Genomic DNA, 115,343 nt, shown 5'->3' on the forward strand with positions numbered 1-115,343 from the left:
ATTACATTTTTGCTTTGTAAAAATATTCTCTTAACAATTCGTTATAGTGAATTTAAGGTTTTTGATGAGATTCAAGACATCGTTCTTGCCACTCCCAAAGTCTTTGAAGATGGCTTTGACTTGCTCGGTAAAATTTTTGAAATCCGCGTTGAGAAAGATGCTGACTTGCTCGAAAGTGTAGCTAAAAATACACGCGCTATGCGTAAAAAGGTCTTTAACTCTCATGTAATCAATTACGAGGAAATGCTTGAGGAGCTTTCATCTTTGCAAGAAGTCAATATGAGCGTGCGGGATTCACTCTTTGATAAAAGGCGTGCAATTACTGCTGTGCTTAAAAGCGATAAGGCGGATACTGATGTGAAAAAAAATATTACAATTGTGCTAAAGGACCTAAACTCGCTTGTAGAATTTACCACTGCGAATATGCACGCGCTTGATAATATTCAAACGATCCTTACAAACCAAATCAATATTGAGCAAAATAAAACTATTAAGCTTTTCACGGTGGTAACGGTTGCGATGATGCCTCCAACGCTTATTGGCACAATCTATGGGATGAACTTTGATAATATGCCCGAACTGCATTGGGACTTCTCCTATCCTGTGGTGTTGATTATTATGATACTTTCCACGATTTTCCCTATTATCTACTTTAAGAAAAAAGGCTGGATTTAATGTTTTTTTCTATGTTTGGCTGGGTGAGTGATGTTAATGCGTGGATTGCACTTGGCACACTTGTCTTTTTAGAGATTGTGCTCGGCATTGATAATCTTATCTTTCTTGCGATTGTTATTGCGCGTCTGCCAGAATCCCAACGCGAAAGGGCTAGAATCTTTGGCATAAGCCTTGCTATGCTTTCGCGCATTGCTTTGCTTGTAGGGCTTTTTTGGGTAATGAAGCTCAATAATACGCTTTTTCATATAGGCGATTTTGCAGTGAGTGGGCGAGACATTGTGCTTTTTTTGGGTGGTGTATTTTTGATTTATAAAGCCACAAGTGAGATTCACCAAATGAGTGAGCAGGATTCTAAAGAAGATGAAAATATGCAAACAAGACATATTTCGTTTGGCTTTGCGATTGTGCAGATTATGGTGCTTGATATTATATTTTCACTTGATTCTGTGGTTACCGCGGTGGGTATGGTGGATATTTTGCCTGTGATGATACTTGCCATTGTTATAAGTGTGTGTGTAATGCTTTTTGCCTCTAAGGGCATTTCGCATTTTATAGAATCTTATCCTAGCATCAAAACTTTGGCTTTGTCGTTTTTGATTTTGGTGGGTGTAACGCTCGTAGCCGACAGCGCACATTTTCATATACCTAGAGGATATATTTACTTTGCGATTATTTTCTCCCTTAGCGTTGAGCTGATAAATATTTATATTAGGGGGAGGAATTCTGAGAAATGATAGAATCTAGTTTGGACCCCCTCTTAAAAATAAAGATACATTCTTTGCCTACCAGATTCTAATCATTTCTTTCTAAAAGTAGTTTTACTCGTGGATTTTGTATTTTTGAATCCTAGTGTTTAGGCGGGGTAGGGCTGTTATGCTCGTTGCAGAGTTTTAAAGCTACTTATGCACACTTGCAATCCTTTAGAACACAAAGCGCATTAGTAAATAGCTACCCCATACAAAAGCAACAAAAAGACAAGCAATGAGTTGTATTGCACTTCCCATATCTTTAGCTTTTTTGGCAAGTGGGTGAATGTCAAGGCTTGTAAAATCAATGGCATTTTCAATAGCGGAATTGATAAGTTCAACAATCACAGATAACATACAAGGCAGGATAAGTAAGATGAGCTCTACCCAATTTTGTGCTATAAAAAATGCTGCAATACTCAAAATAATGCCTATACAAAGCACTTGCCTAAATCCCTCTTCATCTTTCCACGCAGCTTTAATGCCATCTAGTGAGAAAAAAAATGCATTATAGAGGCGCTTTAAGCCTTTCTTGCCTTTTTTATTATTACGTTGATAGTTTTCTTGATTATCCATAGTTAAACCTAGCGAGAGATAACTTCAAAGGTGTAATTATCCATAAAATATGGAGAATAAAAATCTAATTCTTCAAATAAGACAAATTCTTCTTCTTTACCTTGTTTGCGTTGAAAGGAAAAACCAATTTCTTTACTATTACCCAATATAAAAGATTCTAAGGCATCACCAAAAGATATAATTTCACTTTGATAAGCTTCTCCTAGCATTAATCTTATGATAAATGTTGTGAATGTGCTGGTATTTTTAGCATATTGTTTAAATCCCTCTTCGTTTGCAGCTGTACCTTGTATTTTACTTTGTGATTCGTAAAATTTATACATATCTTGACTAAAGCCATTTTCTTTGACTTTAAATAAAATTTTATCAAGTGCGTATTTGTATTGATTGGTGAAATTATCTTCTTCGCCCAAGAAAATATTAAAATAGAAACTTTCTAGAATCTGTGCAATATTTTGTGTTGTGAAACTTTCGTGTTGATATGCGGTATTACCTTGTATCTCATAATCTGCATTTTTTGCTGTGAAAGCACATTTGGAATTTTCAAAGAGTTTATTTTCGTTTTGTTTGAGCGAAAGATTACATCTTATTTTGTTGGGGATAAAATGTGAAAGCAAAGTAAAACTTTCCTCGTCAGCTTCATCAAGCTTTTCAATTTTAAGTTGTAGTTCCTTAATATTCAATGATAATTGGAGTGAAGTATTATCCATAGAATCAATATCAAACCCCGTATCTTTAAGAATGAAAGCGATTTTATCATCGCTTCCCATTACAATTTTTGGGCTATAACACCCTATATTTATCAGTCCGCCACAAGAAAAAGGTTCCCATTCTGAGATTATCCCGCTTTCTTGGGCAAAAGATTCAAATCTTTCATTCAATGTTTGCTGCATATGTGATTTAATTTCTTTGCTTTTAAAGGAAAGAAAAATACCCAAACCTATTGCTATAATCGCGCCAGCACCTAGAATAATGCCAATCAACTTTTTATCCATTAATATTCCTTTGAGGTCTAATTGAAAAAATTATAGCATAGTATCGTAATGAGAAGCCACAAAGAGCTAAAAGTATTTAAGTTCAAATAGATTTTAAGAGTGGATTTAGAATCTAAAAAAGAAGTAATGAAAAGCCCTCATACAGAGGGCTTGAAGAGATTATTTTGTGCTTGTAGCACTTGCAGAGATTTTATCAATCGCTCCAAAATTATAGGGCTTAGTATTTTTATCAAGCTCTAGGAGTTCTTGTGGTGCTTCACCATTTACCCTGGGGTCTTCATAGTAGCGTTCGCCCGCAGTATGTCCATCAAGGTCAATTTTATACACAATCTCACCCGGATTAAACTTCTGAATCTCATCAAATCCAAGATTGGAAGTTGTGAAATTCTTAATACCATTTGCAGTCGCAATTTCAACAAGCTTAGTTTGGCCCATTCTCGCCATTTCCACAGCTTGGAGGAGCATTCTGCTTGCTTCGCGTGGATTATGGAATCCTGTAGAGTTTTCTGCTCCTACGAAATCGCCCCTCATTTGTCCCTTGCGGTGAAGCTCAAGTGGCTCTTTTAATGCTTTAGAAATTTTTGCATCATCTGGCTTACCATCTGTTTGATAAGCAGGGAGGTTGCTAAGCTCTGTGCGCAATTTCTTAATATCAAAGATGAGGCTAACGGTTGCATATTCTGCACTTCTTAGGTCAAATGCTACAGATTTTTGAATATCTGCAATTTGATTTTTGAGATATTCTTCTGGTTGTGTATGGCAAGTTTTACACGCAGAATTCACATCAAAAAGTGGTGAAGTGATATTGTGCTGTGTGATTTTTTTACCACCTGCACCTTTGACATAAGGCATATGACAATCCGCACAACTTACACCATTTGCTGCGTGCACCCCACCGCTAAATAGCTCATATTCAGGGTGTTGAATCTTAAGCATAGGTGCTTTTGTTTCCTTATGAGACCAATCCTGTGCGAAAATAGGGCGCACCGCCTCATAGTGCTCATCAAACATCTCGATTCTAAACTTCTCGCCTTTTTTCCACGCACTCCAAGGGAATGTAAGGTTAATACCATCGACTTCGATTTCAGTAGCTTTATTGCCATCTCTCCAATGTTCAAATTCATCATAAGTCTTTTGTGTGCCATTCCACCATTTCTTGCTCTCGTCACTTGCAATACTCTCACCCATAACCTTAACTTTTTCACCTGTTGGCTTAAAGTAGTATTCTACGTGGCATTGAGCGCACACAAGGGTTCTCATTTCTTTTCTATCTGCTTTAATGCCCTGCATTGCATCTTTTTGATAACCTCTATCAACAAGTGCATTGATAAGTGCTGGGCGCACTATTCTTAGGTTCATATCGTTAGGATTGTGGCAGTCAGCACAGGTTACACCCATTCTTTTACCGCCGTGAGGTCCGCCGTGTGCTTCACTTCCTTCTTCTATACCATTTCTTGTAGGAACATTTTTAATCATAGTCCAATACTTTGTGCTGTTGAAAGCAACGAAATCGCCCTTTGCTACATTATTAATGAGCCAAGGAGTCCAGCCGCTATGGCAGTTCATACACGCCGCAGGCTGTCCGCCAAATCCAGCAAATCCGTGCGCGTTAAGAAAATCTTTATTGTTTCGCGCTGTTTCCATTTGATCGACTTGAATCCAAAAATGCCCTCGTTCCTCGTTTGCGTCAATGCTAAATGGATACCCAGCCCACAAAATTGTAAGTTGTGGATACCGAATAAGCTTTGAATACGCCAAATTCCCACCAAAACTTGTATATTTTGGTGCTTCAGTCTCTACCTTGAGATACATATCAAGGTATTCAGGGAAGTTTTTACCCCAAAAATCAAATGTTGGATTTTCATCAGTAAGCTCCACGAGCTGTTTTGACACAGTCCCGGTATTTGCTTGTTTTGACGAAATATCCGAGTTCATCCACAAAAGCCCAACAATTACAATGACGGCTACGACAATAAATATAGGTAGTCCTCTGCCTTTTTTCATCTTTTTCCTCCTTTAATCTCTTGGTTTAGAAACCTCGTTTATGCCCCGCACTCTCGTGGCACGAAACGCAACTTAGGGCGTTGTTATGTCCGGGTATGGTCGTTGGATTGACCGCATTCTGGGCATATTCTATATGACAGCGCACACAATTATCCTGCACGATTTCCTTGCTTGATGCATTTGCACTAAGATTAATAGGCAAATCATCAAGCTTGAATGTAAAAGCATAAGCGTGCCCTACACCGCTTTTAGCTTTTGCAACCCATTTTGAGACAAATCCGTGCGGTAAGTGGCAGTCATTACAAGTGGCTCGTGGCGTTCCTGCGGTTTTTTGCGAGTGTGGCGCACTAAGATAGTCGTTATATACCTCATTCATAATATGACAGTTGTTGCACGCTTCTGGTGCATCGCTAAAGTATGAGAAGCCTTTGGCGTGGTAGAATGTATAACACGCAAGAATCACAATAACAACAAGAAACACAACAACCACATTAAACGCGAGAGAGGACGACTTATTTTGCATGCCTTGTCTCAATAAACCCTCCTTATTTGTGTTTAGCGAGCAAATCTTTAAGAAAATACTCGATAGAATACTACCATATGTGCGCTGGAAAAATATTTAACTTTTATCAAACACTAGGTAAAAAAGGAAAAATATGTTTTTACATACGAGTTTTGAAAGTAGTCTTTTTAGGGAGCAAAATGTGCGTTTTGCACTTACTAATCGCGTTGGTGGAGCGAGTGTAGGGGCATTTAATGCACTCAATCTTGGATTCAATGTAGGCGATATGTTTCAAAATGTAGTGAGAAATCATCAAAAGGTGGCAATGTGTCTTTATGAGGAATGCCATATTGCACAAGAGAAGAGAAAGCCCTTGTATTATATGGAGCAGATTCACAGCGCAGAAAGCATTGTTTTAGATGAGGCTTTAGAATCTCGCCTTTTGGAATCGCAGCATTTACAGAGAGGGGAGCAGGATTTTGCAACGCGAGACTTTAAGGATTCTATTTGTATCGGCAAGACTGATGCAATTATTACGCACCTGCCTTACAGAATCTGTCTCGTATTGGTAGCGGATTGCAATCCTCTTTTGCTCTATGATGCAAAGCATCACGCAATGGCAGTGATACACGCGGGGCGCAGGGGTGTATTTGATAGAATCTTGCCACAAACTCTTGCAAAAATGACTACTCTTTATGGTACAAAAGCAGCAGATTGTCTGCTTTATGTGGGGGCTTCTATCCGCTCGTGTTGCTATGAAGTAGGGCAAGAAGTGCGCGATGAGCTTTTGAGGTTAGGCTTTGAATCAAGCGCAATGAATGGCAATAAACTTGATTTAATTCATTGTATTTACACACAATGTGAGAATCTAGGTATTAAGCAAGAACATATTGAGATAAATCCTCATTGTAGCTGCTGTAATGATAATCTCTACTCCTATCGCAGAGAGGGCATCACTGGACGCTTTGGGCTTTTGGCAATGCTGGTGTAAAAATATTATTTTATCTCATAAATGGCTACTGCTGTGTGTCCGTAAGCATTTGGTGGGATTTTTATGCAGTGTCTGCCTATTCTTCCTAGTCTATTGATTACTTTTCTAAAAAATCCTCTATCCACAAGTGGGGTAGGGAGAAAAAGTTTTGCCCACATTGTGCTTTTGTAAAACTCAATGTGCTCTTTTTGGACACTCTCGTGATACAAGTTAATGAGCTTGAGATTAAAAATATCAGCGATATTATGCAGGGTGTTATCGCTAAAACGAGAGATGTGATGAGGAGGCATATTGAGAATACCATTGACACAATATTGAATGAAGCTATCTTCGCTTGGCACGGCGATCATTAATAAAGATGAGTTATACCCCCCCCCCCCATACTTAGTTGTGAATCTTTTAGGCATTGAATTTGTGCAGAGATAAAGCTATGAGGATTGCTTACGTGTTCTAACACTTGGAAGCTACAAGCAATATCAAAGCTATGTGCATGGCTTTTGGCATATTCTTCAATGGGTATATTTTCAATTAAAATTCCATTTTTTGCTGCTAATTCTTTTGCTTGTGTGTTAAATTCTAGTCCAACATAATGTGCTTTTGCTTCTTGAGGTAGGAAATGTGCAAATGCAGCCTTGCCACAACCTACTTCTAATACTTTAGAATCTTTATTTATAAATTGTTTGGCAAAGCTATATTCGTGTTTTTCACTAAAATAATACCAATCAAGTTCGGTAAGTGTGTTGTAGAAGTTATTATCGCCTGTGGGGATAGTGCCATCTTTGGTAGTAAAAAAGCGCAAATCACAGCTTTTGCAATGATGATAGAGTAAATCACTCGTGATAAGGTAGCTTGTATCCATACCATATACTTTTCTACACAGTGCATTTATATCATCTTGCTTTACTTCTTGGGTAATTTCAGTGTTGTTACTATGACAGAGAATGCAGTTTGTCATTTTGAATCCTTTGTGTGAGATGCGAAATGTTTAAGCACTTTGAGGAGTGGCTTGAGTATGGGTTTGAGAATAGGCATTATTGCAAATAAACATTTGCTCCCCCCCCCCCCCGCTAATTTCGTTGTAAAATTGACACGCGACTTTTTGTGTTTCGTGTAGATTTCTACATATCCCGTGCCCTCTACACTGCCATTATAAGAAACACCCATCATTGTAGCAATATATCTAAAAGTGTAGCGATAATGAAAATGTTTAGGCAAGTGGCATTCAATGACAGGATAAAAGCAGTTGCCAATGAGTGCCTTGCCCCCGATTGTAAGGGTCGCAAGCATAGATTCAAAAGTATGTAGCACATCATCAACGTGCTCTAAAACATCGGTAGATACAAGACAATCATAATAGTTTTCTTTAAGCATAGAAACGAAAGCAATATTACTAAATTCTTCAACACATTTTTTGCCATAAGAGCTAGGGAATGGCTCATAAATATCAATTTGCGTATGTGGGCAAAGTTTGGCTATCTCTTTGGCTAGGCTACCAAATCCACCACCATAATCACATACGCGTTTTGGATTGAGTGAAGCGATATATTGCGCTATTGCCTTGCGTATGCTAAGAGAAAGTTCGTGAGATTCTATAAAAAGCCCATTGAGAATCCACACAGGGTGTGTATAAAATTTGCCTATTTTTTCCCAATCTAAATGTTTATTATCGCAGCCCATATTGCGCCACACTTGATTGAGTAGATACCATATCTGCTCTAAATCATCGCTAATGTTGGGATTTTGCATATTAAGTAAAGTGAGAATCTCTTGCCTCTCACTCGGCTCTAAATTTTTGTTTTCTAAGTTAATATTCATTTTCTTCCTTTGCTTTTGTGCTTTTTTATTTTATCACAAAATTTTATAAATAGCTTAAAGCAATACTAAGGGAATGTGAGAAAATAGATTTTGATTTTTAGAATCCAAATTTTATTTTATTGCTTCAATATAGAGGCTAGAGACACCTTTATATGGAGAGCCATCACTATTTATATCAAGGCAGTATTCATTAAAGTGATCAATGGCAGAGGTATCATACCTCATTTGCTCTATTTCTCTAAAACCTGCTTCTTGTAAGAGACGCGTAAGCGAAAAATTATCGTATGCCCATTTGTGTCGTTCTCCAATGCTTGTGCGGATAAAAATTTCATTACGGATAGAGGCAGGTGTGAGAAAATAGAGAATCTTTAAATAGATATTGAGAAATTTATTTGCTATTTTATCAAGGGTGATTTTAGAGATAAGGGAGATATATTGTGTATTGTTGGTAAAAATATCAGTACCTACACGTTCTTTGATAAATGCTCCAAGCATTTTGTCATCATTGGCTGCTGTAGATTCAAGACAAATTTTCATATCACCACCACCTTGCATTCTAACCATTTGGTCGAATATTTCAAGTATAAGCCAATCATATTGTGAAGTGAGGGTAGCATAAGCTTTATTATACCCCCCCCCCCCATTATTTTTTGCCAAAATTCAATTCTATATTTTTTGCAATAAGATTGGCATAGCTTTTTTTACCTTCACATAGAAGATATGAAACATCATTTATCCCGGTAAGGCAACAAGTATCAAATGTTGCTTCCTAACATCTACCATAGTCAATGCACTTTTTTCATTATAAATGTATTGTGCTATATTGCGAAGCTGCATATCATAGGAGGGGTAACGTTTTGAAAAATAAATATTGTATGAGAAAGTGGCATATAAAATGTAAATCCTCTAAAATGGCATTTGATTGTGGAATTACACACTTTAAGAAGCAAATAGGAGGTAAGCCAAGAGTTTGGATTGAGTATTGAGGTAGCTTTGATAAATTATTTGAGCTAAGAGTGTCATTTTCATCTCCTTGTGTATCTCTATAAAGCAGGGATTATATTATAGATAAAGGCAAGTGAGCAATATTTTCAAGTCGTTTGTCTCCATAGAGGTAATTGAGTGTGCCATTTTCATCGCGACTTTGCCTTGCGTGATGAGAATGGCAATAATATGAAAGATGTTGCACTTTGATAGGAGAGAGTTTAGAAAGAAGTGGATTATACACAAAAAATGCGTTTGTCCTACTTTTATCACAGCCTATAAAAGCATAGCCTTTTTTCTTGCCAAGTTTAATAAGAGCCTGCAGACTTGCACCAAAATATAAACCACTATAATGAGCTTTGAATCTATTGAAATCTTCTCTATATGGCACACTCACGCTTTGTTCGCCAAAAATTGCATTATATTCTACTACCACAATAGCAGGAGTAACGCATTCAATAGCTTCCCATACATAATAATCTACGCCATCAATATCAACACTCAATAGGGCAATATTTGTAAGATTGCGTGAAATGAGGTAGTTATGTATAAGGGTATTGATATTATCTTTTGTGATAAAGGCGCAAGTTGCCTCTAAATCATATCTCCAATAAATTTCATCATTTTTGATAAAGTTGATATAGTCTGCTCCGCCATCAATAACTAAGCCCTGCCAATGACGTTTTTTAAGTAGATAGCGCGTATTAGATTCTGTATAATCTTGCACGCCAAATTCCACAAAGGCTTTAGGGTAGGGGCTATGTTCGCGATCAAGCCCTAAAATTTCAATAAGAAAATCTAAGATTCCATCTTCTCCATTTTGGGAATACGCACTAAATTCCATAGATTCTATACTTACCCCCCCCCCCCATTAATTCTTGCTTATAAGCTTGTAAATGTTGCTGTGAAAGTAAGTTAGCATTGAGGATAGTGAGTTTGTCTATTTTAGAATCTAATGTATAGGTAAAATGTCTTTTTATGCGCTGAAGCAATGAGCGAATGTATTTTTTCATCTAAGATTCCTTTGTGGCAAGAATTTTTATCTCGTAACTAAAAATTTGTGGGCTTGGTGCGTGAAACGCACTTCCTGTAATACGATTCCAAAAAGCGATATTATACCTATAAAGTTTAAGGAAAAATTTATGAATCAATTTTTTAATGCCTTTTGCCCCAGTCATTGCGTCTTTGTCAATTATTTTTATATTGCTAAAACCAGCCATTTGTAAAACATATATCAAGCTTCCAGCAGTGAAAAGGGTGTTATGAGTGAAATCCTCATAAGCCCAATAGCAGCCTGTATGACTTTGGGCATTTGGCACGGCAATAAAGATTTTGCCTCTTTCATTTAAAAAATAATCTTTAAAATGAGAAAGTAGGGGGATAACTTTATCTTTTGGTAAATGCTCCAATGTGTGCGTTGTGATAATCAAATCAAACTTTTGGCTAGGAATAAAATCAAAAATATTTTCACATACCATTGCTTCTATTCCTAAACTCTGCACATACGCAATGGCATTTTTATTAATATCAATACCAAAGAGATGAAAGTTCTTATCACCCCCCCCCGCTAAAATCAAAATTTTTTTCTTTTAGAGCGAGGAGATTTTGTCCAAATCCGCAGCCAAAATCTAGAACTTTACTTTGAGAAGGCAGAGATTCTATAACTTCCTTGAAATATGCAGGAAGTTTAGTGTTTTTATACATTTGAGGATTAACACCTCTAGCTTGAAAATAATCATTCATTTGCAGCTCCTTTTGTCATAATTTTGTCAATAACACCAATAACTTGCTTGGCTGTTATTTCATTAATATCAAGTGTGCTTTGGTAAGCATAAGCATTACTTAGCTCTTCATATTTATCGAAGTTTTCTTCGATAAATGGGTGAAACACCGGGTAGTATTTATCCCTTAGCCCTTTTGGATAAGGGATAAACCTACCTAGGTGGTTGCCATTAGACACGGCGATAACTATCGCTGTGTCTAATATGGCTGCTAAATGTGCGGCACTTGTTTCATTCGAAACAAGTAGGTTGCCATTATATACGATTCCACCTAGTGCATTTAGGCTTGTTTTGCCTACCATATTGAAAACTTTATGTTTTGCATTGATTTTAGATTCTAAAATTTCTGCTTTTTCCATATCTTCTTTACCGCCACAAATAACGATATTTTGATGATAATTTTCTATTAAATACTTACCAATTATTGCAAAATTTTCAATGCTCCATTTTCTGTATTCAGCACTTGCCCCGATAAAAAGCACACTATAATTTGATGTTGCTTCAAATTTTGTAAATAATGTGCCATCGATATAAGGCTCAATATGGATTTGTTTATGCAAAAGATGATTGATAAATTCATTATTCCTATAAAATTCAAACATAATCCCCTCACTACTTTTAAAGAGTTGTGTATAGATTCTGTCATTTTGTGCTTTAATATTTGGGGCTATATTTATGCTATCACCGCTTGGGGCATATTTATAAATGGCATTGATTTTGTTTGAAATAATGATATTGTTTATATCCCTTGAATGTATGGGGTTAATAAATACATCAAATGTATGTTTTCGAATTCTAGCTAAAAAAAGAATGCTATATAGAATGTTTTTTCTAAATTTTTTATTATCAATCCAAATAAATTTATCAATGTAAGCCCTATCAAGACAAAGTGCAAAGTCTTTAAATACGATATTTCCAATCAAGGTAATATGGTAGCTGCTATATTCTTGTCTTAGTATGCGCAAAAAATCTCTAAATAACAAATAATCACCAATGGCATCGTTTCGCAGTATCACTAAGGATTTGTTTTGTCGTGCTTGTTTTGTGGGATAGAGCACATTAATGATTGAATCTATAACAAAATAAATAGGCTTTTTGAATATTGCTTTTGCAGTAGAGGATTGTAAGATACTTAGGCTGCGCATACATCGCCACCTAAGCAAGATAGATTCTGAATCTGTGATGAATAAAGAGAAAAGTAAGGTAAGAATGTGGGAGATATGTATATTACATATCTAAGTTTATCTACTGCCCCCCCCCCAGCTTAATTGCTTAACTTTTTCACTTTCAATCATAATTTCTATAAGTTGTTCAAAACTTGTATTTTTGGGATTCCACCCAAGCTTTTCTTGTGCTTTAGAGCTATCGCCAATACTACTTGCAATATCAAGTGGTCGAAAATAGTTTGGATTAATTTCAATAAGAATCTTTTTGCTTTGTTTATCCCTTCCTTTTTCATTTATTCCCTTACCAAACCATTCTAACTCTATGCCTACCTTGCGAAATGCTATCTCACAAAATTCTTTGATACTATGTTGTTCGCCTGTGGCAATGATAAAATCTTCAGCCCTCTCATATTGAAGCATAAGAAACATACATTCTACATAGTCTTTAGCATAGCCAAAATCGCGTTTTGAGTTGAGATTACCAAGATAAAGCTTTTCTTGTAGGTTATAACTGATAGCTACTGCTGCTTTCACAATCTTTTTACTTACAAATTCATCACTTCTTAATGGAGATTCGTGATTGAATAAAATACCATTTACGGCAAATATGCCATAAGCTTCACGATAATGTCTTACCATATAGAGTGCATATAATTTAGCTATGGCATAAGGGGATTTTGGGTCAAATGGAGTATTCTCGTTTTGTATGCCTTTTGCATTGCCAAAAATTTCAGAACTTGCAGCATTATAAAATTTACAACTAATGCCTGTGCTTCGTATGGTTTCTAGGATTCTTAATGTGCCAAGTGCGATAGAATCTGCTGTATTTTGTGGCATAGAAAAAGATTTTTTTACATTTGAGATACCAGCAAGATTATAAATCTCATTTGGTTTCACTTTTTGCAAAATCTCTATTATAGAGCTTGAATCTGTAATATCTCCATAATGAAATATGATTTTATTATGTGCATTTGTAAAATATAAGTCATCATATTGCACAAAGGTGAGATGTTTAAATTGAGGCAAATGCCTCACCATAATATGCACTTCATAATTTTTGGATAATAATAATTTCATCAAAAAGTATCCGTCTTGCCCACCTGCTCCTATAATAAGTGCTTTTTTCATTTTGCTCTCCTGTTGATTTATGCTTTTTTGCTCCATAAGTTCTTTGTAGAATGCAAGGGTTTGCTCATATGTTTTTTTCCAACTAAAATCCTCTAATCGTTTGTCTGCAAGGGCAACAAGTGATTGTTTTAATTGTGTATCATTGAGTATGAGTTCTATTTGTGAGGCGAGTGCTTTTGGGTTGTGTGGGTCAAAATATAATGCGCAATCTTGCGCTATTTCTCTAAAAACTTCTATATCGCTTAATATCGCAGGGCAGTGGGCAAAAAAGGATTCTAAAATGGGTATTCCAAAGCCCTCGTATAATGAGGGAAACACAAAACAAATTGCGTTAGCATAGAGGCTATAAAGTTCATCATCTTGCGCCCCATAACTTATAAAATGAGATGTAACCCCTAAGGAATCTAAAAATTTTTTTTCATCTCCATCAAAATGAGAACCAACACATAAAGCTTGAATATGTGGATATTTTTCTACAAGAATCTTTATTGCTTTTGCAAAAGTATTAAAATTTTTATATCCTGTTCTGTTGCCTACAAAAAGCACATAAAAATCTGGCAGGGCGATTTTTGTGTCCTTTTTTTCTAAACTTTGTCCAAGATAAATCACTTTTATTTTATGCGGTGGAATATGTAAAAAGCGAACAATATCTTTTTTTGTTTGGTGGGAAATAGCAATAATCCCATCAGCTTGAGTGCAATTTAAGGCTTTTAATGATGAAGTTTTAGTATCGTGTTTAAAATACGAATGAGCATAAATCTCGTGAATCATATCATAGACACTCACTACTACAAGGGCATTTTTTGGTTTTATAAAGTGTTTATAGTAGCTTAGGTGATAAATGCTAAAATCGCCTTTTTTGAGCATATATCGTTCTATACTTTCGTTAAGATACCAAATAATGCGGTTTTTGCCTTTAAAATATCGCTTTTTAGAATGTTTGCCTAAATAGAGATTTTCACTATAAAATAATGGAATTATGGCGTTTGGATTCTGTCTATAAAGTTCGAAAATATATCGCGAGATTCCACCAACAAATTGACTTGAAAATATATCGTGAGAATAGATGACTTTGAGAGGGTTTAGGCTGCGCATACATCGCCACCTAAGCAAGATAGATTCTGAATCTGTGATGAATAAAGAGAAAAGTAAGGTGAGAATGTGGGAGATATGTATATTACATATCTAAGTTTATCTACTGCCCCCCCCCCAGCTAAATGCTGATACATATCTATATAGGAATGTGCGATTTTGCTAGAACCAAAAAGTGCTACTGCGCTTTTGTGGGCGTTATGCGCTAATGCGGCATACTCTTGTGTGTTTAAAGAGAGAATCCACTCTATGCCATTTTTTAAATCTTGCGCTTCATAGCATTTAGCAAGATAACCATTGTATTTATGAGTGATAATGTCTTTAAGTCCGCTTGTATCAAATGCCACCACAGGTGTGCCACAACTTAAAGATTCAAGTGCTGTTTGCCCAAAAGATTCTACAAAGCTTGGCATTATAAACACATCACTTGCGCTATAAAGCAAGGCGAGGGCAATATCATCGTGTAAGCTCCACAAAAGCGGTGCTTGTATAGATTCTAAATCTTTGATATTAAAAAACCCATCCTCTATCCAATGCAAATGCACGACATCGGGGCTAAGTTCCTCTATTTGCTTTAAAAGTAAGCGATTGCTCGGTGTAAAAAATGGTAGATTTGGTGAAAATATGTCTTTGTCTCGTTTAGGATAGAGGATAAGTGGGAGTTGTGAAAGAAAAGGGCGGATTCTTGAGAAAGCCTTTTGGAATTTGCTTTGGGCTACTCGTTTTACACTTGGCAAATCTGTGGTTTTATTTTGCGTAAGGATTATAGAATCTACACCTTCTTTTAATAGTGCTTTGTGGAGTCTTACACAAGCTCTACCCGCTCCACCATTATCTTGTGTGATGAGATGCACGACTTTCATTCTTATCCTTAGTTGCTTTGCACGAGTTTATGTTTTTGTCTTCTTTTTTATTTATACTTATATCTTTAAAGGACGAGTTTTACTATTTGCGCAAATAATGCAATGGCTTGAAAGCGGTAATTATATCTTTTTATTTCTTTGTAGAATCTAAAAGCTTTTGAATACCTTGCGCCTTGTGAAATTCTAATAAGATTCTATAAGTCAAAGCCTTAGCTATTGTATAAGGCTATTAATTGCATCGTGACTAAAATACTTGCCTAACTCATCGGCAAAGAGCGTTACAATTTTTGCTCCTTGCACTTTATTTGCTACTTTGAGTGCTGCACTTAGGGTAGCCCCAGATGAGATACCAGCTAGTATCCCTTCTTGTCTTGTTAAGATTTTAAGCCCATTATATGCCTCTTCATCGCTTATTTTTTCTACCATATCAATAAGCGAGGTATCCATAGTTTTTGGGATTTGCGCATTGCCGATACCCTCGATGTGAGTGCATACGCATTTATTTTCACATTTATATCCGCATTCGTGTCCATATTGACATTTGCCAATCACTGAATCTAGCGGGTCGGCTAACACAGCCTTTATACGAAAATCTTGCTCCTTAAAATACCGCGCACAGCCACTAAAACTTCCTCCGCTTCCAGCTCCACATACAAAATAATCAAAAGGTGGCACACAGGTGGGATTAAGCGTTTGCATATCTGTGTAAATCTCCACAGCCGTGCTAAGATAATGTGCGTAAGGATTGTTGAGATTCTCAAATTGATTGAGGCTAAAGGCGTTTTTAGTGCGAGAGAGTAGGGCATTTGCCTCATCTATTGCACCCTGCATACCTTGTTCTTTGGGTGTGTTTATCACCTCTGCGCCGAGTGCTTTTGCAAGGATTTGCTTTTCTATGGAGAATTTATCAGGCACAACAAGTATTGCCTTGCACCCAAAATGCTGTGCCACAAGGGCGATACCTAGTCCTGTATTTCCAGCAGTAGCCTCAATCACCACCGAATCTTTTGTGAGTTTTCCCTCATCACGCAGTTTTTGAAACACATACAAAGCTACGCGATCTTTTACGCCACCTGCTGGATTATAATATTCGAGCTTAGCAAAAATGCGATTATTGTTTGGAATCTCCACCGCTTTTAGTTCTAAAAGCGGTGTGTTGCCAATGAGTTCAAGGGTTGAAGTAAAAATCATTGCTTAGAGAGTTTAATAGCTTGCTTAATATCATCGAGTAAGTCTTGTGCATATTCTATACCTACTGATAATCGTATGAGTTGTTCGCTTATGCCGAGATTTTCGCGTATATCTTTTGGGATTGAAGCGTGTGTCATTGAAGCGGGGTGGCAGAGGAGCGATTCTACACCGCCTAGACTTTCGGCTAATGCGATAATACGCGTTGATTTAAAGAAGATTCTATAATCATAATTTTCCTTGAGCTCAAAGCTTATCATTCCTCCAGCACCACGCGCTTGTGAGTTTTGAATCTCATAGCCTTCATCATCTTGTAGTCCGGGATAATATACTTTTTTCACAGCACTATGCTCACTTAGGGCATTTGCTAAGAATAGCGCATTTTCGCAATGACGTTGCATTCTTAAGCCTAATGTTTTTATACCGCGTATAAGCAAAAAGCTATCAAATGGTGCTAACACACCGCCAATGCTATTTTGCAAAAATCCAATTCTTTGGGCTAACTCCTCATCATTTACCACCACAAGTCCAGCGATAAGGTCGCTATGTCCGCCTAGATACTTTGTCGCTGAATGCACCACAATATCAATGCCAAGCTCTAAAGGCTTTTGTAGATATGGTGTCATAAAGGTATTATCCACTATGCTAAGTATGCCCTTTTCTTTACATAGGTTTGCCACTTGTGCCAATGGCGTAACATTAAGTAGAGGATTTGCAGGGCTTTCTATAAGCACGGCTTTGACTTCTTGTGTGATAGCCGCCCTTAATGCGTCTAAATCCCTTGTGTCTATGATTTTGTAGTTGATGTTAAAATGTGTAAAGACTTTGTCTAAGATTCTAAAAGTGCCACCATAAATATTATGCGAGATGATAATACAATCTCCGCTTGAAAAAAGGCTTAGAATCGTCCCAATAGCTGCCATACCTGAAGCAAATGCAAAGCCAAACTTGCCGTTTTCACATTCTGCTATGAGGCTTTCAATCCCATCACGCGTGGGGTTTTTCGTGCGTGAGTATTCATAGCCTAGATTCACTCCTAGCGCACTTTGAGCGTATGTGGAAGTTTGGTATATTGGTGTATTTACTGCGCCTGTGCGTGGGTCTGTGGTCGCCCCGCCGTGTATAAGTAATGTATCAAAACTGCTTTTCATATTTATCCTATCTGCAAATGTATTTCACTTGAATTCTAGCTGTAATCTCTTGCTCTTTTGGTATAGGAAGCTCCCAGCTCGTATCCGCATATGCGCTCATATTACTTGCCTCTGCTCTCATTATTTTTGGCTGTATGATGTGGGTATTTGTAGAATCTGCCCCAGCAAGAACGCATTTTGTGTTAGTGATTTTAGAGTAATCTTTTTCTTTCTCTTTTGCGATTTGCAATGCACTTTCAAATGCCTTATCTTGTGCTTCTTGTAAAGATTCAGAAGTGGCGATGATATTTACATTTGGTGCAAGGAAGCTTAAATATTTGTTTTTGTTGATTTTCTTATCAATCTCTGCGATAAGGCTATCGTATTCTTTTTTCTTTTTGCTTGGCACATCGCATTCAAGGTTGAAATTAAGTGTATAGCCCACGGTGTCCCTTGCAGCGCCGTCTTTGTATTGGATATTTGGACGCAATTCGTGGTTGCCACCCTCGCATAAATCTTGTTTTTTGCTTAAACCAATGATGTCATTCAGAGTATTGGCAATGTCTTTTTTTACATTTGATTCTATCTCGCCACCCTTTCGCAATGTATCGCTTTCTGTAATGCGGATACTCGCCTTGTAGGCATTAGGCATAATATTTTGTGAAACCGATATGCTTTTGTTGAGGCAAAGCGCATCTTGTGGACATTCATTTGTGTTTAGCGCAAGTGGTTCATCACTGCACGCACTCATCATAAAAGCCATAAAACCTGCTAACAATGCTACGATGTATTTCATTTATTACTCCTTAAGTTTTGATAAGGCGAGATTATAGCTATTTTGAGTAATTTACTTGTAATCAATAAAGCCATTTTTTGGCAAAATGAGATGAATATTTTTAGGTAGATATTCTAGAATCTTATCAAGGAAAATATGATTAGCGAGCATATCGCCGAGCAAAAGGACTCTATCAATAGCGAGATTTGTGAGGCTATCGCGCACAAGTGTAGCGACAAACTCACTTAATGAATCGAGTACCCCAAAGCTTAGAATCTCATTCTCCACCCCGGCACATTTAAAGCTTATGCACGAGCGCACGACAAGGGGATAATCAAGCCAAATATGATTGCCCTCGCGCGTAAGCTTATAATCAATGCGTGGTCCTCTTTCACGCACAAAGCGATACGCGTGATAAAAAAGCACATTTTTATCAGCTCTTTGCGGTTTGTCCACCTCTGTTTTATCAGTATTTGTTGCGGTGTCTGCCTGAATATTCTTTGGGGGTAGCCCTAGCACAAAGGCGCAAGTATCAAGTATATCAATGAGATTGTTTGTAGGGTGATTTTCGTTTTCAAGGCTAAAAAGAGATGAGAGAATCTGCGGATAGTGCGCACCAAAATTTTTCAAAAGCTCCCCACCGCTTTCATATTTGCGTGTAATCTCCTCGCATATATGAAGTGGATTATTATCAAAGGAAATATCAAGGAGGACTTTTGGATTTTGATTATAGATGAGAAAGGCACTCGGGTGCTTGGAGCTAAGATAGATAACAAGATGAGAATATTGAGAATCTACATCAATATGCGCGTCTATGAGTGAGTGCAAAGAGAGGTTATGCGCGATATGTGTGTCGATAAACATACCATTTTTGGCAATGCTTAGAATCTGCTCTTGTTGCACAGAATGTGCGAAGTCAAAATCTGGCTCTCCTTGCGTATGCGAGAGAAAAAAATAGCCTATCTCGTCTTGTAAAAGGAGCGCACCAATGATTGCTAGAGGCATATCATAGGGCAGGGTTACTTTTACCAAACCGCATTCATCGGCGGGAAAGTGTTTTTCAAATACTTCTTTAGGCACAAGTCGTGTTGAGGGCTTTTCAAAACTTGCGAGAATATCAATATGCGCCTTATGTGTGCGAAAGTAGGTTTTGAGTGAGCCAATATCGCATACAATGGTTGTATGCGTGTGCGCTGTGGGGGTAAGGGAGAGTGATTGCACCCCGCGCGCAGTGCTAAAAACGATATTTTCCCCATTTTTGAGCCTAGCTACAATCTTGCTTAAATAATCTGCGCTCGGCTCTTTTAGGGCTTTGTGCATAGGGGATTGTGTTGGGTTGAGTATCGCAAAATTTGTGCTTGTAGGATTGAGAATCTGCTGTGTCTGTAACGGCGTATAGTAGTGCGTTTTGGGTGTCTTGCAACGTGCTAATATATGATTAGCATCTTGCAAATCACAATGCAGTGGTATCTCTAAGGCAAGGGGTAGGGCGTGGGTCAAAATCTCTATAAGGGAGAGTTTAGAATCTAGTGTATCAAGTGTATCAAAAAAAGCTTGTGGCGGATTTATGGGGTTTAGCTGTAAAAAAGAAAAATAAAGACAGAGTGGCAGAGTAAGAGAGAGGTTATTTGCAAAAGATAGAATTTGCCCTGAATAGTCCATATCCTTAGCAAATTGCTCTAAAATACTTTCTTTATTTTGGGATTGGGTTTGAGATAGTTGCGCGTGAGATGACGCGTTTTGCTTGTGAGATTCTATAAGAGCATGTAAATCTACCAAAAGGCAGTGTGTTTGCTCACTATGTGTGTAAAAAAAAGCCTCTAAGTCGAGGGTTTTGGCTTCTTTGGCTAGGATAGAGAGGAAAAATTCTTCATCTGTGCTTGTATTGGTAAAGCTAAAGTCATAAATCATTCATAACCTCGAAATGAGCCATTAGCCACCTCTTGTAAGTCTTTATTGTCGATTTTTTCCGCGTGGATTCCATTTTGTTCTAGGAATTCTAGGGCGAGTTTCTCCATAAGCTTCGCACCCTCTTTTACAGAATCTGAAAGAGTGAATGCTGTCTCCTCACCGATAACCTCGGGGATAATGCCAATAATTTTTACTGGTGGTAAATCGCCATTAATAGCTGTGAGGCGCAAGGTTTGGAGCATTTCTACTTCGTGCGCACTTCCTGCCCAAGTAATAATTTGAGGGACATTGTCGAAGTCAAAATAATATACCTCGCCCACATTAGCATTATTCGCACTCACGCAGTCAAGTATAAGCACTTTATCATAAGAAGTGATGAGAGGGATAAGCATTGTGGCGAGTGTGCCGCCATCGACAAAATCCACTTCATTTTCGCCACTGAAGCGGTAGTTGAGCTTCAAAAAATTGCTTAAATGAACCCCAATACCCTCATCGCCAAAGAGGATATTGCCAATGCCCAGCACGAGGATTTTCATTAGATTTTTACATCTTCAGTATAACGCATACCACTCACCATCGCATCTACGCCGCCATTTGGATATTTGACAGAATTCCACACTGCCATATAGATATGCACTGGGATAAAAATCATAAAAGCCCAAGTTGAAAGATGATGTATGCTTCGCACATTTGCTAAACCTCCGCAGAGCGCCTCCACCCACTTAAAGCAAAATGCCAAAATCGCGCCAAGTCCATCTCCATAGACATTGTAGTAAAGCACTATACCGGTAAGGGACATTAAAAGCACGAGTATAGCAAGGAAAAAGTATGTTACAAATTGTATTGGATTATACGCGCCATTGATATGTGGGTGAGCGCCTAGGAAAAGATAGGCTCTAATCTGTGCAACCCATACTTTCGCGTCTTTGACTTGAGTGAATGAGATTCTCTCTGGCAAAGATTTTTTATCAAAGAAAAAGAGATAAAGCCTAAAGCAAGAAATGGCGATAAGCACGAAGCCCATAACCAAATGCACATTGCGAATATAGGCTTGCAAATATGATGTGCCTACCACACCCATATCCTGCGTAAGCACAACCTCTCCATTGATGACGCCCTGCAAAGTGGCTTGAGTCATCTCTGGCTGAGAGATGAGAAATGGCGAGGCGATATAAAATCCTGTGGCGATAAGCGCAAAAATACACAATGCCCTTAGCCAATGAAACAGGCGAGTAATCCCCGAAAACTCCTCGTGCATATGGAGTTCTTTTTTAAACATATCAATCTTGTTCATACCGCCTCCTTTAGCGAAGTCTTGCAAATGAGGGTTCTACTTTGTATTGACTTAATTCATTACCTTTTGTATCCATAACATGCACTGCACACGCAATACAAGGGTCAAATGAATGTATGTGGCGGATAATTTCTAGCGGCTGCGTGATATCCTTTACCTGTGTACCGATAAGACTCATTTCATAAGGTCCTTTTTGTCCTTTAGAATCCATAGGTCCAGCATTCCAAGTAGAAGGCACGACTGCTTGATAATTTTCAATCACACCATTTTTGATACGCACCCAGTGGCTTAACATTCCTCGAGGCACATTGCCGATGTATCGCCCTTTGTATTCTTTTTTCTTATCAATAACATAAGGCGCACAAGTGCTTGTATCACCCTTTGCGATATTTGCAGTAAGTGCTTCAAACGCTTTGATACCATTATCAGCCACGACTTTACATTCTATTGCGCGCGCCGCGGTTCTACCAAGTGTGCTAAAAATAGCCTCTACCGGTAGTCCTGTAACGCTCAAAAACTCATCTACAACTTTAACAATCGCAGGATTTCCGCTCGCGTATCCCACCACCACACTCGCAAGAGGTCCAACCTCCATAGGCTCACCCTCGTATCGTGGCGATTTTATCCAAGAGTATTTGCCATTTTCATCAATAATCTTAGAATCTACAAGCTTTCCATCAGCACCGATTGTTTGTGCGTCTCTAAAGCCTGTATATTTTGGATTTGTCTTGCCATCGTATGGGTGGAGAGGCTCACTATCCTTATACCACGAGTGTGTGGCTTCCTCTGTGATTTTGCTCTCATCAATAGGATAGACTTTGCTCAAATCACCACCTTTAACAATGCCGCTACTAAAGAGCCACTCGTCCTCGCCAACTTGCATTTCTTGAAAGCTAATGAAGTTTTTCACGCCACAGCCCTTCAATACCGAATCTTCGGTTTTATACATTTCCGCCGCCATAATCACATCTGCCCAATATGCACGATTGATAAACTTTACCACTTCTTTATACTTGCAGAGCCACTCGCCAAGTCGGCTAGGGTCTAAAATATCCATAACAGAAGTTACTCCGCCAACAGTTAAGCTTTGCGGATGTGGATTTTTTGCGCCAAAAATAGCCATCATTTGTGCCACTATACGTTGTATCTCAAGGAGTTTGAGATAGTGTGAGAGAACGATAAGATTCTGTTCTGGTGTGAATCTATAAGTTTTGTGCCCCCAATACGCGTTCGCAAATGGTCCTAATGCACCTTGTTTTACAAATGCTGATACTCTTTCTTGCACGGCTTTAAGGTCATTTTCGCCTGTATAAAGAGGATTGTTGGTGTATTTGAACGCAAGTTTTGCAGCCTTTTCACAGTCTGCACTAAGTGCCGAAGTAATATCGCACCAATCAAGCCCGTGCAATGTGTAGAAATGCACTGCATGGTCGTGCAAGAAAAGTGAGATATTCATCAGTGTGCGCGTCAAAATCGCATTAAGCGGAGGCTTGATACCGAGCGCGTTTTCCACCGCGGTAATACCAGCCTTGTAGTGAGAGAATGTGCATACCCCGCAGATTCTTTGCACTATGAATCCAGCATCACGTGGGTCGCGATTTTTTACAATAGTTTCTATACCGCGCCATAGCGTTGAGGTAGAAAACGCATCAGTAATAACATTATTATCATCAACAATCACTTCAATACGCAAATGTCCTTCGATTCTTGTAATTGGATCTACTATTATACGCTTTGTCATTTTTCACTCCTTATTTTGCTTTTTGTGTTGAACTTATTACTGCGTGTGCGGCAATACCGATTGCTGCAGCCCCTAATATAACAGAGCCGATGACATCAGCAGTTTTGTCAGCCCCCATTCCGTCAAAGTTTGTAGCATAGAGATGATTGCTAATTGGTTCTTCAAATGGATTCATTGTATCCCAAAATTTTGGCTCACTGCAGCCTATACAGCCGTGCCCTGCGCCCACAGGCCAACTTGTATGTTGATTGAATCTAAGTTTTGAGCAGTTATTGAAAGTATAAGGTCCTTTGCAGCCCACTTTATAGAGGCAGTAGCCTTTTTCAGCATTTTTATCGCCAAAATGTTCTACGAATTGTCCTGCATCAAACCGCCCTCTGCGCTCACACAAATCGTGGATTCTTAAGCCATAAGCCCAAGTAGGGCGATTGTAAGCATCAAGTGTAGGTAATTCGCCAAACAAAATAAAATGCAATACATTACCCACGATGTTTTTCTCGCTTGGCGGACAGCCGGGTACATTAATCACTTTGCGATTTGTAATTTCACTAAGAGGACACGCGTTTGTTGGATTTGGATAAGCTGCTTGCACACCACCAAAGCTAGAGCAGGTGCCAATGGCAAAGATAGCTTTTGCATTTTTTGCTGCTATTCTTGCTTCTTCCGCGCCTGTGCGCCCGTGTGCGCCGATAGTGAGATAAAATTCGCTGCTACCTTTAGGAATACCACCCTCTACCATAAGCAAATAGTTACCTGCATATTTATGAATAGCATTTTCTAAGTTTGCTTCAGCTTGCCAACCAGAGGCTGCCATAACGGTTTCGTGATACTCTAGGCTAATATAGTCAAAGATAAGAGAATCTATGCTAGGTGCATCACTTCGTAGTAAGCTCTCGCTACAACCAGTGCATTCCGCCATATGAAGCCATACGACAGGGAGTCGGTTCGCAAGCTCTGCGGCTTTTGCAGTTAGTGGAGCAAAACTTGCGGGAAGTGCAAGTGCGGCAGTCATCATACCAGACCATTTAATAAAATCTCGGCGAGAGAATCCTTTAGATTCTAACTCTGTCAGTAAATCCCTCTCCGCATTATGTGCCGGAAGTTTTGAGAGTTCCTCAAGTCTTTGAGAGGCTTTACCAAACAACTCTTTATGTGCATCTTGTGTTTTCATAGCAGTCCCCTTTGTTGTTAAAGTCTTCGCAATTTTAATATGTTTTGAATCCAAGTATTAAGTGAAAATGGGAGAAGTAAATTTTTTTGAAGCAAAAGTTACTAAAAGTAATTGATTTTTTAACTTTTAATACGAATTAAAAAATCGTGTGAATTTTATAGGGATATTTGTGATATTTAATTGCGGTGCAAAATATCAAGATTCTTATCATAGTCTTTTGTCTCTATCCCTAGCAAATGAAGCAAAGTATGAAATATATAGTCGTGATTGAGTTGGGTATCTTTTTTGTTTAGCGCAGAAGTAGGCACATCGCCCCATTGATTGTTAAACCACATAATTGAGGGGATATGTTTTTGATACTCCGGGGCGAGGGTATAGCCTAACCCTCCGTGCATATATTGCCCTAATTCTCCTAGGCTTTCTCCGTGGTCGCTCACATACCATAGCATTGTGCGCATATTTGTATTATTTAGCATTTGTATCATCTGCGACAATACCCAATCATTGTAGAGAATCGAATTGTCATAAGTATTGACAATCTCTTCATAACTACATTTTGAAAGTTCTTTTTGCTTACACACTGGATTAAAATGCTCAAAATCTGGAGGATAGCGAAGCGCATAAGAAGCCCCGTGACTCCCATAGCCGTGCGCGATAATAAAAGTATTTTGCTTTGTTTTTTGTGCTTTTTCTATAATACGCTTGACATCAGGGAGCATTGCGCCATCAAGGCTATCGCTAGGATATAAAATGCTATGCTCAATATTTCTGTCGCAACCTCCCACACATTTGCCACCATTATTGCCTAGATACCACACATCATAGCCCACATCTTTGGCTATGTCGAGTATATTGTTTGTGTAGAGTGATAGATTGCGGTGTGTATAGGTTTTATGTGTGTAATGTGTGAGCATACAAGGCACAGAAATAGCGGTAATAACGCCACAGGAGTAAAAATCACTAAAGCTTATCACTTTAAGTGCGCTTGTGTAGGGATTTGTAAGCTTTTTGTAACCATTGAGTGAAAAATTTGCACTTCTTGTGCTTTCACCGATAAAAAAAAGCACGATTTGGGGCGGTAAATCTGCTTTTAAATGTGCGTCTTGAGCTACAAAGATAGGTGTGAAATCCTGCTCTACTTGGTTTTGAATGTAAAGGATAGTGGAGCGAATTGGTGCTATTGGATTTGGCATACTTGCGAGACTTTTTTGTTTTTTGAAAACAAATACAATATCCTTCCCACAGGCGACATAGCTTAGTGCTATAAGCACACCTAGGGTTATGAGTATTATGCTCTTTTGCGCAAAAGATTCTATAAATCTTTGTTTTTTGAATCTAAGGAGTGCGAGAAGCAAACAAGGTAGCACACCAAAAAATAGCACATACGATACAAGCCCGACACTTATCATATCCATAGCCTCGTCCGTGTGTGTCTCTATTACGCTTTGTATAATATCCTCATCAATTACTACGCCAAGTGAATCCATATAGAATCCGCACACGCTACTAAGTAACAAAATAAAGCCCAGCACAAACTTGATACTAAAGCGCAGACATAGAATCTCAAGCCCGAGCATTAAGAAAAATATATGCACGATTTTTCCGCAATAGAGCAGATAAATAAAACCAGCCTGTGTGGCTAGTCTATCAAATGTAGCATTAAAAGTATCATTGAGGTAAAATGCAAGAAAGATTGCACCACATAGCGTTACCCAATGGTAGTTTATATGAGAAGAAAAAAGTTTTTTAAAAATTGTAACTATAGGGCGAAATCTCATAGGGCAAAATCCTATACCTTATTTTTGTGTGTTTTGTGCCTTTCATCTTATCACTCAAATTTTTTAGGTGTAAATAAATAAATCAAAGCTAAGGTAAGCATAATAGCATATTGTGGCTTAGATTCTAATAGAATCATCTTGTTGTGTATTTTGTATAAGCTTAATCATCATAAATTACCACAAGCACTATGAAGCAATGAGCGTTTGAACTTGAATTAACAATGTTGTTTTTATGTTTTTGTCTCGTGTGGTTAGCTTGGACTCTAAAAAATATAAAATCCAAGCAAGGTTTAGAAGCGAGAAACTATACTTAAAATCTTAGAGGAGTGTGTCGAGTTTCGCGCGTATATCATCTTCTGATTTTGCACCCGTTACTTGCTCTTTAATCTCTCCATCTTTAAAAAAGAGGATTGTAGGGATATTTCTAATACCAAATCTCTTTGAAAGCTCAGATTCGTTATCCACATTCACTTTGCAGATTTTTGCTTTTCCCTCATAAGATTCGGCAAGTTTGTCAATCACAGGTGAAAGCATTTTGCAAGGATTGCACCAAGGTGCCCAAAAATCCACTAGCGCAACGCCACTACCCATAACCTCTGCGTCAAAGTTATCATTACTCAATTCTATATACTTACCCATAATAAGCTCCTTATGTTTAGTTTAAACGCCACTAAAGCGCACCTATGCGACATAACGACATTTATACACCTATTATACATTGCATTATTCAATAAAAAGTTTATTGATTTTAGTTTTTAAGGCAATCAGTGGAAATCACCTTTTTATTTTGCATAGAATCCGCACTAATAAAAGGCATTTTCTCACAAAAGTAAAAGGTGTTAAAAGGGTGATTTTAGCATATTTGAGGCGATTACCATTCGATAAAAATTCTAAATAAAGTGTTGAGACTGAAAGAATAGTTGCCCTCTTGTTTATCACCTAAGCATTAAACTTCATTGTCATTACCGAGCGCATAATTTGTATTTATGGAATCTGCAAGATTCCGTGTCTCCGCGCCCCTAAGCAGATTGCGAATATTTTTGCTTGGCTTAGCGATACCTTGTTTTCCATTATATTTAGTCATCACACCATCATAAGTTTTTTTCATCGTATCAATATTGCCCCCAAGCCTTTCTAGCTCATTGTAAAACTTTTCAATGCGGTCAAAAAGTGTTTTAATCTCGTCAAATATTGCATCGGCATACTTATTGCGATGCTCAATCTCCCATAGATTGCAGATAATCTTTAGCACCGCCATAATAGTCGTGGGTGAGACAAGCACCACACCTTTTTGATATGCCTCATCATAAAGCATAGGATTATATTGCATAGCCTCTAAAAACGCTCCCTCAATAGGGATAAACATTAGCACAAAATCAAGTTTTTGTCCTTGTGTGTATTGTTGATAATTTTTGGAGCTTAAGCCTTTGAAATGGGATTTTATAGAATCTGCCAAATCTTTTTGTGCCAAGACTCTTTCCTGCTTATCTTGCGCGTTACACAGCCTCTCATATGCAATTAGTGAAGTTTTGGCATCGACTACCACACATCGCTGCTCATCGCCACTTTTGGGTAATTTCACAATCGCATCAGGGCGGAGCTTGTCATTATTGTTATCACGCATATCCACTTGCAGTTCATACTCGCGACCCTCTTGCAATCCGCTATTTTCAAATACCCTTTGTAAAATCACCTCTCCCCAATTTCCCTGTGTCTTGTTCTCGCCTTTGAGGGCATTTGTGAGATTATGTGCGTCAGTGGAAAGTTGCATATTGAGTTTGCTTAGTTGCTCGATTTGTGTTTGCAAGGCAGTATGTTGTGTGAGTGCAGAGGTATGGTTATCATTGAGCTGTTTTGTAAATCGCATAATCTCATCTTTAAGCGGCTGTAAAGAGAGGCTTTGCTCCTGCTTAAAGTTTTGTGTATTTTGACTAAGAATCTCCGCGCCCAAAGCCTTAAAAGCATTACTTAGCTCCTGCTTACTCCTTTCCTCATTTTTTTGTATTTCTTCTTGTGTGAGTGTATATTGCTCTTGTAGTCTGTGTAGCATATCCTGCGAATGCACCTTTTGTTCTGCTAGACGAGTTTCAAAGCCCTTTTCTAAATCTGCGAATCTTTGCGTAAAGGCAGATTCCAGAGAGGTGATAATGCCCTTAGATTCAGCAAGGGCAACCGATAGGCTTTGGTTTTCAAGTATTTGATTTTGTATTTTTTCATTATGTGCGGATTCCAAGGTTTTCAATGCCTTTTTGTGCCATATCCACGCACCAAATGCGCCACACACTAGCCCCGCAATTCCACAAAACACGGCGATAAGCGTAGATTCAGCCATTTTTGGAATCCTCGCTATGTGAGCTTGAAGCTTTAGATTCTAAAGAGGTTTTAGAATCCTTCTTGGAGCTTTTTCTCGTGGCTTTGGAATGTATGCGTTTATAATCCCCACTTTTACCACCGCTTTTTGATTGCAGGCAAATATCGCTTATAACCATAGACTTATCAATGGCTTTAAGCATATCATAGATTGTTAAAAGCCCGATACTCACACCCGTGAGTGCCTCCATTTCTACACCTGTTTTACCCTCACATTTTACTAAAACACCAAGCGTGATAGAGTGCTTAGTGGGATTTGGGGTTATATCTACATTGATTTTATTTATCATAAGCGGGTGGCACATCGGGATAAGCTCACTTGTCTTTTTGCTTCCCATAATCGCAGCAATAATCGCAGTTTGTGTAATGCTCCCCTTTTTTCCGGTGTGGTTTATCGCTGCTTCAAAGGCTTGTTCGCTCATTGAGATAACACCACTTGCATAAGCCTCGCGCGTAGTAATGTCTTTATTACTCACATCAACCATTGTTGGATTGTTTTGCTTGTTAAGATGTGTAAGTTCCATTTTTATCCTTTATTTCTTATAAGGCACAAGATTCTTAGAATCTACAAGTGTTTATTTTAATTCGCATTGATTGCTTTCATAATCCTTAAGTTGTGTAATGCCATTTGAGCCACATACACGGCAGTTTTCATTGCGCTTTAGCTTGATTTTGCGGAAATTCATTGTGAGTGCGTCAAAGCTAAGGAGCTGATTATAGAGCGGTTCGCCAATACCTGTAATGATTTTTAGCACTTCTGTGGCTTGAATACTTCCTACGATTCCAGCAACACTGCCAAAAACCCCAGCACTTGCACAATTTGGCACACTTCCTTCGCTCGGTGGGCTATCAAAAACACAAGTATAGCACGCGCTTTGTCTTGGCTTGATACTCATATTTTGCCCACTAAAGCGCAAAATTCCACCATAGCAATAAGGCTTATCAAGTAGCACACACGCATCATTGATAAGAAACTTTGTTGCAAAATTATCGCTTCCATCGACAATCACATCATAAGCACCCAAGATACTTAGCGCATTACTCGCATTTAGCATAGCGGAGTAGGTTGTGATTTGGATATGCGGATTAAGTGCGAGAATCTTTGCCTTAGCAGATTCTATTTTTGGAGTGCCTACCTCCGCAGTAGTGTGGATAATCTGCCTTTGCAAATTGCTTAAATCAACATTGTCTTCATCGATAATGCCTATATGCCCCACACCAGCAGCAGCGAGATAGAGTGCCACAGGAGAGCCTAGCCCTCCAGCACCCACGATAAGCACATTAGATTCTAAAATCTTTCCCTGACCTTTGAATCCACACTCCCTCAAGCGAAAATGTCGCGAGTATCTATGTAACTGCTCGTCTGTAAAGTTATACATCACTCATTGCCTTTGAGTATGTCTAATGCTTGAACACAAAGGCTTCTCCACGCACCCTCATATCGTATCGCTTCACATTGCTTGAAGCTCTCTTGTGCATCTTTGCCTTGTGCTTTGAGTAATGAGCCTTTGAGATACAAAGTCTTTTGTTTATCATCATCGCTTATATTCTTTTGTAGCAAATCATCAAGCACACTAATTGCCTCATCTGTACGCTGTGTGCGGATATAACTTTGTGCGAGGGCAAAATCTACATATGGAGAATCCGCATTATCCTTTATGAGCTTTTGTAGGCGCAAAATATCCTTTGCGTAAATATCAATTCCCATTTCGTCTTTTTGTGCCTCCGCATTTTTGAGTAGTGTGAGATTCACAGCAAACATTCTTTGGTCGTCCGCTAGAGCTTGCTTTAAGAAAGCATAGGTTTGTAGCGCACCCTCTTTATCATTAAGTTTTATTAGTGCGTCAAAAAGTGTGAATCCAACATCATAATATTGCGCTTTTTGCAAATTCTTAGCAATCTCTAGCGCGTCTCGCCCAGCCCTTGCAGTGCTTTTGCTATCACCTAGTTTGGCAAAGTTGAGACTATCTCTGTAAAGCCACTCTAGCTTTTTTGATAAATCTTTAGCTTCTGCTGCCATATTGAGCGAGATTTTTGCTGCTTCTTTATTAAGAGCGAGGGCATAGAGGCAGTCAAAGAGTGGCATTTTTTCATCCTCCTTGATACTCACATTTTGGTATTGCAAAAAGATATTAGCCACATTTTTGCAATCTTTTTCCTTGAGGGCAAGGCTTAGCATAGCCTTGTAGCTTTGTGCGACAATACTTTGATCTTTGAGATTATTTTTTAGGGCTAAAACTTCACTATATTTGCCCTCATCAAATAAAGTCTGTGCTTTAAGTATAAAGGCTTTTTCTTGCTCTGGTGTATTGGGGTATTGCTCAATGATATAATCATATTTTTTTATTTTAGAAGCCGATTCCTCATTGCTCACAAGTGCAAAAAGTAGCTTGTCATCCCTATCCTTTATCTCCTCTGCCAAAGGGCGATGCTCAAACTCTTGTAAAAAGATTTTATTAATTCTGTGTGCGTCCTGCACATCATTTGCAGACTGATACCATAGGCTTACATTATTAAGCAAATCCTCTTTGCTTATATCATCACTGAGGATATGCTCGTAGAGATACTCGCCAAGCTTCGCAGCACTTGCATATAGCTGTTCCTCTGCCAAGAGCTTCAAATATTCATAGCTTTTAATCGGGTATTTGGTGATATAGCTTGGATTCACTTTGAGCATAGTTTCAACAAGTTTTTGTGCCTGTGCCTTCTCGCCATTAAGCAAGTGAAATTTACTCCATTCTATGGCTACCGCACTTGCGCTGTCTAAATCCTTTGCCTCTTGGTAGGCTTGTGCGAAAAGCTTAGTGGCGACATTTGCGTCTTGCCCACTATGAAAATATTTTGCAAGGGACATTTTTGCCAAGGGCATATAGTGAGATTGTGGATACTCGCTAATGAGTCGCTCGAGATAATATTTAGCCTCATCTGTGATTCTCATATCCGCATAGGCATTGCCTAGATAGTAGAGCACTTCGGGGACATTTGAATCTGTGGGATACTTTTTAATCCATTTTGTCCCCATATCGACAATCATATCACTATTTTCGGTTGAGTCAAAATGCTCTAATGCGCGGAGGCGGAATAGCAGCAAGTCTTTGGCAAAAATAGTCTTAGGATAGGCAATCAGCGTTTCATCAATCAGTTTTACTGCCTCTATGTGTGCGTGATTTTTCATAAGATTTTTAATCTGCGTGTATGTGGCAAAATCCTCTCCCTCATCATAGCGCAAAGGTCCTCGATTAATATCAAGGTCATTAAAAAATAGTTTATTATTTTTAATAATTTTGATAGGGAAGTTTAGCCCCCTTGGCTTTGCTTGTTGGGTATAGTCATTGAGAAATGGAATCTCATTTTTGTAGCCTATGATTTGCCACGCCGCGCTTTTGGTTGGCTGCTCTTTTGTGATAAGTGTAGCAGTTTTTAGGTCTTTTGGTGTGGCAAAAAGTTTCATTTTATGTACTGGTTCGATATATAAATAGAATCTGCCATCGACTACGCGACTCCAAAAGTGAAAAAAGAGTGTTTGAGTAGGGGAAAAACTCGCAACAGGTGTGCGTTCAATGGTGCATACAACATAGGTTACTTCGTCTTGTGTGTTGCGATTTTCGTTGCATTCTAGTGGGTCGGTGTGGGCGATATTGAGCACAGAGAAATATTCTTTTGACTCTTTACCATAGTTAATAGTAACATCAAGTCCAAAAGCACACAAAGGCAAAAGACACAAAGCCACCACAAATTTTCGCACACGCACTCCTAAAGTGGCTAAAAGCAAAACCTAAAAGCCACTATTTCCTATATAAGTCGCTACAACTTCAAGCAAATTTTGGACCATAAATATACAGCACAAACTGATAATGGCGGTAATGGTTAGGGCAAATATGCTAGAAGTCTCCATTTCTACGCGATAAGGCACAGCGTCTTTGGGCTCTTTAGCGAGGACATACACGACAACTTTGAGGTAGTAAAATGCTGCGAGAGTGCTATTAAATGCCATAAGTAGAGCTAGGATTATGTAATCTGTATTGAGCACTGCCTGCATAAGATACATTTTCCCCCAGAATACACAAAAGGGTGGAATGCCACCAAGTGCAAACATAAGGAGCGAGAGCAAAGCCCCAAGAGTGGGATTTGTCTTTATTAAACCGCTTAAAGATTCAAAGCTATGGGAAGTGTCGTTATTTCTAGAATCTATGTAGAGCCATAAAATGCCAAATACGCCGAGATTTGCAAAGACAAAGAAGAACCAATACAAAAATACAATGCCCGGAGCATCGATAAGAATAGCACTAAGCACAAAACCAGAATGTGATATGGAGCTATAAGCTAACATACGTTTAACATCTTTTTGCACGAGTGCTATGAGGTTTGGTATAGTCATTGTGAGCGCTATCATTACATAGAGCGTATATTCTACAAATGGGTTGTGAGCGTGGATAAAGATACCAAAGATTCTAATCAGCACGCCAAGTGTGGCAATCTTTGGTACAATGGCAATAAACACTGTAAGAAGGGCATTTGAGCCTTCATACACATCTGGTCCCCAAGTGTGGAAAGGCACGATAGAGATTTTGAATCCTAGCGCAACGAGTAGGAATACAAATCCCGCATACACGAGAGTGTGAGGCTCATAGGTATGTTCCTGCAAAAACACACTAATGCGCGAAATCTCTAAGCTACCCGTAGCCGCGTATAAAAGGAGCGCACCAAAAGCAAATAAAGCTGTGGCTAATGCGCCAAGCACAAAATATTTTATCGCCGCTTCAAATGCCGAAGTTTTGTTATGAAGCGCAATCATCGTATAAATACTTAAAGAAGCGCATTCTAAGCCTAGGAGGATAAGGATAAGATTCTCACTTGATACCATAAAGCCAAATCCGGCGATAGCAAAGAGCAAGAGCGCGTAAAACTCTGCGCCTTGTGTCTCTGTCCGCGTATTTTTGTGCATTAAAAAAAGCAAGATAATAAAGCTAGAGAGTAGGATTAGAATCTGCACGAGGATTGAAATACCATCAACAAGCAGGAGATTAAAGAATCCAAGCTGGGGTTGTGGGCTACCCTCGAGGAACAAAAAGCCAAGATTCAAAATTACAAAAAGCATACTAATGGCAATATACAACTCGCGCGATTTTGCTTTATTGAAAATCCCAACCCCTAGCAACACAATGCCGCCAACGAGCGAAATACACATAGGGATAAGAAGTGCTACATTTAGCTGTGTGAAAGAAAAATTCATAGATTCTGGCATTTTAATCTCCTATGTTTGGGATAACAAGTACCCCTTCGTCAAAATCATCGGGGGCGCTTTTGTAAATAAAGATATTTTGCTCTCCCATTTTATTGCGCTCTGTCGTGGTGCTAGGATTTGTCGGCGTAAGTATGGGGAGTAGCGTCTGCACACTCGTGCTAATAGGATTAAGCAGTGGCTTAGGATACACACCAAAGCAGATAATAATAGCCACAATAGGTGCAAACACGATTTTTTCCCTTAGATTAAAGTCTTTGAGGGTGCTATGTGTAGGAGATATATTGCCTAAAAATACTCTTTTAAAGAGCACGAGCATATAAATTGCACCCACAAAGAAGCTACTTCCGGCTAAAAATGCGATGATTGGATTGACTTGGAAAATCCCATAGAGGCAGAGCACCTCGCCCACGAATCCCATAGTCAATGGCAGTCCCAAAGAGCACATCATTACAATACCAAATGTGCTGCTAAGCCTTGGCATACTATGGGCAAGTCCTTGAATCTGTGATATTTGTTGCGTTTGTGTGCGCTCATACACAGCACCTACGAGGAAAAAGAGTGTAGCTACCACGAGTCCGTGTGAAATCATAAAAAATACAGCCCCGCTTAATCCCTCTGTATTGAGCGAAAAAAGTCCTAGCACGATGATACCCATATGCGAGATAGAGCCATAGGCTAAGAGGGTTTTTGCATCTTTTTGCACGAGGCTTAACATTGCGCCATAGACGACCATACCTACACATATAATGCTTACGACAAGAGTAGCCCAGCTACTCGCGTCTGGAAAAAGAGGTAAGACAAAGCGCAAAAGCCCGTAAGTTCCCATTTTACTCACAACGCCCGATAGGAGTGCAGAGCCAATCATCGGTGCTTGCGTATAGGTATGTGGTTGCCACGAATGAAGTGGAAAGAGTGGAATCTTCACTGCCATACCGATAAAGAATGCAAGGAAAAGCCATTTTTGGAGCTGTGTATTAAAAGAGATTTGATACCAATCAAGGAGGTTAAAGCTCCACACACCCATAAAGAGCTTGTATTGATAGGCGAAATACAAAATTCCCACGAGCATAATGATTGAACCGCCAAAGGCATAGACAAAGTATTTAATGGCAGCGTAGATTCGCTTCTCACCTCCCCAAATGCCAAGTAAGTAAAGCACGGGAAGCAATGAAAACTCCCAAAAAATGTAAAAGAGCATTACATCAAGTGCGCTAAACACACCCATAATAATGCTTTCAAGGAATAAAACCGCAATAGCAATAGAGGTTTTGATATATTTAAAAAGCGATAAAGCAAAGAGTGTGAGAAGCGCATTGAGCGTGATAAGAAAGAGTGAAATGCCATCAACGCCCACAGCATAGGCTACACCAAAGGAATGAATGATTTCTATGTGACTATAAAACTGAATCCCACCATAATTAATATTAAATTCACTCCACAAAAGCAATACAAAGAGCAGTTCGAGTGCGGCGACAATAATCGCAAAAACGCGACCTTTCTCGCCTTTTAATACATATAGAATCACCGCGGCAAAAGCCGGAAAAAAGATAATAATACTTAAAAGATAATTCATAACTGCCTCCAAGTAAAATAACACACACATACACAGAGCAAAATACCTAATCCTATAATCATAAGTGTCAGCATACGCGTTAGTGAGCCATTTTGCACGAGTGAGAGTTTGCCTCCTAATGCTTTTAAGAAGTATGCAATAGAATCTGCAAAATAATCAATGCCTAATTCTACTTTTTGCCATAGGAAATAGGCGCATTTTTGATAGGGCTTTATGAAAAAAATCTCATAAAGCTTTGGTATGTAGTAGTTATTAATAAGAATCTTATAGATAAATGTTCGCTCCCAAAAGCTACTAAAGCCGCCTTTGGCGTATTTGATAATACTGAATAGGGCTATAAGGCACACGAGGGTTAAGGTAGCACCAATAAGGAGCAAATGCGTTTGGGCTGGTAATTCTGGCAATTCATAGGGCAAGTGTGTGCTTAAGAAGTTTGAAAGCACCCCACTAAGCCCGGCAATCATAGAGAGAATGGCAAGTGGTAACATTGCAAGGAGCATATATAAATACGCCTCGTGTGGGTGTTGCGCGTGGTTTTTAGGCACGAAAAATACGAGCATAAGCAGTCTAAAGCTGTAAAATGCTGTGAAAAGCGCAGTGATAAATAAAATAGTCCATATAAATGTATGCTGTGAAAAGGCGACTTCGAGGATTAAATCTTTTGAGAAGAAACCTGCAAATGGATAGATTCCAGCCAATGCCACAGAGGCAATAGACATTAGAATCATCGTATAACGTAGCGGTTTATGCAAACCACCCATTTTGGTAATATCAAGCTTATCGTCCATAGCGTGCATTACATTCCCAGCACCAAGGAATAGCAGGGATTTGAAGAATGCGTGCGTGATGAGGTGGAAAAGTGCTATCCAATACGCCCCAAGCCCAGCAGCGACAAACATATAGCCGAGTTGCGAAAGTGTAGAATAGGCGATAATGCGCTTTAGGTCTTTATTTACAAGTGCCATACTCGCGCCAAAAATTGCCACAAATGCGCCGAGTGAAGCGATGAAAAAACCTACATCGGGAATCATTTGATAGAGTGGATTTGTGCGCACGAGCAGATACACGCCAGCGGTTACCATTGTTGCCGCGTGGATAAGCGCGGATACAGGCGTTGGACCCTCCATCGCATCAGCAAGCCAAGTGTGGAATGGAAACTGCGCGGATTTACCCATAGCACCTATAAAGAGCAATGCACCAACCCACATAAGCAGACTTGAATCAAACTGCTCGTTTTGTAATGCGAGAAAGATTTCTCCATATTTGAGGCTTTCGCAATGATATACAATAAGAAAAATACCAATAATAAGGGCGAGGTCGGCGATTCTATTTATCACAAAGGCTTCAATGGAGGCAAAATTTGCACTCTCTTTTTCATACCAAAAGCCAATGAGGAGATACGAACATAGTCCCACACCTTCCCAACCAGCAAAGAGTCCCAAGAGATTATCGCTCATTACGAGCAACATCATCGAAAATACAAACGCACTCAAATAGCTAAAATAACGATTGAATCCTTTATCATTTTTCATATAGCCAATAGAATAAATATGCACCATTGTGGAGATAAAGCTCACCACAACCATCATACTCACGCTTATGCTATCAACCATAAAGCCAAATGAGCTATAAAAATCCCCCGCTTCAATCCAATCTAAAAAATCGATATAAACGATGACTTCGCTTTGATACACAGCAATAAAAAGTAAAAGCGAGGCGATAAAAGACACACAAAGTAGGAGTGTAGGCACGATACCCGCAATCATACATTTTTGCATATGTCCAAAAAACGCGCTAAAAACCGCACCAATAAGTGGGGCAAAAAGTGCTATATACACCATTTGCACGAGTGTTTCACTTGTAGGTATCATTATGCTATCCTTTGAGAGTTTCTAAAGTGCTGACATCAAGTGTGCGATGCTTTTTGTACCAAATCACTACAAGTCCCAAGCCCACAGCGATTTCTGCTGCGGCAATAGCAATAAGAAAGAGTGCGAAAATTTCGCCTTGTAGGTCATTAAGATATGAAGCCACGGCAACAAAGCCGATATTGACGCTATTGAGCAAAATTTCAGTAGAAAAAAACAACATAAGAATATTGCGCCTCCTTAATATGCCAAAAAGTCCTATGCAAAAGCATATAGCCGCTAAACTCAAGTAGTGATTAATACTAACCATTCTCGCTCCTTTTTACACTTAATACAATTCCTGCCACCATAGCCACGAGCAACATAAAAGCGGCAATTTCAAAAGGTATAAGATATTTTGTGAAAAGCACATAGCCAATCATTTGAATATTATTCATATCTGCTATATCGATAAGCTTTTGTGAATCCGCAATAGTTTCGAGATTATTCCCCACAAGTGGCATACCAAATGCCCCAACAAGCACTATGGCAATTCCCACACACAGCACGCAAGCCACCCATTCATTTTTGCGAGATTGCACTACTTGCTTTGAGCTATCAAAAAACATCATTGCAAACGCATATAGAGCAACTACCGAGCCTCCATAGACAACAATCTGCACCGCACCCAAAAATTCCGCATCAAGCACAAAAAATATACCAGCGACAAAAACCATTCCACTCGCAAGAGCTGTCATTGTGTATAAAATCTGCGATGAGCAAACAACGATAAGAAAGCTCACGATACATAATGTGCTAAAGAGATAAAATGCTATACTCTCAAACATCTTTGCCCTCCTGTTTGTCTTGCTTTGTCTCTTGTGCAGGAGATGTTGCACTGCTAGTTTGATTATCTTCTTGTGTAAGGATTTGTGAATCTTGCAAAGCAATTTGTTTTTCTACAATTTCGCTTAGCGGCGTCTGTTTCACGCGCGTATCAGCGTTAAAGGATACAGAGCCAAAGCCGCTAAATTCTATTGGCGAGGAGGTAGATTCTAAAAGTGTGCTTTTGTTTCCAAAAAGTGCCCTCTGTTCGCTTGCGCTCTCAAATCTCCCGCTATGCACGATAGCAAGCTCTGGGCAAACTTCCGCACATAGTCCGCAGTAAATACAGCGTCCAAAATTGATACTATAATTTAGAATCTTTTTGCGCCCGTCCTCGCCTCTATTGGTAAGGATTCGTATGCAGTTGCTCGTGCAGATTTTCTCACATAGTCCGCAGCCAATACACCGCTCATTTTCGGATTCTAAAAGTCTTTGTAATGTATGCACTGCACGGTATCTTGGACTTAATGGTGCAGTTTCTAGCGGATAGTGTATCGTTACTTTTGGAGATAAAAATGCGCCAAAAGATCTTTTGAGTCCAGCAAAAAGATCAAGCCCTAGAGTTGTTTTGATACTTATAGCTACGCGCGTGAGAAAGGCTTGATTTTCACGATTTTTGCGAGGTGCTAAGACATAATAATCTTTTTTCATTCACATCTCCTAAAATAATAAAATGCAGCCAGTGAGGAGCACATTAAGCAACCCGAGAGGAAGCATAATTTTCCAGCACATACGCATAAGCTGGTCGGGGCGCACGTGCGGGAATGTCGCCCTTACCCACATAAATAAAAAGATAAAAAAGCAAACCTTGAGTAAAATCGCAATGCCACCGGGGATAAAGCCCCAGTCGTTAAATCCTCCACAAAATATGAGACTTAAGATAAAGGCAGTGGCAAACATATTTGCATACTCACCGATAAAAAACATTCCCCATTTTAAGCCGCTGTATTCGGTCGCAAACCCTGCAGTCAGCTCGGTTTCGTGCTCGAGCAAGTCAAAAGGCGTGCGGTTAAGCTCTACATAGGCGGCAATAATGAAAAGCACGAAAGCGAGAGGTTGTTTAAAAATGAGCCAATCAAGCATATTGCCTTGCTGATAGGCGTTTATATCTATGAGCGATAACGAGCCAACGAGCATAAGTGGCGCGAGGAGAGAAAGAAAAGTAATCACTTCAAAGCTTAAAAATTGTAGAGCTGCCCTTGCACCACCGATGAGCGACCATTTATTCCCCGAGCTTAGTCCGGCAAGGAGTGGTGCATAGATACCACAGGAGCTCACAGCTAAGATAAACAGAATCCCCACATTGATATCAGAAATAATAGGTGTAATCGTGTGTCCAAAAAGCTCAAATTGAGGGAAAAAGGGTATAGGTGCCATAGCGACAAATGCGGTAATTGCAGCGAGTGATGGCGCAAGGATAAAAATAGGTTTAATGGCATTTTGGGGGATAATATCCTCTTTGGTAAAGAGTTTGATGCCATCAGCAAGCACTTGCAATAAACCATAGGGTCCCACATAGTTTGGTCCTATGCGTCTTTGAAAAAATCCCAGTATCTTACGCTCTAAATATGTGCCAAACCCTGCGAGTGCAGAGAAAATAAGCAGGACAACGATAATTTTTAAGATTGTCTCAATAATGCCACCTGTCAAATCACTCATTTTTAATCCTTATGTGTAATATGTAAATTCGCCCAAGAATGCGAGGCAAAAATCTGCTCTGCGCCACGAAGTAATGGGCTAACAAGGAAGCAAGATGTGTTGAGACGATAATCGACAAACACCACCCCGCGCACTTCATTTACAGAATCTGTGAGGCAAACACACTCGCCCTCTTTGAGCCCAAGCTCCTCTAAAAATACTGCACTTACATAAATGCCGACTTTATTTTGTAAATGCACGCTGTGTGCTGTGTAAGCATTAAACTGCGAGGGAGAATTGAGTGCATACGCGTTGTAGGATTTGATATCTGGCAAGATAAGTGCTTTAGATTCTTCACCCATAAGTGGCGTGATAGATAAGGACTTAAAGCGATAGCCTCGCATATCTGTGCCATCATTTAGGAATCTATTATCAAAATCATCAAATTCACAGCCACAAATAAGGCTCGTGTAATCAATCAAATAATCGCCTTTCATATCAAACGCTTTAGCAATATCGCTCAAATCATATCCCTTGAAAGGTAGGGCAGGTTTAAGAGGTAAGATTCTAGAATCTATGCTTGTGTAAGTGCCCTCTAATTGATTAATTGCTGGGAGGATAAAATCTGGCGCAATTTTTTGCGTAAAATCCTCCGTGTGTGCGTATTCTTTGGGGCTAGATTCGCTTATGTTAGAATCTACGCAAGATGTGGAGCTTTTGCTAGATTGAGAATCTGTGTTGATAAAATTAGATTCACACACAAAATCGCCACTGGTGCGATAACCGACACTAAAGCTATTTTCGCTTTTTTGTTTCTTAGGGCTTAGGTTGCAAATCATCGCTAGTCCTAGCGCATTTGCAAATGGTGGCACAAGAAGCACCTTGATAAAGCCTTTAGATTCTAAAATACCGAGTATTTTGGCTAAAACCTGCGCTTGTGAATCCGCATACACATCTGCACCAATCGCCACTACAGGCTGATTTTGGCATACCAAACTTAAGGCGGCTAAATGTTCGCTGCTGATATTTGCATCACTCAAAGCTTTATAGGTAACTTCCTCTTTCATCTCCTCAACAATTTCTGTGGTTTCTGTGCTTATCTCCTCTCCCACCTCGTTTGTTGTTGTGATTGTCTTTTTCACCTCTTTTTGCACCGGTGTTTGCGTAATGCACTTGCTTTCAAGGATTGGCTTTATTATCTCCTCAAGCGTTTGTGTTTGCGAATCTTTATCTGGATTTGTAAGCAAGTAAGCAAGGGCTAAGCTCCCCACAGCCACATTAAGAGCGTTTGGGTGGTAATTTATGCTACTAAGATTCTTGCTTAGATTTTGTATGAGGCTATCACTTAATGGGTGCATATACACCGCTTGCGAACCTTTAGAAATCCTTAATTTGTTATTCAACATATAACGCAAAGTAGGCACTTCATAGTTTATCGCACTACCGATAATCACCACATTTTGGGCTTCCTTAAAATGTGACAGATTGTTGAGCGTGGCTTTTTGCACGTGGGTAAGAAATGCGTTGATAAAGTGCTTGAAATGTAGCGCTTCCTCATTATGTAAGGTGCAGTTGTGAATCTTGGCGATGTGATTAAGTACAAACGCTTCTTCATTGGTTGTTTGATTGCCCACATTAATGCTTGTGGCTTTTTTGAACGCATCAATCGCAGCTTGGAGATTTTGACTTGGATTCACACTTGAGCTCACATCATAGCCATATCGCCCCGCACCGCAAATAGGGTTAAAGTAAAAATCATTTTTTACACGATAAATATGCGGTGTGCCGAGTGTATCATTATGGCGCACCTCATAGATAACCTTACAGCCCATAGGGCAGTGGATACAAGTAGATTCTATCTTTTTGAGCTCCCACGCATTCGCCTTATATTTAAAGTCATTTGTGCTTAAAGCCCCCACAGGACACACGCTAATACACTCACCACAGTCAAAACAAGGTGTATCGCCCACGAAATCAATGAGTGCCTTTTGCTTACGCGACCACACGCTTAGTGCATCTTTTGGCATTGAATCTTTCCACAATGCGCTATCGACCGCGTTTAAATCAGCTTTTTGAGCCTTGAGATTTGCCTCACCTAGATTATCCTTGCAGGTGGTCGCGCAACGCTCACACATAATGCAAAGATTTGGGTCATAGACTGCCTTTGCCCACGACTTATGTGCTTTATGGTTTTCTTTGATGTGATAGTTTTGTGATTCTACTTTCATTTTAAGCGTGTAGTTTTGTAGCTCGCATTCCCCGCTTTTGTCGCAAACACCACATTGCAAGGGGTGATTCACATCATAGCTTTGCATAATAGCGTTGCGCTCTTTATTAATTTCCTCTGTGTGCGTGAGGATATTCATACCTTCTTTTGCCTTGCTGTTGCAAGAATAATTGCGTTTGCCATCAATATCCACCATACAGAGCTTACAAGCCATAGTGGGCGAGCAGCCGGAGAGATAGCAAATAGTGGGGATTTCTATGCCCTCTCTACGCGCGATTTGCAGGATACTCTCGCCCTCATTGCACGAGAGTGTGCGTCCATTGATTGTGATAGTAATTTTATTCATAGTATCACCTCGACTTTTTTATAAGGATAGCCTATGTTGTTTAGCGTGGAAGTATAAAGCATAGCAATCGTGCCTTTTTTGGTGTTATCACACTCACACACGGCATCAATGCGGTTAGATTCAAAGCTAAGGGTAATGTGCTGCTTGGATTTGAGCTTGAGCGCGGGGGCAAAGAGTGGCGGAAGTGTAAGTGTATTTATAGAATCTTTGCTAACTGCGCTATTTGAATAGGGCAAAACATATATAAAATTTCCATTGGATTCAGGCAAATCCTCACATATTTGCAAAGTATTCTGTGCTTTGGAATCTGTGCTATTTGAGGTGTTTTTAAAATCTATATGAGAATCTAAAATCTCTGGCATAATAATATCAATATGCCTGCTCTTACCGAGTATGCCACATATCAAGGCAATATCCCTTGCATTTGGGTGAAAGGCTAGTTCAGTGCCAAGCACGAGTGCAAGGGTTTTTTTTGAAACTTGTGTGTGTTGTGTGATAAACTCTAGTTCCTCTTCAGCGAGATTGGTTTCAGAAGATAGATAACCCATATCTACTTGCTCTAGCGATGTTTGAAGCTCATTTGTTTTAGAATATTCGCCTTCAAGCAGATGTAAAAGCGTGTGGGCAAGAAGCCACATTACGCCAAATTCCGTGCCAACTTCATAGCGCAAAGATTTTATAGCTTTACTCTCATTGATAAAAAGCGGATGTAGGACAAAAAGTTGCTTATCCGCAGGAAGGGTGTGCCAAAAGTAACCAAAGCTAAGGATTGTATCATAGTCTGCAAAATCCTTTTTTATAGGCTTTTGTGAAGTTTGAAAAATATGTGTAGCAAAGGATTGTATCACTTTTGCCTCCTTACTACGATACTCCAATCCACCTCGTTAAAACGTAGGCTATTGAGCAACTCATCACCACGATTAAGGATACAATCAGTAGCTTTTTGCACATTTGCAAAATCTCTTACCTCGAAAAGAAAAATCCCCACCTCACCACTCTCTAGGCTATCACACAGCTCGTTTAAGCGATTTTCAAAGTCATTTGATAAATGTCGCAAATCATATCGTTTCATTAGAATCCCCTTTATCTATCGACTTCGCCAAAAACGACATTTGTCGAGCCAAGAATAGTCGGCACATCAGCGAGATAATGTCCCACTAAAAGCTCTTGTAATGCACCAGTGTGGTAAAAGCTCGGGGTTCTAATTTTGAGGCGATGAGGAGAGGGACTGCCTTGAGAATGGATAAAGAAACCCAACTCACCTTTGGGAGATTCAGTAGGTACATACACTTCGCCCACAGGTGGGCGCATACCCTGCGTAACAAGCACGAAATGCTGCATTAGTGAGTAGTTTTGCGTCATAATATCCTCTTTGGGTGCGGAGATGTAGCGCGCATCTTTTGCCATAGTTTCCGGACTCGTGCTAGGGTAGAGAGCAACGAGCTGCTTTAGAATCTTTAGCGATTGATACACTTCCTCAATATAGAGCTGATACCTCGCGTAGCAATCACCCTCATTTGCTACAGGCACTTCAAAATCAAGCTGTGAGTAGAGCTCATAAGGATTGTGTTTGCGAATATCCCATTTGATACCGCTTCCGCGCGCCATAATACCACTTAAACTCCATTGCTTGACAAAATCTTGTGAAATCACACCCACATTTTCAAGGCGAATGCGCCAGATTCTATTTTTATCGAGTAATCCACGCACTAAATCAAGTGTTTTAAGCACACTCTGTGTCCATTTTTCTACACTCTCTATAAAATTATGGGGCAAATCAAGTGGCACGCCACCGATACGAATAGCATTGTGCGTAAGTCTTGCCCCGCAATAATCCTCCATTAAATCCAAGCCATACTCGCGCTCGATAAAGCAATATAAAAAAATAGACAAAGCCCCAACATCCATTCCGTGTATGCCAAGGAAGAAAATATGAGAGATAATGCGATTAATTTCTAAAAGCATTGTGCGGATAACTTGCGCCCGAAGTGGCACTTCTACGCCGATGAGCTTTTCTACCGCTGCAGCAAAAGCGTAATTATTGCTCGTAGCAGCGATATAATCAAGTCTATCGGTAGTTGGCATAAATTCATTATAAATCATATTTTCAGCCATTTTTTCTACACCGCGGTGCAAGTAGCCAATATCAGGCGTGGCTTTTATGATTTTTTCGTGTTCTAGTTCTAAAATGAGGCGTAATTGTCCGTGTGCAGAGGGGTGCTGTGGTCCAAAATTAAGCACCATTTTATCATTCTCTTGTTCAAAAAAGATATTTTCAAAATTCGGCTTTAATTTCGTGTAGTTCTGCTTCATCTTCGCGCCTTTAATTTTGTGTTTGTCTTGAGGGATTTGATGAGTGGGGGCGTTTTTTCCTCTTGAAAAGTGAGATTAAAATCAATTTCTGCAAAGTCTTTGCTATTTTGCCTATCAATTCTCGCGCTGTCTCGTTGCTCCGCGCCGATAATCTCGCGATATTCCTTACCAAAGATTCTATCTATTTCATACCATTGTGCGTATTCATCGCCTTGCAAAGGATAGGATTTAAGGAGTGGATGCCCCACCCAATCGTGTGGCATAAGCAGTCTTTGTAGGCAGGGATGTCCTTCAAAGATAATGCCAAACATATCGTAGCACTCACGCTCACTCCAATTTGCACTTTTAAAGAGTGAAGCAACCGATGCGATATTTTGCCCTTTTTTGATTTTTGTTTTGATTTTTAGACGTTTTGAGCTCGTATCTTGGAGATTCAAAAGGAGGTAGAATAATTCAAATTCATTGCTTTCCTCTATCTTATCAATCGCGCTCATCTCTGTAAGTGCGGTATAACCCAATGCGTGAAGCTCGGCAATGAGTGCGAGAAGTTGTGTAGATTCCACCCAAAGTGTTGCAAAGCCATTTTCTATGTAGCTCTCTGTAATGGGTGTGCTGATAGCTTTTAGCTCATTGTCAAATCCCTCAAGCGGGATTCTTGGTGATGTAGGGGTAACATCAAAGCGGTGCGTATAATACACGCTTTTTTGTGCGTTGGCTTTAGGAGGATTTTGTCGTATCATTTTGTCTCCTTGCTATACAAGTCGCTTTGGTACTTTTTGTGGAATGGCTTTATTTTTGCGAATCTTTTGCTGTAAAGCCATAATCGCATATTGCAAAGTTTCCGGGCGAGGAGCGCAGCCGGGCAAATAAATATCCACTGGTATGATTCTATCCACGCCTTGCACGGTGGAGTAGGTATTAAACATTCCACCGGTATTAGCGCAACTTCCCATAGAGATTACCCATTTTGGTTCAGGCATTTGGTCATAAAGTCTGCGGGCAAATTCAGCGTGTTTTTTAGTAAGAGTGCCAGAGATTATCATTAAATCCGCTTGTCGAGGCGAGGCACGAAAGATAGAACCGAATCTATCAAGATCAAAGCGACTCCCACCTGTTGCCATCATTTCAATTGCGCAACAAGCCAAGCCATAGGTTAAGCCCCATAATGAATTGCTGCGCCCCCAATTTAAGAACTTATCCACGCTACTTAGCGCAATAGGTAATCCTGCACTTTGTGTATAATTTACTTGATGTTTTGCCACGATAACGCTCCTTTTTTCCACGCATAAATGAATCCTATCACTAAAAGCGCAATAAAACTTAGCATTTCAAAAAATACGAAGTTGCCAAGCCCCATATATGCAAAAATCTTAAAATCAATAGCCCACGGAATCATAAAAATCACTTCAATATCAAAAAGCACAAAAAGCAGGGCGAAGATAAAAAAATGCGTGGAGATTCTGTTTTGCTGTTTTGCTGGAGTTGGTCCGCACTCATAGGTAGAGACTTTGAGTTTCTCTCTTTCTTTTTTAGCAAGTTTGCGCGAGATAATGCGTTGCAAACGAAGCGTGAGCGTGAAAGCGATGCAGGTTAGCACAAAGAGTATAAAAACACCAAAATATGGGTGCTCAAAGGTAGAATGGCTCATTTTATTCCTTATACATCATTTGATAGTGCGATTGTAATGTGTAGATTCTAATAAAAAGCTTATTTGGTAAAAAAATATTTTACAAAAGCATAACATCGGGTTACTTTTTTACTTTATTTTTTTATTTATTGGATGTTTGTATAAACCGCCTGCACATCATCATCTTCCTCAATCCTATCTAAGAGCTTTTCAATCTCCTGCATTTGCATCTCATCAAGCGTGATGGGAGAGGTGGGAATCCTCTGCAAACTCGCCTTAAGCAGAGGAATTTTTAAAGATTCAAAACCCTCATTTAAGGTGCCAAAGTCCTTATAATCACCATAGGCGATATAATACACCCCTTCTTCGTCCTCTACACTCTCTAGCTCCTCTAATCCATAATCAATCAGTGCGAGCTCTAAATCAGCAATATTTTCTTGTGTGCGAAATTCAAATACACTCTTGCGCGCAAACATAAAATCCACCGAACCATTAGTAAGGATATTTGCATTTGGGGTTTTATTGAAATAACTTTTGATGTTTGCTATCGTGCGCGTGGGATTATCGGTCGTGCATTCGATAAAAATTAGCACGCCATAAGCAGCCTTGCCCTCATAGGTAATTTCACTAAAAGTGCCGTCTTTGCCACTTGCGCGCTTAATGGCGGCATCGATATTATCCTTTGGCATATTTTGTGCCTTAGCGTTTGCAATAGCGGTGCGGAGTTTTGCATTCATCGTGGGGTCAATACCGCTCTCCTTAGCAGCGTAAGTGATTGCTTTTGCGAGTTTTGGAAAAACCTTACTCATCTTGTCCCAACGCTTTTCTTTCGCGGCGCGGCGGTATTCAAATGCTCTTCCCATAGTATTCCTTCTATAAAATCTTGCTTTTTTTTAGAAAAGAGCGCATTATAACCTAAAGATTCTAATACAATCTTTAGAATCTGCTCGTGTTAGTATTCTATAAGAATTTCATTATGATATTAGCTGTGTAATTTATGCAGATTCTAAAAACTTCATTCACAATAAAATTACATAATTAAAAAAATATATAGTTTTTTTGAGATAAAATGGTGCCTTTTAAATTTTTATCACATTTTCAAGGGTAATATAATGATGAATAAATCGCGCGTTGTTTTATCGGGCATTATCATTTCATTGTTGGTAAGTTCTGCGCTGTTTGTGGGGCTGGTGGCTAATGAGACACAAAAAGTTAAGCCAAATTCACAAGAAAATAAATTAGAATCTTTCAAAAAACTGCGTCGTATTATGGCTATTGTGGAGGAAAATTATGTCGATGAGCTAAGCTTTGATGAGATCGCGAATAAGGCAATTGATGGGCTTTTAAGCAATCTTGATGCACATTCTACCTACCTTAATAAGAAAAAATTTGATGATTTGCGCGCCAATATTGATGGTGAGTTTGGTGGCATTGGTATCACGGTGGGCTTAAAAGATGGTGCTTTGACAATTATTGCACCTGTTGATGGCACACCCGGAGACAAGGCAGGGTTAAAAAGTGGCGATGTTATTGTGAAGGTAAATGACAAAAGCACGATTGATATGAGTATTGATGATGCAGTAAATCTTATGCGTGGCACACCTCGCACAAAGGTGGAGCTTACTATTGTGCGTAAGGGTGAAGCAAAACCTCTAAATTTTAGTATTGTAAGAGATATTATCAAGATGGATTTTGTAAAGGTGCGCAAGATTCAAGATACTGATTTTGCATATGTGCGTGTAGCATCGTTTGATAAAAATGTAACGCGGAATGTATTAAGCTCGCTCAAACAAATGGGTAAAGTAAAAGGTATTGTGCTTGATTTACGTAATAATCCGGGTGGAGCACTTGACCAAGCAGTTGATTTGAGTAGATTATTCATCAAAAATGGTGTGATTGTTACCCAAAAAGGACGCAATAAAAATGACAACGTTGAATATAGAGCAACAAATGCTCCTTATGCTTCTGTGCCTATTGTTGTGCTTGTTAATGGTGGAAGTGCAAGTGCAAGTGAGATTGTCGCAGGTGCATTACAAGACCATAAACGTGCCGTGCTTGTCGGAGAACAAACTTTTGGCAAAGGCAGTGTGCAGACCATTATGCAAATAGACCAAAATGAGGGCTTGAAGCTCACAACGGCAAAATATTATCTTCCTAGTGGCAGGACGATTCAAGCTGTGGGCGTTACACCGGATATTATTGTGTATCCGGGTGCTGCGCCGGAGAATGAAAATAACTTCAATATTAAAGAATCTGATTTAAAGAGACATCTGCAGGGGGAACTTGAGAAAGTCAATCAACAAAATACAAAGACAAAAACTGACAATGAAGATAAAAAAGTCCTAAGTGAAAGTGCGATTTATCAAGACATTCAGCTTAAAAGTGCGATTGATGTACTTAAGGCGTGGGATGTGATAGGCGTTACAAAACTAACCAACAAGGGGAAATAATGGCAAAGACAAATATGCTCTATGAAGGCAAGGGTAAAAAACTTTTTGAAACAGATGATAAAAATGTGCTACTTGCGGAGTTTAAAGACGACTTGACTGCTTTTAATGCAGAGAAAAAAGGTTCTGAATCTGGCAAGGGTGCGTTAAATTGTCGCATTAGCACTTTGCTTTTTACGCTTTTGGAAAAAGAGGGTATAAAAACACATTTCATAAAACAAACAGACGATAACAAAATGTTATGCAAGAGGGTAAGTATTATCCCCATAGAAGTGGTTACGCGCAATATTGCCACTGGTTCACTCACAAAGCGCTTAGGTATAAAAGAGGGGAATGTGCTTCCTTATCCACTTGTGGAGTTTTACTACAAAGATGATGCACTAGGTGATCCGCTTATTAACGATGAGCATTGTGAGATTTTGGGCTTAATCAAAGAGCGGGGTGAGATTCATATCTTAAGAGAGCAGGCGCGTAAAGTTAATGATGTGTTAAAGGCATTTTTTGATAAGAGGGATTTGAAACTCGTGGATTTCAAGCTTGAATTTGGACGTGATAATGAGGGGAATATTATTCTTGCCGATGAGATTAGTCCTGATAGTTGTAGGTTCTGGGATAAAAGTACGAATGAAAAGCTTGATAAAGATAGATTTAGACAAGATTTGGGTAATGTGAAAGTCGCGTATGAAGAGGTTTTGCGCCGTATTTTGACATAATGGCGTAACATAAAAGTGATAAATTAATGTAGAGGGCAAATAATGAAAGTAAAAGTGCTTGTTTGTTTGAAAGAGGGGGTGCTTGACCCTCAAGCGAAAGCTATTTTTCACGCGCTAAGTGCGCACGGGTTTGATAGTTTGCAAAATGTGAAGCTTTCAAAAGAGATTATTTTGGACTTGCAGGAGAGTGATAAGGACAAGGCACATTCACTCGTGCAGGATATGTGCGAGAATCTACTCGCAAATGTTGTGATTGAAGATTATAGTATTGAGATTTTGCAATGAATGTGGCTATTATCCGCTTTCCTGGCACGAATTGTGAGTTTGATACGCAATATGCTTTTGATATGCTTGGTGCAAAGACCCATATCGTGTGGCACAAAGATGAAACCTTACCACAAGATTCACATTTGGTAGTGATAGCAGGAGGTTTTAGCTATGGGGATTATTTACGCTGTGGGGCGATAGCGCAGTTTTCACCCATTATGAAAGCCATCAAGGAATTTGCTTTGAATGGTGGCTATGTGCTTGGCATTTGCAATGGCTTTCAGATTCTATGCGAGGCTAGACTCTTGCCTGGGGCTTTAAAACGTAATATAAATTTACACTTCATTTCACAAATGCAAACCCTAAAAATTGTCAATAAGGACAATGCTTTTTTGCGCTCTTACAGCCTCAATCAAGAGATAAATTTGCCCATAGCCCACGCCGATGGCAATTATTTCATTGATGAAGCGAATTTAGAATCCTTGCGTAAAAATGAACAGATTCTGCTTGAATATGTGGATAATCCCAATGGCTCTGTGGCAAATATTGCTGGAATCTGTAATAAAAAGAAAAATGTATTTGGCTTGATGCCCCACCCTGAAAGGGCGATTGAAAACATATTGGGAAGTCGTGATGGCATAGCAATGCTTGATAATCTATTGCAGATTTCACATAAAGGATTGTAAGAGAATGGATTCTAAAAAATTGATTAAATTCTTGGCGATAGAATCGAGGTTTATAGAATCTAAGATGAGGAATGAGATAATGATGTTCAAAACAAGCGGAGCGCTTAAAAATATCGTATGTGCTTTACTGATTTTACTTACTGGTATTAGCTCTGCCTTTGCTACTGGGGAAAATGAAAATATCACTCCAAAAATAGCCTATGTCAATGTCTCCTTTCCTAAGACAGATACAAGTCTCTATGTAGGGCAAAATATTGAGGTAAAATATACTCTCACGCTTCTTTCTGGCGCGAAGCTTGTAAGCACTGATGTGCTTGATATGAGCACAAAAAATAATGTAGTATTGAAAAATAAAAATGCTTCTTGGCAAAGTGACACCAATGGTATGCTTTCTAGCACCTATGTGTATAACATTGTTGGTAAAGATGTAACGATACCACCCTTGAAAATAAAGGTGGTTTCTGCTGACTATGAAGAGGAGCTTATAGCACCGGGTGCGACTTTGCGGGCTGTAGAACTAACGAGCAATGCAAATTATATTTCTGTAATTGCGGATTCTTTTGAAGTGGTAGATTATCGTGCAAAAGAATATGATGAGAATAACAATATAGTGATTTTTCAGTTTGAAAGCATAGGCGCGGTTTTAAACACGATGAAAATCGCCCAATATCCAATGCAAGGTTTAGAGGATAGTAAAGTTGTTGATGGTGTAACTTATGGAATCTACTATGTTGTGCTTGATAAATCCATAAGGCAGCTTTCTTTTGACTATTTTAATATCACTCAACATCAGTTTGTAAATATCAATCTGCCTATTAATATCTTGCAAAACACCATTGAAGAGGGCGGAGACATCAAGCCACGCAACACCATTTTGATGTTTAAGAATCTGCTTGTGGGTGGGCTTATTGTCTTTGTGATACTCGTGTGGGTTGTATTTAAAAAATTGCGTAAAGTAAGTGCGTTTGCATTGCTCGTGCTTGTTTTGCTACTCGGGTATAATGTATTTTTTAGCGCGACTTCGGGCGTGGCACAGGTAGGTGCGAGTGTGAGTATTGTCCCCACACATAATTCTACGATTACAGAGCTTATCAAAGTGCCTACGCGCGTGGCGATTATCGGGGAATATGAGGACTACTATAAGGTAATGATAGAATCTAAAGTTGGTTGGATAAGGAAAGAATATGTTAGCAAAAATTAGAGGCATAGTGGCGACACTCTCAATTGCATTGTATTTGCCTATTATTATTGTGCAGATTTACCTCACGCGTAACAAGGAAAATGGTAGAAAGGCAAGAAGGCAGTGCCGCTGGTTTTTTTCGCTGAATGGCTTAAAGGTAGAGCGTATCGGCGAGTATGACAAGGACGCACAGCTTTTTGTAATAAATCACCAAAGTGTTACAGACATTATTTATTTTGAATCCTATCACCCTGCGAATCTTTGTTGGGTAGCGAAAAAACAGCTAGGAGAGATTCCAGTTTATGGACATGCACTCAAAGCTCCAGATATGATATTGATTGATAGAGAGGATAAAAAAAGTATCGTATATTTGCTTAAAGAAGCAAAAAGACATCTTGCTCAAAACCGCCCTATAGCCATTTTTCCCGAGGGCACGAGGAGTAAGGGAGATGAGGAGTTTTTATCTTTCAAATCAGGGGCTAAGATTCTAGCTTCTAAGCTTAATCTTAGGATTCAGCCCGCAGTGCTTATCGACACGCGCAAATTGTATAATAGCTCACCCATATCAGTGCAGACAAATACTGCAAGAGTGGTGCTTATGGAGGCTTTCACACCAGATTTTAGTGATGAAAATTGGTATGAAAAGCTGCGAGAGAGTATGCACGAAGTATATTTGAAGCATTATTATGAGCTAAATCAGAATCTTTTAAGCGATAACAAGGCAAAATCCTAAGCTTTTTAAGACTTTAGGGGTGTTAGCTCAGTTGGGAGAGCGCAACGCTGGCAGCGTTGAGGTCAGGGGTTCGACCCCCCTACACTCCACCAAATAGTTTATTTTTTTTTACTACAATATGCTTTTATTTTGTCTCCAAATTTTAATTACAGAGGTGCTTTATGTCAATTTATCAAAAGTTATCCCCATATCTTTTTAAGCTTGATGCAGAAAAGGCGCATAATTTTGCGGGTTGGACGCTTAAAAATATCGTGCCTTTACCATTTATACAGGATTTTGCAGTGTCGCGGTATTGCGTTTTTGATGAGAGTTTGCATACAGAAGTGGCAGGTATGAGATTCTATAATCCTATCGGCTTGGCAGCTGGATTTGACAAGAATGCGAGTATGGTAAAGGGGTTATCTGCGCTTGGGTTTGGTTTTTTAGAGATTGGCACTATCACTCAAGCACCACAAGAGGGGAATCTAAAGCCTCGCCTCTTTCGATATATGCAAGAGAGGAGTTTGCAAAATGAAATGGGATTTAATAATGAGGGCTCACTCAAAATTGTGAATAGATTAAAAAAATTTTATCCTTACAGCATACCCATTGGTATCAATGTGGGTAAAAATAAGATTATCGAGCAGAGTGATTCGCTCAAGAATTACGAGAATGTATTGCTTGATTGTATGGAAGTGGGGGATTACTTTGTGTTTAATCTCTCTTCGCCTAATACACCGCATTTACGTGATTTGCAAAATGTGAAATTCGTGCAAGAGCTTTTCAGTATGGCACGCTCCCACATACAAAAACCGATTTTTGTGAAAATATCCCCAGATATGAATAAAGACGAAATGCTAAAAGTGGTAGAAATGGCTATCAAATGTGGCGTGAGCGGGGTGATTGCTACAAATACGACCATTGATTATACTCTCATAGAGGGCGCAAAGCAAAGTGGTGGCTTAAGTGGGGCTGCTTTGAAAGAAAAGTCAAAAGAAGTACTAAAGATTCTTAGTCAAGCATTTTTTGGCAAAGTGGCTATTATCTCTGTGGGTGGTATTGATAGCGCAGAGGAGGCTTATACGCGTATAAAGCTTGGCGCATCGCTTGTGCAAGTTTATACTGCGTTGGTTTATCAGGGTCCAAAGCTATGCAAAAATATCAACAATGGCTTATTGCAGCTTTTAAGGGCAGATGGTTTGAGTAACATCAGCGAGGCGGTGGGATATGATATTGCAAATAAACCTAAGACACGCAAGAAGAGGGCAAGTGATGAGGCAGATTCTACATCTATAGAATCTGCAAAGCTAAGGAGTGGAGATTCTACGCAAGATAAACAGGAAGTGCAGACAAAAGGGCACAGAGGGCGCAAAAAGAAGGATAGCAGTGCGAAGACAGCAACAACATCTACAGAAAAAAAAGCTAAAACGGAAGAAAAAAGCGTCCCTCGTAAGAAGGTAGGCAGACCTCGAGTCAATAAAGAGGATTCAGAATCTACTCCCGCGAAATCGCGCAAAGTAGGCAGACCTAGGAAGATTGTCGAGAAAGATGCAAATCTTTTATCCATAGCAACTAAAGCGAGTGATAAAAATATAGAGTCTGTTTCAAGCACCACTCCTATAAATGTGGTTGTAGAGCCACAAAATAAACCTGTGGAAAATGTAGATTCTAATAGAGAGTTAGTCGGTGCAGACTTTAATGCGGTAGATGCGATAGCAGTTAAGGACAATGTAGATTCTAAAGAAAATAGCACAGATACGCAAAAAGAGTAGTGTGTGAAGTTTATTTTAGGAGTTTTGATGAGTGTTTCTCATATATTAGTCGCTCAAGCACTCGCACAAAGCGCATTGCCTACGCATTTTACAGAGACGCTTGATAATGGTTTGCAAGTCGTGGTCGTGCCGCTTCATAACAAGAGTGGTGTGATTGAAACAAATGTGTTTTATAAGGTTGGTAGTCGCAACGAGGTAATGGGAAAGAGTGGTATAGCCCATATGCTCGAACATCTTAGCTTTAAATCTACAAAGAAACTTAAAGCTGGGGAGTTTGATGAAATAGTAAAGGGCTTTGGTGGCGTGAATAACGCTTCTACAAGCTTTGATTATACACGTTATTTTATCAAATCAAGTGTAGGGAATCTTGACAAGTCTTTAGAGCTTTTTGCCGAGCTTATGAGTAATCTCTTGCTTAAAAATGATGAGTTTCTCCCGGAGCGCAATGTTGTGGCAGAGGAGCGATTGTGGCGCACTGACAATTCACCTATGGGGTATTTGTATTTTCGCTTTTTTAACACTGCATTCACTTATCACCCCTACCATTGGACGCCCATTGGGTTTATGGAGGATATTCAAAGTTGGCGTATTGAGGACATCACCTCTTTTTATAACACCTACTATCAGCCACAAAATGCGATTGTGCTTGTGAGTGGTGATGTCGAGCCAAATCAGGTTTTTGCTTCCGCAAGTAAGCATTTTGGCACATTGAAAAATAGCACGCCTATCCCAGAGGTAGTAGCAAAAGAACCAAAGCAAGATGGTATAAGACGCGCTATTGTAAAAAAAGATTCACAGCTTGAATATCTTGCTATGGGCTATAAAATCCCTAATTTTTTGAGTAAAGACCAAGTCGCTTTGAGTGCGATAAGCGAGATTCTAAGTGCGGGTAAATCAAGCATATTTCAAACCGAACTCATCGACAAACAGCAAATTGCGGCGGGTATTTATGCCTACAATATGGAGCTCAAAGATGAGGGCGTGTTTTTGATTATCGCCACGGCAAAGCGGGGTGTGAGAGCAGAAAAAATTGAGGAAGAAATCTACAAAATTTTGGAGAATCTTAAAGCTGGTAAAATTTCTCAAGAGGAGCTTAATAAGGTGAAAATCAATACAAGGGCAAGTTTTGTTTATAGTCTTGAGGGCTCATCATCGGTAGCTGAACTCTTTGGGAGTTATCTAGTGCGTGGAGACATCTCACCTTTGTTTTCTTATGAGCGAGATATTGACGCTCTTAGTATAGAGCAGATTCAGGAAGTGGCAAAGAAATATTTTGTGGAAGATTCGCTAAGTGTTGTGATTTTAAAAGATACCGACAAGGAGAAATAGGTATGGTTTTTGGAGCAATGAGTGCGCTTATCACACCTTTTAAAAACAATAAGGTTGATTTTGAAAGCTATGAGAGGCTAATCAAGCGACAAATCGCTTATGGAATGGACGCGTGTGTGCCTGTAGGAACGAGCGGTGAATCTGCCACACTCTCACATAAAGAGCATATGGAATGTATAGAATCTGCAGTGCAAATCTGCAAGGGTAGCGATGTAAAGGTTCTAGCAGGGGCAGGGAGTAATTCCACTGCAGAGGCAAAAGAACTTGCGCTTTTTGCACAAAAATGTGGAGCACACGCGCTTTTATGTGTTACTCCTTATTATAACAAACCCACGCAACAGGGCTTATTTGAGCATTATCAAGCGGTGGCAAATGCTGTAGAAATTCCTGTGATGCTCTACAATGTCCCCTCGCGCACCGGTGTAAGTATAGAAATAGATACGATAAAAGCCTTGCATACGCAATGCCCGAATATTTATGCGATAAAAGAAGCCGCGGGGCTTATGGATAGAGTGGTGGCACTTGGCGCAGAGGTGCCGAGCATAGCCATTTTGAGTGGTGATGATGCAATTAATTTCCCCATTTTAGCCAATAATGGCAAGGGTGTTATTTCTGTAACAGGCAATTTAATGCCCCAAGAAATTGCCGATTTGACACATTATGCACTGCAGGGTGATATGAGAAAGAGCTATGAGCTTAATACCAAGCTTTATGAGCTTAATAAGATTCTATTCTGTGAGAGCAATCCCATACCGATTAAGGCGGCGATGTTTTTGGCAGGATTGTTGCAAAACTTAGAATATCGGCTACCACTCGTGCCACCTTCTAAGGAAAATATGGCTAAAATACAAGCAATTTTAGAACAATATGAGGTGAAGAAATGAAAGATGTACAGACTTCTACTACTGATTTTATGAAAGACAAAACGCTTGTAATCAGCGGTGCTACGAGAGGAATTGGCAAGGCTATTTTGTATAGATTTGCTAAAAATGGTGTGAATGTCGCTTTCACTTACAATAAAAACGAAGAGGAAGCGGCAAAAATTGCTCAAGATGTGGAAAGCAAATACGGCATAAAGGCGAGATTCTATCCGCTCAATGTCCTCGAGACAGACCAATACATCGAACTTTTTAAGAAAATTGACGAGGATTTCTCGCGAGTTGATTTTTTTGTGTCTAATGCTATTATTTATGGCAAAAGCGTGGCAGGTGGTTTTGCACCATTTATGAGGTTAAAGCCTAGAGGGCTAAACAATATCTACACAGCAACCGTTCTTGCCTTTGTGGTGGGCGCACAGGAAGCCGCGAAGCGTATGAAAGAAGTCGGTGGTGGAGCGATAGTCTCTCTTAGCTCGACAGGGAATCTTGTGTATATGCCAAATTACGCGGGACACGGCAATTCTAAAAATGCGGTAGAAACAATGGTAAAATACGCTGCCACAGAGCTTGGTGGTTGGGGCATAAGAGTAAATGCAGTAAGCGGCGGACCTATCGATACGGACGCGCTTCGAGCATTCCCTGATTACGCGCAGGTCAAGGCTAAAGTCGAGGAGGAATCTCCCCTTAATCGTATGGGGACACCAGAAGACCTTGCAGGTGCGGTATTTTTCCTCTGTGATGAAACACAGAGTGCGTGGCTCACAGGTCAAACGATTGTAATTGATGGTGGCACTACTTTTAAATAAAACCCTGTTTTTCTTGATATATTTTAAGGTATATTTGTATGTTACATTTTGAAACAAAAAAATCTAGTCAGGGTAGTTTTTTAGATTCTATAAAATATGGGATACTTAATGTCCCATATCGAGCATTCTCCTTGCGTGATACGAGTACTTACAAACCCACACTTATATGGCTTAGCATATCTTTTGTGTTTGCGTTTATTTGTGTTTTGCCTTTTTATATGCAATGGTTTTTGCAAATTTGTGGTGTCGCAGATATACCGCTATTTTTAGCCACCTTGCTTGGTTTATTTAGTATTGCAAGTGTGCTTTTTACCCCTAGAGAGCGTAGATTTAGCGTAGGATTTTTTATCGGTATCTTATGGTTTTATTGGATTACCTTGGGAATGCGCTACTTTGATATGAGTGTGCTTATCCCTGTGGTTGTGATATTGATTGGACTATTTGTGGGCTTTGTGTTTTATATCATTCTTTGGTGTGATTGTTTTATCTTACGCTTTATATTTTTGCTATCCTTAAGCTACCTTACACCTCTTGGATTTGATTGGATTGTCCTTGAGAGCGTGTTTGCATATAGCTATATGGGGGTAGATAAGCTTAGTTTTGCTTTTATTATTCTTGGCTTGTGGTTTTTTGTAAAATATCAATCGTGGTGGCGACTTTTTAGTATCTTATGCCTTGCTATTGCAATCGATTGGCAGAGTTTTGTGAAAGAAACTCCCCAAATACCTTATCAGTTGCAAGTCTATACATCATCGCAAACTTTTGAATTTAACCAAATACCGCTCAAAATTAAACTTATACAAAGTAATGTATCGCAGGATTTAAAAACGCGCAGTGAAGAGATTGTAGCTATTTTTGCGGAACATATACAATCTGTACGTAATGCCATAAATGAGGGATATGATGTTGTTGTATTGCCAGAGAGCGCATTTTATGCGCCTTTGCATTGGAATTATAATGGATTTGTGCCCTACGATGAGCTTTTGGGTTTAAGTAATGAAATTGTGATTATCGTGGGTGCATTGCGTGATGAGGAGAATACAGAGGGCGACCCCTCATATTTTAATAGTACTTTTAAATTTGAAAATGGTGTGGTGAGCTTTTATGATAAGGTGCTTTTAGTGCCTTTTGGAGAGTATATCCCCTCGTTTTTTACTCCTCTTGCGAATCTGTTTTTTGAGGGGCTCGGGGGCTTTAGCGCAGGAAGTGATTTTGGCTATTTTGATATAAAAGGCGTTAGATTCAAAAATGCTATTTGTTATGAGGGCACAAATAAGGGGTTTTACGCAGATAATCCGCAATATGTGATTATGACGAGCAATAACGCGTGGTTTGTGCCTAGTATTGAACCAATCGTGCAAAAAAATCTTATGAAATATTACGCGAGGCTTCATAAGAGCATTATTTTTCACGCGACAAATCGCTCCCCTGCGGAAGTGATTGGGTATTAGAATCTAGGGTTTGCAAACTTTAGATTTAAAATTGAGTAGATGTTTTGCTTGGTAAGTTTTAAGAATTTTTAGCCTATTTTTTATAATATGGAGAAGCTTAAAAGTTAGCTTAGGCATTTGTCTCTCGCTCCTCCTCTTTTTTATGTATCATTTGTGGATATCATTTACCCTGTAATGCTTTAAAAATGTGCTAAAGTATTCTTTCAAAGGGAATGGGGAGGGGATAAACATTTTTTTACAAAAAACTTCTATGGAGTAAAGAAACATATAAAACTTTTTTGTAGTATAGATTCTAAAATTTGTAAAAACAGAATCTTGAGGTTTGTAAAATTAGCCCAAAAATCCTTTTACATACGCACTCACATTATGTGCGACATCACCCCACTCACCCATTTTACTCTGCGTGATACATACTGCGGATTCATACCACGGCGTAGAAATACCATTCCCCCAACGCCAATCATAGCCCTTATGCAATAGCACAAGCGTATGCTTTCCCATACTCGCGCTCAAGTGCGCCACAGCACTATCAATGCTAATCACCATATCCATATCCTTGATGATATCATAAGTTTCTGCAAAGTCATTCATTGTTTTTTGCACAATCGCATACTCGCTTATTTCCTTACACTGCGCCTTATTGAGCGAATAAATCTCTAAGTGCTGAGCGATAGATTCATCACTCAAGGCTTCCATTAGCAGTTTGAGAGGCATACTTTTGCTACTTGCCTCGCTAAATTGTGAATCTGTGCTAAAGCAAATGCCTATTTTTATCGTGTGTTGCAGCCCTTTGTTTAATTCTGTGGTGCGAGATTGTGTATTTTGTAGTAAAAATGGAGTTATATGTAAATCCTCCACACTTCGCACACCAAGTGCGAGAGGCAGGGAGAGGAGCGAGATTGCTACATCGTAATCCCCCACTTCGTCCCTGTGTGCCACACACTCGATTCCAAATTTTGAAAAAAGCGGCACAAGCGTTTCTTGCACGATTACACGCACTTTTTTTGTGCATTGTATGAGAAGTGGCAAAAACCGCGCAAACATAATGCTATCACCAAAGCCTTGCTCGTGATAGACAAGCACAGATTTATCTGCAAAATCTGCTTTCTCGCCATTATATTCCCAAAACGATGTAATACCCTCTGGTAGCATATTTGGAAGCTTTTTGCGCTCCTCATAGATTCTAAATCCCTCTTCAAAATGCAGATTCTTAAGTAAAAAATGCGCGTAATTCGTGCGATAATGCACATTTGCGGGGTTGAGTGCGCTCGCTTGTAGATAGAGCATAAGTGCGTGTTGTGCGTTTGTATTGGCGTAATTAAGCGCATTTGCGTAGTTAAACAAGAAATCACCCTCGTCTTTGTAATACTCATAAATCGCGCTATACACCTGCACCGCTTCATTAAACAGCCCTATGTGTATGTAGGTATTTGCGAGATTCACACCTGCATCAAGGTAGCCCTTACCGAGTGCGTGGAGGTATAGCTCTATGGCTTCACCAAAATGTTTGAGGCTTACTTGCGCGTTTGCGAGATTAAACATCGCACCCAAATCATTTGGGTCAAGCTTAATAGCGATTGTGTAGTGATAAATGGACTTTTCTGAATCCTCTAAATCCGCATAGGCTTTAGCAAGATTAAAATGCAAATTTGGATTAGAGACATTTCCCGCATTGAGTAACCACTCAAGTTTTTCAACACATTGTGTAGGGTTGCCACTGCGGCGGTAAGCCTCCGCAAGATTGATTTGATAGTCTAAATCCCTTTGATTGCACTTCGCAGCTTGAGTAAAATACTCAATTGCCCTTTTATATATTTTAAGCTCTAGCATAACAATCCCAGCTAGATTCCATATATCCGCGCGCGTGTAGTCGATAGCTAAGATTTGGATACAAATATCCACACATTGATGATATTGTTTTTGTTGATAAAGCTTATACGCCATTTCTACGGCGGTAGCAATATCAATTTTTTTTTGAGACATAAAAACCCTTTACCTTTTCAAAGGGCGAAGCAAAAAAAATGCCACTCTCCCCACACACGTTGTGCGGGAGGTGGAAGAGAAAGGGGAGAAAGCTAGAATACAACACCAAAGATGACAGAGAATCTTTGATAATTGTTTTTGAAGTCTTTGGTGCGAACTGCAGTAGTGGGAATTACTGCACCGGGGTCGCGGTCAGAGTTTGTAAGCTCACCCATTATGTAGCGCAAACCTACGCTAAACACATTTTGAAACTTAAAACCAGCACCTACACCATAGACTAAGCCGTGGTATGTGTTGCTAAGTGAAGTATCGTTTTGTGTATCGCTTACAAAGAAATTATCTGTAATGCTATGATATGAGTACCCCACCATACCTTGAATGTAGAACGAATTCATTTGCACACCTACAATCACAGGCACTTGCGCACCCCAGCCATTGAATCCTAAGTCTGTCATAACTTGTCTGCCGCCGGGCAAAGGCAAATTAGTATCAGCATAAAAGGCGTTTGACTCGCCGACTGATTTAAGATAGATAGGCACCGTTATTTCTGTCCCTAAATAAGGGCGTATGCCACTTGCAGCCTTGATAGAAGCTATATAGATAGAATAGCCAAGGTCGGCAGAATGTAGATTCAAATCGCCTAATTTGCTGTATGAATATCCCAAGTGTCCCTCATTGAAAAGATACCAACGTGCGACATTTCCAGCTTTGTTAGAACCATTAAGGATTGAGCCACTTGCAAAATTACCCAAAAGCTTCTTTTGTGTATTTTGCAGTGAGTTTTTGTTTGTAGTGGTGGGTTTAGCTGGTGCGCCAAAAGCCATACCACCAGCTATTGCCAACATCAAAAACACTCTTTTTAAAGAAATCATAATCCAACTCCTTTTTGCAAAATAAATGGTATATCATACCATAAGTAAGGTAATATCGGCTTTTGGGGCATTGTTTAAAATGATTTAGGCTTTGGGGTGGAGAATTTAAGCATAAAATATGTGTCGAGTCACGCAATCTAAGAAGTGCAAGTTTTACTTTATTTGACAAAAGCCTTAAATCGTGTGGATTTTATCCTCTTAAGAAAGGGATTAAGAGGAATGGGGAGGTATAAACACTTTTATTTTTTTGCGCGAAAAAAAGAAATAAGTTTTTAAGATTCTAAAGCGTTTATAGGTTTGCTTGAGATGAAGGATTTTTAAGTTTCTAAATTTCTCAGTTTTTAAACCATCATTACCAAAAGCTAACTTATCTCTAAAAGCTAAACTGCCCGCCTACACGCGCACTCATATAGTTTGATACATTCACGCCATAAAGATTAATGTTTTGTCCTAGTCCATATTGAAGTGCTATATCTAAGAATCCAAGGAGATTTACACCACCAGTAAGTATTGTGCCCTCACCACTATTTGAGCGTAAATCTCGCATAGCTCCTAATCTAAAGTCTATCGTCTTGAAATTTGCCATTATTCCTCCGCCGATATATTGGCTTTTGGGGCTTGAGAGAGAGAGAGTGTCATTAGGCGCAAGGTCCGCATCAAAGGCAAAGGTAAGAAAATCCATCATATTATAACTTATCCCTGCGCGCACTTGGCGATTAAGCGTAATATCTGCGAGATTATTTGTGCGTTTAATAACAGGTGCATTGAGATTTTTTACAACAAGCCCTACATTAAAATTTTTCATCATTCTTGGCGTATAGAGAAAACCTAAGTCAAAAGCAAAAGTTTGTGCCATATCTGTATCATCTTTATTGAAAGATACATCAGGGAAGCTCCCCACGCTGAATTTAAGATTCTGTCCATAACCTATGGTTTGCATAAATTTTACCGCTACACCGACATTTACATCGCCTAGAGGTGTAAAAAGCGTATGTCCATAGCCTACGGGAATTTCTATAAGAGCTAGGGCATTTGCATAAAGTGTATGCTGTGCTTGGTCATACATAACTGAACCTTGTAAGTCATTTTTATTTGGGTCGTGTGTTAGGGAGACACTATCCCCATTCGCACTTGCAGTATAGTATTTGCCACCTAGGTTAAAAATAAGCTGATTGTTATTTGGATCAAGTGCGACAGAGGCGTTAGAAAATGCAGAGGCAAAAAGCCCTATGCCTACGGCTCCGCGTCCTGTATCTACCTCTTGTATATCGATACTCCCTACAATATCACTCTCTATACGTCTTTGCTTTTTATCTCCAGCAAACTGAAAGACAAAACCATTTTGTGTATTAAGCACGACATCATTGCTTTTCATTGCTCTATCAATAACACCAAAATCATTTAAAAGCTTATCTATAACAGAATCTGCACCTTTTTTAATCGTGAGAGAACCAGCATTTTCTAAAATTTTATCAGCAATATCTGCTGTGCTGCCTGCTTGGTCAAGTCCATTTAACACATCACCTAGATTACTAGCATCAATACCAGAGATAATATCTCCTATCAAAGGGCTACCACCTTTATTTGCTGCATCGGTGAGTCTGTCTTTGAGTTTATTTGCTAAGCTTAGATTGCCACTAATAGTTTGCGCACAAGTAGTGAAAGAGTTGCAAGCGGTAGTTGTAGGGTCAAGCTCTTGAAGGAGATTTGATAAATCGGTTGATGTAATTGTCCCGGGAGTTTGAGGATTAGGAATTAACGCATTGAGTGCTCCACCGAGTGCACCATCAATGGTTGTGTTGCCAATTGTTACGCTTTTGCCAGTGCCGCTTAAAAGTTGGTTATTAAGCGTATTTGGGAGGTCGTTAAGATTATCCACATCAATTGCTGCCATTTGAAGGAGATTTTGCTCTTTGAATTGCAAGCCAAAACTATACCCAGCCTTTGTGCGCCTGTCGGCTCCTAAAAGTGCGGGATTATAATATAAACCCCACGCAGAATCTTTAAGTGCTACCCCAGCTCCGCCCATACCAGCAGATACTTGCCCCATTGAGCCAAATTCTAAGCTAAAGCTGTAGCTCACAAATAAGACCACATACCCTAGTGGAAGTGTGAAATGTTTTAGCATATATATTCCTCATTCTTTGATATAAAATAATGTAAGAAAAAATCGTGCCATTTTTGCATAATATTAATGAATTAATCACAAAAGCAAATTTTGCTTATCTCGCACTTTTGCAAACATTCATACAAATATTTTTAATTTTATAAAATCCTTATTACATTATATAAGGATTTTATAAAATTATATTGTCAAGAATGTGTAGTTTTGTGCTTTTTTAGTGCAAAGCTTGTGCGAAAATTGATAAAAATTGTAAAAAAGGAATGCTTTTAGCATACAAAATCTAATAAAATATTGTAAAAAGGCTAGACAATGAGGAAGATTCATAGTCTTGTATTGATTGTGTTATTTGGCTTAGCACAGGGTTGTGCGAATAATGCGAAAGGGAGCAGGGCAGATTCTTATCCTTTAGAATCTATGGTAGAAGTCTCTCAAAATACGCAAGAAGAATTGCAAAATATGCAGAAAACACTTCAAAATGCATATGTCGCACAAAATACGCAAGAGGAACTAGAGAAGGCATATAACGCGTGGCAAAATGGTGAGTTTAGCAAAGCCATAAGGCTTTATGAAAATGCTTGTTATGATGGCAATATGGGTGCGTGCCACGCTATTGGGACTTTGTATTTTCAAGGGAGCGGTGTCGCACAAAACTACTCTATGAGTGCGAGCTACTACAATAAGGCGTGTGAGGGGGGATTTATGATGTCGTGTAGCTCACTTGGAATCTTGCATCATTTTGGCTTGGGTGTGAGGCAGGATTATGCCTTAGCACTTGAGCTCTACACAAATGCGTGTCAAAGCGGCTATGGTAGGGCGTGTAACAACTTGGGTGTGATGTTTGAAGAGGGCTTGGGTGTCAAAACAGACTATAAACAGGCGGGGGTGTATTATGCAGACGCGTGTTTAGCAAGGGACGATAGAGCGTGTTTCAATCTCGCTGATTTGCTATATGAGGGCAAGGGTATGAAAAAAAATATACACAGGGCAATGGAATTTTATGGTTTGGCTTGTGATTTTGGTATGCAAGAGGGCTGCGAGGCGTATAAGCATATCAAACTTAAGGGGGGTGGCAAATGAGAATCTTAGCAATACTTTGTGTAGCCTTAAGTATGGGTTTTGGCGCATATTTAGCCGATGAAAATATGAATGAGTATGAAAGTATGGAAATGCGTCAAAGACTTGCGCCATATCTTTCTAGTTGCTATGAGGGCATACCCGGGGATTGCTATATGGCTGCGCACGAGTATATGAAAGGTGAAAATGGTGTGCAGTGGTATTCTAAGGCGGCTATTTACTACAAAATGGCGTGTGATGGCGGTGTGCTTAAAGCGTGTAGCAATCTTGGGATTTTATATCAAAATGGACTTGGCGTGAAGCAAAGCTATGATGTGAGTGTACAACTCTACCGCTTGGCTTGTTCGCGTGCGGAGGCTGATGGCTGTAATAATCTCGGGGTGTTAAGCGAGGAGGGAATATTTGTGAGTAAAAACTACACAGATGCTCTCACTTTGTATCATCGCGCGTGTATGGGCGGAAGTGTCGCCGGGTGTATGAATCTAGGAGAGATGTATGAAAAAGGCAAGGGTGTGGCAAGGAATAAAGAAGTGGCACTTGAATTTTACGCACAGGCGTGTTATATGGGCTATCAACCCGGTTGCGAGATGTATAATAGCAAGAGATAGGATTTAGAATATTCTTAGAATTTTGGCTTTTTAGATGCTTTGTATTGTATTTAACAACTTGTTGAGAATCTTTCAATAGGAGTTTTGTGTGTGGGGTGGCAAACCACAAACACATTTTGTGTATTTTTTCTCCCCTCCCTCCTAAATAAAAAACAAGGATTCTAAAAATTTGCAAAAACTCTCAAATATGCCAATAAAAAAATGAAATATAGAAACTTTATTTACAACAAAAGCTAAAAATACATTCTTAATCCAAACATATACGCAGGTCTAAAATATTGCGCGGTATCATTTTTTAGTGTCCTTACACTTGCTAGAAGCGCGAGATTTTGCACGAGATTCACACTTATACTACTATCGAGCTGGTGGCTAAAATGTCGCGTGTCATATGCCTTAAACTTATATTCAAGCGTGGCTTTGAGGCGGTTATTATCGCTCAACACGAGTCCCACGACTTGACTTAGTGCAAAGTCGGCTTGTTTAGAGGTATTGACAAAAAATGTTGGTTCAAGGAGGTAATATCCATAGCCGAGATTCCATAGGTTGACAGATGCGCCACCGCCAAATGCCGCAAAGTAGTGCAAAGCATCATCATTAAATGTGCGATTGAATCCTGTTTCAATTCGATAAGAAAAGGGCTTAAAAAACTTACTCATTTGTGCGATTGAGGCGATTGAGAGGATATTAAATTGATAGAGGGTTGGTGCGCTAGAGGCGGTTTTGCTTGTATCATAATAGCCTAAGACACGCATAAACTCGATTTGTGCTCCCTTAAGATAACCCTTGTCATTATCAGTCAAATCGTGAAAAGTTATCCTAAAATCAAGTGCGGGGTGCGCTCCCTGCGCATTTGTAAGAACCATAGGCGTGATTCTTAGGCTTTGATTGCCCTCAAGCGGATTTGGAGGGCGTGTGGGGATAAAGGGCGGTGTATTTGCGCCAAGTGTGGAGCGCGTGGAGGCAATATTATGCGCGATTTGCGTGTAAGATTCTTTTTCCAACCTACCCTTTAGGAATCTATACTCGCTAAATTCAAGCGCGGATTCTAAAATGTATTGCTTTTGCTTAAGTGAAAGATGAGAATCTTGGGTTATATCCTCTGGGACTTTTTTGCCCTTTGCAAGGGCTTTGCTTAGACTCACTTGTGAGTGATTCATCACTTTTTCATAGGCGAGGAGTTTGGCGCGTTTGCTTGGACGATAGGCTGCCTTAGTAATGAGATTTGCATTTTTTAGGGCAAAAAGAGTTTCTGGCGGATTGACTTGATAGACAAAAGTATCACGCAAATGCAGGCTAGGGCGTGCGACTTCGAGTAGCCATAGGATATTGTAAGAGCAATTTTTGTCGAAAAAATAATACCAGCTAAATGCATCGCTTAACTCCCAAATATGATTGTAAAGCCGTGTGATTTCTTCACTACTTAGGTTAAGCTCATATTCCCACATATCACGGGATTCTACATTGGCGTATTCTTTGATTTTATCATAGTAGGGTAGGATAGAGTAACTCCCAGTATAAAATCCAAAGAGCCCACTAAAAGCGAATTTAATGGGATTTTCTTTATTTTGGTCGGCGTCTGCTTGGTAGTTTATCGCAAAGGCGAGTAGGCGCGAATTAAAACTTGAATCGAGGAGTAAAAATGTATGTCCAAACATTGAAGCAGGTGAGTTGATATGTGCGGAGGGGAATACGATACTTGCCTTTGAGGGCGCGATATATTTGCGCGTAACCTCATAATCCACGCAATTCACTTTGGGTAAATCTGCAAAATCAAGCTTAGAGGCTAAAAAGGCAAATCGCGCGGGGAAGCGACATAGCGCGTGGTAGTCCTCCGCGTCAATGGAGCGTGTGGGGAGCTTAATATCATTCTCCTCATACTCGATGATTTGTTTGAGACGCTTTTGCCTAATTGCTTCGGGGACGACAATAGATGAGATTGGCTGATAGAATGCGCGGATAGTAGATTCTAATTCATCTTGTGCGATATTTTTAGATTCGCCAAATTGTGGTGTGAGGAAAAAATAGGGCGAGACAATTTCGCTTTTATTGCCATCAATATGTAGCAAGTCTCGCCACTCTTTAGAATCTGCGATATTTAAAGCTTTGGTTTTGGCGATAAGGCTATCAATGATTAGGGAAGTTTGAGCTTGTGTATCTTGGGCTAATTGTGTGTGTTTCTCTTGCGAATCTGCGGTAAATTGGGTATTTTGTGCGTTTTTAGATTCTGAATCTGTGCTTACTTGGGGTATGTGTGAATCTTGTAGTGTTTGTATTTCTTGTGCTAGAGTAGGGTATGCACACATAACAATAATAAAAAAGAGTTTGGAATAAGTCGAGCTAAAAGACATAAAAGAAAGGGGGCAAAGCTCCTAAGAGCTTTGCGCGTGGGATTATAAACTCGCTACGCCATCAAGCACATCTGTGCTTTGCGCGTCTTTGCTTGTGTAGAGTTTGTGATAATTTTCTTGGAGTGCTACCTTAAAGCTTTCTTTGTCGCTTACATCAAGGAGTTCTACAAGTGTGTCAAGGTGTTCACCTCTGCCTTGAGCAATCTCTTGAGAAAGAGCATCCATATTTGCAGCTACAAATTCTTGTGTGCGGCTATCCATTACGATTTTGCCAGATTTACAGCCTGATGTTCCAGAAGTAATACCAAAAGTTTGAGTTCCTGTTGAGTTATTTGTTGTTATTTGAAATAAATTCCAAATAAGACCTTGTTTGTCAATAAGGAGAGAACCAAGACCACAACCTGTATTGCTATTTGCTGCGGCAAATGCACCTGTGGCTAGACCTGCGCTAAGAGCCAAGCTAACGAGAACTTTTTTCATCGTCTGTCCTTTGTAGAAAAATTCGTTTCTTTAAGAAACGCGTCATTTTACCTAAAAATAATCAATCAAGTGTGTTTGAAAACAGAAAAGATTTGCAAGTAGTAAGCCAAGAGAGCAAAATTTTGATGATGTTGTAATATCTAAAGCTAGATACAAAAATCTTAAAAATACTTAAAAATGCAAAAAGCACTTAAGATAAGTAAGCAAATGCGAAATACTCTCGACCCGCGAGAGTATTTGTTGTGTAAGATTTATAGCTTAATCCTACAAACAGAATCTTTTTAAAATGGACTTGTAAGATTCTATACGCCTATCGCGCAAGAATGGCCACATTCGCCGCACTTCCTCGCTTCTACTTAAGTCAATATCCACAAGCAGTAGCTCCTCACACTCACTATCTGCCATTGCCAAAAGCTCACCTTGCGCACCAAAGGCAAAGCTGCTTCCCCAAAAGCGTATGCCACTCTCCACACCGCTGCTATCTTTTTCAAAGCCCACGCGGTTAATCGCCATTGTCGGCAGTCCATTAGCAACGCTGTGTCCTCGCTGCACCGCTATCCACGCTTCCCTTTGTCGCGCCCTCTCTTCTTGTGAATCTTCATCAAACCACCCAATCGCTGTGGGATAAATCAACATATCCGCACCTTTAAGAGCCATAATGCGTGCAGCTTCGGGATACCATTGGTCCCAACAGACTAAAACCCCGAGCTTCCCCACACTCGTTTGTATTGGGTCAAAGCCCAAATCGCCGGGAGTGAAGTAGAATTTTTCATAAAATTGCGGGTCGTCAGGAATGTGCATTTTGCGATATTTTCCGGCTATTTCGCCATTTTTTTCAAAAACTACCGCAGTATTGTGATATAGCCCTGCGGTGCGCCGCTCAAAGAGTGAGGTAAGCAGCACAACATTATGCTTTTTTGCCAACGCGCTAAAAAAATCAATATCTTTTTCAAAATCACTCGCATAGTCAAAAAAGGTAGGATTCTCACTTTGACAAAAGTATTCTCGTGTGTGGAGCTCCTGCAAACACACGAGTTGTGCGCCACTCTGCTTTGCCTGTGCTATCATTGTGGCGGTTTTTGCTACCATACTTTCCCTATCGCCTGTGTAGGATTGCTGCACTAGCGCGACTTTGAGGATTCTATCATTCATCATAGTCTCCGTCATATTCGCTATCTGGGCTTTGATAGTCATCATCGTCATAGTTGCTATACGAGCTATCATCACCCTCATCTTCAAAGTAGTCTATATCCATATCATCATCTTGGGTGTAATCGTCCTCAAAATCCTCGTAATCATCTTGCATTGCTCTCTCCTTTGAGTATATTTTGTATAATTTCGCTTGCAATTGTCAGTCCAAAAGCCGCAGTTACGCCACTAAAACTCCCTAAATCTTTACATTGTGGCACTTCTGGGCTAAATACTGCCTTAAAAGGCTTTTTAATATGAGCCTTTTTGAGATTTTCTCTAAATTTACGCGCAAATTTATCGCCATAAGTTTTCCAAATATTTGCCACTTGAATATTAAGAGGGTTTAATTTTTTCGCGCTACCTGTGGAGACGATATAATGCCCCAAAGGCTTATGCTGGGCGATTTTAGCAATCTCCACCTTTGCATTAATATCATCAATGGCATCAACAATATAATCAAAACTCATTACATCAAATGAATCTAAAAAATCCGCATTGACACTCGCTCGTATAGGCGTAATGTCCTCATAGATTTTGCCTAATACCTCGACTTTTGATTCATTGATATGCTCTGCGCCGATTTGTCGGTTTTGATTTGTTATATCAAAAGTATCTTTATCAACAATCGTAATATGTTTTATTCCGCTACGATAGAGGCAATCCACCACGAAGCCACCCACACCGCCCACGCCAAAAACCACAACCTTTGTGTTTTGAATCTTTTCAAATTTACTGCCAAAAATAATGCGTGAGCGCGTGTATCTATCGCATATTTCAGTCATTACAAATCCTTGCGTTGCACATTTGTGTATGGTAAATCCTCATATAATGAATCTTTGCAATGCAGCGCACAAAATCCGCAAGATTCAAAAAATAGCATTTCATTTTTTTATCCATTCATCTAATCGCGCGTTGTCCTCATAGCTTGTCATATCAAGCTTTATGGGTGTTATGGAGATGTATTTTTCATTCACAGCTTTGAAGTCCGAGCCATTTGGATAAGTCGTATCGCTCCGCTCCTCCCACTGCAGTGGGTGAAGCCCAAGCCAATAGTATTCTCTGCCCCACGGGTTGCGGTGCAAATGCGCATCATTTGCGTAGATTCTATATCCCATTTGTGTAATTTTGTAACCCTTGCATTCATCGATTGAAACAGGTGGGACATTGATATTAAGGAGTTTGCGCTCTCCCAAAGGAAAGCCCTTGTTAAAAATCATATTCACTATATCCACAATGCAATGTTTTGCAAGTGAAAAATCAAAATGCTTCGTGCGATTGACATCTGTCATAAGCTGTGAAATCGCAATAGAGGGAATGCCTTGGATACACGCCTCCATAGCTCCAGCAATCGTGCCAGAATAGGTAATATCCTCGCCCATATTCGAGCCTAAATTAATCCCAGAAATCACCAAATCCGGCTTAAAGCCCTCTGCGTATAATGTATTAAGCGCGAGATACACGCAATCACTTGGTGTGCCGTCTTCAAGCTTATAAAAATCATCATCGAGTCGCACAAAACTAAGCGGACGCGTGAGGGTTATCCCGTGTCCGCAGGCGGATTTTTCGCGTGAGGGAGCGACTACCATAATCTGCGCGATATTACGCAAAGCGTGTTTAAGCGCGAGTAGTCCGCTTGAATCAAATCCGTCATCATTGGTTAATAGAATGCTTTTCATCACCTCTCCTTGTGTTTATATTTTAAACCTTTGCGCTTTTGCCTTAATTTTTGCGTTGTGTTTAGAATCTAAATACATCTCTAAAAGATTTTGCATTTATCCTATCTCCTTAAAATAATCCTCTAAAAGCGATGTGAGGTTATATGCAATAGATTCACCAAAGAGCGCGATTTGCTCCTTGAGTTGCGCTCTTTGTCTCATAAACTCCGCCTTTGCACCCTCTAAACCGAGCAGATTCACATAGCTATTTTTATGCGTATCATTTTGCGTTGTTTTTCCCGCCTCTTGCGTATCTAAGCACATATCGATAATATCATCGCGGAGTTGAAAATACACGCCAAGTTCCAAGCCAAAGACATAAAGCTTCTCGCATAGCTCACTACTCGCACAAGCGATAATGCCTCCGCATTGCAAGGAAGCGGCGATGAGTTTTGCAGTTTTGTTAAGATGAATAATTTTTAATTGTTCAAGCGAAAGCTTTGTGTTTTCAAACTCACAATCAAGCACCTGCCCTAGCACCATACCACCGATACCGGCATTTGTGGCGATAGATTCTATAAGCGCGAGTTTTACATTAGAATCAAGTCGCGCTTGAGCGAGGAGCGAAAACGCATAGGTGTTTAATCCATCTCCAATAAGCAGGGCTAAAGTCTCATCATATTTTGTATGCAAAGTCACGTGTCCGCGCCGCAAGGGAGCATTATCCATACAAGGCAAGTCATCGTGTATGAGCGAATAGGTATGAATACACTCTATGCTAAGCGCGGGGAGAAAGGCATTTTTTATCAGCTGTGGCGCAAGGGCATTGACAATACAAAAGAGCAGGGCAGGGCGGAATCTCTTACCGCCATTTTTCATCATCTCCCAAAGTGCGCTTTCATAATGCGTATGAAAGCTCGGGACTTGCGGGGCTTGTGCGGTAAGAAAAGATTCAAAATCTTTTAGAATCTCTGCGATATGTTGTGCCATTTGCTATCCTTGTTTTAGAGCTTGATAAAAATCTCAAGATTATTACGCATAATTAAAAGCTGTATTTCTCCATCAAATCGCTCATCAAAACGCGTTTGTGAGAGCAAATCCCTAAATCTATCAAATTTTTTACGAGCAGTATTTGTGCTTTCTGTGATGATTGGGTGCTTATTAATCCACAGGATTGTATCCCCTACGCGTAATGGTGCAAATCGCCCGGCTCGATTTGGATTAATGGATTTTATAAGCATATTTTCATCAATATGTATGCCAAATCGTTCTAAAAATGTCTCCCCGAGCAAGAAACCGCCATATCTTTGCCCCACTTTAGCGTTGATTTGCATAGTTTTGCCATTGCGTTTAATAAGCACCTTTGCAAATGAATCTTTTTTGAGATTGCTTATAATCCACTCCGCCTCGTTTGCATTAGCAATCTTGCTTCCATTTATGGAGATAATCTCATCATTTGGAGAGAAAGCATTTTGTGAAAATGGGTCAATCGCGCCCACAATGGCTTTGCTTGAGCTAAAGCGAATGCCTATATCACCATAGTAGGGCGTTTTTTGCGATAAGAATCTATCGATATATTTTTTTTCTATAAACTGCCCATTGCCTACACCTATGCCATAGATTTGATAGCAGATATTGCCTAAAACTCCATTTCTTTGCGTGGCAGATGAGAATCTTGCATAGTCCAAAAAGCCATTTTGTCGCTTTGTGATATGTCCTACATTTGCTTTATCTGCGCTTATAAAGGCGAGATTTTTATCGTTTAATGTGCGTGAATCAAGCGGGAGTAGCTCATAGCTTTGCTTTGTGTTGGGTGCGGAGATGAGGTAAAGCCCGATGAATGGGTCGGCTTTTAGAATCTTCACTCCGCTTGGCGCACTCGGCGCATACATAAGATGATATTGCCCTCCTCTAGGGTTTTTTAGGCTAATAGCATAGCTTTGATTCACAGGTGTGCTAGCGGCTTTAAAATATCTCTTGCAATGTGAATAATCATAGCTAAACGAGCTTGTGGCACAAAGCGTGATAAAAAGCATAATAAGTGCGAGAAAAGGCAAAGGTGCTAGATTCTGTCTTTTTTTGTGAATCTGCTTTGTGTTGGGGCATTGAATGTATACAATCCTGTAAATCCACATTATAAAGGCATTGTTATATTGCAAAAAAAAGGCTTTTTTATGAATCCATAGCCTTAAATTTGTGTAAAAATGTAGCATATTATTAGCCATTTGGTTTTCCGCCAAAGATATTAAATCCTCCGCCTAGCCCATTAAGAATATTTAAGGCACTTGATTGGCGATTGCTTTCTATGCTCTTGCATAAATCATTAAATGCACTCATTAGCAGAATCTGCAAAGATTCTTTATCTTCTAACAAACTATCATCGATGTTTATATCTATGATTTCCCCTGCGCCATTAGCAGTGATTTGCACCAGCCCACCGCCACTTTTTGTAGTGAGGGTGGTTTGCTTATTTTGCTCCTCTAGCTCCTTTAGGGTATTTTGCATAGAGCCGAGCATTTCCCCGAGTTTGCTTTGGTCAAACATCTTACACCTCGTTTGTTATAGATAGAATCTCGTTATTTTGCCCCACTTGCACGATTGTAGGCTTATAATTTTCTAATTCCTGTGTGTCATATGAGGCATAGGCTATAATGATGATTATATCATTTATTTGCACCTTGCGCGCTGCCGCGCCATTGAGGCATATTTCGCCTTCTTTATCACCATAAATCACATAGGTGCTAAATCTCTCGCCATTATTGATATTAAGAATCTCTACCTTCATTCCCGCAAGGAGATTTGCGCTTTTTGCTAAAGTCTTGTCAATTGTGATTGAGCCGACATAGTTAAGATTTGCGTCTGTTACACAAGCGCGGTGAATCTTTGAATACAGCATTTGCATTTGCATAGGATACCTTAAAGTGTTAAGCTAAAAGGCGGATTCTAGCACAAAAGTGCATAAAATCATAATCGAAGTTTTGGCATTCCTGCTTATAATGGAAAGTTTTAAATGGATTTTGTTGTAAAGTTTAAAAAAGAGGTTTGAAAAATGTGGGGGCTAGAATCCTCTTTATAAAAAGAGGATTCTATTTTTAGGCTAAATGCTTAAAGAGTGGGATTAGAAATTCCACATAACGCGCACAGCACCTACTGCACTTGTTACTTTATCTATATTACTCGCGACTTTTGCGCCATCTTTACCTGCTGTTTGGAACCAGCCAACTACAGGAGTTAATACAAAGTTTGCACTTACTTTATAAGGCACTTGTGCGAAGACACCAATAGAGTTGTAATATCCTTGGATATCGCCAAATGTTTGTTGATACCCAGCTCCAAGTGTGAATGTCGCATCTTTAGAGAGACCTATACCAAGCTCGGCTTTCACACCTGAACGTTTAACATCTCCATTTGTAGAAGTTACTTGCACTCCTGAATGGTTGAAGTTACCACCATTGTAGAATGTGCCTGTTTCGCCATAGAAATGTTGGTTTTTACCATAGTGGGCAAAGAGTGAAATGAAGTTATTACCAAATGTAGGCTTTGTGCCAACAGAGATATGCCACGCATCTTTTTCAGTTCCAAGGGGTAGTCTTGTTGCTATTCCATTAGTATAACTAGTAGCAGCACCTGAATTAAATCTCTTATATGTTCCAGCTACTTGAAAGAGTGGGCTACCACCATCTCCATAGAGAGTATAAGACAATGCGATACGAGGCATTGTTGTATTTGCACCAGTTCCATTGCTTTGTCCATTACTAAGACCGATAGATTCTCCCAAATAGTCAGAGATTAATGCTAGGCTTAGTCCAGCGATATTGTATTGAAGCTGCAATCTTCTTGTGCTTGTGCCTAGACCACCAAAGCCATTAAGCGCAGTATCGGCATTAAGCACACCTGTTGAGAAAATATCAGTTGTAGGAGTGTTTGCCTTACCCACGAGGATAGTTCCTAGACCTGTATTATAAGATCCCCAGAAGAAGCGGAGAGGAGTAAGAGTCGGCACACTATTATCTGGCTCATTTGCACCAAACTCAACTTTTGCTTTGAATTTATCCGCTGATACATTGAAACCAATGTGTGAGTTTCCTTGCACACCAAAGAGGAAGTTTCCACGATTGTCTGCGTAGCCTGCATTTTCACCCATACCTACATAACCACGGATAGAACCATATACATCAAGTGAAGTGCCATCATTTTCATACACCTGAAGAGCCGCCGCCGGTAAAACCAAAAGTGCGCTAAGCGCAGAGCTTACAAGAATTTTTTTCATTTAAGACCTCCATAATTTTATCCACTAAAAGCAGAGCTTGTAGGGAATCGGGGGCATATTGCCAAAAAAATGCGCTTTTGTCAATATGGTAAAGGGGTTTTATGGGTTAAACACGCGCAGATTGGCTATTTTGAAGCATAATAGCGAAAAATTTTGCCTCTAGTGTTGTATGAGCTGCATAAATTCTGCGCGTGTGCGTGAATCCTTTTTGAAAAGTCCGCGTAATGTAGAGGTAATAACAGGCGATTGGGGTTGCTTATTCCTCATCTCAAGGCAGAGATGTCGTGCCTCACAGACTATCATTGCTCCTTTGGGTTTTAGCTCTTCATCAAGCGCATTAGCAATTTGTGTCGTAAGATTTTCTTGAATCTGTAGCCTATGCGCAAAAACCTCCACTAATCGCGCTAAGCCACTAATACCCACAAGCTTTTTATCCGGGATATAGCCAACAGAGATATGCCCGAAAAATGGTAATAAATGATGCTCGCACATAGAGTAAAAATGTAATTTTTTTAGCACAATCATTTCATCACATACATTCTCTTCAAAAATACTCCCGAGTGCTTCTTTGGGACTTTGACTATAACCATTTAGCATAGTAGAGAAGCTTTGAGCTATACGCTCGGGAGTGCGGAGCAATCCATCTCGGTTAGGATTCTCCCCAACATTTTGGCAGAGTGTTTCAAAAAAAAGCTGTGTATTTTGCTTTAAAAGGGGAGATTGTAAGGGTAGGGATTGGTTTTTTGTGTGCTTTGTCATAGTGTGTCCTAGAAATGTTGCCCAAGTAATGCTTTTATACGATTTTGTATGCTTGGATGTGTGCTTAGAATCTCACCTATGCCGAAAAGATAGGCATTTGCTCGTGTGGGATTTGGCTCTTGATAATTATTTTGCGCATAATCTTGGCTAATTTTTTGTAATGCCCGAACCATTGGCTCACTTTCTTTCATTAAATATGCTGCTCCAGAATCCGCCATATATTCACGATTACGAGAGATAAAAAGGCTTAGCACAAGTGTAAAAAGTGGGAGAATAAATTGTAAGATAAGCAAGAGAGTGCGTGCGCTCTTTGCTCCTTGAGATTGGGCAGAGCTAAAATAAAAGGCAAAAATATTCACACCTAAAAGCATAATGTTGCTTAAAATCCCTACACACATCGTTAATCGCACATCTCCGTGCCGAATATGGCTTAACTCGTGGGCGACTACCGCTTTTAGCTCACTCTCATCTAATCGCTCTAACAACGCTGAAGTAACAGCAATCATAGAATTTTTTTCATTCCACCCACTTGCAAAGGCATTCATATAAGGGGCTTCCATAATATAAAGTGCGGGTTCAAAAGAACAATTTGCGCTTTTAAGCAAATCTTGCAAGATTCCATAGAGACGAGATTCTTTGCGTGAGAGGACATTATTAGGATTAATGCGTTTATATTCATTGCCACTTAGCATAATGCGTGAAAATTGTCCTATGCTAAAGAAAATTATACAAAGGGCTACGAGTGTCATACCAAAAGTAATAAGAGGAAATTCATATAGGCTAAGGAGCATAGCAAATCCCTCTTGAAGACTTGGGGCGTCAATGCGGATAATATCTGCAAGCAAACCAATAAGTATAAAAATGATGATATATATAGCCAAAACCGCATAAGTTTTAAGCTTATTTTGAGCAATAATGCGTTCAAAATGAGAAGTCATAACACCACTCCTTTAAGATTTTTAGTATTATGACAAATTTTTGCTAACTCTCTTGCTTAATGCTTTGACTGAAAGTTTTTTAAGATTCTATAACAATCATAGATATTGATGGGGGCTTGTAAGATTTGTAATTAAAAACTATAGCCTAATCCACTCATAATATATTGATAATCTTCTTTATAAAATGCGATATTGCTGCCACGCTTTTCTTTTTTATAGCTTGCAAAAATCAAAACGTGTGGGTGTAGGAAGTGGGTTTTATACATAGAAAAACTATATTGTGTAACCACTCCGCTTCTTATTTTATTAAAGATTGGATTTATTGCTTGGGTAGTGTATTTAAAATAGCCAACACTCGGTTTCAATATAAGCTTTGTATTCATTAAAGGTATTGTAATGCTCGCTTTACCGCCATAAGCACGATAGCTTTCTGCTTCTCCCTTTGCCTCGCCATAATCATAATGTCCCACAATCTTAAGAAACATAAATTGATAGCCAATTTCTCCCTCGTGGATAGATTTATTGCGCCTAAGAGATGGGTAAGGTATGCTCTCACCCTTATAATCGTGATGTTGAAAGATATAATTAATAAAAAAATTATGATGAGGTGAAAACATATAGGTTTGAGTGAAATTAAAGCCATATTTATTTAACGCCTTCTCTTTACGATTGCCCTCAATATAGGGATTAGCATACGCTCTCTCATATATGGAGCTAATAATGGCAAACTCGCTTTTATGATTCCCATAAGTTATGGCATAGCCGAGTTTAAGTCCTCCTAAATTTCTCCCGCTAAAGCCTTTTAGGAAAATACTATCTTTTGCTTTGGTAACACTATTGTAAGTTACATCTAGCCCGATTAAAGGAATAGGCTGATAATACACATTTGGTTTATCTTGGCGGCTTCCTAAATAATCTTTTGGTTGTGGAAAAAGATGACTTTCTATGATTCTTACTCCTCCACCAAGTATAACCAAACCCTTTAGCTTTTGCTCATCTGCAAATATAGCATAAGGGTTAAGTAAGATTCCTAAAAACAATAATTTTTTATACACACTATTTCTCTCAAATTGATATAAGTTAAAATTTAAAGTCGCAATGTTATCAAAAAAAAAAAAAACGCAAGTATCAATAAAGAGTAAGATTTGGAGTTAAAATAATAAAAATGACTTAAAAATTACAAAAAAGAGTGAGTAAGCTTGGGAATAGCCTACTCAAAAGAAAGTCAATTATTGTTTAAGATTTAGGAGAGTGTTAAGAATCTGGTCTGATGTCGTTACAGCTTTGGAGTTGGCTTGAAAGCCTCTTTGCACAACAATAAGCTGCGTTAAGCTGCGACTTAAATCCACATTACTCATCTCTAGCTTACTGCCCGATACTCCGCCTCTTCGCCCTGTATTTGCCGCACCAATCATCGGCTCACCGGAGTTACCGGTTTGAGAATAGACATTTCCGCCCTCGGCTTGAAGACCTGTGTTGTTCGCAAAATTTGCAAGAGCCACTTGTGCTAGAGCAATAGAGCGTCCATTACTAAATGCGCCAAGGAGTGAGCCATTGGAGTCAAAGCGAATATCCATTAAGTCTCCGGCTTGATAGCCATTTTGGTTGATTGAATAAGTTTCTGAAATCTTATCCACACTTGTTAATCCGCCAAATGTTTCGTTTGCACCAAATTTGAGTTCAAGTCTTTGAGGACCTTTGCTCCCATTTTTTGGGTCAAATTGCAATACTGGTGGATTCATACCTGAAAGGGAGCCATCACTATTAAAAGTCGCCCTTCCGCCTTCAAATACATTTGGTTTCGTTGCTGCACCACCTACAAACTGCGCCGGTTCAGGCACGATCGCTCTAAAACTCCATACTGCATCGCCTGTTTTCCAAAATTCAAAGCGAATATTGTGCTTACTACCTAAGCTATCAACGATATCCACGCTTGTGGCGTGAGTGGCTTTCACAATCTTGCCTGTGGTTACCCCAGAGCCGCCCTCAATGAGCGAGGCAGTATTTAAGGCTTTCATCGTTTCTTTGAATAGCACATTGTTTGTTACGCTGTCGCTAAAGTGGCTTGTAACAAAAAGGCTAAGGTTGCGTTGCTCATCGTCCGAATCATCACCATTTGTGATTTCAAACATACCCCATTTATTGAGTGTTACGGCTACTGACGCGGTGCTTTCATAGTAGGTTTTTTCAGGATTCTTAATCATATTTGCGTCATATTGAATCAGTGCGCGCAAATCCTCGGTAGTCCTAAATTGTCCTGTGGTAGAATCTGCATCTTCGGATTTTGTATAGCGGTATCTAAAGGCGGTAATGTCTTCTTCGCCTTTGACGAAGTTTTGAAATACACCTGTGCCATCTGCGGTAACTCGGACATTTTTCACTTTTTCACCACCATCTTTTTGGTTGCGGTTTTCGATTCTTAGTTGTCCTGCATCGACATATGCACCTACTCCTGTTTTATCGCGTAAAGAGTTGATCGCATTTTGTGCGGCAGTAATTGAGCTAACACCGGTAATTGCGGAGTTATTTGCAAAACTAACAATCTCACCATTAATACCAATTGTGCTTACTTCATCTGTATTAACTGTTTCGTGGCGAATCATAGCGGTTTTATAACTCATCCAAATGCCTTGATTTTCATTGAGAGCGAATGCGTCCCCGTCATCGTTGAATAGCACACCCAAATCCTCACCTACTTGCGTAAGCACACCGCGAGAATCATACACAGGAGCTACACCATCAGCTGCAGTGCGCGCAGTAGAATCTAGTGCAGCAACATCTTGCATTTGGTCGATATGGCGTCCGGCGTTGAGATTGGCGCGCAAGGTAATAGTTTTTGTTGCACGAGCAGGCATAACCATACCAGGGTCGATTTGGATATTTCGCACAGGTCCTGTGTTATCCACTCTAAAGAAATCAAAGTCACTCATTGATCCAGATTCTGCTGCCTCTAATGGTGGGCGCACCCAACCTTGCACAACATAACCACCGGTAGTTACGAGGTTACCATTTGCGTCAAAGAGGAATTCACCATTACGCGTGTAGTTGTGCGTAGTCCCTCTATCTGGGGAGATAATAAAGAAACCATCTCCTTCAATGGCGATATCTGTTTTTACATCGGTATTTTGTGTATTACCTTGTGAAAAGACTTTTGTTGTAGCATCAATCCCAACACCTAGACCGACTGAAAAGTCATTTTGCCCTCCTAGTCCATTTTTGTAGGGAGAAGTTGCGATGAGTTTGATTTGTGAAAGCATATCCACAAAAGAAGCTCTCGAGTATTTAAATCCCACCGTATTGACATTGGCAATGTTGTTACTCTCCACATCAAGCGCAATTTGATGTGCTTGCATACCGCTAACACCTGACCACAAAGACCTTAACATATTGAATCCTTTCGTGTAAAATCTACAATTTATCACAGATGAGTAAGCAATATATATTCCAAAACTAATAGAATTCTATTTTTTTTGTGATAAGGCACTTTGTATGTAGCATTTTGGGTAGGTGGGGATTTTGTAGATATGTGGAAGTTTCTTGCGAGATTGTCTTGATGTAAAGTCTAAATACCACTTAAACTCCTCGCTTTTGGCGAGGTTTGGGGTGGGTATTTTTGTGAGATTGTATGAATGTAGATTCTATATTTTTGCTAAGGCTACTTATCTCACGCTACCAACTGATGTAACGCGTGTTTTGGTTCTAAAGGCTGGAATGGCATTCCAAATAAAGGTTAGGAGTAGCGACTGCGCGTCCTCGACACGCATCAATTTATTTTTCACAAGCACCCTGCAAGCGAGGAGTTCATAATATGATTTACCTGCACCGCTGTCATCAAGGTATGCCTTTTCAAAATCTCCCCCAAAGTATCGTGCGAGATTGCTAATGTTGATTTCTTTTGTGGCTAGGGTTTTGAGATAGTCATCGGGTGATGTGTTTGCTGGAAGCTTACTCACGCGTGAGTTGATGAAAGTGATTATTTTTTCTTCAAGCCCTTTCATAATATCCAAAAACTGCACGCTGGCTGCATCTATATCCTTGCGCACACGAATTGCTTTTTCTAGCATTTCTGGCTTAGCATCTTTAAGGAGCGTAATAGCGATTTGCGTGATTTTTGGCTCGGAGAGGATATTAATCACATATTGCTTGTTTGCCGCACCGCTGGTGTAGGAGCGTTTGATACTATCGACTGCCTTGTCCACATTGTCGTTTTCAAACATTGCTAAGAATATGGCAAGTTCCTCTTTTGAAAGGATATTTTGCAAGTCATCATTGTAATTTTCATTAAGCACAAAACCCTCTTCCTTGAGAATATAGAATCTACGCACCAAGGTGTTAATCATATTAAACTGCATAAAAGCCTCCTTTAAATAAAAAAATCTCGCTTCTAAATCGGCAAAAAGTTATATTTTTTAAATTTATTTGTGAAATGTTTGAGTTGCATACCGCGTAAAATTTGTATTTTGCATCTTTAAGAAATCTTAATGCACGATTGTATATGTGAGAGGCTTTGCCTCTCCTTTGTTTTGTTTGGTAAGATTTAGAATCTCTTAATGCAAGTTATCTAGGGCAACCCTCATTTTTTGCTTTACTCATCGTGTGTTTTCTCGCTTATTCCTCCTTTGGGGAGGGTAAGTTGGCTTAGGCTTATGCTATATCTCATTGTCTTTTGCCAAAAGTAGTTTTCTTAAAGAGTCTTGAAACTATCCTAGTATAATAGCCTTTGTGCTCCTTGGGATAATCTCGCCAATGATAATTGCAGATTCTATACCATTTCTACGCAGTTCATCTACAAATTGATCTGCATCTCTTGCAGGGAGGGCAAAGAGCAAACCGCCAGAAGTTTGCGCATCATAATAGAAAATATCATCTTCTAGCGCACAATGCAAGGCGACTTTATCCTGCAAGGCTTTTTTATTTTCATATGAGCCACCCGGCACGATGCCAATTTGTGCGAGTTCTTTAGATTCAGTAAATAATGGAATCTGCTGCGTGTAGAACAAAAGACTTTTTGGGCTTTGTGGATTTGTGTTTAGATTATCAGGCTGTGCATTTTGTATCGTAGTCTCCGCACACATTTCAAGCCCGTGTCCAATAAGTCCAAAGCCTGTAATATCGGTGCAGGCGTGAATCTCATAGTTTTGAGCGATATTTGCCGCATAGAGATTGAGGGCTAGCATAGATTCTATAACTTGCTGTGGGTTGTGGAGCATACGCGCCTTTATGGCGGTGGTGAGTATTCCGCTACCTATGGGTTTTGTCAGCACAAGCTTATCGCCAATCTTCCCCGCATTATTGCGCCATAAATGATTTTTGTGTGCTATGCCATTAACCGATAAGCCATACTTTTGCTCATTATCCTTAATCGTGTGTCCGCCAAGGAGCAATGCTCCAGATTCGGTAATTTTGTTGAGCCCACCTTTTAGAATCTCATTTGCGATTTTGCTATCAAAATGTGTGCTATCCCACATAAGCAGATTGAGCGCACTTGTCGCCCTACCACCCATAGCAAAAATATCACTAAGTGCATTTGTAGCGGCAATTTGTCCATATATGTAGGGGTCATCTACCACAGGCGTGATAAAATCCACGCTTGAGAGTAGGGCATACTCATCGGTGGGGGAAAGGAGCATAGCCCCGCAGTCTTCATTGCTATCAAATCCTGCGAGTAAGAGAGGATTTGGGCTTTGGCTAAGTCCGCTAGAGATTTGTGATAAGTCTGCCAGACCCACTTTAGCGGCTCAACCAGCGCATTGAATATGTTGCGTCAAATCATAATCTGCCATTAGTTATCCTATTTGGAATCTTGCCTTATAGCATTCAACTTAAAGCGAAATGAGACTATCGCTTGTAAGCATATTTTGGATACTCTCTAGCGCATTGCCTATCACGCCGACTTTGAGACGCTCTGTGAGGGCAAAATAGCTTAAGCACGAACCGCAAGAATAAATCTCCACACCTTGTTTTTCAAGCTCTTTAAGCACCTCGACAATTTCATCATTATTGACTTCTTTGTTATCCGTGGTAAGGAGCACGCCACGATTGATAAATAGAATCTTTTGTGGCAACACATCAGCGTGGAGGAGAGATTTGAGAAAGCCATTTGCTAACATACCGCCTAATTCGCCCTCACCCACCTTGTCGCTTTTAAACAGCATCATTTTGGGAATGATTTTATCTTTGCCTTGCTTTGCCTCTTTTTCTGCCTTGCCTTTGAGGACAATCATAAACTGCCCATCTCGCCCAAAGCCTATATCAAACTCGAAACCTTCAGCTTTGAGAAAACGTGAGAGATTTTCCTTAGAAGAGGGGGTGTTGCCGATAATTTCATAAGTGTGGAGTTTGAGGGCGTATTCATTTACACCTAGTAAGGCTTGTTTTGCTTTTACAACAGGTTCAGGGCAGGGCAAATCGCGCACATCAATTTGTATTGTATTATCCATTGTGTTCCTTTAATCACAAAACGTATTTTTAGAAAACATTCCAAAATGAGGGGATTATACAAATCCTTATAAAGCCTATGATAATACACTCTTGTGGATTAAAAACTCCTTTAAGCCAAGATGTAATGAGACGGGAGGAAACTGCTAGATTCAAGACTTTTTAAATCAATGCTTCTAAAGTTTATAAGAAAGATTTTATATCATTTTTTAGAATCCTCTTTTGTAAAACCATTTTGACTTTTTTATTTCGCAAAAACAAAGAGGTTTATTTTTTATTCATAGATGTATTACTATTCTCTTACCCCCCCCCCTTTTTTTTTGAGGGCAAGAGGAGATGTTGTTATTATGGAAAATTGAAAGATGTAGATATTGTTAAGTAAAGATACATTTTTCCTTACACAAATAAATGAAGTGTGAAATATGCAAGCTTCGAAAATATCGCAAGGGGTAAAGGATATTCTCATAAAATGATATAAAAAATTAGGATAAGTAGTTTGTGTGCAGTAGCAAAGCCACAAATTCACGCTTGCAGATTTTTGCTCAAAAGATTCTTAATCTTGCAAAAAGCTTTTAGCTTTGTAGATTCTATTTGGAGTTACAAGAGTGGATTTTAAGAATCTAAGGCTTTGAGGTAAAGCCTTAGATGAGTTTAAATTAAGCACTACGCTTTGTTTGATTAAAGCGTGAAATTTTCCATAAGATTAAAGTTAAGATAAGTGTAGATATTATCCTTTTTGGATTCAATCTTTTGAGGAGCGATTTTAAGATATTCTTCTGCGGTTGGGATTCTGCCTAGCATTGCACATACACCGCCAAGCTCCGCACTTCCTAGATATACCTGCGCACCTTTGCCCATACGATTATCAAAGTTTCTCGTAGAGGTAGAGAATACCACCGCATTATCTCTTACCCGTGCTTGATTTCCCATACAGAGACTGCAACCCGGAGCTTCCATTCTCGCACCTGCTGCACCAAAGAGTGAGAAATATCCCTCTTTTGTAAGCTGTTTTTCGTCCATTTTAGTAGGCGGAGCTATCCAAATTTGTGTTTTGCTTTGTCCCTCGTTTTTGACGATTTCACCAAATGCCCTAAAATGCCCGATGTTTGTCATACAGCTACCGATAAAGACTTCATCGATATTTTTTGGACGCTTGGCATTAGCGTGAATCTCGCTCAAAGTCGCTACATCATCAGGGTCGTTTGGACAAGCAAGGATTGGCTCTTTAATCTCTGCTAAGTCAATTTCAATCACAGCCGCATATTCCGCATCGCTATCTGGCTCTAAAAGCACAGGATTCTTAATCCATTCTTTCATTTTGTCTGCGCGTCTTTGCAATGTAGCAGCATTTTGGTAGCCATTTTTAATCATAGATTCTATAAGCTTGATATTTGAGCTTAAGTATTCAATAATTGGCTCTTTATTGAGACGCACACTACACGCCGCTGCGCTTCGCTCTGCACTCGCATCGCTAAGTTCAAAGGCTTGTTCTACTTTTAAGTCTCCTAAGCCCTCAATTTCTAAAATCCTACCGCTAAAGATATTCTTTTTACCCTTCTTTTCAACGGTGAGAAGCCCTTGTTTAATCGCATAGTAGGGAATTGCATTCACTAAATCGCGTAGTGTAATGCCCGGATTGAGTTTGCCTTTAAAGCGCACAAGCACAGATTCTGGCATATCAAGCGGCATAGAGCCTGTAACAGCGGCAAAAGCGATAAGCCCACTTCCTGCTGGGAAGCTAATACCAATAGGGAAACGCGTATGTGAATCTCCACCTGTCCCCACCGTGTCAGGCAAACACATACGATTAAGCCACGAGTGAATAACACCATCTTTTGGACGCAAAGCCACGCCGCCACGATCAGATATGAAGTTTGGCAAAGTCGCGTGTAGGCTCACATCAGCAGGTTTTGGATATGCTGCTGTATGGCAGAAGCTTTGTAAAACAAAATCCGCCCCAAAGCTCAATGCTGCAAGTTCCTTAATCTCATCTCTTGTCATCGCACCTGTGGTATCTTGGCTACCCACGGTTGTAGTTTTTGGCTCACAATAGCTGCCCGGGCGCACACCCTCTACGCCACAAGCCTTTCCTACCATTTTTTGCGCTAAGGTATAACCTTTTTGGCTACTTGCCGGTTGTTTTGGCTCTTTAAATACATCACTCTTGCCGAGTTTGAGGTACTCTCGTGCTTTTGCAGTGAGTCCTCTACCAATAATGAGTGGGATTCTACCACCTGCACGAATTTCATCGGCGAGTGTGATGGGATTGAGATTAAATGTAGCAACGACTTTTCCACCCTTGCTAATCTCACCTTTGCTTGTATTGACCTCGATAATATCGCCGTCTTTGAGTTCGCTCACATCAGCTACGATAGGTAACGCACCGCTATCCTCACAAGTATTAAAGAAAATAGGTGCAATCACGCTACCAATGACAATACCGCCACTTTTCTTATTAGGGATAAATGGAATCTCCTTACCAAAATGCCACAAAATAGAGTTACAAGCAGACTTTCGGCTACTTCCTGTTCCAACAACATCTCCTACATACGCCACAACAGCATTGTTTTCTGCAGCTTTTTTCTTAGCAGATTCAATACGAGATTCAAAATTTTCAATTCTGCTTTTTAGCATTGCTTTAGCGTGAAGAGGAATATCACTACGTGTGAAAGCATCTCCTGCGGGGCTTAAATCATCGGTATTTGTTTCACCATCAATCTTAAATACGCAGACCTTTATTACTTCGCTTAAGTCCTCTTTGTTTTTAAACCACTCCGCATTTGCCCAAGATTCTATAATCTCTTTTGAAAGTGGCGTATTGAGCGCGGCAATTTTTTCAAAGTTGTCATAGATTAAAAGTGTGTGTTTAAGGGCATTCGCACATTCTTTTGCGAGTGCGCTATCACTAAGGGAAAGTCCTTGAATGAGCGGAGATACATTGTATCCGCCAAGCATTGTGCCAAGATACTTTACCGCTTCAGTTGGGCTAAATCCCCAATCCTGTTTATTATTAAGGAGAATCTCTCCTAAAAATGCCGCCTTGAGTTGAGCTGACGCATCAACGCCCGGATTCACTCTATGCACCAATAATTCTTTCGCAAATTCCTTGTCTTTGGCACTTACGCTAGAATCTTTACACATATCAATTACACATTGTGTTTGTGCTACATCAAGTGCTAATGGTGGAACGCCCTGTGCGGCTCGCTCACTCTTGTGCGCTTCATATTCTTTGATGAATTGCTCGTATTTGCTCATTGTCCTCTCCTTATGAGTTGCGTTTATTTTGTTATAGAAACCAAAATCCTATATAATGGTTTGACTAAATTGTATAACAAAAATACTAAACAACAAAGAAAGTAAAGTGAAAGTTATCCAAAATACTACAACGAAGCTTTACAAAATGCGTGTTTATGTGATTTTAGAATCTTGCTTGATAGCAGAAGTTCTTGCATTAAATGCGTAAAATGCGCCCAATCAGTGTTTTTTGTGCTTGCATAAAGCCATAGCGATACATAAAGTAACAACATTTTCAAGGAGGAAAAGAATGCTCCCACTTAAAAATCTAACAAACAATGAAAAAAAAATTGCACGTTTTTTTGCACCATTGCTTCATAGCGATGACGCCTTTAGCGCACTCCGAGCACATACAATCCTCGCACCAAAGCAATATTATTTTGACTTTACGGCTTCGGGTCTTGCGTATAAGGCGATTCAAAAGCGTATAGAATCTATTTTACCCTATTATGCAAATACGCATTCTTATATCTCCTCTCACGCGGCATTTATGAGCGCACTCTGTAAGGAGGCAAAGAAACGTATTGCCTCTAGTTTGGCATTAGAGAATGATTTTGTGCTTATTAGCGGAGGGAGTGGGGCGAGTTTTGGCATTAAAAAATTTCAAGAGATTATGGGGATTTATGTGCCACCTCAAAGCCTTTTAAGCCTGCACCCTTTGCTTATGAGTGAAAATATAGATTCTAAAAATGCTAAAAACTCTCGTAGTAAGGTAAATAAGGTAGATTCTAATGTGCGAGATTGTGAATCTATAAATAGACAAGATTCTAAAAAAGTTACAGAATCTCGTACATTCTCTGCACTCCCGCTCCTCACAGAGCTCAAAGAGTATGACTTACGCACGAATGCGATCAATCTCCCGCATATCATTATGAGCGGATTTGAACATCATTCTAATGAGATTAGCTACAAAGAGGGGCTGTGCCATATTCATAAAATCGCCTTTAATAAACAAGGGTTACCTGATGTGAGTGATTTAGCGCGGATATTACAGAATCTTAAGGGTAAAAGGATTATTGCGAGTTTGAGTGTTGCCTCCAATGTTACAGGGATTCTCACACCTTTAGAATCTTGTGTGAAACTCCTGCGTGAGTATGGGGCGATTATCGCGCTTGATATGGCAAGTTCATCAGCATATATGAATGTAGATTCACATCTCTTTGATGTAGTATTTCTCGCGCCTCATAAACTTTTGGGCGGTGTGGGGTCTTGTGGAATACTCGCTATACGCAAAAGTCTGCTTGATAGCACCTTGCCACCGAGCTTTTGTGGTGGGGGTGTGATTGAGTATGCAAACGACTTTACCCATTCTTTTATCGATGATGTGGCGATGCGTGAGGAGGTAGGCACGCCACATATACTCGGGCTACTCTATGCGGCATTAGCATATCAATTACGCAATGAAGCGGGGCTTAGTTTCATTAAAAGGCGAGAGAGGATTCTTAAAGAAGTGTTTTTGTATGAACTAGCCAAAATACCTGCGGTAAGCATTTATGGGGATTTATCACTCGAGCGATTAGGCATAGTAAGCTTTAATGTAGGCTCGATTTCTCCACTTGATTTATGTGCACTTTTGAGTAAAAAATATGGAATCCAAACACGTGCGGGTTGTAGCTGTGCTGGTCCTTATGGGCATTATCTTATACCTGAAGGCTCTTTGAGCAAGAAGCCGATGTGGCTTCGCGTAAGTCTCCACTATACGCATAGTGTGGCTGATATAGAATATCTTGTGGGCGCGATTAAGGAGTGTGTGCAAATCTTGCGCCATTAGTGTTGCACAAAATGTAAATTAAGTTTCGCGTAAGATTCTTTTAAAACATTGATTTAAAAAAAATAGATATTATTCGCGCTTTTATTCCACAAATCCTTTTATGAAAGCAGAGAGATTCAATGCAAAATATTAGAAACATTGCTGTGATTGCCCACGTAGATCACGGCAAAACAACTTTAGTTGATGGACTTTTGACACAATCTGGCACTTTTGGCGAGAGAGAGCAAATTGATGAACGCGTAATGGATAGTAACGATTTGGAGCGAGAAAGAGGCATCACAATCCTTTCAAAAAATACTGCCATTACCTACAAAGGCACGAAAATTAATATTATTGACACGCCCGGACACGCTGATTTTGGCGGGGAAGTTGAGCGGGTGCTTAAAATGGTTGATGGCGTGTTATTGCTTGTTGATGCGCAAGAGGGCGTTATGCCGCAGACAAAATTTGTTGTCAAAAAAGCTCTAGGCTTTGGAATCCGCCCCATTGTGGTGGTGAATAAAATCGATAAACCCGCTGCCGAGCCTGATAGGGTGGTAGATGAAGTGTTTGATTTGTTTGTATCAATGGAAGCGAGTGATGAACAGCTTGATTTTCCTGTGATTTATGCAGCAGCTCGTGATGGCTATGCGATAAAAGATTTAAATGATGAGAAAAAGAGCCTTGAACCGCTTTTTGAGGCGATTTTAGAATATGTGCCATTGCCAAGTGGCTCAAGTGAGAATCCGCTGCAAATGCAGGTTTTCACACTCGATTATGATAATTATGTGGGAAAAATTGGTATCGCACGTGTGTTTAATGGACGCGTGAAAAAGGGCGAAAATGTAATGCTTGCTAAAAGCGATGGCGAAAAGGAAACAGGGCGCATTAGCAAACTCATCGGTTTTATGGGACTAGCACGCACAGAGATAGAATCTGCTGAAGCGGGGGATATTGTGGCGATTGCAGGTTTTAATGCCGTAGATGTTGGGGATTCTATCGTATGTCCTAATAATCCTATGCCCCTTGATCCTATGCACTTAGAAGAGCCGACAATGAGCGTGTATTTTGCGGTGAATGATAGCCCATTGGCGGGGTTAGAGGGCAAACACGTAACGGCAAATAAAATTAAAGATAGGCTTTTAAAAGAAATGCAAACCAACATCGCAATGCGCTGTGAGGAAATGGGTGAGGGTAAGTTTAAAGTAAGCGGACGCGGGGAGCTGCAAATCACTATTTTGGCAGAGAATCTAAGGCGTGAGGGCTTTGAGTTTAGTATTTCTCGCCCCGAAGTGATTGTAAAAGAGATTGATGGCGTGAAATGTGAGCCATTTGAACATTTAGTCATTGATACACCGCAGGATTTTAGCGGAAGCATTATTGAGAAGCTAGGCAAACGCAAGGCAGAAATGAAAGCGATGAATCCTATGAGCGATGGCTACACGAGATTAGAATTTGAGATTCCAGCTCGTGGGCTTATTGGGTATCGTAGCGAGTTTTTGACTGACACAAAGGGCGAGGGTGTGATGAATCATAGCTTTTTGGAGTTTCGCCCATTTAGCGGCAATGTAGAATCGCGCAAAAATGGGGCACTTATCTCTATGGAAAATGGCGAGGCGACAGGATTTTCACTCTTTAATATCCAAGAACGTGGCGTGTTGTTTATCGCACCACAAACAAAGGTATATGTGGGAATGGTGATAGGCGAACATAGTAGGGATAATGATTTAGATGTGAATCCTATTAAGGCAAAGCATTTGACAAATATGCGTAGTAGCGGGGCTGATGAGGCGATTAAGCTTGTGCCACCAAGAGAATTAACGCTAGAGCGCGCATTAGAGTGGCTTGAAGATGATGAGATTTTGGAGGTTACGCCCCAAAATATTAGAATCAGAAAGAAGATTTTAGAGCCAAACCAAAGAAAAAGGGCAAAGGCGAAGTAGCAGCCACAGGCGGTGAGTAAGTAGGGCTAAAGCCTTTTTATTTCATTAATCATAAGGAGGAGTTATGAATAAGTTTTTAGAATCTGTGCATTTTCGCCACGCTTGTAAGCTTTTTGATGAAACCAAAAAGATTCCAAAAGAGACTTTTGAGGAAATTTTAGAAGTAGGGCGACTTGCTCCAAGCTCCTTTGGTATGGAGCCTACACGACTTTTGGTATTGCGTAGTGATGAGGCAAAGGCGGCTTTGCGTCCATTGTGCTGGAATCAGGTGCAAATCACAAGTGCGAGTGAAGTGGTAGTTTTTAAGACTTTGCAAAGCGATTTAGTGCCACCAAGCGAATATGCTAAGCAAAATACTTTGCGGCGCAAAATGGATTTGAGTGGTTATGATGTATTTTGCAATCGTTTGGGCGGACATTTGCAAGCGCGTGGGTTTGTAGATGATAAAATCGCCCATTGGAGCGCGCTTCAAGCCTATATTATGGCGACATATATGGTGGCTTATGCGAGTTATTTAAAGATTGATACTTGCTATATTGAGGGCTTTGAAAAGTGCAAGGTAGAGGAACTCTATGGGCTAGATCCTTTTAAAGAACAAGTCGCGCTCATCGTGTGTTTTGGCTATCGTGGCAAGGAGCAGCAGCCACGTTTTAGAATCTCGCTTGATGAGTTGGTGGAATACAAATAAGGGAGAGTTTATATGCTAGATACAATTAAAGTTACTAAAAGAAATGGGCGCATTGAACCACTTGATATTACAAAGATTCAAAAGCATACATTTGCAGCAGTAGAGGGCTTAGAGGGTGTAAGCCAAAGTGAATTGGAGCTTGATGCGAAACTTCATTTTAGAGATGGGATTACAACAGAAGAGATACAGCAAGCTTTAATAAAGACTGCTGTGGATAAAATTGATGTGGATAAGCCAAATTGGACTTTTGTAGCAGCGCGCTTGTTTTTGTATGATCTCTATCATAAGGTAACAGGTTGGACTGGGTATAAGAAACTCGAAGAGTATTTTGCATTAGGTGAGAAAGAGGGAAAGCTCGTGCGTGGGTTAAAAGAAAAGTATGATTTGGATTTTTTAGATTCTCACATTAAGGCAGAGCGCGATTTGCAGTTTAATTATTTGGGTATAAAGACACTTTATGATAGATATTTACTCAAAGATGTCAATAATCAACCTATTGAATTACCCCAGCATATGTTTATGGCTATTGCTATGTTTTTGGCACAGAACGAAAACAATCGTGATGAATGGGCAGTGAAGTTTTATGATATGATTTCCTCATTTGAGGTAATTTGTGCTACTCCTACGCTCGCAAATGCTCGCACTACGCGACATCAACTAAGTTCTTGTTTTGTAGGTAGCACACCTGATAATATCGAGGGTATTTTCGACGCATATAAGGAAATGGCACTTTTGAGTAAATATGGTGGTGGTATTGGCTGGGATTTTAGTCGTGTAAGAGGGCTTGGAAGCTTTATCGATGGACATAAAAATGCTGCTGGTGGCGTTGTGCCTTTTCTTAAAATTGCCAATGATGTTGCCATTGCTGTGGATCAATTAGGCACAAGAAAGGGTGCGATAGCTACGTATCTAGAGATTTGGCATAATGATGTACACGATTTTATCAACCTACGCAAAAATAGCGGAGAGGAGCGCAGACGTGCCCACGATTTATTCCCTGCTTTGTGGATTTGTGATTTATTTATGAAGCGTGTAGAGGCGAATGAATACTGGACGCTTTTTGACCCATATCAATGTGCAGATCTCACAGAGTTGTATGGCGAGGCATTTGAGAAAAAATATATTGAATACGAAAATACAGAATCCTTGCTGAAATCGCGCGTTTTAGCGAAGGAGTTATGGAAGAAGATTCTAACGAATTATTTTGAATCTGGATTGCCATTTTTATGCTTTAAAGATAATGCAAATCGTGCTAATCCAAACGCACATTCAGGGATTATTAGAAGCTCTAATCTCTGCACGGAGATTTTCCAAAACACAAGCCCAAATCATTATGTGATAGAGGTGGAGTTTGAAGATGGCTCAAAGAATACATTTGAAGAAAATGAAGAGATTACAATAGATAGTGGCGTGAGAAAAAAGGCAAACAAGATTACAAGTGTAGATTCTATAAATGGTAAAAAAGTCTTTATGAGCGCACGTGTGGCTCAAAGTGGCGAAACAGCAGTATGTAATCTTGCAAGTGTGAATCTTAGCAAAATTAATACAAAAGAGGATATTGAGCGTGTGTTACCCATAGCGATAAGAATGCTTGATAATGTTATTGATTTGAATTTCTATCCTAACCGCAAAGTCAAAGTTACCAATCAAAAAAATCGTGCCATAGGACTTGGTGTGATGGGTGAGGCAGAAATGCTAGCGCGTGCGGGCATAGAGTGGGGAAGTGGGAAGCATTTGGCTAAAATCGATGAGATTATGGAGCTTATTAGTTTTAATGCAATTAGTGCAAGTGCGAATCTTGCTAAAGAAAAGGGCGTATATCCTTATTTTAGCGGTAGTAATTGGAGTAAGGGGATTTTCCCTATTGACCTTGCAAACAAAGAAGCTCTTAAGCTTGTTAATAAAAGTCTCTTTACACAGGATCAGTGCGATTGGGAGGCATTGCGGACAAAGGTAAAAACACAAGGTATCCGTAATGGTTATTTGATGGCGATTGCTCCGACAAGCTCGATTAGTATTTTGGTAGGCACGACACAAACTATCGAGCCTATTTATCGTAAAAAATGGTATGAAGACAACTTAAGTGGGCAGATTCCGGTTATTGTGCCACATTTGAATCTTAACACTTGGGAATATTATGTATCAGCATATGATTTAGACCAAAGTCTTATCATCAAGGCTGCGGCGGTAAGGCAAAAGTGGATAGATCAGGGGCAAAGCACAAATATCTTTGTGCGCATTGATAAGGCAAGTGGTAAGATGTTGCACGAGGTATATATGCTTGCGTGGAAGCTCGGGCTAAAAAGCACATACTATTTACGTTCCCAAAGTCCAGAGACAGAAGAAGTAATGAATAGAGATATAGAGTGTTTGAATTGTCAATAATTGTTTTTCAAATTACACCAAATACGATTTTTGCTGAAAAAGACGAAATGTTTTGAGGTCGCACAGATAATATAGATAAAAGATATTTTTTAAAGTGTGCAAAGGTAACCCCTTGCATAAAATCAAAGTCATTTCGCATTTGAAATTAAAGTGAGAGATTTTACTTTGATTTCAAATATTTTAAACACCCGCTACACATACTTTAAAATATTAAAAACTCTTTTAGAGTGTCTTTATCCTCTTAATAAAATTTAAACTTACGCATTATTTTTTCTCATATTCACGACACAAACCAAAGAAAAACCGCAAATATTTTATACATTATGCTATAATACACGACTTATTTTGCTTTCTACAACTCTAACAACAGGATATAGAAACTTTATGGGTTTACTTATCACTTATTTTTTATTTGCTATTTGCATTTCTTTTGTGTGTTCGGTGTTAGAGGCGGTGCTTTTTTCAGTTACGCCGCCATTTATGGAGAGTTATCCTAAGATTCACCCAAAAGGTGGCAGGATTCTGCGCTATCTCAAGGCAAATATAGACAACGCTATTGGCGCAATCCTTATTGTAAATCTTTTTGCAAACACGGTGGGTGCGGCTGGTGTGGGTGCACAGGCAGTAAAAATCTTTGGCGAGACTTGGCAGGGCGTGGTTGCATTTGTAATGACTATTAGCATTCTGTATATTTCCGAGATCGTGCCTAAGACGATTGGTGCAACTTATTGGAAAAGTCTTATCCTTCCCGCATCTTATGCGATTATGGTGCTGTATATGATTACCCTTCCACTGGTGTATGTCTCGCGCATTATCACTCACCTTTTTAGAAATAACGCCACAAATCAAATGAGTCGCGATGAAGTCTTAGCAGTAATGGAGCTTGGGGAAAAGAGTGGCTCGATAAATGAGCTTGAAGGTGATATACTAGAAAGTCTCATTGAGCAAAAATCCCTCAGTGTGCAAGATATTATGACGCCAAAAGAGCGCATTTTTGCGCTTAATGAGGAGATGAGTATCAAAGAGGCAAATAAAGCTATAAGGGATCATAAATACTCGAGGATTCCATTGTATAGAGGTGCAGAGGGCAATATCTGCTCCCTCATATATCGCAAAAAGATTTTACAGGCAATGCTTGATAAAAAAAAGAAAAAACCCCTTAAGCATTTTGCGAGTGAGATTGCATTTGTGGATATGAATCTTACCCTGTTTGACTTACTCAAGCTGTTTATTAATAAAAAAGAACATTTGTTTGTAGTTATTGATAAGAGGAAGAATCTAGTGGGTATCGTAAGTCTCGATGATGTGATAAGTGCAACCCTTGGTGTGGTGTATGTGCCAGAGCAGCAAAGTGAAACACAAGGTGTTGCAGAAAATGTGCCGCTAGATTCTAAAAATGTAGAAACGAGCATTGAAAATTTTGAGATAATGACTAAAGATGCGGATTACACAGAAACTAATGATATAGGCGCAATGGAAAATACAGAAATAGAGCTAGATTCTAAAGATATAAAATTTAGCCTCGCACAAAAGGATTAGCAATGGGATTGCTTATTTTATACTGCACAATCGCCATTGTCGTGTGTTTTGTCTGCTCGATTATGGAATCTGTTTTTTTATCTATCACACCATCATTTGTGAAAAGCTACGAAAAGAAAAACCCAAAAATTGGCGGTTATTTAAGATATTTGAAAAATAATATCGATGACGCGGAGGGTGCAATTTTGGTGCTGAATACTTTTGGTGTTACTGCGACTTCTACTGGTGTAGGTATTGAGGTGGCACGCATTTTTGGTTTAGAGTGGCAAACCTATGGGGCAATGCTACTTACGATTGTGCTGATTTATGCGTGCGAGATTTTCCCCAAGACGCTCGGTGCGACTTATTGGAAAAGCTTCGCACCTACTGTTACCCTAGGTATTCACTATCTACTTAAAATCACCTATCCTTTTGTGTGGGTGTCGAAGTTTATTACGCGCTTTGTCAAGCCAAAGAAAAATAGCAATCCTATAAGTCGCGAGGAAATTCTAGCCGCTAGTCAGATAGGCTATAAGGGCGGTTCAATCAGTATGCAAGAGCAAAAGATTATTGAAAATCTCTTTGAGCTTAAAAAATATCAAGCCTTTGATATACTCACGCCTCGCAGTGTTGTTTTTGCCTTGCAAAACGATATTGAGGTGGGCGATGCGTTGGAGCTTGATGGGATCTACCATCACTCGACTATTCCCATTTATGGGGAGAGTCTCGATAATATTATCGGTATTGTCTCTGCGACAGATATTTTAGAAGAAGGGATAAGAAAAGAAAAAGATAAAAAAATCTCTGAATTGATGCGTCCGGTGCATACGATTCCATTTGATATATCGGTTTTATATCTGCTTAATCTCTTTAGACGCAAGAATGAACGTTTTTTTGTCGTGCAAGATACTTATGGGCAACTCGTAGGTGTGGTAACACTTGAAGATGTGATTGAAACGCTTTTGGGCGAGGAGATTATCGATGAATTTGATGCAGCGGCAGATATGCAAAATTTTGCAAGAGAAAAAATCAAAGGTTATCGTTTAAAATATTTGAGCAAACAGCATGGTTAAAAGTAATATGCGCTTATCATAACAATCCAAACTCGCACAAAGTTTATGAATAATTGACAAAAATATAGAATTGAGTCTTGTGAATATGGTGAGTTTGGATTAACAAATCGTGTGGATTCTATCTGTGCAGATTCCAAATCACAAATTCACAACTTGTCCGCAATCAAAGTGGCTTTAGGGTGGGTTTAAAGTGCTGTTTCATTAGTTAGAATAAGAATTTTGTTTTTTTGTCGCGTCTAAAAATACATATCCAAAAGCGAGTGAGAATCCTATAAAAAGATTACTCCCTTTTTCCCTGATATGTCGCCCCTGTAGCGCGTAGTATTTCACATATGGAGCGATTGATAGCTTTTTGTAGAGATTGGTATCAAGGCGTATTTCTACCTCGAGCTGATAGAGCGGATTGTAGGTCTCCGGCGCGGAGCTATAAAGATAATGTCGCAGGTTTGTAAAGTAGTAAAACTTTGAATTTGTATTGAATTTATACTCTAATGTTATACCACCCTCCCAGCCGTAATTCTCACTCGCAGTGCTTATAGCAAAGTCTCTCTCGCTAAAAGCATTGATATGTAAATCTTTCAAATACACGCCATCAAAGAGCTTCATTCCTGTATTAAACCTCACAATTTGTCGTCTATTTTGGAATCCACTTTGATAGTTTGCCTTCACAAATGGACCTATTTCAAAGCCCCCGGCAAATGTGGGAACATACCAAATCCTGTGCGTATAGTCTGTGGAGATGAGGATTCTATCAAGGGTGGTGTTATTAATGTGTACATCATCACGTATAAGGATTGTGCGTCCATATTCTGCAAGAGCGGAGTTAAACACGACATAGCGCGGCGCGTAAAAGTCAAGCCCCAAGTCAAAATGCCCTTGCGCAATGAATTGAGAATCCCCGCTTACGCGACTATCGGAAAAATCTACATATTGGTCTTGCCCTTTTATCGAAGCGGAGCTGATATTTGTCGAAATGCGTTTTAGCTCGATGTGCCACCCACGCTTATCAGGATTCACATCAATCCCTGCCCCATAAGCGTTTAGAATCCACAATGCAAGACTTATAAGATAAAATTTAATTTTCATCTGTTTTATCCATATCTTGCTTGTCTTTTTGTGTGATTTTTGTGTGCCACTCATTCAAAGTCTTTTCAAAGCCCTTAGTGGTAGTTTCTACAAAATGTATATCTTTGAGCTCCTCGCTCAAATAGTTTTGCTCGACATAGCCCCCAAACTCGTGCGGATAGAGATAATTTGTAGAATGGGGCATAATATTTTCTGGCACTTCGAGTATAAGCCCATTTTTGATTGCTTCCATTGCTTGGTTAATCGCCTTGTAGGCAGTATTGCTTTTGGGTGAACTTGCGAGGTAAATCACACATTGAGAGAGGATAATGCGAGATTCAGGATAGCCGATTTTCCCCACTGCTAGTAATGTGCTTGTAGCGAGATTCAGTGCATTTGGGTTTGCATTACCAATATCTTCACTCGCAAGAATCACAAGCCGTCTCGCGATAAACTCGGGATTTTCATTCGCGCTCACAAGTCGCGCCAAATAGTAGATACTCGCCTCTATATCACTTCCGCGTATGGACTTGATAAGCGCACTAATAAGGCTATAATGACTCTCTGCCTCACTCGCACCATCATGCAGAGCAAAAGGACGCAGGGATTGGAGTAGCTCGAGTGTAATCTCATCCTCTCCCGTGGAAATTCCCGCATCAAGGAGATTTAATAATGCCCTCGCGTCCCCTGCACTTGAAGTGATGAGATAAGTTTGTGCTTCTTGCGTGATTTGCACCTTTATGCAAAGATGAGATTCTATATATGCTAGTGCGCGGGTTAGAATCTTGTTTAAACTTTGATTTGTGAGGGGCTTAAGCTCAAAAAGAAAGCTCCGCGAACGAATGGCATTTGTAAGGGAGATAAAGGGATTGTAGGTGCTTGCGCCACAGACAATGGCACTATAAGATTCCATAATCGGCAGTAATACCTCTTGCTGTGCGCGGTTGAGGCGATGCACTTCATCAATAAAGACAAGTGGCTGATACAGACTTCCCTCATAGCCTTTAACAAATTGGCGCAACTCCTCGATTTTAAAGGAAGTTGCATTATAGGAAGCAAATGGTTTGTTGAGTGTCTCCGCGATAATTTGGGCGAGTGTGGTTTTACCCACGCCGGGTGGTCCATAAAAAAAGCAATGTGCCAAGGCATTATTTTTTAGCATTTTTAAAAGAGTGCTTTGAGGCGAGAGGATATGCTCCTGTGCGATAAAATCCTCTAGTGCAGTAGGGCGGAGTAAAGAAGCGAGATTTAACAAGAGACAACTTTATTTTTTTTGAAATAAAATGATTTCATACGAGCTTTGGTAAGTTTGCAAAACATTGCTTCTACCTTGATGTTTGGCGAGGTCCTCGCGTAAGTCGCCGGTCATTTTATCAAGCTCATCAAGTCGTTCTTTAAGTCGCAAGATAATATCTACTCCTGCGAGATTCACACCCATATCACGCGTGAGTTTTAAAATCGTCTTGATTTTATCAATATCGCGTTGGGAATAAAGGCGCATTTTGCCATCAGTCCGCCCGGGCTGAATAAGTCCTTCCTTTTCATATTGTCTTAGTGTTTGTGGGTGAATCTCTAGAATCTTTGCCACCACGCTAATAAGATAAACCGGCTCATCATAGCTATACATATGCCCTCCTTATGTAAGTTGTTGTTTTAGCATTGTCTGTAATTCTTGGCTAAGGCTGTCTGTGTGAGGTAAAATGATATTTGCCTTCACATATAAATCCCCTAGAATGCTTGTTTTGCGATTTTTGATACCCTTACCTTTAATGCGAAATTTTTGGTTGTTTTTGGTATTTGCTGGAATGGTAAGTGTTATGTCGCCATAGAGCGTAGGTAGAGTGATTTTACCACCAAAAAGTGCCACAACAAGCGGCACATCAAGATTCTTATACAAATCATCTTCATCGCGCGTGTATTCTTGTGATGAAGCGACTTGCACCTTAAGGAGTAAGTCTCCGCTGCGTCCATTGTGTGAATTTCCCTTGCCTTTGAGGCGGATAGTCTCGCCATCTTTTATCCCCACAGGGATTTTTATATCAAAGTTACCACTACGCCCATTGTAGTGGTAACTTCCGCCGAGTGCGGCACTCTCAAATGGAATCTTGATATTATCCTGCAAATCAAGGCTTGGTGTGCTAAATCCAAAGTCATCACCGCCTCCACTGCCAAAACCAAAGTTGCCAAAGTTGAATGCGCCTCCATTGCCTTTGCTAAAGCCACCCATACCAAAGATTGAAGATATTAAATCATCAAAATTGACATTTGCACCTTGAGCGCGTGAGAAATCGTGGAAATTTTGTCCGCCAAACATCGCATCGCCAAAGCGGTCGTATTGCGCTTTTTTATTTTCATCGCTTAGCACTTCATAGGCAGCATTGACTTCTTTAAACTTTTCCTCTGCACCCGGCTCTTTATTGATATCTGGGTGATATTTGCGCGCAAGTTTGCGATAAGCTTTTTTAATCTCCTCGCTTGAGGCATTTTCATTAATTTCGAGTGTATCATAAAGACTTTTTGACATATATAGCTCCTCATAGATTGTATAAAAATAAATTTAAGCGTTATTGTATCATAAAAGTTTAGTAAAGTGCAATCAAGGTTTGGTTTTTGTAGAATCTTATGCTTCTCACTGCTTTCTTTAAGATATAATTACCCCTCACAAAGCTTACAAAGGATAAGAGAGTGCAACATACACAAATAAAGCAAGACCAAACCAAACTCGCACAAGCACAATTTCTAGCCCTCAAGGCTTCAGCAGGGAGTGGCAAGACCTTTAACCTTGCTCTGCGCTTTATCTATCTACTTTTTTGCGGGGCAAATCCTCATCAGATTCTTACCCTTACTTTTACCAAGAAAGCTTCAAATGAAATGCGACACAGAATCTACGAGTATTTGCGCTCACTTAAACAATCAATTGCGGATAATACTTACCAAAATAACATTATCTATCAGGATTTATGCGAGAAAAGGGGGCTAAGTTATCAGTTTATTAGTCAAAATATCAATAAAATTTATGCGGAGTTTATGCAGACTAATCCGCGTATTACGACTATTGATGCGTTTTTTCATAATGTGCTTAAAAAATTTTGTTGGTATGTGGGTGTATCGGCGTATTTTGAGATTGGCAATGTGGATTTAGGGGCGATAAATGAACGCTTTTTAGGCTCTTTTAGCACGGAGGATATGGATAAAATTGTGCGATTTTGCTTTTTTAATCGCATAAAAATAATGGATTTTTTGAGATTTTTATCCTCACTTTGTGCCTTTCCAGCAAGGGATATAAAACACGCGCTGGGGGAGGATTTAGAATCTATAAACTTAAGCTATGAGGACATTGATAGTGCAATCAAGGAGAGAATGAATCGCATTTATGAACATATAGATTCAATTATGAGCGAGACCAAACGCGCAAAAACATACTTTGCGCAAAAAATCACCGCGCAGAGTATCGCCCAAAGCTCGAGTTATCTTCTTAAATGGAGCACACATAATGAGCTAAAAAACTATAAACTAGATACTTTAGACCAAACGCGCAATGAGATTCTAAGCCTTATCAAAATTTATTATGTAAAGAAAGAACAAGAAGTATTGAGTTTGATTAAAAACTATATTGTGCGCTATGATAAGTCTAAACAGGCTCAAATTCGCTCCCAAAGCTTTTTGGATTATAATGATGTAACGCTTAAGAATTATGAACTTTTTATGCGTAATATTGATAGAGATTTTTTCTACTTTCGCCTTGATGATAAAATCACACATATTTTGCTTGATGAGTTTCAAGATACGAGTATTATGCAATTTCAGATTCTAAAGCCAATTATTGATGAAATAAAATCAGGTGATTCGCGCAAAAAAATTGATGAAAAAAGCCTTTTTGTCGTGGGCGATGAGAAGCAAAGTATTTATGGATTTCGTGGGAGCTTTTCTGCGGTATTTAAGGAGGCTACGAAAGGTTTAACACAAGAGAATCTCCCCTATAATTTCCGCTCAAAACCGCGCGTGATTGAATTTAATAATCGCTTGTTTAAAGAATGTTACAAGGATTATATACCGAGTAAAAGCCCCGATGAGAATGCACAGGGTGGATATGTGCGCGTTCTTAAAGCCGTGCAAGATTCTGAATCTTTAGGCGCACAAGTCTATACCGAGCTAGAAGCGTTAGTGCAAAATGGTGCAGATGAAAATCAAATTGCGATTTTAGTGTTTAAAAACAATGACGCTACATTGCTTAAAGACTATATAAACGAGCAAAATCCGCGTATAAGTATCGTTACAGAGGCGAGTTCCTCGCTTTTTGCCAAAAAAGAGGTGGTATTAATCCTCAATGCTTTGAGATATATCAGTCTTCTAAAATTGCAAGCGGATTCTAAAAACTCTAATAAGGATTCTAAAAATACCAAAACGAGCGCAGATATGTGTGAGATAAGTAATGCTCTGCGATTATATGAAAAACAGATAGGCAAATTGTGGGGTAGGGCTTATATAGAATCTGCCGAGGTAGTAGCAAGGATTAGTGCTATAGATATTGCCTCATCTCCCGCTAATGTCGTCCTTTCTATGATTGAGACTTTTAACATCGCAAATAGCGTATCCCTACGCTTTTTGGAATTAGCAAGTGAATGTAAGAGTATTAATGAAGTGCTGGATTTAGAATCTAAAGCCCAATGCAATGCTCCTGCCCAAAGCAACAAGGGTGTAAAAATTATGACGATTCATAAGTCAAAAGGTTTGGAGTTTGAATATCTTATTGTGTGTGATAGAATCGGTGGCACTAAAGGTGATATGGATAAATTTATATACGAGTATGACAAGCTCAACATCTCTCGCATATATTATAAAAGCAAGGCGCGTGAAAGCTTTGATGAAGAATATAACAAGGCATTGCAGGAGCATAAAAAGCGATACGAGCAAGAAAAATATAATGTGCTTTATGTGGCTTTTACCCGCGCACGATATGGTTTAAGCGTGATAAGAAAAGAAAAATCAAGCGAGTTTGAGATTTTGAATCTAAGCGAAGAGATAGACGCACTTCCTCGTTTTGAGGCTTCTTTTCAGCAGGATTTGCAGATGTCTAAACCCATTAATGTGCTTCAATCTATGCAACACTTTGGGCGACAAAATGACTTTATCAGGCAAGAGCGGCATAGTAGTGTTCTTGAATCTGCAAAATGGCACAATATCCATTTTGGAGAGGCTATCCACAGCGCGTTTGAGTTGTATTTTAGTTTTGGGCTAGATAGGGAGGATATTGGGCATATTTTGTTTAATCGCTATGGTTTTGGGCTAGATAGGGAGCATATCAAAGAGGTAATAAACATAGTTTTTGCGTGTATCAATAATCCTCGCTTTGCTGCACTTATGAAGAATAAGAAGATTCTGTGCGAAGTGGGATATATCGTGCAGTCCTGCCTGTATCGCATAGACGCGCTATTGCAAGATGAGAAAGAATGTTTCGTGCTTGATTACAAAAGTGGCACAAGGGAGCAAGAAGCGCAAGAAGCGCAGGTAAGAAACTATATGCGATTTTTAGTTTCGTTTTATGGCGAGAGCAAAAAAATTCGCGGTTTTATTATTTATCCGCTAAAAAAGCAGGACGAGCAGATTCTTGAGGTAAGTTTGGGAGAGAAAGTCTAGTTTTTTAAAGATTTAAATATTTACACTTGTCATAAGTTTTGGATTTCTGTATCGCATAAAGATTTTTTTGATTTTGAAAAGGTAGATTCTAAAAACATACAATTTTTGTCTTGCTAGATGATTTATCTCACACAAATATGTCGCATAAAAGAGAGATTTAGCTTCTTAAATGCACTTACTTAATTGTAACATTTTGTCAGTATAATGCGCGATTTTAACCCGCTCACGAAAAAATCAAGTCTATGTTATAAAAAGGAGTTTTTAAGATGGCTATTGAAGCGGCAATCACACCGAGCCGACATTCCTATGTCAAAGATAAATTGCAAGAAGGCTTAAATCGCTTTATTACACACGAATCTTTTGGTGGAATCTTACTCGCCTTTTGTGTGATAGCGGCTATGCTTGTTGCAAACTCCTCTTATGCGGAGATATATTTTTCATTTTTTCATAGCGAACTCGGCGTGTTTTTTAGTGATTCCACGTTAAAGATGAGTTTGCAGGAGTTTATCAATGATGTGTTAATGTCGTTTTTCTTTTTATTAGTGGGCTTAGAAATGAAACGTGAAATGCTTTATGGAGAACTTGCAGGATTCAAAAAAGTGAGCTTCTCTTTCCTCGCGGCGCTTGGGGGGATTATTTGCCCTGTAATGATTTATCTATACTTTAATATGGGCACGGCGTATCAAAATGGCTTTGGTGTGGCAATGAGCACAGATACCGCCTTTGCACTGGGGCTGATTATGCTCCTTGGTGATAGAGTACCTAAGATTCTAAAGATTTTTCTCGTAACTCTCGCTGTGGCTGATGACTTGGGCGCGATTTCTGTAATTGCAATTTTTTATTCTGATTCTATCAATATGGAGTGGATTTATGCTTCGCTCGTGTTGATTGCGCTGCTTATCTACCTCAATTATCGTGATACAAAATACATCTCTTTGTATGTTTTGGTGGGTATTTTGCTGTGGATTTGTGTGTATCACAGCGGGATTCACGTAACCATAGCAGCAGTTATTCTCGCTATGGCTATCCCCGGGCGCACACGCGTGAATAAGCGATATTTTATCAATATGCTAAAAGAGTTTGATCATATGAAAGTCGTAACAAACGATTGGAATGATGTGATACACGCGAAAGATGTTGAAAAAACGAGCTTTTGGAAGGGTAGTATAAAAAATATCAAAAATTTTATGTCGAGTGCGCAAGATGTGGAAAAAAAGATTGATATGGCAAAGACTTCTCAACTCGTCCATATGCTCGATACCATAGGGACTTATTCACGCTACGCGCAGAATCCTCTTATACGTCTTGAAATAGCTTTGCAGCCATTATGTGCGTATTTTATTGTTCCGCTTTTTGCCTTTGCAAATGCTGGTGTGGCTATCAATGGTGGAGTTGATCTTAATAGCGTTATGCTTGGCACGACTTTGGGTTTAGTAGTAGGTAAGCCTATTGGTGTGCTTTTGTTTTGCTTTTTGGGCGAAAAACTGAATCTTGCTACGCGTCCTAAGGATTTGAATTACGCACATATATTCTCTGTGGGTGTGATTTCTGGGATTGGATTTACAATGTCTATTTTTGTGGCAAACTTAGCGTATAAAGATGATGTGATAAGTGTTGATATGTCTAAGATTTCTATTCTTATTGCGAGTTCTATTGCGGTCGTGCTTGGGCTTTTAGCAGTGTATTTGAGTACATCTAAGCAGAAAAAGCAGGCAGAAAATATTAGTGTACAAGACGAGCATCAAAAAGTGCAAGATGAAATTCAAAAGCTCAAGGAGATGTGATAAGTGTTGATATGTCTAAGATTTCTATTCTTATTGCGAGTTCTATTGCGGTCGTGCTTGGGCTTTTAGCAGTGTATTTGAGTACATCTAAGCAGAAAAAGCAGGCAGAAAATATTAGTGTACAAGACGAGCATCAAAAAGTGCAAGATGAAATTCAAAAGCTCAAGGATATGCAGAGCATTATCTAATTTTACAAAAAGGAGTAGAAATGAAAAATAGAGTAAACAAAGTCTCGGATGCCCTCAATAGCTTTATCCGCGCAGAATCTTTTAGTGGGATTTTTCTCTTTTTTTGTGCAGTGAGCGCAATGATAGTCGCAAACTCACCATTATCGCATATTTATAAGGAATTTTGGGAGCAACCCTTTGGCTTTAGCTTTGCTGGGGGATTCTATGGATTTAGCATACACGATTGGATTAATGATGTGTTGATGTCGATTTTTTTCCTTATGGTGGGGCTTGAGATTAAGCGCGAATTACTCTTTGGGGATTTGTCAGGCTTTCAAAAGGCGGCTTTTCCGGTTATTGGTGCTATTGGTGGTATGATTGTCCCGGGCGTGATTTATTATGCGCTCAATATGAATACTCCCTCATATCACGGCTTTGGAATCCCAATGGCAACGGATATTGCCTTTGCTCTGGGTGTGATTTTATTGCTTGGAAAAAGAGTGCCTTTGGCTCTAAAAGTATTTCTCGTAACTCTCGCTGTGGCTGATGACTTGGGCGCGATTGCTGTAATTGCAATTTTTTATCCATCGCCCGAAGGATTGCATTTATCGTTTTTGCTCGCTGGAGTAGGGATTGTTGGCATATTGGGTTTTATGAATTATTTTGGTGTGCGCCATTTGGGCGTATATATCGGTATAGGTATTTTGCTGTGGTTTTGCGTGCATCACGGGGGGATTCACGCGACTATCGCCGCTGTGATATTGGCATTTTGTATCCCGGTGAAGCCAAAGATTGAGAGCAAGGAATTTGTTGAGGTCGTGCAGCAGATGATAACAATTTTTGAGAGTAAAGATAAGGAGCGCAAAAATATTTTGCTTGATGCAGAGCAGATGAGTGCCATTAATAAGGCAGGACAGGACTTTAGTAAGGTGCAAAATCCGCTTCTGCGCCTAGAGCACGCCCTGCAACCTTTGTGTGCTTTCATCATTATGCCGCTTTTTGCCTTTGCAAATGCTGGCGTAGATGTGAGTGCGGAGGTAAATTTCAATATTGACAATATTATGCTTGGTATTATGCTTGGGCTTGTAGTAGGCAAACCTGTGGGAATCTTGGGACTCACATTTTTGTGTGAGAAATTCAAAATTGCTGCTCGTCCTGAAGGCGTAACTTGGAGTCATATATTTGGTGCGGGAATGTTGGCTGGTATTGGATTTACGATGTCGATGTTTGTATCAAATCTTGCCTTTGATAATGTGCATTCTGCTGATGTATCAAAGGTAGCGATTTTGCTTGCTTCAAGTATTGCAGGGATTCTTGGCTCGTTGTATTTGATTATTAATCATCAAATCAGCAAAGCTAAATCTTAACTATTCTAAGATAGAATCCGCGCTTATTTTAACATAAAGGATTACTATGCAAGGGCAAGGTGGAGCACAAGAAGTGATGATGTCATTACTTCCTATTGTATTTTTTATTGCGATTTTTTATCTACTTCTCATTCGTCCAGCGAATGTGAAGCGTAAAAAACATCAAGCGATGATTGATGCATTGCAAAAGGGCGATAAGATTATCACAACCGGTGGTCTTATTGTAGAAATTGTAAAGCCCGAAAAGACTTTTTTTAGTGTGCGTTTAAATGATGATACAATTGTGCGCCTTTCGCGAGAGTTTATTGCCTATAAACTCGATGAAAATGATCTCGCACAAGAATAAGTGATATTATCTTAAAATGGCAAAGCAACACATCAAACCCACCCCAACCAAAAGCCTCAATTATAGGCTATGGGTGCTCATTATCGCCAGTGTGCTTGGCATTGCTCTTAGTCTGCCTTCTTTTACCGATATGGGTGGGCGTAAAATCTCACTCGGGCTTGATTTGCAAGGTGGTTTGAATTTACTTTTGGGTGTAAAGACAGAGGAAGCGATAAGGGCGCGGCTTTCATCTCTTGCCTCACAAATTAGTTTTGATACTAAACGTGAGAAGATTCTTATCGATAATCTTAAAGCGACCGAGCACGACGTGAGTTTTGAGCTTTTCGATAGTGATGAAAAAAATAAACTCAATAAGATTCTATCAGGTATCAACGGACTACGCATAAGTGAGAGTAATGGCACATATACCCTTAGTTTCACACAAGAATATGAAGAGGAAGTTAAGGAAAATGCGCTAAAACAAGCCATTGACACAATACGAAATAGACTTGATGAATTTGGCTTAAGTGAACCGAGCGTTACGCAGCAAGGAGTAGATAATATCCTCGTGCAGTTGCCGGGCATTAAGACATTGCAAGAGGAGCAAAGAGCGCGAGACCTCATCGCAAAGCCTGCGCATTTGCAGATGATGGCAGTTGATGAGGAGCGTAATGCGCGCGTTAGCACAATGAGTGAGCTTGAGGCGCAAAAATATAATGATATTATTTTGCCTTTTGTGAGCTCAAGAGAATTACAAAGTCTTGAAAAAAACCTCTCTACATTGAAAGAAGATGTAAAAAATCTAAAGCCTGAATCTACGCAATATCAGCAGTTAGAGGATAAAATCACTTCACTTGAACAGGAAATCCGTGCGAAAAAGATGCAATCACAGCAGGTCATTTTACTTAAAGCCGTGCCTATTCTTGATGGCGAAATGCTTACAGATGCACGAGCCGCTTTTGACCAAAACAATCAGCCAATCGTGAGTTTTAGTCTTGACGCGAAAGGGGCAAAAATCTTTGGCGATTTTTCTAGCACAAATGTTGGTAAGCGTATGGCGATCGTGCTTGATGGCAAAGTGTATTCCGCGCCTGTGATAAGAGAAAGAATCGGCGGTGGGAGTGGGCAAATCAGTGGTGGATTTAGTGTAGAAGAGGCAAGCGATTTAGCCATCGCCCTAAAAAGCGGGGCATTACCCGCGCCTATGGAGGTGCTAGAAAAGCGCAGCGTGGGACCAAGTCTTGGAGAAGATTCCATAAAAGCCTCGCTTATCGCGCTAGTGAGCGGCTTTTTGCTTGTGATTATTTTTATGATAATGTATTATTCACTTGCTGGTGTGATTGCCATCATTGCACTTTTTGTCAATATTGTGCTTATCGTGGCGGTTATGGCATTTTTTGGCGCGACTTTGACTTTACCGGGTATGGCTGGAATTGTGCTCACCGTTGGTATGGCAGTTGATGCGAATATTATCATTAATGAGAGAATCCGTGAGGCTCTGCGAGAGGGATTAAGTATAGCAAAATCCATAGAGGTGGGCTATGCAAATGCTTCAAGGGCAATTTTTGATTCTAATCTTACCACACTCATTGCTGCAGTTTTGCTTTATGCTTTTGGTTCTGGTGCAATTAGGGGCTTTGCCATTACTATGGGAATTGGTATTAGTGCCTCAATATTAACGGCGATTATTGGTACACACGGCATTTATCAGGTGATTGTTTCGCGTATAAGTAAGAGTGGAAATATTTCTTTGTGGTTTGGTATAAAATTAGAATCTCCCCAAAATACAGCATTGCAAGATTCACAGCCAAAACAAGCGAAAGCGCTAAAGGGGGCAAGGTAATGGAGATTCTAAAAAAAGTTAGAGTGTATGACTTTGTGAAGTATAGCTCCTATGGATTAGCAATATCTATAGTGCTTATCATCGCTTCATTCGCACTTTTAGCAGTGAAAGGATTTAATCTAGGGATTGACTTTGCTGGGGGGTCTGTGGTGCAGCTACAATACAAGGAAGCCGCACCATTAGCGCAGATTCGCGCACTTTTAGCACAAGATGAGAGATTTAAAAACACACAGGTAAGCGAGTTTGGCTCAAAAGAAGAAGTGCTTTTGAAGATTCCATATATTCCCACAAATGTTGATGAGGATATAGCGCAAGATATTCTTAAACTTTTAGAATCTAGTGGCAGCTTTGAGCTGCGTAGAATGGATTCGGTAGGTCCAAAAGTGGGTGATGAGTTGAAGCAAAATGGTATTATTGCGCTTATATTTGCCCTTAGCGCGATGATGATTTATATTTCGTTTCGCTATGAATGGCGCTTTTCTCTCGCTGGAGTTTTAGCACTTATGCACGATGTGATTATCGTTTCTGGTGCAGTAATACTTGCCGGAATAGATTTTAATCTTGATGTTTTAGCCGCGCTCCTTACGATTATTGGCTATTCTATCAATGATACGATTATTATTTTTGATAGAATTAGAGAACAGATGATGAGTAGGCGACAAAAAGATATGCGATATGTGATAAATGAAGCGGTTTCTTGCACGCTTTCACGCACAATTCTCACTTCGCTCACGGTGTTTTTTGTGGTGCTTACACTTTATCTTTTTGGTGGGGAGATTATTATAGGATTCTCGTTTCCTATGCTTGTTGGCGTGATTGCTGCGACTTGTAGTTCAATGTTTGTAGCACCTCGTCTCGCCTTGCTCTTTGGCTTTAGCCTTGATGAATATTACAAAAAAGAGAGCAAGAAACTCAAAAGGCAAGAGGAAAAGAAACGTTTGCGTGCAATGTATGAGCAAGGAACATTATAAGGAGTAGGCAATGGATTGGGGTAGAGTATTATTTGTATTTTTTAGTTTGATGAGTTTGACTTTCACATTGGGGTTTTTGTTTGAAAGCAATATTATTATACTTTTTATTGCTACTGCGATTAATTTTATCGCCACGACTTTGCGCATAGGCGTGAAAAGCTCCCTTGCACCTGAACTTCTCGCAAGTTCCCTCGTAGCTGATTTTCATTTGATACCGGCTTTTATATTTTTGCAAATTTTTGGCGAGATTGAGATTGCCACTTCACTTGTGATAGGTGCTGTGGTTGCGAATTTATTTTCTGTGATTTTGCTTTGTATCGGTGGGGCAAAAAGCAAGGAGAATGATTAGAGCTTCAAGGCATTAGTATGAGGCATAGCGTAAGTATTTATTCTATTCTTGGCTTTATGTCTATGTGCTTTTTTGCCGCTTGTGCGAGTTATAAGCTAGAAGTAGCTAATGTGTCGCTGTATAACGAGGGTGTGCAGATTGTGGATTCTGTAAAATCACAAAGCAAGGTGCGCCTTGAGGTAGGGCAGCAGATTGTCGGCGGGGTAAATACTGCTCCATTGGCACTTTTTGTTTCAGCCCTTAATCTCTCTAGTCGCAATGTGATGTTTGATAGGGAGAGTGTGTCGCTTTATCAAAATGATAAGCTTGTCGCGACATTAAGCGATAAAGAGGTTAAAAGTGCTAATTTTGATTTTGGCTACATTATAGAATCTTATCATCTTTTTGTGCCTCCCGTTCCTGTACAAAGCCAACCTATGGGGATACCGCTCATTTATCGGGGATATTTTACTGGATTCTATATTTATGATGAAATGATTTTTTCCGCGCGTGAGCGAATGCGCCGACAAATTGAGCTTGATGCCCAGCAGTTAAAAAGGTCAATCATTGTTTCAAGTATGCTACAAAAGAATACACTCGAGCCAAAAAGTCCGCCAAAGGGTGGATTTATACTCTATGCGCCCTCTACTCTAAAGACAGGGGAGCTAAAGCTTTTTGTGCGCGTGGGCGAGGAAGTGCATACTTTTATCCTAGAGCTTAAAAAATAAGGGGGAGAGATGAAAAAAGTTTATGTGTATATGATGATATTGCTTGTGAGTGTGGGATTCGTGGCGTGTAGTGATAAGGTGGAGGAGCAGCCGAGTGAGCATCACATTCAAGCACCGCTGACATTTGATAAAGATGAGGATATTCATAGTTTGATGAGTAAGATTCTAAGTTTCTACGCACCAAAGAGGGAGAGTTTAGAATCTCTCTTGCCACCGAGTGAGCAAAAACACAAGTTTATGCCTGTGGAGCAAAAAAAGGACGAAATTACCAATTTGCTTTGGAGTGCTTATGAGCAAAACGAAGCAAATAAGTTTGAAGTGCCTATGCTCGAAAAAGCATTGATTTTAATGCAGGAGTGGAATCTGCTATACGCCTCTGCAAAGCCCTATATGCAAATACCCCTACTTGAACAATATGATACGCAAATTTCTCTTTCCCTTGCGCTTTTACTTTTGAATAATGAAAAGGGTGATAGCGTGCAACTAAGCGAATTGCTGGATTGGCAGTATCAAAGTGCGAAACAGAGCGGTGAGCTCAATAAGATTATAGAATCCCAAATTCAAGTGCGTCTTTTAGCTCTTCACGGCTTACATCATCTTAATTTTGTAAATCAGAGTATGTCGCATTTGGCGAGTCATAGGGTGCGTTTGGGACTTGAGCAGGAGCTGGACGATTATAAGGATTTTTTGCCAATTGAGCATTATGAAGTGTATCAAAAAGCCCTTACATTATTGAAAGCAGAGATTCTCACGCATCAAGCACCAATTGATAAAATCTTTATGAAACTCGTGCAGTATCATCAGCGATTTGATACATCTCTAGCCGATAGTGATGATGTGCATTTGCACCTTGAGCGTATATCAAACGCGTATGAACTACTCAAAGCGCACAATATCCGCTCCACAGAGGCACAAGATATTATACTCGTGGCGCAAAATCCACTCAAAAATATGTATAACGACACGCTTATGGCGAATTATCTCTATGGACTTGACTATCTTACTTTGGCATTTTTAGGCAGTAACACACAGGAGAATCTGCCTTTAGCACTTCAGTATCTCCAGCAAGATTTTCAGTATTTTCAAATCACCGAGCACCGCTTTGACGCATCTTTGTATCAAAACTACTTAGCTTCTATCGTGCTTGGGGCTTATATTTTGTCTTCTTTGTATGAGAATGAAGCATATTTTAATGAGCTCTTACGCACCGCTAAGAGTGAGTTGGCATATTATCGAGATGTGATGAGCCACGATGATATTGAGACTTATGAGGACGCGATTTTTATCTTAGACCAAGTGGATAGGAGCAAGTTTTTGCAGATTAGCATTGAGGATTCTAAGCCAAAAGATGAGATAGGGTATGCTAAAGTCCCGCTTATCCTTTCCCCGCAAGAGATAGCACAGCTTAATGCCATAGCACAAAAAGAGCAGGTGGGCAAAAAGGAGGGAAAGGCGGTAATGCTTACACCACTTGAAGTGAAATTTATGCTTTCTCTTACTTATCAAGCTTACAAGGCGCAGGGCTTTCGCGGGGTGGCACCGGAGATGTTTAAGATTCGCTTGGGCGAAGTCTTTGACATAGAGACTTTTAACAAAAGTCCGCTTGTGAGACATTTGATTGATTTTGATGTATTTATGCTTTTAGGCGTGGCAGATAGGCAATGCTATGTGCAAAACGAGCATATCAATACTATTTTAGGTGAGCTTGAACGCAAGCAAGATATTTATGGCTACAATGTGTTTTTTGATAAGGAAAATGGCTTTATAACGGACAAGATTTTGCCTTCGCAGGTCATAGAGCGCACCACTGATGGTAATGTGTATTATCGCTTGCTTATGGCGGATTTATATCTCAATAGTTTCATTTTTCACAATGATGAAAGCGCGTTTGTGAAATTTAGAGATTCTGTGTATTTGGGAGAGCTTTTGCCTACACTTCTTGCATTTTTTCCATATATCAAGGAATATTTAGAAAATCGTATATCGCCAAAGGATACAGATGAGATTCTAAGCAGACTTAAGCCAAAATCTTGTGATAATTAGTAATAGCAACCCTACCTTTGTAGGAGTTTTAGCGGGTGGCATATAGGGGTGTGAGGTGTAGGGATTCTAATTGCGAAATAAAAATATTTGAAAAAGCTTTTACACGGCAAGATTCTAAAACTATTATTTAGAATCTTGCAAATTCTTGTTTTATAACTCTTAAGTCTTAAAAATTTCACTTTATCAAAGCTTGGGGATTGTATTTTTTTTAAGGTTACGTGCAGGTTTTAGTGAGATTCTAAGCAGTCATATATTTTTAGAATCTCGCCAAGATTATTAGGATTTTGGTTTTACGCTTTCATTTTTAAACGCAACTCTTTGCGCTTTCTCGCGTCTTCAAAACGTTTTTTTTCATCTTCTGTTTGTGGATTAAGTGGTGGAATTTGCACCTTTTTTCCGCTAGGATCTATTGCTACCATAGTGAAGTAGCAGCTATTGCAGTGAGACACAAAGCGATTTTTAATATCCTCACTAATCACTTTAATACCCACCTCGCAGCTACTACTTCCCACATAATTTACAGAGGCAAGAAAAATGACGAGTGAGCCAATGGGAATTGGATTCTTAAATATCATACCATCAACACCTATGGTTACCACACCACAGCCACAATAGCGCGTAGCACACGCATATGCTACTTGGTCGAGTAGCTTCATTAGCTCTCCGCCGTGCATCACGCCGCTAAAGTTTGCCATACTCGGTGAGGCGAGCACACTCATTGTCAAACATTTGGGGTCAAAAATATCTTCCATAATCTCCTCCTTTAAGATTCTAAAAGTTTCAAATTGCACGAGATTTATACAGAATCTATGCACCTTTACACACTAAAAGACAAGTTTTACTTTAAATTTCTCGAGGCGCAATTATACAATGATAAAGTTATTACTTACTTAATTAAAGCAAACTTTGCAGATTTTAGAATCTGCACTTTGCCAAAAGCAAAATGAGACAAAAGATTCTAAGATTCTAAAACAACTTTAGAATCTAGGCTGTTATTACACCTCTGTGGTGCTTATACCATATTTTTCCTCGAGTGTTTTTCCAAAATTTGTGCCAAATCCTTCACAAAAGCGCATTCCATAGAGTATAATAAACCACGAAACATAAATCCATAGCATAAGAAAAAGAAAAATGGAGATAGAGCCATATACGCTTTTATAAGTTTGATTATAAAATACATAATACACAAAGCCCCATTTTGTGAGAAGCCATATAATTGTAGTAAGTATACTCGCGCTAAGGAGTGATAAGAGCTTTAAGGGCTTGTTTGCAGAGAGTTTAAAGAGTAGAAAAAATATAGCCCAAGTGAGGATATAGGGTATCAAGTCAAATACAAGATTGAGATTTGCTGTGCCTTTAAGTGTTTTTTGCACTTCACCACTAAAATAAATCGAAAAGGCAAGTGCTACGGGAAAGAGTGTAATCATTGTCCAATACATTAGGAGAGAATCAAAAAATTTACGAGGTGTTGAGTTAAACATTTTTGCCGCGATGTATTCATAGTTGCGAAAAAACATCACAGAAGCTATAAGCGCATAACCAAGCCCCATCATACCAAGTGAAGAGCTATTTTGCATAAAAGTGTCAAGGTATTGTGAGATAACTTCTGTATGTGTGGGTAAGATATTCGAAAGGATAAAGTCGCGAATCCGTGCAATTTGAGATTGAAAATTAGGCAAGTTAAGAAAGATAGAAAATATAATAAGCAAAAGTGGCACGATAGCAAAAATCGTGTAAAAGCTAAGTGAAGCCGCATAAAAGCTTAGCTCCTTATCAGCTACAAAATCCAAAATGCTTTTTATTTTATTCCATAGGATAAAAAATGTTGCGCGAACTTTGATGAAAAAGATTTTAAAAAATTGCTCTTTACTTTGGGAATCCATAGTAATCCCTAATGGCAGTTTGTTGCAGGCACATAGCCATAAGATTCTATCATTGCGACATCATCTTTTGGTGCTTTGCCATCTGTTGTAAGATAATCACCTAGCACCACGCCATTAATACCTGCTTCAAAGAGAGGCTTTTGATTATCACCAAAGACAGCCTCTCTCCCTCCTGCAATCATCAAGCGCGTATTTGGGAGATATTCGCGCGCAAGGGTTACACACTCTAGTGCTTCTTCTTGTGTAAGCGTTTGCATAGGCAAAGGTAAAGATTCATTAGCGATATAAAAATTAAGAGGAGATGTATGAGGGGAGAGGATCTGTAAATGTTTAAGCAGTTCTATTCTATCTCCCCAACTTTCACCTAAGCCGAAAATGCCTCCAGATAATAATCCTAACTCTGCTTTAAGAGTGTTTTCACAAGTTTCAAACCGCTCTTTCCAAGTGTGTGTGGTGCAGATATGCGGAAAAAACTCTTTAGATGTCTCTAAATTGTGATTATAGCTATCTACACCATTGGCTTTAAGATATTTAAGAGAATCTACATCAGCACTTCCACAACACGCGATAATATGCAAACCTAGATTCTCATTTTTAATCGCAGTGGCGGCTTTGGCAATGTATTCACATTTATCGTTTTCTAAACTGCGTCCTGCTGTTACAAGGCAAAATCCTAATGCACCATATTCTTTTAATGTCCGCGCTTCTTGCACAATTTTATCAATACTTTTGTTTTTGTATCTTTGAATCTGTGTGCCATAATGTGCGCTTTGAGTGCAGTATTTGCAGTCTTCTGGGCAATCTCCGGAGCTAACATTACAAATAGAGCAGAGGAATATTTCATTATTAATCTTTTGCATAAACTTACCTTATTGTGTTGAAATAAATTGTGCTATTGTAGCAAAAAGTCTTTAAAAGTTCTAATATGATAAAATCCCCATCTTTATATCATTTTTTAAATCTTAAGGGGAAAAATGAGGGCTTTAGCAGTAAGTGAGCTTAATGCACAGATTAAGAGTATTTTAGAATCTACCTTTATGGATATTTGTGTGCAGGGTGAAATAAGTAGTGTCAAAATTCATACAAGTGGGCATATTTATCTCACGCTTAAAGATGAAGATTCAAGCGTGCGTTGCGTGATGTTTAAAGGCAATGCACGCACTCTAAAAATAAAGCTTGAAGTAGGGCAGAA

General features: G+C 39.6%; 104 protein-coding genes, 1 tRNA gene and 2 pseudogenes (2 of these 107 cut by a window edge). 34 read left to right on the plus strand and 73 right to left on the minus strand.

Annotation, left to right across the window (positions count from 1 at the left end):
• Both corA and BN2458_RS03475 read left to right on the plus strand, forming a co-directional pair.
• On the plus strand, nt 1-675 hold the 3' portion of the coding sequence (gene corA, locus BN2458_RS03470; protein WP_034327068.1) for a magnesium/cobalt transporter CorA. 294 nt of this gene lie to the left of the window's left edge; the window shows 675 of its 969 coding nt (coding positions 295-969); the start codon falls outside the window, past its left edge; its stop codon occupies nt 673-675.
• Nucleotides 676-686: 11 nt separating this feature from the next.
• Nucleotides 687-1,409 (plus strand): TerC family protein, encoded by a 723-nt coding sequence (locus tag BN2458_RS03475; RefSeq protein ID WP_034327108.1) that lies wholly within the window; start codon nt 687-689, stop codon nt 1,407-1,409.
• A 186-nt stretch (nt 1,410-1,595) separates the two neighbouring features.
• On the opposite strand, the gene BN2458_RS03480 is transcribed toward BN2458_RS03475, so the two are convergent.
• From BN2458_RS03480 to nrfH, 4 genes are all read right to left on the minus strand, one after another.
• Nucleotides 1,596-1,997 carry a diacylglycerol kinase gene (locus BN2458_RS03480; protein ID WP_034327067.1) on the minus strand — a complete coding sequence of 134 codons (402 nt, stop codon included), beginning with the start codon at nt 1,995-1,997 and terminating at the stop codon, nt 1,596-1,598.
• Between the two features lie 8 nt (nt 1,998-2,005).
• Nucleotides 2,006-2,992 (minus strand): hypothetical protein, encoded by a 987-nt coding sequence (locus tag BN2458_RS03485; protein WP_034327065.1) that lies wholly within the window; start codon nt 2,990-2,992, stop codon nt 2,006-2,008.
• A 159-nt stretch (nt 2,993-3,151) separates the two neighbouring features.
• Nucleotides 3,152-4,996 carry an ammonia-forming cytochrome c nitrite reductase subunit c552 gene (locus BN2458_RS03490; RefSeq protein ID WP_034327063.1) on the minus strand — a complete coding sequence of 615 codons (1,845 nt, stop codon included), beginning with the start codon at nt 4,994-4,996 and terminating at the stop codon, nt 3,152-3,154.
• Nucleotides 4,997-5,021: 25 nt separating this feature from the next.
• On the minus strand, nt 5,022-5,519 hold the full coding sequence (gene nrfH, locus BN2458_RS03495) for a cytochrome c nitrite reductase small subunit (RefSeq protein WP_034327106.1): 498 nt from the start codon (nt 5,517-5,519) through the stop codon (nt 5,022-5,024).
• A gap of 133 nt (nt 5,520-5,652) precedes the next feature.
• Between nrfH and BN2458_RS03500 the strand changes: the two genes are divergently transcribed.
• Complete coding sequence (locus BN2458_RS03500; protein ID WP_034327062.1) at nt 5,653-6,489, plus strand: polyphenol oxidase family protein; 837 nt, start codon at nt 5,653-5,655, stop codon at nt 6,487-6,489.
• A gap of 5 nt (nt 6,490-6,494) precedes the next feature.
• On the opposite strand, the gene BN2458_RS03505 is transcribed toward BN2458_RS03500, so the two are convergent.
• The 40 genes and pseudogenes from BN2458_RS03505 to BN2458_RS03695 all read right to left on the minus strand — a co-directional run bounded on the left by BN2458_RS03505 (nt 6,495) and on the right by BN2458_RS03695 (nt 47,240).
• Complete coding sequence (locus tag BN2458_RS03505) at nt 6,495-6,830, minus strand: hypothetical protein (protein WP_138109593.1); 336 nt, start codon at nt 6,828-6,830, stop codon at nt 6,495-6,497.
• An 8-nt stretch (nt 6,831-6,838) separates the two neighbouring features.
• Nucleotides 6,839-7,444 carry a class I SAM-dependent methyltransferase gene (locus tag BN2458_RS03510; protein ID WP_058122040.1) on the minus strand — a complete coding sequence of 202 codons (606 nt, stop codon included), beginning with the start codon at nt 7,442-7,444 and terminating at the stop codon, nt 6,839-6,841.
• Nucleotides 7,441-8,304, minus strand: a complete 864-nt coding sequence (locus tag BN2458_RS03515; protein ID WP_058122041.1) for a class I SAM-dependent methyltransferase — start codon at nt 8,302-8,304, stop codon at nt 7,441-7,443. Before BN2458_RS03515 ends, BN2458_RS03510 begins: the two co-directional genes overlap by 4 nt.
• Nucleotides 8,305-8,415: 111 nt before the next feature.
• Nucleotides 8,416-8,961: a hypothetical protein gene (locus tag BN2458_RS03520; protein ID WP_052082126.1), complete on the minus strand. Its 546-nt coding sequence runs from the start codon at nt 8,959-8,961 to the stop codon at nt 8,416-8,418.
• Between the two features lie 400 nt (nt 8,962-9,361).
• On the minus strand, nt 9,362-10,132 hold the full coding sequence (locus tag BN2458_RS03525) for a hypothetical protein (RefSeq protein ID WP_231944845.1): 771 nt from the start codon (nt 10,130-10,132) through the stop codon (nt 9,362-9,364).
• Complete coding sequence (locus tag BN2458_RS10370) at nt 10,122-10,301, minus strand: hypothetical protein (RefSeq protein WP_231944846.1); 180 nt, start codon at nt 10,299-10,301, stop codon at nt 10,122-10,124. The genes BN2458_RS03525 and BN2458_RS10370 overlap by 11 nt, the downstream gene beginning before the upstream one ends.
• Entirely contained in the window at nt 10,302-10,865 is a 564-nt protein-coding gene (locus BN2458_RS03530; protein WP_058122042.1) for a methyltransferase domain-containing protein, read from the minus strand.
• Nucleotides 10,843-11,031, minus strand: coding sequence for a methionine biosynthesis protein MetW (locus BN2458_RS03535; protein ID WP_058122043.1), 189 nt, complete (start codon nt 11,029-11,031; stop codon nt 10,843-10,845). Before BN2458_RS03535 ends, BN2458_RS03530 begins: the two co-directional genes overlap by 23 nt.
• Nucleotides 11,024-12,214, minus strand: a complete 1,191-nt coding sequence (locus tag BN2458_RS03540) for a glycosyltransferase family 9 protein (protein WP_052082183.1) — start codon at nt 12,212-12,214, stop codon at nt 11,024-11,026. Before BN2458_RS03540 ends, BN2458_RS03535 begins: the two co-directional genes overlap by 8 nt.
• Nucleotides 12,215-12,310: 96 nt before the next feature.
• Entirely contained in the window at nt 12,311-14,458 is a 2,148-nt protein-coding gene (locus BN2458_RS09700) for a GDP-mannose 4,6-dehydratase (protein ID WP_082628715.1), read from the minus strand.
• A complete protein-coding gene (locus tag BN2458_RS03550) occupies nt 14,446-15,318 on the minus strand; it encodes a glycosyltransferase (RefSeq protein WP_052082056.1) in 873 nt (290 codons plus the stop codon). The genes BN2458_RS09700 and BN2458_RS03550 overlap by 13 nt, the downstream gene beginning before the upstream one ends.
• A gap of 213 nt (nt 15,319-15,531) precedes the next feature.
• On the minus strand, nt 15,532-16,509 hold the full coding sequence (locus BN2458_RS03555) for a PLP-dependent cysteine synthase family protein (RefSeq protein WP_034342251.1): 978 nt from the start codon (nt 16,507-16,509) through the stop codon (nt 15,532-15,534).
• A complete protein-coding gene (locus tag BN2458_RS03560; RefSeq protein WP_034342249.1) occupies nt 16,506-17,657 on the minus strand; it encodes a trans-sulfuration enzyme family protein in 1,152 nt (383 codons plus the stop codon). The genes BN2458_RS03555 and BN2458_RS03560 overlap by 4 nt, the downstream gene beginning before the upstream one ends.
• A gap of 7 nt (nt 17,658-17,664) precedes the next feature.
• The gene (locus BN2458_RS03565; RefSeq protein WP_034342247.1) at nt 17,665-18,432 is read right to left on the minus strand and encodes an SIMPL domain-containing protein; all 768 of its coding nucleotides are present in this window, start codon (nt 18,430-18,432) and stop codon (nt 17,665-17,667) included.
• Between the two features lie 51 nt (nt 18,433-18,483).
• Nucleotides 18,484-20,322, minus strand: coding sequence for a hypothetical protein (locus BN2458_RS03570; RefSeq protein WP_034342245.1), 1,839 nt, complete (start codon nt 20,320-20,322; stop codon nt 18,484-18,486).
• Complete coding sequence (locus tag BN2458_RS03575) at nt 20,319-20,858, minus strand: HyaD/HybD family hydrogenase maturation endopeptidase (RefSeq protein ID WP_034326146.1); 540 nt, start codon at nt 20,856-20,858, stop codon at nt 20,319-20,321. The genes BN2458_RS03570 and BN2458_RS03575 overlap by 4 nt, the downstream gene beginning before the upstream one ends.
• Nucleotides 20,858-21,616, minus strand: a complete 759-nt coding sequence (gene cybH / locus BN2458_RS03580) for a Ni/Fe-hydrogenase, b-type cytochrome subunit (RefSeq protein WP_034326144.1) — start codon at nt 21,614-21,616, stop codon at nt 20,858-20,860. Before cybH ends, BN2458_RS03575 begins: the two co-directional genes overlap by 1 nt.
• Before the next feature lie 10 nt (nt 21,617-21,626).
• On the minus strand, nt 21,627-23,357 hold the full coding sequence (locus tag BN2458_RS03585; protein WP_034326143.1) for a nickel-dependent hydrogenase large subunit: 1,731 nt from the start codon (nt 23,355-23,357) through the stop codon (nt 21,627-21,629).
• Nucleotides 23,358-23,367: 10 nt separating this feature from the next.
• Nucleotides 23,368-24,528 (minus strand): hydrogenase small subunit, encoded by a 1,161-nt coding sequence (locus BN2458_RS03590; RefSeq protein WP_034326141.1) that lies wholly within the window; start codon nt 24,526-24,528, stop codon nt 23,368-23,370.
• 176 nt (nt 24,529-24,704) lie between these two features.
• Entirely contained in the window at nt 24,705-26,306 is a 1,602-nt protein-coding gene (locus tag BN2458_RS03595) for a phosphoethanolamine transferase (protein WP_231944847.1), read from the minus strand.
• Between the two features lie 318 nt (nt 26,307-26,624).
• On the minus strand, nt 26,625-26,945 hold the full coding sequence (gene trxA, locus BN2458_RS03600) for a thioredoxin (RefSeq protein ID WP_034326139.1): 321 nt from the start codon (nt 26,943-26,945) through the stop codon (nt 26,625-26,627).
• A 307-nt stretch (nt 26,946-27,252) separates the two neighbouring features.
• Complete coding sequence (locus BN2458_RS03605; protein ID WP_064504556.1) at nt 27,253-28,638, minus strand: DNA recombination protein RmuC; 1,386 nt, start codon at nt 28,636-28,638, stop codon at nt 27,253-27,255.
• Nucleotides 28,639-28,732: 94 nt separating this feature from the next.
• A pseudogene (gene moaC, locus BN2458_RS03610) lies at nt 28,733-29,200 on the minus strand (cyclic pyranopterin monophosphate synthase MoaC); the annotation flags it as partial.
• Nucleotides 29,201-29,251: 51 nt separating this feature from the next.
• Nucleotides 29,252-30,055: a HesA/MoeB/ThiF family protein gene (locus tag BN2458_RS03615; RefSeq protein ID WP_034326138.1), complete on the minus strand. Its 804-nt coding sequence runs from the start codon at nt 30,053-30,055 to the stop codon at nt 29,252-29,254.
• On the minus strand, nt 30,055-32,421 hold the full coding sequence (locus BN2458_RS03620) for a tetratricopeptide repeat protein (RefSeq protein WP_231944848.1): 2,367 nt from the start codon (nt 32,419-32,421) through the stop codon (nt 30,055-30,057). Before BN2458_RS03620 ends, BN2458_RS03615 begins: the two co-directional genes overlap by 1 nt.
• 30 nt (nt 32,422-32,451) lie before the next feature.
• Nucleotides 32,452-33,921 (minus strand): NADH-quinone oxidoreductase subunit NuoN, encoded by a 1,470-nt coding sequence (gene nuoN / locus BN2458_RS03625; protein ID WP_034326135.1) that lies wholly within the window; start codon nt 33,919-33,921, stop codon nt 32,452-32,454.
• A gap of 1 nt (nt 33,922) precedes the next feature.
• The gene (locus BN2458_RS03630; protein WP_034342243.1) at nt 33,923-35,494 is read right to left on the minus strand and encodes an NADH-quinone oxidoreductase subunit M; all 1,572 of its coding nucleotides are present in this window, start codon (nt 35,492-35,494) and stop codon (nt 33,923-33,925) included.
• A complete protein-coding gene (gene nuoL, locus BN2458_RS03635; protein WP_034326132.1) occupies nt 35,491-37,365 on the minus strand; it encodes an NADH-quinone oxidoreductase subunit L in 1,875 nt (624 codons plus the stop codon). Before nuoL ends, BN2458_RS03630 begins: the two co-directional genes overlap by 4 nt.
• A 4-nt stretch (nt 37,366-37,369) precedes the next feature.
• A complete protein-coding gene (gene nuoK, locus BN2458_RS03640; RefSeq protein WP_034326129.1) occupies nt 37,370-37,672 on the minus strand; it encodes an NADH-quinone oxidoreductase subunit NuoK in 303 nt (100 codons plus the stop codon).
• Nucleotides 37,665-38,189, minus strand: coding sequence for an NADH-quinone oxidoreductase subunit J (locus BN2458_RS03645; RefSeq protein ID WP_034326128.1), 525 nt, complete (start codon nt 38,187-38,189; stop codon nt 37,665-37,667). The genes nuoK and BN2458_RS03645 overlap by 8 nt, the downstream gene beginning before the upstream one ends.
• On the minus strand, nt 38,182-38,877 hold the full coding sequence (gene nuoI, locus BN2458_RS03650) for an NADH-quinone oxidoreductase subunit NuoI (protein ID WP_034326125.1): 696 nt from the start codon (nt 38,875-38,877) through the stop codon (nt 38,182-38,184). The genes BN2458_RS03645 and nuoI overlap by 8 nt, the downstream gene beginning before the upstream one ends.
• Before the next feature lie 9 nt (nt 38,878-38,886).
• Entirely contained in the window at nt 38,887-39,876 is a 990-nt protein-coding gene (gene nuoH / locus BN2458_RS03655; RefSeq protein ID WP_034326174.1) for an NADH-quinone oxidoreductase subunit NuoH, read from the minus strand.
• Nucleotides 39,877-39,887: 11 nt separating this feature from the next.
• Entirely contained in the window at nt 39,888-42,437 is a 2,550-nt protein-coding gene (locus BN2458_RS03660) for an NADH-quinone oxidoreductase subunit G (protein WP_034326123.1), read from the minus strand.
• Nucleotides 42,434-43,285: a hypothetical protein gene (locus tag BN2458_RS03665; RefSeq protein ID WP_052082055.1), complete on the minus strand. Its 852-nt coding sequence runs from the start codon at nt 43,283-43,285 to the stop codon at nt 42,434-42,436. Before BN2458_RS03665 ends, BN2458_RS03660 begins: the two co-directional genes overlap by 4 nt.
• Nucleotides 43,282-43,509: an NADH-ubiquinone oxidoreductase subunit E family protein gene (locus BN2458_RS03670; protein WP_034326122.1), complete on the minus strand. Its 228-nt coding sequence runs from the start codon at nt 43,507-43,509 to the stop codon at nt 43,282-43,284. The genes BN2458_RS03665 and BN2458_RS03670 overlap by 4 nt, the downstream gene beginning before the upstream one ends.
• Nucleotides 43,510-43,520: 11 nt before the next feature.
• Nucleotides 43,521-44,750, minus strand: coding sequence for an NADH dehydrogenase (quinone) subunit D (nuoD, locus tag BN2458_RS03675; RefSeq protein ID WP_034326120.1), 1,230 nt, complete (start codon nt 44,748-44,750; stop codon nt 43,521-43,523).
• The gene (locus BN2458_RS03680) at nt 44,747-45,490 is read right to left on the minus strand and encodes an NADH-quinone oxidoreductase subunit C (RefSeq protein ID WP_034326119.1); all 744 of its coding nucleotides are present in this window, start codon (nt 45,488-45,490) and stop codon (nt 44,747-44,749) included. Before BN2458_RS03680 ends, nuoD begins: the two co-directional genes overlap by 4 nt.
• A gap of 12 nt (nt 45,491-45,502) precedes the next feature.
• Entirely contained in the window at nt 45,503-46,012 is a 510-nt protein-coding gene (locus BN2458_RS03685) for a NuoB/complex I 20 kDa subunit family protein (RefSeq protein ID WP_034326117.1), read from the minus strand.
• Entirely contained in the window at nt 45,994-46,398 is a 405-nt protein-coding gene (locus tag BN2458_RS03690) for an NAD(P)H-quinone oxidoreductase subunit 3 (RefSeq protein WP_034326116.1), read from the minus strand. Before BN2458_RS03690 ends, BN2458_RS03685 begins: the two co-directional genes overlap by 19 nt.
• Before the next feature lie 125 nt (nt 46,399-46,523).
• Nucleotides 46,524-47,240 (minus strand): YebC/PmpR family DNA-binding transcriptional regulator, encoded by a 717-nt coding sequence (locus BN2458_RS03695; protein WP_034326115.1) that lies wholly within the window; start codon nt 47,238-47,240, stop codon nt 46,524-46,526.
• A gap of 249 nt (nt 47,241-47,489) precedes the next feature.
• Here BN2458_RS03695 and BN2458_RS03700 point away from each other — a divergent pair, with 249 nt between their 5' ends.
• From BN2458_RS03700 to lnt, 12 genes and pseudogenes are all read left to right on the plus strand, one after another.
• The gene (locus BN2458_RS03700) at nt 47,490-48,827 is read left to right on the plus strand and encodes a S41 family peptidase (protein ID WP_034342295.1); all 1,338 of its coding nucleotides are present in this window, start codon (nt 47,490-47,492) and stop codon (nt 48,825-48,827) included.
• Nucleotides 48,827-49,537: a phosphoribosylaminoimidazolesuccinocarboxamide synthase gene (gene purC / locus BN2458_RS03705; RefSeq protein ID WP_034326112.1), complete on the plus strand. Its 711-nt coding sequence runs from the start codon at nt 48,827-48,829 to the stop codon at nt 49,535-49,537. The genes BN2458_RS03700 and purC overlap by 1 nt, the downstream gene beginning before the upstream one ends.
• A gap of 42 nt (nt 49,538-49,579) precedes the next feature.
• Nucleotides 49,580-49,822 (plus strand): phosphoribosylformylglycinamidine synthase subunit PurS, encoded by a 243-nt coding sequence (purS, locus tag BN2458_RS03710; RefSeq protein WP_034326110.1) that lies wholly within the window; start codon nt 49,580-49,582, stop codon nt 49,820-49,822.
• A complete protein-coding gene (purQ, locus tag BN2458_RS03715; RefSeq protein WP_034326109.1) occupies nt 49,819-50,490 on the plus strand; it encodes a phosphoribosylformylglycinamidine synthase subunit PurQ in 672 nt (223 codons plus the stop codon). Before purS ends, purQ begins: the two co-directional genes overlap by 4 nt.
• 4 nt (nt 50,491-50,494) lie before the next feature.
• Entirely contained in the window at nt 50,495-51,691 is a 1,197-nt protein-coding gene (locus tag BN2458_RS03720) for a hypothetical protein (protein ID WP_231944849.1), read from the plus strand.
• Nucleotides 51,675-52,403: a lysophospholipid acyltransferase family protein gene (locus tag BN2458_RS03725; protein WP_034326108.1), complete on the plus strand. Its 729-nt coding sequence runs from the start codon at nt 51,675-51,677 to the stop codon at nt 52,401-52,403. The genes BN2458_RS03720 and BN2458_RS03725 overlap by 17 nt, the downstream gene beginning before the upstream one ends.
• Before the next feature lie 16 nt (nt 52,404-52,419).
• Nucleotides 52,420-52,495 (plus strand) — tRNA-Ala (locus BN2458_RS03730).
• A gap of 69 nt (nt 52,496-52,564) precedes the next feature.
• A pseudogene (locus BN2458_RS03735) lies at nt 52,565-53,617 on the plus strand (quinone-dependent dihydroorotate dehydrogenase); the annotation flags it as partial.
• Nucleotides 53,618-54,181: 564 nt separating this feature from the next.
• On the plus strand, nt 54,182-55,483 hold the full coding sequence (locus BN2458_RS03740) for a M16 family metallopeptidase (RefSeq protein WP_034342297.1): 1,302 nt from the start codon (nt 54,182-54,184) through the stop codon (nt 55,481-55,483).
• A 2-nt stretch (nt 55,484-55,485) separates the two neighbouring features.
• Nucleotides 55,486-56,367: a 4-hydroxy-tetrahydrodipicolinate synthase gene (gene dapA, locus BN2458_RS03745; RefSeq protein ID WP_034326105.1), complete on the plus strand. Its 882-nt coding sequence runs from the start codon at nt 55,486-55,488 to the stop codon at nt 56,365-56,367.
• The gene (locus BN2458_RS03750) at nt 56,364-57,167 is read left to right on the plus strand and encodes an enoyl-ACP reductase (RefSeq protein ID WP_052082058.1); all 804 of its coding nucleotides are present in this window, start codon (nt 56,364-56,366) and stop codon (nt 57,165-57,167) included. The genes dapA and BN2458_RS03750 overlap by 4 nt, the downstream gene beginning before the upstream one ends.
• 38 nt (nt 57,168-57,205) lie before the next feature.
• Nucleotides 57,206-58,618, plus strand: coding sequence for an apolipoprotein N-acyltransferase (lnt, locus tag BN2458_RS03755; protein ID WP_173644076.1), 1,413 nt, complete (start codon nt 57,206-57,208; stop codon nt 58,616-58,618).
• A gap of 330 nt (nt 58,619-58,948) precedes the next feature.
• Here lnt and BN2458_RS03760 read toward each other — a convergent pair whose 3' ends face one another.
• The 3 genes from BN2458_RS03760 to traF all read right to left on the minus strand — a co-directional run bounded on the left by BN2458_RS03760 (nt 58,949) and on the right by traF (nt 63,601).
• On the minus strand, nt 58,949-60,601 hold the full coding sequence (locus BN2458_RS03760) for a tetratricopeptide repeat protein (RefSeq protein ID WP_034342299.1): 1,653 nt from the start codon (nt 60,599-60,601) through the stop codon (nt 58,949-58,951).
• 92 nt (nt 60,602-60,693) lie between these two features.
• Entirely contained in the window at nt 60,694-61,473 is a 780-nt protein-coding gene (locus BN2458_RS03765; RefSeq protein ID WP_034342301.1) for a hypothetical protein, read from the minus strand.
• A gap of 373 nt (nt 61,474-61,846) precedes the next feature.
• Complete coding sequence (gene traF / locus BN2458_RS03770; protein ID WP_052082059.1) at nt 61,847-63,601, minus strand: conjugal transfer protein TraF; 1,755 nt, start codon at nt 63,599-63,601, stop codon at nt 61,847-61,849.
• Between the two features lie 306 nt (nt 63,602-63,907).
• Here traF and BN2458_RS09900 point away from each other — a divergent pair, with 306 nt between their 5' ends.
• Nucleotides 63,908-64,675, plus strand: a complete 768-nt coding sequence (locus tag BN2458_RS09900) for a tetratricopeptide repeat protein (protein WP_138109601.1) — start codon at nt 63,908-63,910, stop codon at nt 64,673-64,675.
• Nucleotides 64,672-65,280: a tetratricopeptide repeat protein gene (locus BN2458_RS03780; protein WP_034342303.1), complete on the plus strand. Its 609-nt coding sequence runs from the start codon at nt 64,672-64,674 to the stop codon at nt 65,278-65,280. The genes BN2458_RS09900 and BN2458_RS03780 overlap by 4 nt, the downstream gene beginning before the upstream one ends.
• 233 nt (nt 65,281-65,513) lie before the next feature.
• Here BN2458_RS03780 and BN2458_RS03785 read toward each other — a convergent pair whose 3' ends face one another.
• The 19 genes from BN2458_RS03785 to acnB all read right to left on the minus strand — a co-directional run bounded on the left by BN2458_RS03785 (nt 65,514) and on the right by acnB (nt 86,614).
• Entirely contained in the window at nt 65,514-67,583 is a 2,070-nt protein-coding gene (locus BN2458_RS03785) for an Lnb N-terminal periplasmic domain-containing protein (RefSeq protein WP_081951400.1), read from the minus strand.
• An 87-nt stretch (nt 67,584-67,670) separates the two neighbouring features.
• On the minus strand, nt 67,671-68,108 hold the full coding sequence (locus BN2458_RS03790) for a DUF3015 family protein (RefSeq protein ID WP_034342305.1): 438 nt from the start codon (nt 68,106-68,108) through the stop codon (nt 67,671-67,673).
• A gap of 264 nt (nt 68,109-68,372) precedes the next feature.
• On the minus strand, nt 68,373-69,260 hold the full coding sequence (locus tag BN2458_RS03795; protein ID WP_407081055.1) for a carbon-nitrogen hydrolase: 888 nt from the start codon (nt 69,258-69,260) through the stop codon (nt 68,373-68,375).
• Complete coding sequence (locus tag BN2458_RS10115; protein WP_162845598.1) at nt 69,253-69,414, minus strand: hypothetical protein; 162 nt, start codon at nt 69,412-69,414, stop codon at nt 69,253-69,255. The genes BN2458_RS03795 and BN2458_RS10115 overlap by 8 nt, the downstream gene beginning before the upstream one ends.
• Nucleotides 69,404-70,081, minus strand: coding sequence for a ThiF family adenylyltransferase (locus tag BN2458_RS03800; RefSeq protein WP_034342309.1), 678 nt, complete (start codon nt 70,079-70,081; stop codon nt 69,404-69,406). Before BN2458_RS03800 ends, BN2458_RS10115 begins: the two co-directional genes overlap by 11 nt.
• 99 nt (nt 70,082-70,180) lie before the next feature.
• Complete coding sequence (surE, locus tag BN2458_RS03805; protein ID WP_034328060.1) at nt 70,181-70,975, minus strand: 5'/3'-nucleotidase SurE; 795 nt, start codon at nt 70,973-70,975, stop codon at nt 70,181-70,183.
• A gap of 96 nt (nt 70,976-71,071) precedes the next feature.
• Nucleotides 71,072-71,944 carry a polyprenyl synthetase family protein gene (locus tag BN2458_RS03810; RefSeq protein WP_034328061.1) on the minus strand — a complete coding sequence of 291 codons (873 nt, stop codon included), beginning with the start codon at nt 71,942-71,944 and terminating at the stop codon, nt 71,072-71,074.
• A 14-nt stretch (nt 71,945-71,958) separates the two neighbouring features.
• Entirely contained in the window at nt 71,959-73,179 is a 1,221-nt protein-coding gene (locus tag BN2458_RS03815) for a DUF7488 domain-containing protein (RefSeq protein ID WP_231944850.1), read from the minus strand.
• Entirely contained in the window at nt 73,172-73,498 is a 327-nt protein-coding gene (locus BN2458_RS03820; RefSeq protein ID WP_034342312.1) for a YbaB/EbfC family nucleoid-associated protein, read from the minus strand. The genes BN2458_RS03815 and BN2458_RS03820 overlap by 8 nt, the downstream gene beginning before the upstream one ends.
• Nucleotide 73,499: 1 nt before the next feature.
• Nucleotides 73,500-73,862 (minus strand): aspartate 1-decarboxylase, encoded by a 363-nt coding sequence (panD, locus tag BN2458_RS03825; protein ID WP_034328065.1) that lies wholly within the window; start codon nt 73,860-73,862, stop codon nt 73,500-73,502.
• A gap of 210 nt (nt 73,863-74,072) precedes the next feature.
• Nucleotides 74,073-75,224 carry a hypothetical protein gene (locus BN2458_RS03830; RefSeq protein WP_034342314.1) on the minus strand — a complete coding sequence of 384 codons (1,152 nt, stop codon included), beginning with the start codon at nt 75,222-75,224 and terminating at the stop codon, nt 74,073-74,075.
• Nucleotides 75,225-75,383: 159 nt separating this feature from the next.
• Nucleotides 75,384-75,983 carry a GTP cyclohydrolase I FolE gene (folE, locus tag BN2458_RS03835; protein ID WP_034342316.1) on the minus strand — a complete coding sequence of 200 codons (600 nt, stop codon included), beginning with the start codon at nt 75,981-75,983 and terminating at the stop codon, nt 75,384-75,386.
• A gap of 8 nt (nt 75,984-75,991) precedes the next feature.
• On the minus strand, nt 75,992-76,921 hold the full coding sequence (htpX, locus tag BN2458_RS03840; protein WP_034342318.1) for a zinc metalloprotease HtpX: 930 nt from the start codon (nt 76,919-76,921) through the stop codon (nt 75,992-75,994).
• Between the two features lie 131 nt (nt 76,922-77,052).
• Complete coding sequence (locus BN2458_RS03845) at nt 77,053-77,976, minus strand: DUF2860 family protein (RefSeq protein ID WP_058122044.1); 924 nt, start codon at nt 77,974-77,976, stop codon at nt 77,053-77,055.
• Between the two features lie 174 nt (nt 77,977-78,150).
• Nucleotides 78,151-80,307, minus strand: coding sequence for a flagellar hook protein FlgE (flgE, locus tag BN2458_RS03850; RefSeq protein WP_034328376.1), 2,157 nt, complete (start codon nt 80,305-80,307; stop codon nt 78,151-78,153).
• Between the two features lie 273 nt (nt 80,308-80,580).
• Complete coding sequence (locus BN2458_RS03855; protein WP_034328375.1) at nt 80,581-81,273, minus strand: hypothetical protein; 693 nt, start codon at nt 81,271-81,273, stop codon at nt 80,581-80,583.
• Nucleotides 81,274-81,621: 348 nt separating this feature from the next.
• The gene (gene selD, locus BN2458_RS03860; RefSeq protein WP_034328374.1) at nt 81,622-82,650 is read right to left on the minus strand and encodes a selenide, water dikinase SelD; all 1,029 of its coding nucleotides are present in this window, start codon (nt 82,648-82,650) and stop codon (nt 81,622-81,624) included.
• Nucleotides 82,651-82,743: 93 nt separating this feature from the next.
• On the minus strand, nt 82,744-83,361 hold the full coding sequence (gene yedF, locus BN2458_RS03865) for a sulfurtransferase-like selenium metabolism protein YedF (RefSeq protein WP_034328373.1): 618 nt from the start codon (nt 83,359-83,361) through the stop codon (nt 82,744-82,746).
• 676 nt (nt 83,362-84,037) lie between these two features.
• Entirely contained in the window at nt 84,038-86,614 is a 2,577-nt protein-coding gene (acnB, locus tag BN2458_RS03870; RefSeq protein WP_034325817.1) for a bifunctional aconitate hydratase 2/2-methylisocitrate dehydratase, read from the minus strand.
• Between the two features lie 289 nt (nt 86,615-86,903).
• On the opposite strand from acnB, the gene BN2458_RS03875 reads away from it, so the two are divergent.
• The 6 genes from BN2458_RS03875 (at nt 86,904) to BN2458_RS03900 (ending at nt 96,010) form a co-directional block, all read left to right on the plus strand.
• Nucleotides 86,904-88,424: an aminotransferase class V-fold PLP-dependent enzyme gene (locus BN2458_RS03875; RefSeq protein ID WP_034325815.1), complete on the plus strand. Its 1,521-nt coding sequence runs from the start codon at nt 86,904-86,906 to the stop codon at nt 88,422-88,424.
• Between the two features lie 119 nt (nt 88,425-88,543).
• Nucleotides 88,544-90,346, plus strand: a complete 1,803-nt coding sequence (typA, locus tag BN2458_RS03880) for a translational GTPase TypA (RefSeq protein WP_034325814.1) — start codon at nt 88,544-88,546, stop codon at nt 90,344-90,346.
• A 64-nt stretch (nt 90,347-90,410) separates the two neighbouring features.
• Nucleotides 90,411-91,034, plus strand: a complete 624-nt coding sequence (locus BN2458_RS03885; protein ID WP_034325813.1) for an NAD(P)H-dependent oxidoreductase — start codon at nt 90,411-90,413, stop codon at nt 91,032-91,034.
• Nucleotides 91,035-91,046: 12 nt separating this feature from the next.
• Nucleotides 91,047-93,419, plus strand: coding sequence for a ribonucleoside-diphosphate reductase subunit alpha (locus BN2458_RS03890; protein ID WP_034325811.1), 2,373 nt, complete (start codon nt 91,047-91,049; stop codon nt 93,417-93,419).
• A gap of 384 nt (nt 93,420-93,803) precedes the next feature.
• Nucleotides 93,804-94,958: a CNNM domain-containing protein gene (locus tag BN2458_RS03895; RefSeq protein WP_052082134.1), complete on the plus strand. Its 1,155-nt coding sequence runs from the start codon at nt 93,804-93,806 to the stop codon at nt 94,956-94,958.
• A gap of 2 nt (nt 94,959-94,960) precedes the next feature.
• Nucleotides 94,961-96,010, plus strand: coding sequence for a CNNM domain-containing protein (locus BN2458_RS03900; protein ID WP_034325809.1), 1,050 nt, complete (start codon nt 94,961-94,963; stop codon nt 96,008-96,010).
• A 201-nt stretch (nt 96,011-96,211) separates the two neighbouring features.
• Here BN2458_RS03900 and BN2458_RS03905 read toward each other — a convergent pair whose 3' ends face one another.
• From BN2458_RS03905 to BN2458_RS03920, 4 genes are read right to left on the minus strand one after another with little or no spacing between them, the layout of a single operon-like run.
• Complete coding sequence (locus BN2458_RS03905) at nt 96,212-97,096, minus strand: hypothetical protein (protein WP_052082144.1); 885 nt, start codon at nt 97,094-97,096, stop codon at nt 96,212-96,214.
• Entirely contained in the window at nt 97,086-98,330 is a 1,245-nt protein-coding gene (locus BN2458_RS03910; protein ID WP_034325807.1) for a replication-associated recombination protein A, read from the minus strand. Before BN2458_RS03910 ends, BN2458_RS03905 begins: the two co-directional genes overlap by 11 nt.
• A 9-nt stretch (nt 98,331-98,339) precedes the next feature.
• Nucleotides 98,340-98,702 (minus strand): heat shock protein transcriptional repressor HspR, encoded by a 363-nt coding sequence (locus BN2458_RS03915; protein WP_034325806.1) that lies wholly within the window; start codon nt 98,700-98,702, stop codon nt 98,340-98,342.
• Between the two features lie 9 nt (nt 98,703-98,711).
• A complete protein-coding gene (locus BN2458_RS03920) occupies nt 98,712-99,599 on the minus strand; it encodes a DnaJ family protein (RefSeq protein WP_034325805.1) in 888 nt (295 codons plus the stop codon).
• A 161-nt stretch (nt 99,600-99,760) separates the two neighbouring features.
• Here BN2458_RS03920 and BN2458_RS03925 point away from each other — a divergent pair, with 161 nt between their 5' ends.
• From BN2458_RS03925 to BN2458_RS03970, 10 genes are all read left to right on the plus strand, one after another.
• Nucleotides 99,761-102,712 (plus strand): RecB-like helicase, encoded by a 2,952-nt coding sequence (locus tag BN2458_RS03925; protein WP_231944851.1) that lies wholly within the window; start codon nt 99,761-99,763, stop codon nt 102,710-102,712.
• A 266-nt stretch (nt 102,713-102,978) separates the two neighbouring features.
• A complete protein-coding gene (gene nhaA, locus BN2458_RS03930; RefSeq protein WP_058122045.1) occupies nt 102,979-104,496 on the plus strand; it encodes a Na+/H+ antiporter NhaA in 1,518 nt (505 codons plus the stop codon).
• Nucleotides 104,493-104,684, plus strand: coding sequence for a hypothetical protein (locus BN2458_RS03935; protein ID WP_058122046.1), 192 nt, complete (start codon nt 104,493-104,495; stop codon nt 104,682-104,684). The genes nhaA (BN2458_RS03930) and BN2458_RS03935 overlap by 4 nt, the downstream gene beginning before the upstream one ends.
• 20 nt (nt 104,685-104,704) lie before the next feature.
• Nucleotides 104,705-106,030, plus strand: a complete 1,326-nt coding sequence (gene nhaA, locus BN2458_RS03940; protein WP_034343010.1) for a sodium/proton antiporter NhaA — start codon at nt 104,705-104,707, stop codon at nt 106,028-106,030.
• Nucleotides 106,031-106,076: 46 nt separating this feature from the next.
• On the plus strand, nt 106,077-106,376 hold the full coding sequence (gene yajC, locus BN2458_RS03945) for a preprotein translocase subunit YajC (RefSeq protein ID WP_034325801.1): 300 nt from the start codon (nt 106,077-106,079) through the stop codon (nt 106,374-106,376).
• A gap of 130 nt (nt 106,377-106,506) precedes the next feature.
• A complete protein-coding gene (secD, locus tag BN2458_RS03950; RefSeq protein ID WP_407081056.1) occupies nt 106,507-108,198 on the plus strand; it encodes a protein translocase subunit SecD in 1,692 nt (563 codons plus the stop codon).
• A complete protein-coding gene (gene secF, locus BN2458_RS03955) occupies nt 108,198-109,169 on the plus strand; it encodes a protein translocase subunit SecF (protein ID WP_034325798.1) in 972 nt (323 codons plus the stop codon). Before secD ends, secF begins: the two co-directional genes overlap by 1 nt.
• Nucleotides 109,170-109,179: 10 nt before the next feature.
• Complete coding sequence (locus BN2458_RS03960; RefSeq protein ID WP_034325797.1) at nt 109,180-109,518, plus strand: DUF6394 family protein; 339 nt, start codon at nt 109,180-109,182, stop codon at nt 109,516-109,518.
• A gap of 17 nt (nt 109,519-109,535) precedes the next feature.
• Nucleotides 109,536-110,225, plus strand: a complete 690-nt coding sequence (locus BN2458_RS03965) for a hypothetical protein (RefSeq protein WP_034325796.1) — start codon at nt 109,536-109,538, stop codon at nt 110,223-110,225.
• A 9-nt stretch (nt 110,226-110,234) separates the two neighbouring features.
• A complete protein-coding gene (locus BN2458_RS03970) occupies nt 110,235-112,268 on the plus strand; it encodes a hypothetical protein (protein WP_058122047.1) in 2,034 nt (677 codons plus the stop codon).
• Nucleotides 112,269-112,558: 290 nt separating this feature from the next.
• Here BN2458_RS03970 and BN2458_RS03975 read toward each other — a convergent pair whose 3' ends face one another.
• The 3 genes from BN2458_RS03975 to BN2458_RS03985 all read right to left on the minus strand — a co-directional run bounded on the left by BN2458_RS03975 (nt 112,559) and on the right by BN2458_RS03985 (nt 115,011).
• Nucleotides 112,559-113,020: an acyl-CoA thioesterase gene (locus BN2458_RS03975; RefSeq protein ID WP_034325793.1), complete on the minus strand. Its 462-nt coding sequence runs from the start codon at nt 113,018-113,020 to the stop codon at nt 112,559-112,561.
• 243 nt (nt 113,021-113,263) lie between these two features.
• On the minus strand, nt 113,264-114,151 hold the full coding sequence (locus BN2458_RS03980; RefSeq protein ID WP_034343003.1) for a YihY family inner membrane protein: 888 nt from the start codon (nt 114,149-114,151) through the stop codon (nt 113,264-113,266).
• A gap of 8 nt (nt 114,152-114,159) precedes the next feature.
• The gene (locus BN2458_RS03985; RefSeq protein ID WP_034343001.1) at nt 114,160-115,011 is read right to left on the minus strand and encodes a biotin synthase; all 852 of its coding nucleotides are present in this window, start codon (nt 115,009-115,011) and stop codon (nt 114,160-114,162) included.
• Between the two features lie 114 nt (nt 115,012-115,125).
• Here BN2458_RS03985 and xseA point away from each other — a divergent pair, with 114 nt between their 5' ends.
• Nucleotides 115,126-115,343, plus strand: partial view of an exodeoxyribonuclease VII large subunit gene (gene xseA, locus BN2458_RS03990; RefSeq protein WP_034342999.1) — the 5' end (the start) only. It continues 1,087 nt past the right edge of the window; 218 of the gene's 1,305 nt are visible here — the first part of the coding sequence; the start codon lies at nt 115,126-115,128; its stop codon lies beyond the right edge, outside the window.

Origin of the sequence: Helicobacter typhlonius (assembly GCF_001460635.1) — a bacterium.
Lineage (GTDB): Bacteria > Campylobacterota > Campylobacteria > Campylobacterales > Helicobacteraceae > Helicobacter_C > Helicobacter_C typhlonius.

Bases quoted from the DNA above. Each gene is read 5' to 3' on its own strand.
- BN2458_RS03475 (WP_034327108.1), top strand. From the start codon at position 687: ATGTTTGGCTGGGTGAGTGATGTTAATGCGTGGATTGCACTTGGCACA.
- BN2458_RS03480 (WP_034327067.1), bottom strand. From the start codon at position 1,997: ATGGATAATCAAGAAAACTATCAACGTAATAATAAAAAAGGCAAGAAA.
- BN2458_RS03485 (WP_034327065.1), bottom strand. From the start codon at position 2,992: ATGGATAAAAAGTTGATTGGCATTATTCTAGGTGCTGGCGCGATTATA.
- BN2458_RS03490 (WP_034327063.1), bottom strand. From the start codon at position 4,996: ATGAAAAAAGGCAGAGGACTACCTATATTTATTGTCGTAGCCGTCATT.
- nrfH (WP_034327106.1), bottom strand. From the start codon at position 5,519: ATGCAAAATAAGTCGTCCTCTCTCGCGTTTAATGTGGTTGTTGTGTTT.
- BN2458_RS03500 (WP_034327062.1), top strand. From the start codon at position 5,653: ATGTTTTTACATACGAGTTTTGAAAGTAGTCTTTTTAGGGAGCAAAAT.
- BN2458_RS03510 (WP_058122040.1), bottom strand. From the start codon at position 7,444: ATGACAAACTGCATTCTCTGTCATAGTAACAACACTGAAATTACCCAA.
- BN2458_RS03515 (WP_058122041.1), bottom strand. From the start codon at position 8,304: ATGAATATTAACTTAGAAAACAAAAATTTAGAGCCGAGTGAGAGGCAA.
- BN2458_RS03525 (WP_231944845.1), bottom strand. From the start codon at position 10,132: ATGGAATTTAGTGCGTATTCCCAAAATGGAGAAGATGGAATCTTAGAT.
- BN2458_RS10370 (WP_231944846.1), bottom strand. From the start codon at position 10,301: ATGAAAAAATACATTCGCTCATTGCTTCAGCGCATAAAAAGACATTTT.
- BN2458_RS03535 (WP_058122043.1), bottom strand. From the start codon at position 11,031: ATGAATGATTATTTTCAAGCTAGAGGTGTTAATCCTCAAATGTATAAA.
- BN2458_RS03540 (WP_052082183.1), bottom strand. From the start codon at position 12,214: ATGCGCAGCCTAAGTATCTTACAATCCTCTACTGCAAAAGCAATATTC.
- BN2458_RS09700 (WP_082628715.1), bottom strand. From the start codon at position 14,458: ATGCGCAGCCTAAACCCTCTCAAAGTCATCTATTCTCACGATATATTT.
- BN2458_RS03550 (WP_052082056.1), bottom strand. From the start codon at position 15,318: ATGAAAGTCGTGCATCTCATCACACAAGATAATGGTGGAGCGGGTAGA.
- BN2458_RS03555 (WP_034342251.1), bottom strand. From the start codon at position 16,509: ATGATTTTTACTTCAACCCTTGAACTCATTGGCAACACACCGCTTTTA.
- BN2458_RS03560 (WP_034342249.1), bottom strand. From the start codon at position 17,657: ATGAAAAGCAGTTTTGATACATTACTTATACACGGCGGGGCGACCACA.
- BN2458_RS03565 (WP_034342247.1), bottom strand. From the start codon at position 18,432: ATGAAATACATCGTAGCATTGTTAGCAGGTTTTATGGCTTTTATGATG.
- BN2458_RS03570 (WP_034342245.1), bottom strand. From the start codon at position 20,322: ATGATTTATGACTTTAGCTTTACCAATACAAGCACAGATGAAGAATTT.
- BN2458_RS03575 (WP_034326146.1), bottom strand. From the start codon at position 20,858: ATGAAAATCCTCGTGCTGGGCATTGGCAATATCCTCTTTGGCGATGAG.
- cybH (WP_034326144.1), bottom strand. From the start codon at position 21,616: ATGAACAAGATTGATATGTTTAAAAAAGAACTCCATATGCACGAGGAG.
- BN2458_RS03585 (WP_034326143.1), bottom strand. From the start codon at position 23,357: ATGACAAAGCGTATAATAGTAGATCCAATTACAAGAATCGAAGGACAT.
- BN2458_RS03590 (WP_034326141.1), bottom strand. From the start codon at position 24,528: ATGAAAACACAAGATGCACATAAAGAGTTGTTTGGTAAAGCCTCTCAA.
- BN2458_RS03595 (WP_231944847.1), bottom strand. From the start codon at position 26,306: ATGAGATTTCGCCCTATAGTTACAATTTTTAAAAAACTTTTTTCTTCT.
- trxA (WP_034326139.1), bottom strand. From the start codon at position 26,945: ATGGGTAAGTATATAGAATTGAGTAATGATAACTTTGACGCAGAGGTT.
- BN2458_RS03605 (WP_064504556.1), bottom strand. From the start codon at position 28,638: ATGGCTGAATCTACGCTTATCGCCGTGTTTTGTGGAATTGCGGGGCTA.
- BN2458_RS03615 (WP_034326138.1), bottom strand. From the start codon at position 30,055: ATGTATAACTTTACAGACGAGCAGTTACATAGATACTCGCGACATTTT.
- nuoN (WP_034326135.1), bottom strand. From the start codon at position 33,921: ATGCCAGAATCTATGAATTTTTCTTTCACACAGCTAAATGTAGCACTT.
- BN2458_RS03630 (WP_034342243.1), bottom strand. From the start codon at position 35,494: ATGAATTATCTTTTAAGTATTATTATCTTTTTTCCGGCTTTTGCCGCG.
- nuoL (WP_034326132.1), bottom strand. From the start codon at position 37,365: ATGATACCTACAAGTGAAACACTCGTGCAAATGGTGTATATAGCACTT.
- nuoK (WP_034326129.1), bottom strand. From the start codon at position 37,672: ATGGTTAGTATTAATCACTACTTGAGTTTAGCGGCTATATGCTTTTGC.
- BN2458_RS03645 (WP_034326128.1), bottom strand. From the start codon at position 38,189: ATGTTTGAGAGTATAGCATTTTATCTCTTTAGCACATTATGTATCGTG.
- nuoI (WP_034326125.1), bottom strand. From the start codon at position 38,877: ATGAAAAAAGATTATTATGTCTTAGCACCTCGCAAAAATCGTGAAAAT.
- BN2458_RS03660 (WP_034326123.1), bottom strand. From the start codon at position 42,437: ATGAATAAAATTACTATCACAATCAATGGACGCACACTCTCGTGCAAT.
- BN2458_RS03670 (WP_034326122.1), bottom strand. From the start codon at position 43,509: ATGAAACGATATGATTTGCGACATTTATCAAATGACTTTGAAAATCGC.
- nuoD (WP_034326120.1), bottom strand. From the start codon at position 44,750: ATGAAGCAGAACTACACGAAATTAAAGCCGAATTTTGAAAATATCTTT.
- BN2458_RS03680 (WP_034326119.1), bottom strand. From the start codon at position 45,490: ATGATACGACAAAATCCTCCTAAAGCCAACGCACAAAAAAGCGTGTAT.
- BN2458_RS03690 (WP_034326116.1), bottom strand. From the start codon at position 46,398: ATGAGCCATTCTACCTTTGAGCACCCATATTTTGGTGTTTTTATACTC.
- BN2458_RS03695 (WP_034326115.1), bottom strand. From the start codon at position 47,240: ATGGGAAGAGCATTTGAATACCGCCGCGCCGCGAAAGAAAAGCGTTGG.
- BN2458_RS03700 (WP_034342295.1), top strand. From the start codon at position 47,490: ATGATGAATAAATCGCGCGTTGTTTTATCGGGCATTATCATTTCATTG.
- purC (WP_034326112.1), top strand. From the start codon at position 48,827: ATGGCAAAGACAAATATGCTCTATGAAGGCAAGGGTAAAAAACTTTTT.
- purS (WP_034326110.1), top strand. From the start codon at position 49,580: ATGAAAGTAAAAGTGCTTGTTTGTTTGAAAGAGGGGGTGCTTGACCCT.
- purQ (WP_034326109.1), top strand. From the start codon at position 49,819: ATGAATGTGGCTATTATCCGCTTTCCTGGCACGAATTGTGAGTTTGAT.
- BN2458_RS03720 (WP_231944849.1), top strand. From the start codon at position 50,495: ATGGATTCTAAAAAATTGATTAAATTCTTGGCGATAGAATCGAGGTTT.
- BN2458_RS03725 (WP_034326108.1), top strand. From the start codon at position 51,675: ATGTTAGCAAAAATTAGAGGCATAGTGGCGACACTCTCAATTGCATTG.
- BN2458_RS03740 (WP_034342297.1), top strand. From the start codon at position 54,182: ATGAGTGTTTCTCATATATTAGTCGCTCAAGCACTCGCACAAAGCGCA.
- dapA (WP_034326105.1), top strand. From the start codon at position 55,486: ATGGTTTTTGGAGCAATGAGTGCGCTTATCACACCTTTTAAAAACAAT.
- BN2458_RS03750 (WP_052082058.1), top strand. From the start codon at position 56,364: ATGAAAGATGTACAGACTTCTACTACTGATTTTATGAAAGACAAAACG.
- lnt (WP_173644076.1), top strand. From the start codon at position 57,206: ATGTTACATTTTGAAACAAAAAAATCTAGTCAGGGTAGTTTTTTAGAT.
- BN2458_RS03760 (WP_034342299.1), bottom strand. From the start codon at position 60,601: ATGTCTCAAAAAAAAATTGATATTGCTACCGCCGTAGAAATGGCGTAT.
- BN2458_RS03765 (WP_034342301.1), bottom strand. From the start codon at position 61,473: ATGATTTCTTTAAAAAGAGTGTTTTTGATGTTGGCAATAGCTGGTGGT.
- traF (WP_052082059.1), bottom strand. From the start codon at position 63,601: ATGCTAAAACATTTCACACTTCCACTAGGGTATGTGGTCTTATTTGTG.
- BN2458_RS09900 (WP_138109601.1), top strand. From the start codon at position 63,908: ATGAGGAAGATTCATAGTCTTGTATTGATTGTGTTATTTGGCTTAGCA.
- BN2458_RS03780 (WP_034342303.1), top strand. From the start codon at position 64,672: ATGAGAATCTTAGCAATACTTTGTGTAGCCTTAAGTATGGGTTTTGGC.
- BN2458_RS03785 (WP_081951400.1), bottom strand. From the start codon at position 67,583: ATGTGTGCATACCCTACTCTAGCACAAGAAATACAAACACTACAAGAT.
- BN2458_RS03790 (WP_034342305.1), bottom strand. From the start codon at position 68,108: ATGAAAAAAGTTCTCGTTAGCTTGGCTCTTAGCGCAGGTCTAGCCACA.
- BN2458_RS03795 (WP_407081055.1), bottom strand. From the start codon at position 69,260: ATGAATGATAGAATCCTCAAAGTCGCGCTAGTGCAGCAATCCTACACA.
- BN2458_RS10115 (WP_162845598.1), bottom strand. From the start codon at position 69,414: ATGCAAGATGATTACGAGGATTTTGAGGACGATTACACCCAAGATGAT.
- BN2458_RS03800 (WP_034342309.1), bottom strand. From the start codon at position 70,081: ATGACTGAAATATGCGATAGATACACGCGCTCACGCATTATTTTTGGC.
- surE (WP_034328060.1), bottom strand. From the start codon at position 70,975: ATGAAAAGCATTCTATTAACCAATGATGACGGATTTGATTCAAGCGGA.
- BN2458_RS03810 (WP_034328061.1), bottom strand. From the start codon at position 71,944: ATGGCACAACATATCGCAGAGATTCTAAAAGATTTTGAATCTTTTCTT.
- BN2458_RS03815 (WP_231944850.1), bottom strand. From the start codon at position 73,179: ATGGCTAATAATATGCTACATTTTTACACAAATTTAAGGCTATGGATT.
- BN2458_RS03820 (WP_034342312.1), bottom strand. From the start codon at position 73,498: ATGTTTGACCAAAGCAAACTCGGGGAAATGCTCGGCTCTATGCAAAAT.
- panD (WP_034328065.1), bottom strand. From the start codon at position 73,862: ATGCAAATGCAAATGCTGTATTCAAAGATTCACCGCGCTTGTGTAACA.
- BN2458_RS03830 (WP_034342314.1), bottom strand. From the start codon at position 75,224: ATGAAAAAAATTCTTGTAAGCTCTGCGCTTAGCGCACTTTTGGTTTTA.
- folE (WP_034342316.1), bottom strand. From the start codon at position 75,983: ATGACAAAGCACACAAAAAACCAATCCCTACCCTTACAATCTCCCCTT.
- htpX (WP_034342318.1), bottom strand. From the start codon at position 76,921: ATGACTTCTCATTTTGAACGCATTATTGCTCAAAATAAGCTTAAAACT.
- flgE (WP_034328376.1), bottom strand. From the start codon at position 80,307: ATGTTAAGGTCTTTGTGGTCAGGTGTTAGCGGTATGCAAGCACATCAA.
- BN2458_RS03855 (WP_034328375.1), bottom strand. From the start codon at position 81,273: ATGCAGTTTAATATGATTAACACCTTGGTGCGTAGATTCTATATTCTC.
- yedF (WP_034328373.1), bottom strand. From the start codon at position 83,361: ATGGATAATACAATACAAATTGATGTGCGCGATTTGCCCTGCCCTGAA.
- acnB (WP_034325817.1), bottom strand. From the start codon at position 86,614: ATGAGCAAATACGAGCAATTCATCAAAGAATATGAAGCGCACAAGAGT.
- BN2458_RS03875 (WP_034325815.1), top strand. From the start codon at position 86,904: ATGCTCCCACTTAAAAATCTAACAAACAATGAAAAAAAAATTGCACGT.
- typA (WP_034325814.1), top strand. From the start codon at position 88,544: ATGCAAAATATTAGAAACATTGCTGTGATTGCCCACGTAGATCACGGC.
- BN2458_RS03885 (WP_034325813.1), top strand. From the start codon at position 90,411: ATGAATAAGTTTTTAGAATCTGTGCATTTTCGCCACGCTTGTAAGCTT.
- BN2458_RS03890 (WP_034325811.1), top strand. From the start codon at position 91,047: ATGCTAGATACAATTAAAGTTACTAAAAGAAATGGGCGCATTGAACCA.
- BN2458_RS03895 (WP_052082134.1), top strand. From the start codon at position 93,804: ATGGGTTTACTTATCACTTATTTTTTATTTGCTATTTGCATTTCTTTT.
- BN2458_RS03900 (WP_034325809.1), top strand. From the start codon at position 94,961: ATGGGATTGCTTATTTTATACTGCACAATCGCCATTGTCGTGTGTTTT.
- BN2458_RS03905 (WP_052082144.1), bottom strand. From the start codon at position 97,096: ATGAAAATTAAATTTTATCTTATAAGTCTTGCATTGTGGATTCTAAAC.
- BN2458_RS03915 (WP_034325806.1), bottom strand. From the start codon at position 98,702: ATGTATAGCTATGATGAGCCGGTTTATCTTATTAGCGTGGTGGCAAAG.
- BN2458_RS03920 (WP_034325805.1), bottom strand. From the start codon at position 99,599: ATGTCAAAAAGTCTTTATGATACACTCGAAATTAATGAAAATGCCTCA.
- nhaA (WP_058122045.1), top strand. From the start codon at position 102,979: ATGGCTATTGAAGCGGCAATCACACCGAGCCGACATTCCTATGTCAAA.
- nhaA (WP_034343010.1), top strand. From the start codon at position 104,705: ATGAAAAATAGAGTAAACAAAGTCTCGGATGCCCTCAATAGCTTTATC.
- yajC (WP_034325801.1), top strand. From the start codon at position 106,077: ATGCAAGGGCAAGGTGGAGCACAAGAAGTGATGATGTCATTACTTCCT.
- secD (WP_407081056.1), top strand. From the start codon at position 106,507: ATGGGTGGGCGTAAAATCTCACTCGGGCTTGATTTGCAAGGTGGTTTG.
- secF (WP_034325798.1), top strand. From the start codon at position 108,198: ATGGAGATTCTAAAAAAAGTTAGAGTGTATGACTTTGTGAAGTATAGC.
- BN2458_RS03960 (WP_034325797.1), top strand. From the start codon at position 109,180: ATGGATTGGGGTAGAGTATTATTTGTATTTTTTAGTTTGATGAGTTTG.
- BN2458_RS03965 (WP_034325796.1), top strand. From the start codon at position 109,536: ATGAGGCATAGCGTAAGTATTTATTCTATTCTTGGCTTTATGTCTATG.
- BN2458_RS03970 (WP_058122047.1), top strand. From the start codon at position 110,235: ATGAAAAAAGTTTATGTGTATATGATGATATTGCTTGTGAGTGTGGGA.
- BN2458_RS03975 (WP_034325793.1), bottom strand. From the start codon at position 113,020: ATGGAAGATATTTTTGACCCCAAATGTTTGACAATGAGTGTGCTCGCC.
- BN2458_RS03980 (WP_034343003.1), bottom strand. From the start codon at position 114,151: ATGGATTCCCAAAGTAAAGAGCAATTTTTTAAAATCTTTTTCATCAAA.
- BN2458_RS03985 (WP_034343001.1), bottom strand. From the start codon at position 115,011: ATGCAAAAGATTAATAATGAAATATTCCTCTGCTCTATTTGTAATGTT.